Raw genomic sequence first — 115343 nt, forward strand, 5'->3', positions numbered from 1 at the left:
TCAACCTCCATGCCAGCTTCCTTTTCAGAAAGCAAGGACGTTCCACGGCCGTCCTTGCGATAAATCATGGTGATTTCTTGAGTGTTTTTATTAAAAGATGAAATGCTGATCGGTCTTCTTAGCAATGGGTCATGACTGTTTGCTACCTTGAGATGGAGAAACTGTCCAGGCGCTTCGATATCAAGGGTTAATTCCCCTTTTACCGTAAGCTCATAAATATCCCTTGCAATTTCTTTTTGGCTGATCACTTTGCACAATTCTTTCCGTTTCATGCTAACACAGCCACCTTTTCCTCTGAAGTCATTGCTTCTGCTGAAAAGTTCATCGACTCAATTACCTTTAAAATCGCATCTGCAGTATCTAAAGAAGTTAAGCATGGGATTCCATTTTCAACTGCTTCACGGCGAATCCCAAAGCCATCCCTCTCAGGCTGTTTTCCTTTCGTCAGTGTATTGATAATAAACTGGACCTTACCTTGATGAATGACGTCAATTAAGGTTGGGCCTTCTGCCCCGATTTTTCCGACAACCCCAACTGGCAGACCGGCATTTTTTAAGAAAGCAGCTGTTCCATTTGTAGCCATAAGTCGATAGCCATTCGCTACAAATCTTTTCGCTAAGCCTAAGGCCTCTTGTTTATCCTTGTCTGCAATTGTAAATAGCACTGTGCCAAATTTTTGGATGTTGATGCCTGAGGCGACTAAACCTTTATATAGTGCCTTTTCAAGTGTGATATCCTTACCCATTACTTCACCGGTTGACTTCATTTCAGGTCCGAGCGTAATATCGACGCTTCTAAGCTTTGCAAATGAGAAGACTGGAACCTTAACGAACACGCCTGCTTTTTCAGGGTGAAGTCCAGATTGATAGCCTTGGGCTTTTAAGGAAACTCCTAAAATCACCTTAGTGGCGATTTTCGCCATTGGAACACTAGTTATTTTACTTAAAAATGGTACTGTCCGGCTGGAACGAGGGTTAACCTCAAGGACATAAACCTGACCGTCTGAGAGTACATATTGAATGTTGAGCAGACCAATAATATTTAATCCTTTAGCCATTCTCTGGGTGTAATCAACCAGCGTTTGTTTAACCTCTGCAGACAGTGTTTGTGACGGATAGACGGCAATCGAGTCACCAGAGTGAACACCAGCCCGTTCAATATGCTCCATAATTCCTGGAATCAGGACATCTGTCCCATCACAAATTGCATCTACTTCAATTTCTTTTCCAGTTAGATAACGGTCGATCAGAACTGGGTGCTCTGGATTTACTTTCACTGCATTTTCCATATAATGAAGCAATTCTTCCTCACGATAAACAATTTCCATCGCCCGTCCGCCTAGTACATAAGATGGACGAACAAGCACCGGATAGCCAATTTCTTTGCCTATTACGAGCGCTTCTTTGACAGAAAGTGCTGTTTTGCCGAGCGGCATTGGAATGTCCAGCTTTTTGAGGGCCTGCTCAAATTTATCCCGATCCTCAGCCCGATCTAAATCCTCTAGGCCTGTGCCTAAAATCTTCACCCCATTTGCCTGAAGCTTAGATGCGAGATTGATCGCTGTCTGTCCGCCAAATTGGACGACTACTCCAAGTGGCTTTTCAAGATCGATAATATGCAGCACATCTTCAATTGTCAACGGTTCAAAGTAAAGCTTATCTGAAATACTGAAGTCGGTTGAAACCGTTTCAGGATTGCTGTTAATAATAATCGCTTCATAGCCTGCTTCTTTAATTGCTTTTACAGAATGCACGGTTGCATAATCAAATTCGATTCCCTGACCAATCCGGATTGGACCTGAGCCCAATACGATTACACTTTCTCTATCAGTCACAATCGATTCATTCTCTTCTTCGTATGTTCCATAATAATATGGTGTTTCCGATTCAAACTCTGAGGCACACGTATCAACCATTTTATAAACAGGGATAATTCCATTCTCTTTTCGATAATCGTAAATTGCCTGCTCAGTTGAATCCCATAGCACTGCTATTTTTTTATCTGAAAACCCTCTTTGCTTTGCTTCCTTGAGAATATCGTTGTTAAATCGATTCGCTGACAGTGTTGTTTCGAGCTTACTAATGCCTTCCATTTTCTTTAGGAAGAATAAATCAATCTTGCTCCATTGGTGAATGGTATCTATCGTTACTCCGCGTTTTAGCGCTTCTGCAATGTAAAATAAGCGTTCATCGCCAGCCTTACGGATTCGTTTTTCCAATAGTTCATCATCTATTTCAGCAGCCCCGTTTAATTCGAAATGGTAGACACCCGCTTCGAGGGAGCGAATTGCTTTTAAGAGAGATTCTTCAAAGGTACGGCCGATAGCCATAACTTCTCCGGTTGCTTTCATTTGCGTTCCGAGTGAGCGGTTCCCCAATTCAAATTTGTCAAAAGGCCATCGTGGAATTTTCGTAACAATATAGTCAAGGGCCGGTTCAAAGCTTGCGTATGTTTTACCTGTCACTGGGTTCAGCATTTCATCTAAGGTCAACCCAACTGCAATTTTAGCTGCCAGCTTGGCGATTGGATAGCCGGTTGCTTTTGAGGCAAGAGCAGATGAGCGGCTGACCCTAGGATTTACTTCAATGATAAAGTACTTAAAGCTATAAGGGTCAAGAGCGAGTTGAACGTTACAGCCGCCTTCGATTCCAAGGGCGCGAATAATTTTAAGTGAGACATTCCTTAACAACTGGTATTCGCGGTCGCTGAGCGTTTGACTTGGAGCGACAACAATTGAATCGCCGGTATGAACGCCAACTGGATCAATGTTTTCCATGTTACAGACAACAATTGCATTGTCATTGGAATCGCGCATTACTTCATATTCAATTTCTTTATATCCGGCAATACTTTTTTCCAATAAACATTGATTTACAGGACTATGTTTCAAGCCGCTTGTCACAATTTCCGCTAGTTCTTCTTGATTGTGACAAATTCCCCCGCCTGTGCCGCCAAGTGTATAGGCTGGACGGACAATGACTGGAAAGCCTATTTTTTCAACAAAGCTTTTTGCTTCAGCTAGTTCATGTATAATTTCACTATCTGGAACTGGTTCATTTAGTTCATTCATTAAAGTACGGAATAATTCACGATCCTCCGCTTTCTCAATCGCAGAAAGCTTTGTACCAAGAATCTCAACGCCACACTCTTCAAGTACCCCTGACTTAGCTAATTCAACTGTAAGATTAAGGCCTGTCTGTCCACCAAGAGTCCCCAGCAATGCATCTGGACGCTCCTTGCGAATAATCCTGCTAACAAATTCAAGCGTTAATGGTTCAATATAAACCGTATCTGCCATTTCTGTATCGGTCATGATCGTAGCCGGATTGGAGTTTATAAGAATGACTCGATAGCCTTCTTCTCTTAATGCGATACATGCTTGCGTGCCTGCATAGTCAAATTCGGCAGCCTGCCCGATTACAATTGGTCCCGATCCGATAACGAGAATGGATTTTATATCTGTACGTTTTGGCATGCTGCAACAACCTCCTGTTTCTCTGTTTCCATCATTTGAATAAACTGGTCAAACAAATAGTTTGCATCTTCAGGTCCTGGCGATGCTTCTGGATGATACTGAACGGTAAATGCAGGATAATCCTTATGTTTCAAACCTTCGATTGTTCCATCATTTAACGCAATATGGGAAACTTCAAGCCTTGTATTTTGAATTGAGTCCATATCAACCGTAAATCCATGGTTTTGCGAAGTGATCGATATTTTACCTGTCGCTAAATCCTTAACCGGATGGTTTGAACCGCGATGGCCAAATTTCATTTTTTTCGTATCTCCCCCACAGGCAAGTGCAAATAATTGATGGCCAAGACATATTCCAAAAAACGGTATTTTCCCTAAAACCCCTTTGATCACTTCAACTGCTTCAGGTACATCCTTTGGATCTCCAGGGCCATTTGATAACATAATCCCGTCTGGACGAAGAAGCAGGATTTCTTCTGCTGTTGTATTGTATGGTACAACAATTACATCACAGTCACGTTGGTTTAATTCCCTTAGGATCCCATGCTTCATCCCAAAGTCAACAAGCACAACTCTCTTGCCGCGGCCTGGGCTCGGGTATGGATTTTTCGTTGAAACTTGGTAAACGTGATCTGTTGGAAAGGTGGCTTTTCTTAAATCTTCCAGTACTTTTTGGGCATCTGCTTCAATGCTGCAAATGACTCCTGCTAACGTCCCGTGCTGGCGGATAATTCTTGTTAATTTCCGTGTATCAATTCCAGCGATGCCGGAAATTTTTTTCATTCGGAAATATTCATCCAGTGTAAAATCACTCCGCCAGTTTGACGGGAACTCAGCTGCTTCCTTTACGATAAAACCGCGGACAGCAGGGGTGATCGATTCAAAGTCATCCCGGTTAATTCCGTAATTTCCTATAAGCGGATAGGTTAACGTAACAATTTGACCGCAATAAGATGGGTCAGAAAGAATTTCCTGATAACCTGTCATCCCTGTATTAAAAACGACTTCTCCAACTGTATCTGTTTCACTGCCAAAACCTTCCCCGATAAAAATGGTACCGTCTGCTAAAATTAACTGTTTTTTCATACTATAACACATCCTTTTTCCCAAACAACTTTTCCTTCTGCAATTGTCATAACCGGCCAGCCTTTGCATTTCCAGCCGTTAAACGGTGTATTTTTCCCTTTTGATAAAAATTCCTTTGAATCAATGACTTGTTCCTCATTTAAATCTAAAAGTACAAGGTCTGCTGGTGCATCTATTTTGATGTTTCCGAATGGTAAGCCAAATGCGTCGGCCGGCTTTTTAGTTAAATAGGAAATTAATTGCTCAAGCTCCATTTTATTTTCTAACACAAAGTTCGTATACAGAAGTGGAAACGCGGTCTCTAAGCCAACAATTCCGAATGGTGCTAATTGCATACCCTCACTTTTTTCTTCTGCTGTGTGCGGGGCATGATCCGTTGCGATAAAATCAATTGTGCCATCCATTAGTCCTTCAATCAGGGCAGCCCGGTCGTCCGCCGCACGTAGCGGCGGATTCATTTTATAATTCCCATCCAGACCGGGAATATCATCTTCGCTTAATAACAAATGGTGTGGAGTTACTTCGCAGGTGACATTAATTCCCGCCCGCTTTGCATCCCTTACCACCCGGACAGATTCCTTTGTGCTGATATGACAAACATGATAATGGCAGCCCGCTGCTTCTGCCAGCAGGACATCTCTGGCAATTTGCACGGATTCACAGACAGATGGGATTCCATTTAAGTCATGTTCTCTTGAAAAGGTCCCTTCATGAACCGATCCTTTGTTAATGAGTGAATTTTCCTCACAATGGGCTACAATGGCCATCCCTGATTCAGCTGCTTTTTTCATGGCTTCAAGCATCATTCCAGCCGATTGAACACCTACACCATCATCCGATAATGCGAATGCCCCGGCCTCTTTTAATGCAGTAAAATCAGTTAATTCCTGCCCTAACTCCCTTACTGTTATTGAACCATATGGTAACACACGGACGTTGGCAGTTTCCTTAATTCTTGCCTGCAGCCACTCCATTTGTTGTTTTGAATCTGGAACAGGTCTTGTATTAGGCATTGCAGCCACTGTTGTAAAGCCCCCATGTGCAGCTGCCATCGTTCCAGTTGCGATTGTTTCTTTTTTTTCACCACCTGGTTCACGAAGGTGGATATGGAGATCAATAAACCCTGGAGATACGAACAAGTCCTTTCCATCAATTGTTCGTTCTGCTTTTTGGGTAAGCATTGTACCAATTTGCTTGATGACGCCATCTTCGATAAAAATATCCCCTTGCTGCACCTGGCCGCTTTTAGCTATGTAACGCGTATTTTGAATAAGTACATTCATTCTTTATGCCCCCTTGTTGTATGCTTTCCAGCGATCTTTTTAAAGCCGCCATTCTGACAAAAACGCCGTTTTGCATCTGCTTGAAGATTCTTGACCGTTCGCATTCAACGAGACTGTCAGCAATTTCAACATCACGATTAACGGGCGCCGGATGCATGATAATACTTCCTGATTTCATCCGTTTTTCCCTTTCTACTGTTAACCCAAATTGCTGATGGTAATCACTGAGTGACAGGTTTTCCTTTTCGTGATGGCGTTCATGCTGAATTCTTAGGAGCATAACAACATCAGAGCTGACAATAGCCTTATCTACAGATTCGTATTGGCAATTTCCAATTATTTCTTTGTCAAACCATTGCTCTGGACCAGAAAAGACAACCTCGGCTCCAAGCCTTGTTAACACGTTCGCATCCGAACGGGCAACCCGGCTATGACGGATATCTCCGATGATAGCTACCTTTAATCCAGCAAACCTGCCAAATTCCTGATTGATCGTTAAGAGATCAAGCAGTGATTGCGTAGGGTGATGGCCACAACCATCCCCTGCATTAACGATGGGAATGCCAATTTTACCTGTCAATTCCTCAAAATAGCGGTCTTGCTCGTGGCGGATCACCACCGTATTCACTCCGATAGACTCCAAGGCTTTAACTGTATCGTAAAGAGTTTCCCCCTTTTGTACACTAGAGGTTTTCACTTCAAATGGAATCACATTAAGGCCAAGCTTTCTCTCCGCCATTTCAAAGCTGCTTTTCGTTCTTGTACTTGATTCAAAGAAAAGGTTAGCAGCAAACATCTGGCGGTTTGGTCGCCATTCCATTCCATTGGCAAAGGCTTGGGCTTCTGAAAGAATTTCTAACACCTCTTTAACTTCCAATTCCGTTGTTGTTAGTAAATGCTTCATCCTTAATCCCTCCATATGTTTTTTTAAAAGCACCCAAAATCAAAGGATCTGGGTGCTTTAGTTCTTGTGTTTAGGTGTTATTTTTAACATACTCCGCCCACAATTTTCCTATTGATATTGCACCCTTATCTGTCTCTCATGGACCTATTTAAAAGGTTAGATTTATGCTAATTTTTTATCCGTTTCTACTTTCGTGTCTGCTTCAAACATATTGTCAGAAGCGGTTGCTTTTCCAGGCAAGACAAGATTTAAGATAATCCCAACAATTGCTGCTAGAGCCATTCCCTGAATTTGGAACGAGTCTGATACTTTAATGAAAGCACCGCCGATCCCAATGACTAAGATCACCGAAGAAATAGCAAGATTGCGGTTGTTTCCAAAATCAATCTTACTGTCAACAAGCATCCTTAGACCCGACGAAGCGATTATTCCAAATAAGAGGATGGATACTCCTCCCATAACAGGTGTAGGAATGGAATGGATTAATGCAGTTATTTTTCCAATAAATCCGAAGATAATCGCAGCAACTGCTGCCCCGGCGATAACATATACGCTATAGACACGTGTGATTGCTAATACACCGATATTTTCTCCATAGGTAGTTTTGGGCGGGCCTCCGATTAAGGCCGAAATGATTGTGGCTGTTCCATCACCTAATATCGACCGATGTAAGCCCGGATCTTTAATATAGTTACGGCCAATTACCTTGCTTAATACAAGTTGGTGACCGATGTGCTCTGACAGAGTTACAACCGCAACAGGTACAATTAAGAGGATAATATCCCAAGAAAACTTGACGTTATAATTGACGAAAGGAAAGAGAAATTCTGGCATTTCAAACCATTGTGCTTCCATTACAGGTTTAAAATCAACAATTCCGATGAGCACCGAGTATATATAGCCGACTATTATACCAGCTAGAATAGGGATAATACTGAGCATCCCTTTAAAACACACCGAAAAAATAATGGTTGCGATTAGTGTAATAAGTGCTGCTGAGAAGTAAAGCAGACTATATTTTCCGGCAGGATTATTCATTGCCATCCCGACTGCTGTTCCTGATAAGGCCAAACCGATAACAATTATAACTGGCCCAACTACGATTGGGGGAAGCAATTTCATTAACCATTCGTACCCAGCCTTTTTAATAATCAATGAGACAATGAAATAGACGATTCCAACAATAAAGGTTCCGATCATCGCCTTTCCCGGTCCACCCTGTGCTTTTAAAGCAATAATTGGGGCGATGTAGGCAAATGATGATCCAAGATAAGCAGGAACTTTCCATTTTGTCAGCAAAAGAAAAGCTAAAGTTCCCAGTCCGCTTGATATAAGGGCGATGGCTGGACTAAGTCCGACGAGATATGGTACAAGAATGGTTGCGCCAAACATGGCGAATAAGTGCTGAATGCTTAATGTCACCCATTGCCCGGGTTTTGGAATATCTTTAACATCAAGTGTAGGTTTAGTAGTCATTGCTTTCTCCTCCTAAAATGTTCCCAAAAGCTGTTTTTATTAAGCCAGCTTCGACGCACAGGACGTGCTATGTTGCTGCCCGGAAGGCAGCGCTTTTAGCCGGCCAGCACCCAGCGGCTAGTGTACTTCGCTAAGCGGGCCTTCCGCTTTTTTATTTTAGATTAACCTTTTTTCATCAAAAAACCCCTTTGTCCGATGATATACAAAGAGGTAGAATCAGCCAAAATGCTGTAGCTTAAGGCACATCCCCTTTGTCAGCCTCACAGGACTGCCATTAAAAAGGGCTATTTATTATAGTTTGTTTCGACGCACAGGAAGTGCTAGTGCCAACGTTGCCGCCAGGACGGCGATGCTTTTAGTTGGCCAGCGCCCAGCGACTAGTGAACTTCGCTAAACGGACGCTTCCGCTTTTATTTGTCATGTATGCTTACTTGATCTATTTTATCTAGTTCAACTAACTCGACAACAATTTTTTCTGAGCTTGATGTCGGTATGTTTTTTCCAACATAATCCGCTCGGATTGGCAGTTCGCGATGCCCGCGGTCGACTAACACAGCAAGCTGTATCGATGAAGGCCGTCCAAGGTCCATGAGTGCATCCATCCCGGCTCTGACCGTTCTGCCTGTATACAAAACATCGTCAACAAGGACAATGATTTTATCTGTTATGTCTATTGGTATATCGGATCCTTTTACTAAAGGTTCCTGATCTACCGTCTTCTTGGTTAAATCATCCCGATAAAGAGTAATATCCAGCTCCCCCACTGTAACAGGACGGCCTTCAATCTCTTCTATCCTTTCGGCAAGACGTCTGGCTAAATAGATCCCACGCGTGCGGATCCCAACAAGAACGCATTCTTCAATCCCTTTATTTTTCTCAATAATTTGATGAGAAATTCGCGTCAATGCTCTGCGAATCGCCTGCTCGTCAAGTACAAGTGCTTTTTCCGTCATATGTACACCTGCTCCTTTTCAAAAAAAAACCTCTCACCATTCCGTTCGGTGAGAGGTACACATGTTTTAAGTAAATAGAGACATTATTTTCTCTATTCAAAACCGTTTCCTTCTCAGCCTCACGGGACTGATTTAAAGGCATATTTAACTATAGTTAGTTTACTGTACATTGTTCGAGGTGTCAATGGTTATTTTCGCAACTGATCAAGCAAATGCTCAAAGTCGGCTGGGAGTGGTGCCTCAAATTCCATATACTCGCCGCTCCTTGGATGAGTAAACCCGAGCACTCCGGCATGCAATGCTTGTCCATTAATATCAAGCGTTTTTCTCGGTCCGTATTTTGGGTCCCCCGCAAGAGGATAGCCAATGTATTTCATATGAACACGAATTTGGTGGGTTCGGCCTGTTTCTAATTGACATTCAACAAAAGTAAACGCATTAAACCGTTCCAGCACATGGAAATGAGTGACTGCATGTTTTCCTTCATCCACTACAGTCATACTCTGGCGATCTTTTGGATCCCGTCCCAGCGGTGCATCAATTGTTCCAAAATCATGGGGAATAAGACCATGAGCAATCGCCTTGTATTTTCTCGTCACTGTTTTTGCAACAAGCTGATTAACAAGACTTTCATGTGCCATATCGTTTTTGGCAACCATTAACAACCCAGAGGTATCTTTATCGATTCGATGAACTATTCCTGGTCTCAGTACCCCATTAATACCAGATAGGTCCTTGCAATGAGCCATTAAACCGTTGACAAGTGTACCAGTCAAATGCCCCGGTGCAGGGTGAACAACCATCCCACGCGGCTTATTTACAACCAAGACATCTTTATCTTCAAAATAAATATCTAAATTCATTTCTTCCGGAAGAACGTCAAGCACTTCAGGGTCAGGAATGACGATTTCGATTTTATCATTGAATGCACATTTATAATTCGTTTTAACAGGCTTTCCATTAACAAGCACATGCTCGTCTTTAATCCATTGCTGCACTTGTGTCCGTGACCATTCTGAATTAAAAGTGGATACAGCTTTATCTATTCTGTCTCCTTTTTGTTCTTCAAGAATGATGTGTTCCATTTTCTCCATAAGATTTCTCCTTTGTTTCTCTCTCATCTCGCAGCATCACAATCATTAATAGTACTACACCAATGCAAAGAGCTGAATCTGCAATATTAAAAACAGGAAAATTATAACCAAATATAAAAGTATGAATAAAGTCGACGACTTCCTTGCGGACAACGCGGTCGATGAAGTTACCAATTGCACCGCCTAGCATGAATCCGAGAGAAACACCAAGCAGCCATTTACCCCTTGCTGCCTTTTGCATATAAAAAATAATCGCAAAAATAACAATAAGCGTAATTACATAAAAAAGCCACATTTGTCCTTGCAAAATACCCCAAGCCGCTCCACTGTTACGATGCGAGGTAATATAAAGAAAATTATTAATGATCGTTATACTATCGCCAAACTCCATTCTGCTTACAATGAGCCACTTTGTAATTTGATCTAATAAAATAATCAAAATTGCAATAAGGTAATAAAACACTAAGAAAACCTCCACATCTACGCGTTACTTCCTTAGCATTTTAGCATACTCTTGATGATAACGACAATCTTACACTAAAAATGAAGTGGTTTTCGGTAATAGTTTTCCAAATTGCTCAAATCATTTATTGACTTTAAGGTTGGTAATGATTTTAACAGTTCTCCTGGAATTAATTCTCCCGATATTTCACATAATCCAAAATTTCCATTCTTTACTTTTTCAATTGCTGAACGAATATCAGCAAGTTCTTCCTCAAAAATTAATGTTAATTGTTGGTCATGATTTTTCTTTTCCAGTGAATGTAAAACTTCTTTTTCTGATTGACGGAGTTCTTCATACAGCATTTCGTGCATTGCATCCATGTTGTTACCTCCGTATGATTATTTTATTTTATTATCTCCGATCAGTACCAACAGACACCGATAAACATTTGACAGTCACAACAACAATTAGTCAAGAAGGGTTTTTTTACAAAAAAAAGAGGATGACTTTGATAAGAAAGTCATCCTCTTTGGTGCAATGAATTTTCTATGCTAAATGGGAGTAGTTTTCTTTTACTACCTCCGCACAGCGATGGCATAGTGTTGGGTACTCTTTGACTTTACCAACCTCAGGGGTTACGGTCCAGCATCTCTCACAAGTTTCGCCTTCTGCTTTCGTAATCACGATTGCTGCTGTTTCTAGTTTCAAGGCATTCTCCGGTGCATCTTCATAGGTACCGGCAACCTCAAAGTCGGAAACGATAAATAACTGCTTCACGCTTTCTTGAATCGTATCAAGAAGCTTACCAGTTTTTTCGCTTACATATAATGTCACTTTGGCATTTAACGATTTTCCAATCACTTTTTGATTTCTTGCCTCTTCAAGCGCTTTTAATACATCATCACGAAGCCTTAAAAATGCACTCCATTTTTCCTCAAGTTCTGGAGCATTTTTAAATTCCTGATACTCAGGCATATCAGTTAATTGGACACTTTCCTCTTGAACGGAAGGAATAAATTTCCAGACCTCATCTGCTGTATGGGCAAGAATTGGGGCAGTCAATTTGGTCAAAGTCAATAATGATTCAAATAAAACAGTTTGGATTGAGCGGCGTTCATGATTGTCTTTTGCCTCAATATAAAGGACATCTTTTGCAAAATCCAAATAAAAAGCACTTAAATCGAGCGTGCAGAAATTATTTACTTCATGATAAATAACAGCATACTCGTAATTTTCATAAGCATTTCGGACATTTTTAATTAATTTATTTAATTTAACAAGCATGAATTGATCAACTTCACGTAAGTCATCATATCCGACAGCATCCTTCTCTGGAGAAAAGTCCGCTAGGTTTCCAAGCAGGAACCGGTAAGTATTACGGATCTTCCGGTAAACCTCAGCAACCTGTTTAAGAATCGCATCAGAAACGCGCACATCTGCCTGATAATCAACCGAAGCAACCCACAGGCGTAAAATATCAGCACCGAGTTGATTCATTACTTTAGCCGGTACAACAACGTTACCAAGTGATTTACTCATTTTCCTGCCTTCTCCGTCAAGAGCAAAGCCATGACTTAACACGCCTTTATATGGTGCTTTCCCTGTTACGGCAACCCCAGTCGATAAAGAAGAATTAAACCATCCGCGATATTGGTCTGATCCTTCAAGATACAGGTCAGCAGGCCGCTGTAAGTCTTCTCTTTCTTCTAAAACTGCTTGATGGGAAGAACCTGAGTCAAACCAAACATCCATAATATCAGTTTCTTTCGTAAAGATCCCATTTGGACTGCTTGGATGTGTAAATCCTGCTGGCAGTAGATCTTTTGCCTCCCGTTGGAACCAAATGTTGGAGCCATGTTCACGGAACAAATCAGAAACATGATTAATGGTTTCATCGTTTATAATGGCTTCACCATTTTCACCATAAAAGACTGGAATTGGTACGCCCCATGCTCTTTGACGGGAAATACACCAATCTCCTCTGTCGCGAACCATATTAAATAGCCGGGTTTCTCCCCACGCTGGTACCCACTTTGTTTCCTTCACCGCGATAAGCAGTTCATCACGGAAGTCTTTAATCGATGCAAACCACTGTGATGTTGCTCTAAAAATAACAGGCTTTTTCGTTCTCCAGTCATGTGGATAGGAGTGCGTAAAGAAGGAAAGCTTTAAAAGCGCACCTGCACTCTCCAATGCCTCGGTAATTGGTTTATTGGCTTTATCGTAGAATAAACCTTCAAAACCCGGGGCTTCCTCGGTCATACAGCCTTTATCGTCAACTGGGCAGAGGACATCTAATCCGTATTTCTGGCCAACATAAAAGTCATCTTCCCCATGTCCTGGGGCAGTGTGAACACAGCCTGTTCCGGCATCAGTTGTTACATGCTCGCCAAGCATAACAAGCGAATCACGGCCATATAATGGATGTTCAGCAATAATCTTATCAAGGTTTGATCCTTTTACCTTTTGGACAACCTCTGGATTTTCCCAGCCAATTTCATTGGTCACAGATTCCAATAACTCTTCCGCTACTAAGTACTTATGACCATTTACCTTCACAACCACATAAGTAAAGTCTGGGTGGACAGAAATCCCAAGGTTTGCAGGAATTGTCCATGGTGTTGTTGTCCAAATAACAATCTCTGTATCCGTATCAAGCTCACCTTTGCCATCTTTCACCTTAAATGCAACGTAAATAGACGCAGAACGTATATCTTTATATTCAATTTCGGCTTCAGCAAGTGCAGATTCACTTGAAGGCGACCAATAAACCGGCTTTTTGCCTTTGTAAATATAACCTTTCTTGGCCATTTCCCCGAAGACTTTAATTTGTTGTGCCTCATAGGCTGGTTTTAACGTAATATATGGATTTTCCCAATCACCGCGTACACCAAGGCGTTTAAATTGTGTCCGCTGGTTCTCAACTTGCTTAAGAGCATATTCTTCGCAAAGCTTTCGGAACTCAGCAACGGGCATTTCCTTCCGCTTCACACCCTTATTCGTTAAAGCCTGCTCAATTGGAAGACCGTGTGTATCCCATCCTGGTACATATGGAGCATGATATCCAGTCATTGATTTAAAGCGAACGATAAAGTCTTTTAAAATTTTATTTAAGGCATGCCCCATATGAATATCGCCATTCGCATATGGAGGACCATCATGAAGAACAAACATTGGGCGGCCTTTTGTCCGCTCTTGCACTTTTTGATAAATATTCATTTCTTCCCATTTTGCCTGAATATCCGGTTCTCTTTGCGGAAGGTTTCCGCGCATTGGAAAATCAGTTTTCGGCATTAATAACGTATCTTTATACTCCATTTTTTCTTCCTCCTGTATGTCACTACTTACTAGAATAGACGGAAAAGCAAATAAAAAAACCTTCTCATCCCAAAATAGGGACGAGAAGGTTTGTTCCCGCGGTACCACCCTGATAGACGGCAAGCATAAGTTTACCATCCTCTTAAGACCATTCGTAACGTGAACAACTCGCCAAAGCTTACTCTCTTAACTGGTTTCAGCTTGGAACTCCAGGGTGATCTTCCAATTTTCTAACTTTTTTCGGGCTCACACCATTCCCGATTCGCTGCCAAAAAGTTATTAAAAATTGTACTGTCCCTTTCAACGTCAATATCCATTCAATTCTATTATTTAAAAAATTATATGCGAAATAACCAAAATCGTCAAGCTAATGAATCTTCCGTTTCCGTTGCTTTGAGTTCTGTGGAGTCAATTTCATATTCAAGTAAATGGTCCCAATCATCATTATTTAACAGATCAAGCTGTGCCTCGACAAGCATTTTAAAGCGGGTCCTAAATACTTTTGATTGCTTTTTCAATTCCTCTATTTCAAGTGCAATTTTTCTTGCCCTTGAAAGTGACTCATTCACAATCCGGTCCGCATTTTTTTCTGCTTCTTTGATGATCAGCTTTGCTTCTTTTTGTGCATTGCGTTTTACCTCTTCGCCAGCTTCCTGAGCAATCACGATCGATTTATTTAATGTTTCTTCAATATTGGTAAAATGACTTAAACGGTCTTTCATTTCAGTTAACTTTTCTTCTAATTCTTTTTTATCGCGCAGAACTAATTCATAGTCCTTAATGACTTGATCAAGAAATTCATTTACCTCATCTTCATCGTATCCTCTAAAGCCTTTATTAAATTCTTTATTGTGTATATCTAACGGCGTTAATGGCATTATGCCACCTCCATAATCATTTATCAGAAACCATATGTATATATAGACATTCGACAAAGTTCATTAAATTCCTGCAGTAAAAAGATATTATTTTTGTATACCAATTGTTATTCGCCATTTTTCTTTTTTTGTCTTTCCGTCAATTGACAAGATTTTCACCCGGCCATAGCCCCTTGTTGAAATCAAATCACCCGTTTGACATTCAAACGAAGGATTTTCAATCATCTGCCAATTGACTTTCACGAGCCCTTGCCCAATTAACACTTGCGATTTTTGCCGGGATAAATGATGAATACCTGATAGAGCAGTATCCAATCTTAATGAAGAAACCGTTATCGTATCCTCTTCATAGAGCACGTTGGATGGAATAGCTTCGTCAAGTTCCACCTTTGTTAACGAAACTGCTGCCTTCCCAATTGCCTGGATCTGTGCACAAAGATAACTATTTACATCCTCGCAGACAAAAAATTGAATACGTTTTTCTGCAAACAGGATATCACCAAACTTACCCCGCCTTAAACCAACTGACATTAATGTCCCCAACACTTGCCTGTGTTCAATTGAAATGAACTTTGTTGGGTAGTCAATTTCAAATAAGCTAATGTGAAAATCTTCTTGATTAGCTTTTTCATAGTCCCGCATCAGAATCGCTCTTTGTCTTTCTGTGTACACACCGCCACCAAAAAATTCACATTTCACATCAGAATGTTCACCAATTAACACTTTCATAATGTGCTGTTCTCGTGGATCAAGGAAATCCGTCAATTTTGGAGTATAAGTGGTGTCAACAAAGTCTCTCCAACTTAGCACCTGGTCAATAAATTCCTTTTCTTCCGGACGGAAGTGTTGATAGATATTCATGTAACTATTTCTCCTTCATAGAAAAGCGGAAGCGCCCGTTTATCGACGTATGGACTGGAGCGCACCGTATGAGATAAAGGAAACACGAAGAGCGTAAGCGCATTCGTGCTTGACTTATCGTATGGAGGTGAGCGAAGTACACTAGTCGCTGGGCGATGGAGCTAGATCAAAGTCAAAAATTATGCATCCCTATCTTTTGCATAGCAGAAATACAGAGGTGCACGCTCTATATTCAGTTTAAATATACTTCGTGAAAAAACTACACGATCCAGTTAAAGAGCTGGCCAAGTCCACTAACTGCAAATCGAAGTACGAAAATCGCGACGATTGGAGAAATATCAATCATTCCAAGCGGAGGAATAATTTTTCGGAAGGGTTCAAGATATGGCTCACAAATTCTTGAAAAAAATTGCCCAATGGCAGAATTCCTTGCATTAGGGAACCACGACATTAAGATATAAATAATTAACGCATAGTAATAGACATTAATAACATCAACTAACAAATTAAATACTGTATTCATTCTAATTTACCACCTCGTATCTTGAAAATCTTGTTCTTTAATAAGCTCAGAGATGTTGCCTGAAATTTCAACATTGTCAGGTGTACAGAGGAAAATGCTCGAGCCTACTTTTTGGATATCTCCACCGATTGCATAGACCGTACCACTCAAGAAATCGACAATTCGTTTGGCCTGATCATGCTCAATTCGCTGCAGATTGACAATAACTGCCCGACGGCTCTTTAAATGGTCCGCGATCTCCTGTGCTTCAGCATAAACGCGTGGTTCAATTAAAATGACCTTTGATGATTTTTGCACACTTTGCAAGCTGACGACATTTTGCGGTTTCACAGGTTGTTTTTGCTGTTTTACAGCAGGTTCAAGCTCTTCTTCATATTCCTCATTATGATCATCATATTCATCATCTAAAAAGAAAAATGTTTTAAATTTTGATTTTATACTCACCTTTTTATCGCCTCCTAATCATCTTCACCGACAAGGGCTGTCCCAATTCTCACCATCGTTGCACCCTCTTCAATAGCTATCGAAAAATCGTTCGACATTCCCATGGATAGCTCCTTGCAAGGGGCATAATCTAAATTCAGCGCTTGAACTTCGTCCCTAAGCTCCTTTAATTGTCGAAAACAACTCCGGAGGACACCCTGATCATTTGTGTGCGGGGCCATTGTCATTAAACCGGCAATCTGAATATTTTCTAAGCTGTGCAGCTGTTTAATAAAAGGAATCACTTCAATTGGGTCCATTCCATGCTTTGATGCCTCACCGGAAACATTCACCTGAACGAAACATTTCATTTGTTTGCTAGCACGTTTGTTAATTTCTTCGGCAAGGGACAAACGGTCTAAGGAATGGATATAATCTACTATGTTAATTATATTTTTTACCTTTCGGGTCTGTAGTGAGCCTATAAAATGCCATACAGGCTTGTCCTTAAGGACCTCCCACTTTGCAAGCAGTCCTTCATCACGATTTTCGCCAAGATCCGTAAGACCAGCTTCGAGAGCTTCCTCAGCCCTTTCGATACTTACGTACTTCGTGACGGCAATCATTCTTACATCCTCTGGGTTTCGATTTGCTTTCTGACAAGCCTCATTTATTTGTTGTTTAATTATTTCAAGGTTTACAGCAACTTTCATAAACGACAAGAATCCTCCTTCCAGCCAATAAAGCTTACCATTCTTCCTGTTCGACCTTGGTCGCGGCGATGTGAGAAAAATTCATCTTGATCACAGCTGGAGCAATACCCGGACATTGATATATTTTGTTCAGGAACCCCGGCTTTTTGCAACACCAGTCGGTTTACTTCACGTAAATCTAAACAGTATTCTGCATCTTTTACTAAATTATATGGTTTTTCTTCGACATCTACTAGTATATTTTGGACTAAATCGATAACACGTTTATCTACAATATAACATTTTTTACAAATTGAAGGGCCAATTGAGACAAAAATATGTTCAGGAAGAATTCCTTCCATCCCCCAAAGCCCAATCATTTTTGCTGCGATTTGTTTGACAGTCCCTTTCCAGCCTGCGTGGGCAGCTCCAATCATTCCTTGTTCTGGAGCTATAAATAAAAGAGGGACACAATCTGCATAGCATAATGTTAACAATATTCCTTTTTCATCCGTATAAAAACCATCCGTTCCCTGAAAGGAAGTATCGTAACGGTTGGAGCCCCTTCCCCTGTCTGCTCTCGTAACTTTCCTAATCTGATTATCATGGGTCTGTTCTGCTCCTACCCAATTGTTTAACGGGAAATTTAAATCTTCTGCCACTTTGTTTCGGTTTGCGCAAACAGCGGAAAGGTAATCTCCAACATGAAAGCCAAGATTAAGACTAGTAAATTCGTCTTGGCTGTATCCATCCATTTTCGTCGTAATTCCGGCGACTAAATTCGCAAATTGATCCGTCCAATTTTTTATAAAAAAATGGGACTTCTTTTGTAATACAAACGGCTCCATTTATCTACCTCTTCATGTTTTCCTCTAGTCTACCATAATTTACGAAAAAATGGTTATTGTCATATACAACGTTAATCATCCGTTGGTTCTTGACCAATCCCATTGTACTTAACTAAAATGACGTCTTCACCAATCTTAAGAATGTTTCGCCAAGGAAGGACGATATCTTCATCCTTACCAAAAAAGCCGAGCACTCTTCCACTTCTTGAAATAACAATGGCTTCAATTTTTCCGGTTGTCAAATTAATATCAATATCACCAATATTTCCAAGCTTCTTCCCATCTGATACATTTACAACATCTTTTATTTGAAATTCAGATATTTTTACCATTGGTAACCTCCAGAAATATTTACTATTGAAAATATATGATGCCTTCTCTTTAAAAACACCTTTATCAAAAAAATAAAGCTGCCCTTTAGGGCAGCTTTAGCTTTGGATATTCTTATTCATTTGTCTAATGGCTGCTTTTTCAAGTCTTGAAACTTGAGCTTGAGAAATACCGATTTCATCCGCGACTTCCATTTGCGTTTTTCCTTGAAAAAATCGTTTTCGGAGAATTAGCTTTTCTCGGTCATTTAATCTTCGCATACCCTCTTTTAATGCTAACTCCTCGATCCAATGTGTGTCTTTATTTCGTTCATCACTTAATTGATCCATTACATAAATCGGATCGCCCCCATCGTTGTATATGGGTTCAAATAAAGAGACAGGGTCCTGAATGGCATCAAGTGCAAAGACAATTTCTTCATGTGGAACATCTAAGACCTTAGCGATTTCTTCGGCAGTCGGTTCACGTGATGTTTCACTCATTAACCGTTCTCTGACCTGCAATGCCTTATAGGCAATATCACGCAGTGACCGTGATACGCGGATCGGATTATTATCACGCAAGTATCTCCTAATTTCTCCAATAATCATCGGTACAGCATAAGTAGAAAACTTTACATTTTGACCTAAATCAAAATTATCAATCGATTTCATAAGTCCGATACAGCCAACCTGGAACAGGTCATCAACAAACTCGCCGCGATTGTTAAATCGTTGGATGACACTCAAAACGAGTCTCAGGTTTCCGTTGACTAGTTTCTCGCGGGCATTAGTATCGTCGCCCGCTTGCATTTGCTTGAAGAGTAATCTCATTTCTTCGTTCTTTAAAACAGGAAGTTTTGATGTATCGACACCGCAAATTTCAACTTTATTTCGAGTCAATCTTTTTTCCCTCCTCATAGGAGTTGCTGTACAAAAAACAGTATCTCCTTGAGAAGGAAAAATATGCACTTGTCCTTCCCGGATAAAGCCCCGGGAAATTATAAAAAAAGGTATTATTTCCTAGTACATTGCTATTTTTATTTTAAAAAAATATTTTTTCATTAGACCATTTTATTAAACTCCTTACGAAGTCTTTTAATGATTCTTTTTTCTAGTCTCGAAATATATGATTGTGAAATACCAAGCATATCGGCAACATCCTTCTGGGTCTTTTCCTCACCATTCGCTAGACCGAAACGCAGCTCCATTATTTGTTTTTCACGATCTGATAATTGGTGTAATGCTTTTGTTAGAAGCTTTCGGTCAACATTTGCCTCAAGATCCTTCGTAATGATATCCTCATCTGTTCCAAGTACATCAGATAACAAAAGTTCATTTCCATCCCAATCAATATTTAGCGGTTCGTCAAAGGATACCTCTGAGCGAATCTTGTTGTTTCTTCGCAAATACATGAGTATTTCGTTCTCAATACATCTTGAAGCATATGTAGCTAGCTTAATTTTCTTTTCCGGGTTAAAGGTATTGACCGCTTTAATGAGACCAATTGTACCAATACTAATCAAGTCTTCAATATTAATTCCAGTATTTTCAAACTTTCTCGCAATATAAACGACTAATCTTAAATTTCGTTCAATTAAGATTGATCGGGCAGCCTTATCACCACTGGGAAGTTTTTTTAATAAAATTTCTTCTTCATCTTTACTTAAAGGAGGCGGCAATGCTTCACTTCCGCCAATATAAAAAACTTCATCGGTTTTAATACCAAGCTTTATAAGGATTTTGTACCAAAAGTAAGATAAGTGAAGCCGCCATTTTTTCATGAATGTTCCTCCTTCTAAATTAGGTTTTTCGTGAGTATAGTAATATTAGCTTACCTTCTCTGTATCATTGCTGCGACGCGGCCCTGTCAGCATCTTGGGATGGACAATACAATCAAAAGAATTATCGGCAGAAAGCTGCTGCATGGTAAAAGACACAAGTCCTTTTTCACATAGATAGTGGTCATCCTCCTTGGTAATGAGAATCTGGTCAGGCTTAATAGCTGCAATAAGCTGCCTTTCTTGTCCTACAACACTATAAGGGACTACTCTTAGCCTGTTCTGCCATTCAGACGGAATCTCTAAACTGCCCATGATTACTGCTTCTGAATCACCAGCAAGTGTTTTTATCGGCTCTGCGACTGTTTCTAGTTTATTTTTGATTGATACAAACATGACAGGCATTTTTGACAGCGGGTCATATAACTGGTTCCCACTATCAACTAATCCTTTAAAAATGAGGACATCTTCATTGATCGTAACGGTTACATCTACAATTTGCTCAAATTGTATTTTTACCATTTCCAGACTCTCTACATTTGATTTCGAGAAATGCCAGGCCACAGGAAATCCGAGTAACACAAACAACCAACTAATAGGATCACCAAATCCTTTAACAGTCGAAAGTATAACCCTCGTTGTCAATTGGGAATCATATTGAATAAAATAATGAGCCCCAATAAGTGCACCCCCAAGTAGAAAGGTGGCCAAATAAAGTGTCATTAATCCTTTGAAAAAGAAACGCCATCTTTGGTAGCCGAAAACGGTAAGAATCATTAAGACCGAACAAATAAACTTTGCAATCGGATGGTTAGTCATACTGCTAAAAGGTGTAAATGCGAGTATAACGATCATTGACCCAATAAATCCTCCCGCAAACAGCCTCCATATTCGGATTGTTCGTTTTAGAAACAGGGCTGTTAAATAAAGGAGAAGGCTATCAAATAAAAAGTTCAACAACCAAATGACATCCAAATAAATAGTCATATCAAAAGCTTCCTCCACTTTACGAAACTGCCAATTATCTTATCTCCATTGAACTTTATCACCAATTTTCTATTCTGTTTAGGGAAAAGTATATCGTATATATGGCGCTGATACTGTCATTTTCTGTTAACAAAATCACGGAAATTTATTCGGATTTTGTCTTTTAATTTTGGTTCTAATAATCGAAAAGGCACAGCCCCGATTCGGAGCTATGCCTTTATCAAATTCTTATATAATGTTTAATTAACGACGCCGATTTCTGTTTCGAAGGAAGGTTGGGATGTCCAAAGCATCTTCCTGGGATGCAGACGACGATGTGCGCTGTTGTTGTTGTTCTTGCTGTGGTTCTTCTCGTTTTGGCTCTCTTTTAATTGCACCAATATTGGATTTGGCCTGACCAAATGCTGGTCTTGTGATTTTAGGCTGTGACACATCTTCTCTAAAACCAGTAGCAATTACAGTTACAATGATTTCATCCTTAAGGCCTTCATTAATAACGGAACCAAAAATCATGTTTACCTCTTGGTCAGATGCAGACGCAACAATATCCGCGGCCTCCTGAACTTCGTATAGGCTTAAATTCATTCCGCCGGTAATATTCATTAAGATCCCTTGGGCACCGTCAATAGAGGTTTCCAATAAAGGTGAACTAACGGCTTTCTTCGCTGCTTCAACAGCACGATTTTCACCAGAGGCAACACCGATTCCCATCAATGCAGAACCTTTACTTGACATGATTGTTTTGACATCAGCAAAATCCAAGTTAATTAGACCTGGAGTAGCAATTAAGTCAGAAATACCCTGCACCCCTTGACGGAGAACATTATCCGCTTCACGGAATGCTTCAAGCATTGGAGTGCTTTTATCAACAATTTCCAGTAAGCGGTCATTTGGAATGACAATCAACGTATCAACTGCCTCTTTCATTGATCCAATTCCACCAGAGGCTTGATTGGCACGTTTTTTTCCTTCAAATGTGAACGGGCGTGTTACAACCCCAACTGTTAATGCCCCAAGATCACGGGCAATTTGAGCAATTACGGGCGCAGCTCCGGTTCCTGTTCCACCGCCCATTCCAGCTGTAACGAATACCATATCAGCACCATTTAATGCTGCTTCAAGTTGTTCTTTACTCTCTTCTGCTGCTTTTTTCCCAACTTCAGGATTCGCTCCAGCTCCAAGACCTCGGGTCAATTTGGCACCAATCTGCATCTTGACTTCAGCCTTAGATAGGTTTAATGCTTGAGCATCTGTATTGACTGCGATGAACTCAACACCTTGAACGCCATGTTCGATCATTCGGTTCACCGCATTATTTCCACCACCGCCAACCCCGATGACTTTTATGGTAGCAAGAGAATCTAAATTCGTATCAAACTCTAACATGACAAATCCTCCTAATTCATCGATCGTCCTGTACGCTCTTTTTGATAATTATTCGAAAAAGGTACTAAGGAATTTTTTTACTTTCGATGACATTTTTTCTTCCGGATGTTTTTCTGGCTTAGCTTTAGGTTGCTGATGCTGCTTAGGAACCCGTTTTTCTACCGGTTCCGAAACAGTAACAGGTGATGGTTCCAAGGAGTGCCCCCCTGGTAATCTAGCATTCTTGTAGGCATGTTTAATCAATCCTACTGCTGTTGTATATTGTGGTTCTCTAACACCAATATAGTCAGGAGCTGCTATACGGACTCTGGCTTGCAAAATCTCCTCGGCAAGTTCAAGTACCCCTTGCATATTAGCAACGCCACCAGTTAAAACATACCCTCCTGGTAAATCACGAATACCTAATCGTTTCATTTCTTGGGCAACTAATTCAAAAATTTCTTCCATTCTTGCTTCAATAATATCAGAAATCTCTAGTTGGTTAAATTGCTGATGCTGATCACTTCCAATAATTGGAACACTAAATACTTCATCTTCAGATGCATCATCATAAAAAGCATGTCCATGCTTTATTTTTATTTTTTCAGCATCCTCAGTTGAGGTCCGAAGACCAATCGAAATATCCTTTGTTATGTGGTCACCGCCTACTGGGATAACGCTCGTGGCCTTTAACTGTCCATGTTCAAAATAAGCAATTGTGGATGACCCGCCGCCTAAATCAAGAAGAGTAACCCCTAGATTTTTCTCATCCTTCGATAATGCAAAAGAACCTACTGCAAGCGGCTGGAGAGCTATATCCAAAATCTCCAAGCCCGCTCGCTCTACACATCGGAGTGTATTATGTAGTATTGTTTTAGAACTAGTAATAATTGTTCCTTCCATTTCCAAACGGACGCCAATCATTCCGCGCGGGTCATTTATTTCATCAAGTCCATCAACAATATATTGTTTAGCAACAACACCGATAATTTCTCTTTCCGGTGGAATTGAGACAACTTGTGCAGCTTCAATGACTCGGGTGACATCTTCATTTGTAATTTCCCGGTTTTGACTTGAAACAGCTACCACACCATGACAGGGCTGAAGTGTAACGTGGATACCAGGTATTCCTACAATAACCTGGCTAATATCCATTCCAATCATTCGTTCAGCCTGCTCAATCGCTTTTTTAATTGAATGAACGGTTTCATCTATATCAACAATAGACCCTTTTCTTAATCCTTCTGACTTGACATTACCAACGCCAATAATATTTAATGTGTCATTGACCATTTCTCCAATGATTACTTTTACACTGGACGTACCGATGTCAAGACTAACATAAATTTCATTGCTGTTCATTCTTTGGCACCTCCTTTAACATTCCTTAAAAGGAACAACAATTCACGTTCTACGCTTATCCTATAAAAATATTCGTCACAACTAAATGATTCCCTTTAAAAAAATTACTTTTTTTCTAATTTTTCTTTGTTTGTTGACCATTTTGTCAATAATATACGTCTGATCACGGCAATATTTTGAAATAATCTGACTCCAAATGCAAAAACTGCCGCCAAGTACAAGTCTACACCAAGATGAACGCCTAGAAAAGCTAAACTTGCTGCAAGTCCAATATTAAAAAAGAATCCTGAAACAAAAACCTTTTCATCATAAATATTTTGCAACTGTGCCCTAATTCCTCCGAATAATGTATCAAAGGCAGCCAGTACGGCAATCGATAAATAATTGGAATATTCTTCTGGTACTCTAATATCGGTTAGTAGTCCGAGGATGATTCCAACAATCAACCCCACGATTGGAAGCCACATTTAAGAACTGCCTCCTTTTCCAGCTTTCACAGGAGCCATAAAACGGATATGTAATGGATTATCATAGGCGGGAACTGTCACATTTTCATTTGGTGGAGATATTGTCAGCCGCAAATTATCAATAAAAAATTCCTCTGTTGATTTTGACCCTTTCATCCGGTTATATAACTTGTCTGCTATTTGCTTATTATCTGCAATCACTCTAACCTCAAGGGGAAGACCTTTGATTGAGTGCCCATCAATCTTCGTTTCAGAATTAATGTCACGAATGACCGTTGTATTAATGACCCGTTGTCCATCAATCGAAACATATTTTGCTTCATACATATTTAGATCATTTAAAAGTCTCTTTAAAAGATCTGGGGAAATAATCTTTGTCACTGGCTCCCCCAGTTTTATGTTTTCGTAGACAGGTTCTATTTTAAGAATGATTCCCGGCCCTGTTACAGGAGTCAACCCCGCCCCCACTTTAAGTTCCTGTAAAGTTTTTCTTAGCGTTTCCTCTTTACTTTGCTTTTTTTTCGATTCATATGAAGCTATTTTTTCATCGTTTGAACGGATTTCCTTCAACAAATTTGTCTGCAATTCTTTTTCCTTCAACAGTGCCTCACGCAGCTGCCATATATCCCTTGTATCCCTTTCAACTGGTTTTTTCACAGTTTGAAATTGCACGGCTATCATAAACCCGATGATAACTGCTATGGCAACAAAGCTAAATCTTTTCTTTTGTTTGTCCACTTTTCCCCCCTGCCTTACCTTATCCTTTTTCCTATTGTGGACGCGAGCATGCCTTCATTAACCTCCCAGAATGGGATCTAAAACAATAGCGTCTTTCTTTTCAAGCGTAAAGACGATATTATCGTTTACCAATTGGTCTTTAACTCCACCTGTAAGGTTTAATGCAGCAGATAATGTATCCGGGTCACCAATTGCTGTAACAATAAAAGGAGCGGGGAATTCATTTCCATCTACTGTAATTACCGGTCCATTACAAACTATATAAGAACGGCTTGATAATCTTTGTCCATTAATGGCTACAGCCGAAGCTCCTGAAATATAGAGTTCATTCACTACTTTAAAAACATGCATCTCGTGAACAAGATAATTGTTTACATTTGGATCCTTTGAATCATAAGCTCCATCAGCTAAGGTAACTTTCACACCTTTTCCCTGGACCTTTACTTGACCTAAAAACATCCGATACTTTTCTGCATCATCGGCAAGGTTATAGAAAACCTGAGCTTCCTTTGAAAGCTCCTGTTCATTTTCAAGAACCTTTCCCTGCTTTTGATTCAATTCCTTTTGGAGTTTTTGATTGGTCTCTTCTTGGTTAATAAGTTGATTTCTAAGTGCGATTGTCTTTTCCCATTGTTTATCAGATAGTTTATATGCTGTTGATTCATTTTCCTTCTGATTTAAATGATAAGAAAAAGCCAGCATATACCCAAGAACAAGGCAAACAAAGGATAGAACAACATACTTACCTTGTACTCTTATCTTTTTCAACTGGCTCCTCCCCTTTTGCTGGTTCATACGCTTTAAAATACGAGCCTACTTCTAAATCAATAATGCCTTTTTTATTGGGATCTAATTGACTTATTATCGAAGGGTAATGTGCCATTTTTCCAGAAAAGCTTTTAATTGTAGCACTCACTTCAAAACCATCATTCATGTATAAGGTTATATGGTAATGATCCGTTTTCCTGGGTGCGTAATGAATTTCAGAAACGGAATTAAGGACAACATTTGGTAATTTTCCCATCTCCACTAATAATTCGTTGAGAACTGCCCCTTCTTTAAAGCCCATTAAAATCGGTGCATTGATCGGTACTTTACCAGTTTTTCTATTTTCCAAAATTGTCCCGTTTTCCAAAACTGGACAATAAAAAGAATTCTTCTTTAAGTAAGCAAGTTTTTTATGTTCTGTTATCTGGATCACAACCGAATTTAACCATTTCACCTTCACATCAACGTTTTTGATTTCTGGCAGCTGCTCAAGACTTGCTGAAATTGCCTGTTTCTTTACCGTCCAAATATTTGTTTTAGTAGAAAGACCTGTCTTCTGAATAATTTCTTGACTGGAATAAAATTCATTTCCTTTTACAGTTATAATCTTTATTCGGCTTAATGGTGATTGAATATAGGCAACAACAACGATAAGAGCAAAAAATAAGAAAAGAAGAAAAATCAGCCTTCTGTTTGCCTTTTTGCGTCTTTCCTGTTTTAGCTTTGGAATTCGATCCTCAAGGGAAACAACATTTTTATTTTCCATATTTCCCCTCCCATCACTGCTTGTCCATGAATTTTATACCAATTAGGGGTATTTCTTATCAACCGAAAACAACGGCACGAATCATCATGCCGTCATTCAACTTTACCTGCTTTATTATCATTTGATAATGAGTAATTATACCACATTATTGGTAATTAGTGAGATTTATTTCCGGCTATTTTCTGCCGATAACTTCCACTTCGGTTTCCATCTTTATTTGATACAAATCATAAATGGTATCCTTTACATGTTGAATAACCGCCAGCACGTCTTTTGCTGTGGCATTTCCAGAATTAACGATGAAGTTTCCATGCAATTCCGAAATCTTGGCTCCGCCAATTGAGAAGCCCTTTAATCCGGCATCCTCAATCAGCCTGCCCGCATAATTTGGAAGAGGGTTACGAAAGATACTTCCTGCACATGGATAATTCCAAGGCTGCGTTTCTTTCCGATAATCTTTATTTTTTTGCATTGACGCGACAATTTCCGCCCGATCGCCTTCGACCAACTTGAAAATCGCTTCTACCACAATGCCCGGACGCTTCTTTTGCAGGATTGAAGTTCGATAAGAAAAGTCCATTTCCTCGTTCGACAGCCATTCTATCTTTCCATCTTCAAACAAGATATGTGCCTTTGTTAAAATTCTACTGATATCCGACCCATGCGCACCGGCATTCATATAAACGGCTCCGCCAACTGATCCTGGAATTCCGCTAGCAAATTCCAGTCCTGATAAGCCTTTTTTACTGATCATTGTTGCTAGACTTACGAGTGAATAGCCGCTGCCAACTTTAATTTCATTCCCGTTTATTTCAACTCCACCTAATTCTGCGCCTAAACGAATGACCGCACCATCGATCCCTTTATCTGAAACCAGCAGGTTTGAACCTCTTCCAATTGCTCTCCAGCTAAGATTGTGAGCTTGGACAATTTCCATAACCTTTTCTAAGCTTTCGATTGAGGAGGGTTCAATAAGCAAATCTGCTGGTCCGCCGATTTTAATTGTCGTATACAGGGATAAGGGTTCATTTTCCTTAACCTTGCCAATCTTAAATGCTTGTAATTCTTTTATTATTTCCTCCATAGTAACCTCCCTATCTTACTAAACGTGAGTTAATGTTAATTTATGCTTGAAAAATAATTGGGCTACTGTCGTTTTTCGTTTATTAGTTGTTTTATAACCTCAAAAAGTCTTTGTGCGGAATCAGGAACACCCATTTTTTTAGCTTTTGTTTTCATTCCGGCAAGTTTATCTTTGTCCAGTAAAATCATGTCAATATGCTTTACAAGGCTTTTAGAATTCAAATCTTCTTCCAGCAGCAGCTCAGCTGCACCATGGTCACTTAAAGAACGCGCATTCTTTTCCTGATGATTGTTTGTTACATACGGACTTGGAACTAGTATGCTTGGGATCCCAAGTGAAGTTAATTCAGCAAGTGTCGTTGCCCCTGCTCTCGAAACAACTAAATCAATACCTGCCAGAACTTCCGGCATATTATGGATAAATGGTTTAATAATAACATTGGGTGGATTTCCAACGAGCTCAGCTTCTTTTTCTACAGCTTCAAAATGAACATCGCCAGTTACATAGAGAACCTGATACGGTTTTTTGCTAAAGTCCGATAATGATTTTACAACTGCTTCATTGATTGGCCTTGCACCCCGGCTTCCTCCAAAAATTAACACAGTCGGAACCGTCGTACTTAATCCAACCGATAGCCGACCGCGAATTCCATCCTTCCCAAGTACCTCTGTTGCTCGGGGATTACCTGTAAAGACAACTTTACTTTTAGGAAAATAATCCTCTGCTTCTTCAAAGCAGACCGCAATTTTATTTACATAACGGCTCAAAAATTTGTTGGTTAAACCAGGAACACTATTCTGTTCATGAACGATCGTCGGGATTTTTAGCTTAGACGCTGCATAAACAACCGGTCCACAAACATAGCCGCCGGTGCCGATCACAACATCAGCTTTAAATTCCCTCAATATTTTCTTGCTGTCCCTTACCCCTTTAAAAAACCGATAAACGGTTTTTACGTTATCAAATGAAAGCTTTCGCTTAAAGCCTGTTATATGTATAGATTTGAAAGGGATATTTTCTCTTGGGACCAGTGTACTCTCTAAACCACTTTTCGTGCCAATATATAAAAATTCAGCATCGGTTGTTTTTTTTTGAATTTCCCTGATAAGGGCAAGTGCGGGATAGATATGTCCACCAGTTCCGCCGCCGCTAATCACTATTTTCATGCTAACCACTCCATTAAAGAATTACAGACTTAACCAACCCATTCTACTATAAAATATAAGAAAAAAACGGATCTGAAAAAAGATTGTTAGAGAAATGTAATAATGCGTAATCCATTTTAGAATATCCTATTTGATCTTTAAAACAAAAAGAACCCTGTTTGGAACAGGGTAGTGCTTAAAATAGAAAATTTATATCTCTAATATCGGGCATATCTGCTTATGTTAAGAAGAACACCGATTGCCATGAGCATTAAGGTTAGTGAAGATCCGCCATAGCTTAAAAACGGCAAGGTAATTCCCGTTACCGGCATTAATCCGGTGACAACCCCAATGTTTATCATCACCTGGATTGCAACCATAGCAATAATCCCTACTGCCAGAAAGCTGCCATATAAATCAGGGGCCCCGAGAGCAATCCTTATTCCTCTCCATAACAATAACGCAAATAACAGTAAAACGAAGGATCCACCGATAAAACCTAGTTCTTCGGAAAGAATCGCAAAAATAAAGTCAGTTTGCGGCTCAGGAAGATAGAAAAACTTTTGTCTGCTTTCCCCTAATCCGAGTCCAAATAGCCCTCCTGGCCCAATTGCATATAAAGATTGGATGATTTGAAAGCCGCTTCCAAGCGGGTCTGACCAAGGATCCAAGAAAGATGTAATCCTTTTTATCCGATACGGTGCTGAAATAATTAAACCGACAAAACCAGCAACACCCAATAATCCTAATGCAGCAAAATGGCTGATCCGTGCACCTGCTATGAAAATCATCACAATACAGGTCCCCATCATTACCGTACCTGTTCCTAGGTCCGGCTGCAGCATAATCAGCGCAAATGCAGCAAAAGCTAATCCTAATGATGGGAGAAGTCCTTTCGTAAAGGACGTGATAACTTTTTGTCTTTCCGATAAATATTTAGCTAAGAACGCAATCATCGCCAATTTCATAAATTCAGACGGCTGAATTGAAAAAGCACCTACACCGATCCAGCTCCGCGACCCATTCCGGACATTTCCGACACCTGGAATCAGGACCAGAACCAATAAGACAAAACAAACAAGTAAGATGGTTTTTGCATGTGTTCGCCATGTCCAGTAATTGACATTCATGATAAAAAACATGGCAGCAATCCCTACAACAGCAAACAGTATTTGTCTTTTGGCAAAAAAGAAGGAATCATTAAACTTATATTCCGCCCATACTGCACTCGCACTGTAAACCATGATAAGTCCCACTGTCAGGAGTGTAAGTGTTACAATTAATAAAATATAATCAGGAGTCGTTCTCTTTGTCGGCACAGATACCACACCTCGAAGACGCAAGTATTAGGGCCCGAAGACATGTCGAATCCGCTAAAGACAAGCCCTTACTTAAGCTTATGCACAGCCTCAATAAAAATGTCTCCCCTGACTTCAAAAGTTTTATATTGATCCCAGCTTGCACAGGCAGGTGACAACAGTATAACGTCTCCTGCTTCAGATATTTGGTATGCAACTGGAACAGCTTTGTCAACATTATCGACACGGATCATTTGTTTTATTCCTGCATCCTTACCCACTCGCTCTATTTTAGGAGCTGTTTGACCAAAGGTAAGTAACGCCTTCACATTTTTCAAATAGGGTATAAGATCGTCAAACTCATTTCCGCGATCCAATCCGCCAGCAAGAAGAATTACAGGCTGTTTGAATGCAGCTAACGCGTTAACGGTCGCTAATATATTTGTAGCTTTCGAATCGTTATAAAACTTTCTACCGGAAATTTCTGTGACATACTGCAAACGGTGCTTAACCCCTGTAAATGTTCGCAGCACCTCATTAATGGCTTTATTTTCTACCCCTGAGAGCTTGGCAGCTGCCATTGCCGATAAAATATTCTCAAGATTATGTGCCCCTGGAAGGGCAATATCAGCAATTCGCATAACCTTTTCACCATTAAAACAAACCCAGCCATCACTTACATATGCCCCTTCATCCAATTCATTTTTTGCAGAGAAAGGAATAATCTTTGCCTTCGACTGACGGGCAATATTCATTACATCCGGCTGTTCCGCATTCACGATTAAGTAATCAGCAAAAGTTTGGTTTTTCGTGATATTTGCTTTCGCCGCGATGTATTCCTTTCTTGTACCATGATAATCTAAATGGGCCTCATAAAGGTTCGTAATAATGGCAATGTTAGGTTTAAACGTATCAATCCCCATTAACTGGAAAGAAGACAATTCAATCACAATTGTATTTTCCTTTGTTGCCTTTTGGGCCACACCTGAAGCAACCTTACCGATATTCCCAGCAATTAGTGGCTGCTTCTTTCCCGTGTTTAACATTTCATAAACCAAAGTAGTCGTTGTTGTTTTTCCATTAGTACCCGTGATCCCAATAAAAGGAGCTTCGGAAATTTGATAGGCCAGCTCAACCTCGGTAATAACGGGAATTTCCTTTTCAAGTGCCCCTTTGATTATTGGATTGGTATAAGGAATACCCGGGTTTTTGACAATCAATTCAAACCCTTCCTCTAGAAGCTCAATTGGATGGTCCCCGCAAATTACTTTGATTCCATGCTCAAGAAGTCCTTGGGCCTCAGGATTTTCCGATAAAGGCTTTTTATCATTCACAGTCACAAATGCACCTAGCTGATGCAATAGTGCCGCAGCGGTCACACCGCTTTTGGCCAAACCAAGAACAAGAATTTTTTTATGATGATACGTTTTAATCTGTTTCAATTACAACCACACCTCGATATAAATTCCGATAATTGCAAATAATAGTCCAACACTCCAGAAGGTTACAACAACTCTCCATTCCGACCAGCCGGATAGCTCATAATGATGATGTAATGGGCTCATCCGAAAAATTCGCTTCCCAGTTGTTTTAAAAGAGATGACTTGTAGAATAACGGATAAGGTTTCAAGAACAAATACCCCGCCAATGATAATTAATAAAATTTCCAGCTTCGTTAATATGGCAATTGTTGCAATCGCACCACCTAGGGCCAATGAGCCCGTATCCCCCATAAAAACCTTTGCTGGATGGGCGTTAAAGACAAGGAAGCCCAGCACAGCTCCAACTACGGCAACCGAGAAAATGGCGACTTCAAATTGTGATTGGTTCCATGCTAACACTGCATAAGCCCCAAATGCAATTGCAGCGGTGCCTGACACTAAACCATCAAGTCCATCTGTTAAATTAACAGCATTCGAAAATCCAACAAGCCAGAAAATAATAAAGAAAACGAAAAACCAGCCAAGATCAACGGAGTAATCCGTAAATGGCAAACGGATGTCTGTTGAAAAATTATTATGTTTATAGATCATATAAAAAATAGCTGAAATGATAATCTGTCCCAGCAGCTTTTGCCTGGAAGTCAATCCTAAATTTCTCTTTAACACCACTTTTATAAAGTCATCAAGAAAACCTAATAGACCAAATCCTACGGTTACAAATAACAGTAAAAAAGTTTTTACTGTTGGTTCACCAAATTTTCCATTCATGACAAGAGTTGTAATCACAATTGCAAATAAAATCATCACTCCGCCCATTGTTGGAGTCCCAGACTTTTTCTGATGTGACTTTGGACCCTCTTCGCGAATGCTTTGTCCAAATTTCAACCTTCTTAAAAAGGGAATAAAAACTGGAGAAAGTAAGACAGTGATTAGAAAAGCTAGGATTATTGTGAAAAAGATAACTTGCTCCAGCATTTTATCCCTTCCTTTCTAAGCTCAAATTAATGAATACATTGGGCAGGACAGCTCGATCATATGTATCTTTTAATTCATTACTGTTATTTCTTATCGTTAAATATAAGTTTGTGTTTTCCATTTTCCACTTTATTCTCCATCTTTTTTTCTATCTAATAATCTACTATTCAATTCCTACAAAACTGATGTCTACAACTAAACAAAAATTATTTTTTTCCAAAATTGCTTCTTGGGCTACTAAGCGATCATCAAAATCATGTACTTGTTTACCAATTATTTGATAGGTTTCATGGCCTTTTCCGGCAATTAAAATAATATCACCGGCTGCCGCACTAGTAACAGCCTTTGCAATCGCCTCTTTTCTATCAGGTATGACTAAATAATTTTCTCCGTGAACACCTTCCTCCATTTCCTTTAAAATAGCAAGTGGATCTTCACTTCTCGGATTATCTGAGGTGAAGATCGGATCTGTTGCATAACGACAGGCAATTTTCGCCATTAACGGCCGTTTGGTTCGATCCCTATCCCCTCCACAACCTACTACCACGAAGATTTTTCCTTTAGCAAATTGGTGGATTGTTTTTAAAACATTTTCGAGACTATCAGGCGTATGTGCATAATCAACTATAACCGTAAAGTTTTGTCCAGCATTGACCAATTCAACTCTTCCGGCAACACCTTTCACATTTTCAATCGATTGAATAATTTGCTCAAGAGAGATACCAGATACAAGAGCAGCGGCCACGCTAGCCAAAACATTATAAATACTGAATTTACCAATGAGCTGGATTTTCATTGAATAAACTTTACCTAGTACTGCCAATTCAAAGGATGTTCCATTTGATGTCATTTCAATGTTCGTTGCCTTGATATCGGCTTGATGATCAATTCCGTATGTAATAACATGTGCAGCAGTAGATTTCTTATATGTTTCTGAAGCAGGATCATCTACGTTTAGAATTGCAAACTTTGGATGCTCTACATCAAAGGTATTTCCTAGTTGGGAAAACAATAAACTTTTGGCGTGTTTATACTCTTCCATTGTATGGTGATAATCAAGATGATCTTGAGTTAAATTGGTAAACACCGCTATATTATAATCACAGCCTTGTACTCTTCCAAGGTCCAGTGCGTGAGAGGAAACCTCCATCACTGCCGCTTCAACATTCGAGTCGACCATTTGTTTAAATGTCTTTTGCAATGTCAAGCTTTCAGGGGTCGTATTTTTCGTTTCAAGAATTTCATTGCCAATTTTCGTATACATGGTCCCAATTAAGCCCGTTTTCTTTCCGGAATCTGTTAGGATTTTTTCTATTAGATGGCTCGTTGTTGTTTTTCCATTTGTTCCTGTAATTCCAATAAGGTGAAGATGTTTTGTTGGATGTTCATAAAATGCATCAGCCAGAACCGCCATTGCCCGGTTCGTATCATTGACAATTACCACAGGAACGTCAAGCTGGAGAGGCCTTTCCGCAAGAATTGCCACAGCACCATTTTTAACTGCTGATTCTGCAAAGTCATGGCCATCAACGGTATATCCTTTAATACAAACAAACAAGCCCCCTTGCTGCACCTTCCGGTTATCGTTCTCAATTGAAGTAATCTCCGGGTCTCCCCCTGCCAGTGGGCTTAATGGATGCAAATTCTTGAGCAGCTGTTGTAACCTCATTATTCTCAAATCCTCTCGTCATTTTATATGGGCTATTTCCCCATATTGGATGAAGTCCTCCCTTATTTTACATGAAAATATACCACTAACCAAGTAGTAAAAAAATTATAGGGGCGGCGGAAAGGATTCCGACCGCCCCATTTGAAAAGCGCAAGCGCCCGTTTAGTGAAGAACACTAATCGCTGGGCGCTGAGCCAGACAATTATCTACGTTCAAAATTTAATACCATATTTCCATTTAGTAATGCTATTACTCTTTTTTATCAAAGTAAAGTCGAATGGTTGATCCTGTTTTTACTTTTGCTCCAGGCTCAGGAGATTGGCGCACAACAACATCCCCCGTTCCGCTTGAATCAATCTTTAAATTTAGCATTTGATCCATAATATCGATTTTCGTCATACCGACTAAGTCAGGAATCTGGATTAATGGTGTATCTAAAATCGTCATTTTCTTTTCCATCTGGTTAGCTCTTGGTTTGACACCTAAGGCAGGCAAAGCATCCTTCATAATATTTCCAACAATTGGGGCGGAAACCTGGCTCCCGAATTGTATCGTTCCCTTTGGATTATCAACCGCCACATAGACAACGAGCTGTGGGTCATCAGCGGGCGCAAACCCGATAAAGGATAGGATGTAGTTATTTTCCAAATATCTTCCGTTTGCAGCTTTTTGCGCAGTACCCGTCTTACCGCCAATTCGGTATCCATCAACAAACGCCTTGCCGCCTGATCCTTGAGCAACAACACTTTCAAGGGCATAACGAACTTTTTTTGAAGTTTCCTCGGAAATAACCCTTCGTTTTTCCACAGGTGAATTTCTCATCACAACTTCTTTTGTGACCGGATCAATGAGTTCTTTTGCAATATAAGGCTTGTAGAGAATACCTCCATTCACTGCCGCAGCAACGGCAGCAACCTGTTGAATCGGTGTAACCGATACACCTTGACCAAAGGCCGTTGTTGCTAATTCAACCGGACCAACGCGATTCAGGTTAAACAAAATTCCAGTGCCTTCCCCTTGCAGGTCAATCCCTGTTTTTTGGCCAAAACCAAAATCCTTAATATATTTAAATAAAGTATCCTTGCCCAATCTTTGGCCTAATTCAACAAATCCCGGATTACAGGAGTTTTGAACCACTTGCAAAAAGGTTTCATCCCCATGTCCGCCTCTTTTCCAGCATTTAAGCCTGGCGCCGCCAACTTCGACAGAACCGGAGTCATGAAAATGCTCTTTATCTAAATCTACTTTCCCTTCATTTAAGGCAGCGGCAAGAGTGATAATTTTAAAGGTAGAACCCGGCTCATAGGTTGACCAGACAGGAAGATTTCGATTATAAACCTCTTGAGGAACATTTCGGAAATTTGCAGGGTCAAAGCTCGGTCTGCTTGACATCGCCAAGATTTCTCCATTCGTTGGATTCATGGCAATCGCAACAATGCCGTCCGGGTTATACTTTGCCTCGGCAATTTCCATCTCTCTTTCAACAATGGTTTGGATCTTTGTATCTATTGTCAACTTTAAATCAAGACCATTCACAGGCGGTTCATAATCATCTGCCATATTATCCATCCGATGTCCTTTAGCATTTGCATAAAATTTTACGGCACCTCTTTTGCCATTAAGTTCTTTATCATAGTATAGCTCGAGGCCCATTAGTCCTTGATTATCTACTCCCGCAAAGCCCAGGACATGAGATAGATAAGTCCCAAATGGATAATGGCGTTTGGAGTCTTCGCCAATATATACCCCAGCAAGCCCGAGCGCCCTAATTTCTTTCGCTTTCGCATGGGAAATTTTCTTTCCCTCTTTGATTGTTACCAGTGATTCTTTCGCTGTAATATCCCGATAAGCTTTTTCCTTTGACATATTTAAAACGGCCGCTAACTTTTCGGCGGTCAGGGCAGGATCTTTAACTTGTCTTGGGACGACATAGACTGTCGGGGCGCTCACGTTTGTTGCTAATGCGACGCCATTTCGATCAACAATTTCTCCTCGTTTCGGTTCAAAGGGAATGTTTCTGCTCCATGACCCCTTTGCCATGCCTGTTAACATATCCCCAAGGATGAATTGAACGTAGCCTAACCGGACATCAATAATGAAAAAGGCCAAAATACCAACGAACAAAGCAAGCATTAATCGTTTTCGGACAGTCACGTTAGATACACGCATACATGAACGAGCCTCCTTTTCACGTTCATGTATATGCTTGTACTTTTTTTGTTAGAACGATTTTTCATTATCCTCGTTGTTGGTTGAGTCATTTTTTTGCTGCTGTCCAGGAAGCTCAAAGGTAACCTTTAACTTATCACCCTCATGCAACGTTGTTCCCGGTGCAATCGTTTGGTTTACAGCATAGCCGCTTCCGCTTGTGTCAAGCTGTAGATCAGTAATCTTCGCCGCCTTCATGACATCTCTTAATGACCAGCCAGTCATATCGGGAGCAACTGGGTCACCATCTGTCCGAATGATCACTTTCTCCCCTTCTAGAATGGTTGTACCCTCTTGCGGCAATTGTTTTTCCACTGTGGTCCCCTTGCCGACAACCACTGTTTCGAAGCCTTTATTTGTCAGTTCTTGGACAGAGGCCTCGACCGATTGTCCTGTTAAATCGGGCAGCTTATTCGATGTTGACTTTGCTGCTTTTGATGGCTGAATATTTAAATACTGCAAACTATTCTTCATAACAGGATCAAAGATCATCGAGACCGGTATTGAGCCTTTAGTGTAATCATCAATAGTTGGCTGTTGGACGGCGACATAGACCAAAAGCTTCGGGTCATCCTTAGGAGCCATTCCTATAAATGAAAATATATAATTACTTGGACCAGTTAAATACCTGCCTCCCGGACCTGGAATTTGTGCTGTACCTGTTTTACCAGCCACATCATATCCATCGATTTTATAACGACTTCCTGTCCCTTTTGGCGCCGTAACGACCGTTTCAAGAATATCGCGAACCTGTTTGGCCGTCTGGGCTGAAATTGGTGTACCGACAACCTCTGGTTTTGTGTTTTTTATCGTTTTACCAGTATCATGATCGACCACTTTAGCAATCACGTGTGGTTTCATCATTTTTCCATCGTTAGCAATTGCTGTTGCCCCTTGAATTTGTTCTATCGGTGTGATCGCCACTCCTTGACCAAAAGCAGTTGTCGCTTTTTGAATAGGATACTGAAAAGGAATTTTTCCAGCTGCTTCATTTGGAACTTCAATCCCTGTCGGTTTATCTAAACCAAATTTCGTTAAATACATACGGAATTTATCAAATCCTAGTTTTTCATTAGCAATTTTAGCAAAAGCCACATTTGATGATCTTTGAACGCCTTCTAAATACGATATAGCTCCCCAGCCTGACCCATTCCAGTCATGAATTTGAGGGCTTTTCGGTGTTACTTGATAAGAACCGGATTGGTAGGATTCATTCGGATTAAATAAATTTTCTTGAACTGCCGCTGCAAGAGTGAAAATTTTCATTGTTGAACCAGGTTCAAACGGGGATTCAACTGCTGCGTTTTGCCAGCTTTTATTAATTCCTTCTTTTGTTTCTGGATCGAAGGTTGGCCGCTGTTCCATCGCTAATACATTCCCTGTTTTCGGATCAGCAACAATTGCGACCATCATTTTTGGTTTGTATTCCTTATCGACCGTATTCATTGCATCTTCTACGAAGGTTTGGATTTTTTTATCAAGCGTTAAATATACATCATTGCCATTTTTTGCAGGCGTCACTTTAGGTTTGTTATTAGGGAGTATATATCCCCAGATATCACTTTGGTAATCTATTTTTCCATCCATTCCAGTTAAATCCGTATTAAGCTCCTGTTCAATTCCCATTTTTCCAACTACTTTGGAGGATTCATCCTTTTGCTTAACATGATCTGTATAACCAATAAGGTGTGAAGCGAAAATTCCATTTGGATAGAAGCGCTTAGAACTGCGAGAAAATGTAATTCCCGGCAGATGAAGATCTTCGATTTTCTGTTTTGTTACATAATCAATATCTCTTCCTTCTTTGCCAAACTCCACTTGAAACTTGCCTTTTTTGGTTAGAATACTGTTAATTTTTGACTCACTCAGATGAATATATTTTGAAAGCTCCAATGCTGTTTTTTCAGGATCGACCACATGCATTGGCTTTTTGGGATTGGTTGTCATTTTTTTATCCAAAATCGCAATAAGCGTATAGGCAGAACTATCCTCTGCAACGATCTCACCAGTCCGATCAAAAATCGTTCCTCTTTGAGCTTCCAATGTTCCTACTCTGCTATATTTTTGCTGGGCTTTAGCTGCTAGTGGCTCGCCGCCTACTTCCCCTGAAATTTGTATAGAAAAATAACGGATGATTAATATAAAAAAGAGCAGGCTGAATATTAAAAATAATATCGCTGCTCCTACATTCATATTTTTCTGTTTCTTTATCATTTTCCTTGCACTACCTTAATGTTATTTTCATTCAATTCTAGACCCATTTTTGTTGCTTTATCCTTAATGCGGTCGTACTTACTTAATTCGCTGACCTGAACCTTTAAGTCATTATTCACTTTCTGTTGATCTTTTATCGAAGCTTCGACTTCCTGCATATCTTTGTTCACTTTATAAATCTTTGCTTGATTAGAGATCATCTGAACCGCTCCCAGACAAACCATTCCGGCGAAAACTAATCCGATTAGCTTCTCTCCAGGTGTCAACCATGATTTTCTGTCATGGGACTTTTTTTGTTTGTGAATTTCCTGCTGTTGTTGCTGATGTTGTTTCTGCTGCTCCAGCTCTCTGGCAAGATTGCTCATTCTTTCCCCTCCTGAAAATTAAGTATCTATTGTTTTTCAGCAATGCGAAGCTTTGCTGATCTAGCGCGGTTGTTTATCTCTAATTCTTCATCCGTTGGAACAATTGGCTTTCTCGTAATGAGTTTTAGTATAGGCTGATATTCTTCAGGAATGATCGGAAGGCCATGGGGCAATTCAGGAGTTTCACTTGCCTTTTTGAAGGTTGCCTTGCAGATTCTGTCCTCTAAAGAATGGAACGTAATGACACTAATCCTCCCACCAGGGTTTAACAGCTCTATTGCCTGGTTTAGGGATTGTTCAAACACGGATAGCTCATCATTTACGGCGATACGAATGGCTTGAAACACCCGTTTTGCTGGATGACCGCCTTTTCTTCGAGCAGGCGCAGGAATTGCAGATTTGATAATTTCCACTAATTCACCAGTTGTTTCAATTGGCTTGACTGCTCTAGCTGCTTCAATCTTTCGGGCTATCTGTTTTGAAAACTTCTCCTCGCCATAACGAAAAAAGATCCGGACCAAATCTTCATATGACCAATCATTTATAACATTGTAGGCAGAAAGATCCGCATCGGAATCCATTCTCATATCCAATGGTGCATCATGATGGTAACTAAAACCTCTTTCAGGGGTATCTAACTGAGGGGAAGATACACCAAGATCATACAAAATGCCATCAACCTTTTGAATTCCTCTTTTTTCAAGTTCCTCTGTTAAATATAAGAAATTGCTTTTAATAATCGTTAGTTGCTCTAGATAAGCTGCTAACCTTTCTTTTGCGCTGGCTATGGCTGTCTCGTCTTGATCAAAAGCGAGTAACCTTCCATTTTTAGCTAATTTCGAAAGGATGAGTGAACTGTGTCCAGCACCGCCTAATGTACAATCTACGTATGTTCCATCTGGTTTTATATTTAACCCATTGACTGTTTCCTCTAATAGTACTGTCTTATGTTCGAACATTTTTTCCACCTTTCCAATCGAACTGGTTTTCACATTAAATATCAAAACCAATCATATTTTCAGCAATTTCAGTAAAAGACTCTTCCGACTGTACAAAATAGTCTTCCCAAATCTTTTCGCTCCATATTTCGATTCGATTGGAAACTCCTAAAATCACACAATCTTTTTCTAATTTGGCATACTGAAGCAATGGGGCAGGAAGATTGACTCTCCCTTGCTTATCAAGTTCACTCTCTGTTGCACCTGAGAAGAAAAATCGGGTAAAAGCGCGGGCATCCTTCTTTGTCAGAGGTAATCCTTTCAGTTTGTCCTCAAGTATTTTCCACTCTGATAATGGGTAACCAAATAAGCATTGATCCAGACCACGGGTAATAATAAACATTTCTCCAAGGTCTTCGCGAAATTTGGCGGGTACAATCAATCGGCCTTTGTTATCAATGCTATGATGGTACTCACCCATAAACATGCCCACTACCCCCACTTTCTAAATAAAATGTACCACATTCCCCCACTTTCCTCCACCCATTTTTAATAATTCTTTCTCCCTCTTCAAAAAACCTTTTAAAAAAAGAAAAACTTCACCAAATGGTGAAGTTTTCTAAATTTTTATAACCTTGTGGTACCCGTCAAAGACAAAGTTTAGTTCCATTAGGTCGTTTACAAAGCTAAGCCCATACTGATTTAGATATGCAAAGATATTCCAAACCCGTTCTTGAGGTACTCCACCTGGTCTTAATGCCAAATCGACACGTGCATACTTATTAAAAATAATTTGATGCCGGGACTGAACTGATTCCTCCAGTTTCGCTTCCAGAAAGGCTATTTGCTTTAGTAAGTTTTGTTCATTTTTGATAACGAGTGGCAGGAGTCCCCGATCAAGCTTTTCCGTCTTTTCTTCAACTTTTCTGTATTGGGCTTGTACATCGGCCTTTACACCCGTAAATAGCTCTTCCACTTCTTGATCTTTAATGGATTGAAGAAATTGCTCTCGTTCAAGTTCTGTCCCACGGCTAAGGACATCCGATAATTTCAGCTTTAAGTCAGCAATGTCAGTTTCAATCGACCGGTCAAGCAGGGTAATATTTAATCTTGGGACAATTGGCGGCAGCTTAAGATCAAAATGTTCAAAAACTTGCTTTAACTCAGCCCAGTAAGAAATTTCTCCGGGGCCGGCAATAAATGCAAGCGTCGGAAAAAGCCATTCTTGAGTTAAAGGTCTCGTTACCACATTATTGCTTAATTTAGCAGGATCATTGGCCGCAAGCTCCACCAGTTCTGTTTTCGAAAAAGAAATAGAACCATTTCGCCCCACAAAAAGATCCTGCCTGCGATCAAATTCAAGTAAAATACGTTCATTTAGTCTTTGGTCATAATAGAAGAGATTTGCCGCTTGATCATTTGTTTCAATTGCATTTGGAAAACCTTTATCACGAATTTGCTTCTGCTGTTCGAGGAGCAGAGATGTGATTGAATCATGATTCTCAATTTGATTATATAAGATTTCCTTTTCATGTTCTCTAAGCTTATGGTCTCCCGAATCGATAATGAGCAGTCCGTAATCTTTAAAAAGCTCCATTATGATGTTTGCAAAAAAGTCCACAAATGTCGTTGACTTTTCAAGCTGGTTCTCAATAAAGGTTAAAAGACTAGCTGTGTGATTTGTCTCACCGAACGTTCCGATTAAATGACGAGCCCATGTGAGCGCGATATCTTTATTTAAAACGATATCTGAAACCATTTTCTTTTGCAGCACTTTCTGTGGGAATATCCGTTTATCTGCCTTTTGCTGAATCGGGATAAAAACATGATTCACTTCTTGATAATCGTGGTCTTCCCCAGCAATCCAAAACACTGGAACAACAGGCACGTTTAACACTTTTTCTTTTTCCTCTGCCAATTTAATAATTGAAATTACTTTATGTAAGGTATAAAGAGGGCCCGTTAGGATACCTGCCTGCTGACCACCGATCACGACAACGCTATTATCCTGTTTAAGTTTTTCAATGGAATGCTTAATAGAAGGTGATGATGGAAAACGCTCCATAAAATTTTCAATATGCCGGGCAATTTCTTTTCGTTGAAACGATCTATTATTTAATTCCGCTAATCTCTCCAAATCATCGGATAATTGATCAAAACGATAATGAAAAAAAGGCTGTATTTCAGTCGACTGTTTCAAATAATTTGAAGCAAATCGGTTTGTTGCAGGTAAAGAGAGATTAACAATCTCCATTTATTGTACTTCCTTTCTAAACCAGATTATTCTTAACGAGTATAGCATTTACAAGTGAATAAAAAAAAAACTTTGCTTAGGAAGAAGGGGCGATATTATTATTCATAGAGCTTTCGCCTGCTTGTCCATTCATCTCCTTACCTTTTACTAAATTGTAAAAGCTATTGATGAGCGGGGCAGGCTTTGCCTCTTGCTGCGCTTTTTCTAGTAAAAAGCCTAGTATCGCGTCCACTTCTGTTTTCCGGCCCGACACAATATCCTTTAGCATCGAGGAACGATTTTGGGCTGTATTTTGGCAGACCTCGATTACCCTATTAAAATAAATATCAGGCTCCTCCAAATTCAATATGAATGTAATTTCTGTAAATAAATCCTTTAAAACGTTATAATAATAATCATTTTTTAACAACCCTCCATTTTCCACTTGAAGGATTGCTGTTAATGGATTGATAACTGCGTTTATGATTAGTTTATTTAAAAGCATTTCATAATAATTTTCATGAAAACAAACCGGAAAGTCGATAGGAACTAAGGAAATAAAAGAAGATAAACCAGCTAAAGCACCGCAAAAAAGGGCAAGATTGGTAACACCTTCCCCATTTTGTCTTACCCTATAGGCACTTTCTTTATACGCTCCATGCTCAACCGATCCTACGAATAGATTATGACCCTCCAAGCGTGAAAGCAGCTTTAAGTGGCCCATTCCATTTTGCAAAAACAAAATATTTAATGGTATTTTGGTAATTTGGCTAATCTTTTTAATAATTTCTTCTAATTGATATTGTTTAACTGCCACTATTATTAAATCCTCTTGACCGTTCCACGTGTCAATCCCTCGTGCCTCTACGTCTCTTTTTATTTCCTGTCTATTTTTCACTAGTACAATTCCATTTTTATTTATATCCTTTGCTTGATCAACGGTTTTTGTATAGACTGTTACAGGACAAGTTTCACTTAAATAAGCAGCAAAAAGTAAACCTATCGACCCAGCACCAATAATTCCAATCCTCATAAAAAGCCCCTCATCTCCCCCATTTAAACCATATTTTATCAAAATTATTCAATCTCTGACTATCGAACTGCTTGTGTACCTGCTTTTTACAATTAGCCCCTCCTTATTTTTTTAGAATTTTTGAACTTTTTCTTCCTTTTCCCCGTATTCCATTGGTATAATGTCTTCATGGAATATATATTTTCCCAAGAAAAGAAAGCGCTTTCTAATCATTAACAAAGCATTTTAAACTCTTTTGTTATATAATGTATCAGAATAAAGGCTATATTTAAAATAATTTTATTCCATTCGTACTTTGCTTCAAATTAATATATTGCAGGAAACATCCAAGGAGGTATTTCTATGACAATAACGGTAGAAAAACTAAAAGTGAATTTTAAAACCCTTGAAGAATTTAAAAAGTTTAAAGAATATGGAATTCAAGAATTATCGATGAATGAGGATTTAGAGGAAAATATTATTGAGGATAACAGTAATTCTCCCTTTTATGGTATTTATTTTGGAGGTAAATTAATTGCCCGCATGAGTTTATATGAAATTAATGAAAAATTTGACCGCTATTTTTATCCTCCCCAAAATTATTTGGAGTTGTGGAAACTTGAGGTTCTTCCTGAATATCAAGGAAAAGGTTATGGAAGGACATTAGTAGATTTTGCTAAAGGCTTTGGGTTGCCAATTAAAACCAATCCAAGGGTTAAATCAAGAGAATTTTGGGATAAGATGGGCTTTCTTAGCGTCGATTATGATATGGAACGTGATCGCGGTGAAAACCCCCTTGTTTGGTATCCTGAAGGTGTTAAAGCACAGGAACAAGAGAATTCATTATAAGGATATGACAGTATAAACAAAAAAGCGGGCAATTTGCCCGCTTTTTTATTCGACTTTTTCTAGGTTTCCGTTTTTATCCATCTGGAATTTTGCTCTTGGTTCACGGTCACCATCCTGCAGTACAACCATTTTTCTCGCTCTCTCCATGATTTCCATTAGCGATCGGTAATCCTCTTCAATAGCCTGCAAATTTTTTTCAAGTCTTTCATTCTCAGCTGCAAGATAATACGTAGTTTTTTCCAATTCTTTTATTTTCCCATAAGACTTTTCCCTGTCTTCTTGAATACTTGAGGACATTTCTGCTTTTTTGTAAAGGCCATGTAAAAAATGAATAACAGCTTGAAAGGTAATCTCACCGTTTGCAAGTTCTTTTTGTTGGGAAGTTGAATCGACAGGTGATGTAGTTTGCTCACGATTTGGAGGAGAGGGTTGATTTTTTAATTCCTTACGCTGTTTCTTTGCAAGTTCAATACCAGATTTATATTGTTTACGAACATATGAATTCCAGCGAAAACCGCAGGCAGCGGCTGTACGGGAAAGACGTTTGCCAACCTCCTCAAATGCATGGAGCTGGGTGCCGCCTTCCCTTATATAACGGAGAACTACTTCTGCAAGTAACAAATCCTCATCCTGGGACCAGGCATCTTGGCGTGTTGGTGACATCTGTAAATCCCTCCTAGTGTTTTTATTCATACATATGCTTCTACTAGAAAAGATAGACTGATATTACTACTTAGTTTCCACCTTTAATTTTTTTTAAGAAAGTTGGTAACATATAAATGGTGAGCATCGCTTTCCCATAAATATGAACAACTTCGGACTTCTGCTTCCATTCTTTCGCGGAGTTTGACCTGTTCCCATTTTCGAACCAAGATGCTCTTATATGAATGCAGAACACCTGAATCAAGTGTTAACAGTTTCTCGAGGAAATTCTCACAAGCCACTAAAGGAAACTCATCATAAATAGTATCTATAAATCCATCATCTATTAATTGTTCAACTGGTTTCACTTCTGCTTCCATTAAGAGTTTCATCGCCTTTTGCGGCGAGAGTTTCTCCGCTAGGATCGTACCGCCGCCCCAACCGGTTGTGATCGCTTGCTTGCCCTGAACAAAGCCTGCTTTAGTCCCACTTCGTGCAATTCGAAAATCACAAGCAGTTAAAATTTCACACCCGCCGCCAACCGCCGTCCCATTAATCAATCCCAACGATGGTTTTGGCAAAGTCAATAACGAATAAAGAATAGCTGACATCTTTGATAACATCGAATACGCCTCTTCACGTGTATGCAAAGCATGAAAAACAGCCAAATCTCCACCAGAACAAAATGCACGTTCTCCGGATCCTGTGATCACGAAAGCTTTTATTTCCGGTTCATTGGCTAGTTGAATTGCTTCTAACAATCCCTGCATTACATCATAATCAATCGCATTTCTTTTTTCATCTCTTGTAATCGTAAATAATAAATAACCTTTGTCTTTTTTCTCAATCGAATATGATTTCATACTACCCACCCCTATCGACTTTATTTTCAATTCCTTATGTAGAAAAATCTTCATGTCTATGTTAGGTTATCAAAACGACAAAAGCACAAGGGCAGGATTGCCGCTTGTGCTTTATATCAACTGCTTTAAAATTAGTCGTTCACTACTACTACTTCTTTACCTTTGTATGTTCCACACGCTTTACAAACGCGGTGAGCAAGTTTCATTTCACCACAGTTAGGGCATGAAACCATACCAGGTACGTTTAATTTAAAATGAGTACGACGTTTTCTTTTTACAGTTTTAGATGTTCTTCTAGCAGGTACAGCCATTCTTCCCACCTCCTTAAGAGTATTAAGAAAGGAATGAAGATCAAGTATCCTTGTTCTTCACATACTTCTTTTGTTACCGATTATGAATCGGAAGAATTATTTTCGTCAAAAAATTTTGCGAGTCCCGCGAGTCTAGGATCAATCTTGTGTGATTTGTCCTCTTCACGAATGACCTCCCAATCTTTCCCGGATTGTGGAGCAGCATCTTCACTGTTGTCATCCTCACAAAACACTTGCATTGGCACCTCAAGTAAAAGTATTTCTCTAATGACAGGCATTAAATCAATGACATCGCCTTTTACTTGATAGGCTTCCTCTTGAGCTTCAAAACCTGATGTCTGCAAGAGAAAAGTTTCAGTTGTTTCGACATTAATTGGAAGTTTAACATCTACTAATGTACGAGAACAAGGAAGGATCAAATGACCTTCTATTTTTAGATGGAATGTCACTTTTGTTGAACCAATATCAGCCCGTCCCGTTATATGAATTGGCGATACATCACGGATAGTTGGATCATCTTGTTTGATCTCATCGACCCGAATGGTTTCATCAATCGGAAAATCCTTGTTTCGATATTTTTGCAACTGGCTTAATGTCCATTTCAATTGAATCACCTCAAGGCAACAAAGGTAATTATAGCCTCCTATAATATTTTTGTCAATGTATTTTCTTTACACCATCTGCTATGAATATTTTGGCTGCTTGGTGAGTTAATCCTTACTAGCATTCCCATTAATTACAAAACCAATCATTTTAAAAGCCAAATAGGGCAAATGCCTATTTATGAAATAGAAAAGCTCTTTTGCGCCCTATTCATCATAGTGTATAAGGAAAAATAGAAAAAGAAGGTGAATGAAATGTCCTATCCACAACAAATGGGATACCCGGGCTACGGCATGGGAGGACAGTTTGGCGGAGGTATGCCATACTATCACGGTGGATTCTATGGTGGGTATCATGGTTGGCATCATCATTATGGTTATCCATACTACCACCATCCTTATTATCCTGGTTACCCATACCACCACCATCATGGCTGGTACGGACAGCCATATTAATGAAAATCAAAGAAACAAGAGGCTGGTCATTTTTATGGCCAGTCTGTTACATGATTAAAAAAAGAGAAATTTTGTTATAATGTTTATACTTTTAAATCGTGCTATAGGAGGAACAAAATGAAAGCTGTTGGCTTAGTCGTTGAATATAACCCTTTTCATAATGGACATGCCCACCATTTGGCTGCTGCAAAAGAGCAATCTGGAGCCGAAGTAGTTATTGCTGTGATGAGCGGGAATTTCCTGCAAAGAGGCGAGCCTGCTATTGTTTCAAAATGGCAGCGGACAAAAATGGCTCTACATGGAGGGGTTGATATCGTCCTTGAGCTTCCCTACATATTTGCTACACAAAAGGCAGAAACATTTTCAGATGGGGCTGTTTCCATTTTAGATGCAATTGGTTGTAACTCCTTATGTTTTGGCAGTGAGAATGGCGACATTTCTAATTTCTATAAAACAGTAGCGTTTATGGAAAATTCTCAAGAATCCTACCAGGCAAACATTAGAAAATACATAAAAACAGGAGTCAGCTATCCAAAAGCGCAGTCGTTATCCTTTGCGGAAATCAATCAATCCGAGGAGCTCGTCGATTTGTCAAAGCCAAACAACATTCTTGGATATCATTATCTAAAAGCAATCATTTGTCAAAAAAGCCTAATGAGACCATTCACTGTAAAAAGAAAGAACGCTGATTATCATGATGAACATTTCTCTTCTGAACGGATAGCAAGTGCAACAAGTATAAGAAAAGCGTTGTTTTCTTCTGTGCAGCAAGAGGTATCTATAGATCGATTTGTTCCTGCCCAGACAAACTATTTGCTAACAGATTATTTTAAGAAGTACGGTATTTTTCATCAATGGGAGAACTATTATCCATACTTGCAATTTCTTCTTCTTCAAAGCAAACCGAACGAGCTTAGAGAAATTTATGAGGTAGAAGAAGGGATTGAAAACAGGCTCATAAAAGCTGCATTATCATCGAATTGTTTTCAAGAATTCATGGAAACAGTCAAAACAAAACGGTATACATGGACAAGAATTCAAAGAATTTGCCTGCATATTTTGACTAATACGAAGAAAAGCCAAATGATCTTTGAAAAACCTACCTATTTAAGATTGTTAGGGATGACGGAAAATGGAAAACGATATTTAAATAAGATGAAAGCCCATTTGGGACTCCCGCTTGTTTCAAAGCTCTCATCTTACAAACATGAAGATATTTCCCCTGATATTAAAGCCGCTCGAGTTTACTCATGTGTACTGCCTGGTGATATGAGAGTAAAAAGCTTTAATCAGGAATACAAGCAGCCGCCTATCTTTTTAAAGTAAAAAGGACGGCGGGCTGCCATCTTTTACTTATTCGGTAATTTTTCCAAGTATGCTACTGCTTCATCAAATGTATCAACAGGTACTATTTTCATTTTCGAACCAATTTCATGGGCTGCCTTGAGAGCATCCCGGTAGTTGGAATTCTTCATACCATGCTCATTTGGCGCCAAAAAGATTTCCGCACCTGCTTTGTCTGCTGCCACGATCTTTTGCTCAATGCCTCCGATTGGTCCAACTGATCCGTCGACAGAGATGGTTCCAGTTCCAGCGATTTGCCGACCTTTAGTAAGATCATCTTTCGTAAGCTGGTTATAGATTTCAAGAGAAAACATTAATCCAGCAGATGGTCCTCCGATCTCGTCAGTGATTACTTTGACAGGGGGGTGAACAATAACTTCCTTGTCATCTACTAAAGAAATCCCTATCCCCACACGTTTTGGTCCCTGTTTAAATGGCTTCACTTTAATTTTAACATTATTGGTTTGCTGCTTTCTTGAGTAGGTGAAGGTTACTTCTTCTCCTGATTTTTTTGTACGGACATAATCCATAAATTCGCTGGAGGAAGAAAATGTCTGTCCATCAACTTTAAAAATTCGATCTCCTGCCTTTAGCTTTCCAAAGGCGGGCATTTTCGGAATCACGTTTAAAACATAAATACCATTATATTTATAGGTAACAGGCAAACCTGCCTTATGGTAGGCAACATCAGTGGCATTTAGTTTGGCATCTTTCATAAGATACAGCTGCCTGACCGTATATTCTTCCTCTGTTTCCGTTTGGTTTAATATTTGATTGACTGGATATATCTCTTCGTATTTGCTTATTTTAGCCGCCGCGTAGGAGTATATATTAGCCCTTCCCATTCTCACCGTCGTTAACATAAAATTTCCTTTCTCCTTATAGCCGTTTTTAACGGTTATAATAGGTTCAAGCTCCTTCGCCATCCCTGGCTTTGATATATAATATGGCAGCGAATAAAATACTGCAGCAATTAGAACAAGGGTTAGAACAAACCCTGAACTGACATAAAGCTTTTTGCGCATTGTGAAAACTACTCCTTCCAATTATCAATAGCTGTTTTAATATCCTTGATGTACTTTCTTGTTTCTTCTTCTCCAACAGCAATGATATCCTCAATATTGGTGAAGGCACGTGAGCTGAAATTTTCGACAGGTGGGCGGATCATAAAATCAGAAGCAATTTCCCGATTAACGACAATCTCCGTTTGCATAATATCAATACTTTGCATAATCACATCATAAATAGAAGTAATTTCCGCATTACGCTTGACCCGAGATACATCAACCGCAATAACAATATCCGACCCCATTTCCTTGGCAACAGTTACAGGAACACGATCTGCAACGCCGCCATCTACTAAAATCCTGCCATTATATTTTTCAGGAACAAAAATCCCTGGAATCGATATACTTGCCCTTACCGCATTAGCGATTGGTCCTTCTTTAAATACAACCTTCTCGCCTGTCAATAAATCCGTCGCCACCACACCGACCGGTAACGAAAGATCTTCAATATTTTTACCATGTGTAAAAACTTTAATAAATTCCTTCAATCTTTTACCTGTAATAAAGCCCATTTTCGGAACTGTAAAATCGAGATAAAACTTCCGTTTAAATGCTCCCGATAATTTATAGAGGTGTTCCATTTCAATCCCCACTCCATAAAAGCAAGCTACAAGTGCACCCATACTGCTTCCGGCAATAAGATCAATCGGGATCCCTTCTTCTATTAATACTTTAATGGCACCGAGATGGGCAAATCCCCGTGCACCGCCTGAGCCAAGGGCCAACCCTACTTTTGGACGACTCACTTTCTTCTCTCCCCCTCTATCTTTCACCAATCAATTAACTATTTATGTTAAAAGCGACTACGGTTATTGTTTTTCAAGTAAAAAAGCGATTGTGGAAAAGGAAACCTCTCCAATCATATGGTCTATTTTCTTTCTCTATGAGTATATTGTGTTATACGAGGACAAGGAGTATTGATACTGCACTAAAAAAAACATCTTCTTTATATTGATTTTATCTACTTACGCAGGCGTTGGGAAGGAGGTATTTTTATTGCTTCAATCTAAATTAAAAACCATCTTCTTGTCTGTTTCGGTTACAGTGTTGGCGGTTTCACTCATCTTATTTCCACAGGAGTCCTTTGAGGCTTCTATTCGTGGCCTAAATATGTGGTGGAAAATTGTTTTCCCCGCTCTTTTGCCTTTTTTCATTGTTTCAGAGATGTTAATTGGCTTAGGCGTTGTTACGTTCATTGGTGTCCTGTTAGAACCCCTCATGCGACCTTTATTTAAAGTTCCCGGTGTCGGCGGTTTTGTTTTGGCAATGGGGATGGCATCTGGCTTTCCTGCAGGTGCAAAACTGACTGCAAGACTCAGGCAGGAAGGACAAGTAACGCAAATTGAAGCTGAAAGACTTGTTTCCTTTACCAATTCCTCTAATCCGATCTTTATTTTTGGAGCTGTTTCAGTCGGCTTCTTTCAAAACCCTAAGTTAGGTGTTATTTTTGCTGTATCACATTATTTAGGAAACATTTGTGTTGGAATCATTATGAGATTTTACGGCAAAGGGGATAGTGAAAAACAAACCAACCAGAAAAAGAAATTTCACCTTCGAAATGCCTTTTCAATTTTGCATCAGACAAGGTTAAAAGATAATCGGCCAATTGGCAAGCTTTTAGGAGATGCTGTTACATCATCGATTCAAACCCTCTTAATGATCGGCGGTTTTATCATCATGTTTTCAGTTTTGAACAAGATGCTTTACCATTTACATATTACGGAACTACTTGCAAAAGCAGTTGAATTACTGCTAGCTGCCTTGTCCTTTCCAAAATCATTAAGCATTCCATTTGTTTCCGGTCTATTTGAAATCACACTTGGAAGCCAACTAACAAGTAAGGTTCAGGCTGCTACACTCCTCCAACAAGTCATCATCACCAGTTTTATCCTTGGTTTCAATGGCTTTAGCGTTCATGCACAGGTTGCAAGTATTTTAGCCCAAACTGATATCCGCTTTCGTCCTTTTTTCTTTGCTAGATTACTACATGGTCTACTTGCGGGCATAATTGCTTTTTTGCTATGGAAACCATTATCAGAAAAATTTTTTCAATCAGAGATTATTCCAAATATACTTCCAGTCAGCCTTTTTGATGATCGCTTTTGGCTCGAAAGCTTTTATGACACGATGATTCAAATAGGCCCGCTAATCACCATTTTTGCGCTCATTTTTTACACACTTATCTTAACTTTTCGGTTAAAAAAGTAAGAAAGAGCCGGGCATACTGTCCCGGCTTCCTTACTTTTGATGATTAAACTTTTCATGAAGCGCTTTCTCAACAAATGGCGGAACCAGTTCAGAAATTTCCCCGTCATATTGTGCTACTTCTTTTACAATACTAGAGCTTAAAAATGAATACTGATTATTTGTCATGATAAAAAAGGTCTCTAAATCGTCATCTAACACCCTATTCATCGATGTAATCTGCATTTCGTACTCGAAGTCTGAGACCGCCCGCAGGCCGCGAATGATTGCGCTAGCATTAACACTTTTTGCATAATCAACGAGCAAGCCCCTAAATTGATCCACTTTTACACATGGAATATCTTTTGTAACTTCTTTAATTAACTCCATTCTTTCACCTACCGTAAATAGTGGGTGCTTGCTAGAATTATTTAATACCACGACATAGACTTCATCAAAAATTTTTGCTCCTCTTTTTATGATATCTAAATGACCATAAGTAATCGGATCAAAACTTCCTGGACAAACGGCGATCCTACCCAAAAGAGACTCCCCCTACCCTTCTGTTCCTTTTATATAAATTGTGATAGCGATAATCCCGTACTTCTCGTGTTTTATTTGCGTTAATCCCCCGATTGAAGACGGCAGTACTACTTCATGACTATGTTCGCACACAATCATACTCCCATTATGTACTAACATATGTTGGTCCATTTTTTCCATTAAACTGACTAGCTGTCGTTGCTTATATGGTGGATCTAAAAAGATAAAATCAAATGAGATTTCTCTTTTCATTAGGGCTTTTAAAGCACGGTCAGCATCATTTCGATAAACTTCCGTTTTTTCTTCAAGTTGGCAGGTACTGATGTTTTCACGGATCGTTTGAATCGCTTTGTGATCTCGATCAATAAAAATAGCCTTATCCAATCCTCTGCTTACAGCCTCAATGCCCAATCCTCCGCTTCCCGCAAAGAGGTCGAGAGCCATTCCCCCATCAAAATACGGCCCAATCATATTAAAGATTGCTTCTTTCACCTTGTCTGTTGTTGGTCTAGTCGTATTGCCCGGAACTGCTCTAAGGGCTCTTCCTTTACAAGTACCTGAAACTACTCTCACTTTAATCACCACAATATCACAAAATTCCATTTTCTTTCCTATCCTAACATATTCCCATTCTTTACGACAAATATAAACATAATAATCTTTATTAAAACTTTGCTTACTGTAGAAAATACCGGTTGCTAGAAAATTTATTTAAAAAAGGGTATAAGCACTTTTTTTATGGAAATAATGTAAGTAACAACATCAATTCGAGGATGTTGTTGCCAACCGCGGAGAAGACTTACGTTTCCCCATAAGTTCTTCCTCCGGTTTCTCCTCTCCCTTTGCCTTCTTTCCTTTGTCAAGGATATAGAAGGACCCTGCAGAGTTTCTCTGCGGGGTTTTTTTAATTTAAAGTGGAAGCGCCCGCTTAGCGATATAAAATTTTTTTATTAAAAAAATGAGAGCACCTGTGGCTCTCACTTATATTCCCATCTTATAATCGTATTCTTTTGCTTTATCAGGGATAGAATTTTCATATTCTACTTTTAAAAAAGGCTTATAGGATGGTTCTACTTTTTTTACAAAGGAATAAGAATTTAGCTTTTCCATAATCCCTGACAATTCCTCTTGATTGCAATACATGACAACATACTTCAACTTCTTAGAAACATAATGAACATTGCCAAAACGTCTTAGCATTTTGGCTTGCTTCAATGAGTATAGCCAAACAACCAATCCCTGTCTCTGATTCAACATACCTTTCCCCTTCAATACATATCATTTTAAATAAGTCTAGCATATAAAAAAGTGAATATACAAACAATTCCTCTATTCCGCTTAACAAAAAAGAGTCGAACGGCCCTTTTATTCAGCCAATTTATGCAGAACAACTGCAGCTGCCGCCGCTTCCACAGCCCCCACCACAGCTTGAACCTGTATCAAAGAATGGATTTCCGGTTGGAACCTTAATATGCTTCGAAACAGCTCCACCTAGTTGGACACTTACTTCGTCTAATAAACTTTGCAGATTATTTTCGGCAACTCGAAACTCCGCAACACAGGAATCCAAATCCATTTCCCGTTTGCTTTCCCTAATTTGGATCATTACCCTTTTGTGATCGGGATGATATTTACCAAACCGCTGAACTTCTTCATACAATTCCTTTAGACTTACAAAATGGTTAATTTTCCTTTGGGATTCTTCATTGTTCTTAAGTTTATATAGGCAAATTCGATATTGTTCTGCAACATCGGATTTTAAAATCATTTTTGCTAATTTTTCTGCATGCTCTACTAGTACTACTCTTTCAGATGTAGCAAGCATATCGCTCACCTCCATTCAATATTTTACCATGAACAGAGGTTTAAAGCGAAGTTTTCTAGTTATTAGGGATATTTACCATGAATTCCTTACTTAAACCATACGATTTATTATGCAGATTAACTACTTCAAGCTTTAATTTATGATTTCCATACGCCAAATCCTTAATGATAAAAGCAGCTGCAGAAACCTCCTGGCTTTTCTTTCCATCCACCCAAACAATTATTTTTCCTACTTTACGATTTGATTGATTATTTTCTCTGAATGTGACGCCAGTTACAATACACTCGACAAATACGTTATTCCCTTTTGATTCGTATTGGACAAACAGGGAAGGGATAGCCTCATTCTCACGGCTGCTTGCTATTACCGTTTTTGCTGCCGGTATATTCATATTTACAAGGGATAGATTTTTCGGTTTTGTTTCTGGCTTTGGCATGTCCCTTTGACAGCCTGATAGAATGCTTAGAATAGCAAAAGCATGAGTTAACACCGATACTCTCCACTTCAATCCAATCACTCCTTCGTATGCATGTATTTTTTACCTCCTTATTCTTTTTTACTCTTTAAGATAAAAATAAAAAAGGGTACATATTAATTTTTATGTGGCCCTTCTATTTACTGGGATTATTCATGGACTGAAACATATTAAACATCATTGAAGCCATTTGAACCCCATTTGAAAACTTTTCTACCTGATGGGGAATCGTTCGTTTATAATGATGTAAGGAGGCAATTTGAAGTGCTTCTAAGTCATAAGGATTCCTAGATAGCTTTCGATACCAATGGGGTTGTTCTCTAATAAACTGTTTTAATTCTCGCTGTCTCTCAAGATACTCCATTACCTCTTTTCGCATTGTTTTGTCCTTTCCTTAGTCTTTCCTAAATGAGAATGGGTGCTTGGGACCTTCCATTTCTCTCCGAGTAGTTGGCTGGTTGGCATTGTTTTGAAATTGGGCTAATAACCCTTGAATAGCTCCAATTGCCTGGCTCAAATTATTAGCATGATACTGTAATTGGTTCGCATCCATTTTTTTTAACATTCCCGTAATTGTAGCCATCCAATCTGTTTTCCCTTCACTAAATACCACAGCTTTCTTTTTATTACCAGCTAATTCTGAATCGTTCTTTTTGCTGTCCCCGATTGAATCCCATCGTTCATCGTCTTCGCCTAATAAATACCAATCTTCATAGAGTTCCTGCCACGTTGTCCTGCCTTGCCGAACCTCTTGGATGACCTTTGGATTGTTTTTAACAAATTCCTTAAATTTAAGCACGGATGGGTGTAATTTTTTTTGTGTCATCTTTTTCACCTCTACGATTTGAATTCGCCTATAATACGATATGTTTTCTTAATCGTTTGGTGAAACCTTTCCTATAGTTTTGTTATCATCTATTATCACAGCTTTTACTTTATAATTTGGATAAAATCCTGTGTATAATATTTTTGGTACACACCTACTCCTAAATGAGTAAAATTTTTGTTAAGAAGTGACTCACGGTGGCTTTGACTATTCAACCATCCCTCCACTACCGCAGGACCATCTGTATAATTCGCTGCAATGTTTTCACCTGCAGATTGATATCCTACATTTGCAGCTTTCAAACGGTCTGAAAGGCCCCCATATCGAGAAGAGGTATGGGAAAAATCGCTTGTTTCAAACATGTCCTTACTATGTTTAAAGGCAGCTTCTGCTGTTTTTTCATCCCATTTTAATGGTCTTAATCCATTCCTTTTCCGCAAAACATTTGTAATATCAAATATTTCCTTTTCAGTCCCGCTTTCGGCACTTTCCCAGAGAATTTCATCTGGTATTGGAGGTTCAATTAATTCGCCGTGATAAACAAGTTCATATCCCCTTTCCTTTACAAGGGTCTCAGCATTTAAGAAGCGGACACCTGAAAGTTCACCACTATATTTATCAAAATAAAGCTGAACATAGATATCCCCTAATTGAATCAGCGGTCTAAGATTAATGTCCGTATCATTTAATTCAAAACGATACGTATTACTACCAATGGTAATATCAACATTGGTATCAATGTACTGTGTATTAAAAATTTCCTCAACAGGCTGTCCTATTTCAAAAGGAGCAATATTTAAGTCCTCACCACTTGCATATATTGCTACAACATGATTGTCCTCTACCCCTACTTGAACATATCGTTTAAAGTTGAGGTTATAAATATACCATTGATACCCATAAATTGTTTGATCGATTCTTTGCGGTTTGCCCAATTCCTTTTCAAGATTTCCTACATCTTGTCCAATTAGTAAGGATAACCCTTCCTTTGGTTTTTCCGTTGCAGGCCTTCCCAGCTGACCCTTCAGTTTCCGTGGGATCGTATCATTCGATTGCTTCGTAAAATTTTTTTTAATTAATACCTCATTACCATCCTGGTGTGAAACGTTTATATAAAATCCAATGATCAAGAAAATAATTGAAATAATTAAGATTCTAAAAAGTATTCGCAGAGGATTCGGCCTCCTTTTACGACATTTTCAAACATATGTATAGTAAAGTCATTATAACATCAATAATATTTTATTAAAAAGCTATATCTAACATCTCAGAATGTTCATTTTCTTAAAAATAAAAAAAACAGGTACAAAACTAACTTGTACCTGCCTTTAGAAAATATTCACTTAGTGTTCTGGTCAAATTAGTGGCGAAATTCACTCTGGTTTGTTTCCGAAATTTCACTAAGTGCGGCCTTTGCTTGATCATCGGTTAATTCACGTACTGCGAAATCGCCAAGGGAAACGATTCCGATTAGTTTATCCCCATCAACAACAGGGAGGCGCCGGATTTGATGCTGTGCCATCAAACTGACAGCCTCCTTACTGGAAGCATCCGGTGAAACTGTAATAAGATCATTGCTCATAATATCTTCAACTTTTGATGATGCAGGGTGTTTTTCAGCAACACATCTTAACACGATGTCTCGATCTGTGATCATTCCGACAAGCTTCTCCTCGTCTACGATTGGAATTGCACCAACATTTAGTTCTTTCATTTTTACTGCAACTTCAAAAACATTATCTAACAATGAACAACAATCTACATCATCAGTCATAATATCACGAATTTTTTCCATTGAATTATTCACCATACCTTTTAATAGTAAGCATTATTGTATACTTTATGCTTTCAGCCAATCACATTTAGTTCTCAAATTAGCTAAATTGAAAGTTGTTGCTTATATTATTTTTACCATTAGAAACAGAATTATTCGAAAAAGGTTAGAGCTTTACTAGATGAATTCATTGCAAGTTAAACTAATTTCAACTATTATTAAATTGGTATAAATGAAATGACAGCGTATACAATTACTAAAAGCATCGTTTTTAGGAGGGATTATCTTGAAATTTGAAAATACAGGCTATGAACAGATGAAAGCAGATTTAAACCGCTTAGATGAGGTTATGCAAGAAAAAGGCTTAATCCGTGAAGGGCAATGGGACTACGAAAGAGTTACATACGATAAGAAATTTGAGTTAAAAGAAGGCGTCTATTACCTTCGAGTCCGCGGCTATACGGTCGAAGGGGATGTTGGTGCCCACAAAGCTACAATACAATTGATGACCCCACTCCTAGGTAAATATTATTATCCACACGGTGTCGAATACGGTGACGAGGAAGATTACCCTCAAAGTCTTGTCAACCAATGTAAAACAATCTTGGGCACTCTAAAAGCCGAAATTGACAAATTTGCTCTTTAAAAAAAGTGACGCATGGATATATCATGCGTCACTTTTTTTACCTTAAAATCCTAATATAGCCTTCAAAACTGAGGTTGTTTCTCCACCCTTGTAAAAAACATACAGCAATAAATAAACAATCACACCCGTAATTCCTGTACAGAACCAGACTATACTTGTAATCGGGCCCAGTTTACGGTGCGTCGAGAATTTTTTCTTGAAACCCGTAACTAAATTAATAATTCCCAAAACAGCCCCAACCGTGGCTAATGTGATATGAAAAATAAGAAAAATAGTGTAATAAATTTTTATATCACTAGGTCCGCCAAATGATGTATTACCAATAAAAACTGTTCTCGTTGCATAAATTATAAAGAAAATTAGAGCAAAGATAGCTGCAAGAATCATTGTTTTTTTATGAGTTTCTATTTTCCGCTGTTTTATTTGCCACCAACCGATAGCAACTGTTATTGCACTTAAAACGATGAAAGATGTACTAATTGTCGGCAAAACCGGTAAGGAATTCAATATAATCCTCTCTTTTCCTTTTTTCTATAATAAGTTTAAGTTAGCAGTCGTTTATTTTCAACCAAAACTCACAGAAATACTAGAAAAAAATCCCCCAAACTATCTGGGAGATTATTCAATGAGTGTTGATGTTGGATGCAATCGTGAATTTATTTCATTTTCCGATTCCTCCTGATCTTTCCGATACCATTCAAAGAAGACATGTCCTAAAATAATTCCATAGATTATTTCTTGAATAACTTTCATTAACACCCCGCCAAGCTGCTGGTCATGCAGTAATGACATCGAACTAAATAGTTCCGGTCCACTTATATGTAAACTGGCAAAGTTAGAAGAACCCACACACAAACTCATTGCTTCGCCCCATGCTCTCGGATCGGAATAGGTTGCATACATCGGTGAACTTGCAAAAATAATTAATGCACATGCCGGTGTTAGCAAAATACCGTCAGCAAAAACATAACCAACCTTTTTTATTCCGCTTAGTGTTTGAGCCTCAGGCAATTCATTTATTAACGGCCACCACATAAAGATCGCTACTATAAATAACAATAGTGAGTATCCCGCATGCAGCCATCTATTTTGCATAACATGATCAAAAATTAATGGAATATGGTAAAAGGAAAAAACTCCATTAAATAACAATAAGGCAATAAGTGGTTTTGTAAATATTGAAAACAAGGATTGAAAAAGATGAAAATTTAAAAGGTTCCTCCAAACCCATGTAGGAATACTTAAAATTACTAAAGGTGGAATTACTAATACCAATACCGCCATTTGAATCATATGGATGTAAAACATAAGATGAGCCATTAAATCAAGCGGAGAACCCTTTATGGCATATAAAAGGAGCATCGCGATTACAAACAAAATTCCTTGCCTGTTTGTGAGTGGTTCATTATTTTTAAAATGATTCCGATACTTTACCAGCAAAAGAAAATAAGCGCTTGTCACTACCAGCAATGAAGCAAAGAAAAAAGGGCTCCAAAGTGCTTTAAATCCAAAAATTTCTAATGTAAGCACCATAATCACCTCTATCTAAAATAAAAAGCTTATTGCATATAAAGAAAATCGGCAGAGCCGATTTTCTTTTATTACTTTCTAGCCTAGCGACTAGTGTACTTCGCCCACCTCCCTATGATAAGTCAACATCGAATCGCTTACGCTCTTCGTGTTTCCTTTATCTCAGTCGGTGTGCTCCAGTCCATACGTCGCTAAACAGGCGCTTCCGCTTTTCTTTTTACCACCAAATGATCGTTGAAAATGCTAAAACTACGACGAAGCCAACGAGTGCCCCAGAAAAGATAAACAGTGTTGGAGCTTCATGGCCTTTTTTATTCATGTGCATGAAATAGAACAGTTGAAAAATAACTTGGACAACAGCCAAAAGGAGAATAAAAGGAAGGGTAAACGTTGCCGTTACACCTTTTAATCCCACGGCCGCGAATGCGATTAAAGTTAAGAAAATCATTAAGGTAAACGAGATAATATGATATCTCATTTCTTCCGCGCTTTTTTTTCGCCTATATTCAATGTCAACTCTTGGGTTGCCTGAGTTTACTTGTTGATTTGCCATCAGCCTATCCCACCATTCCCATTAAATATACTACCGTGAAGATAAACACCCAAACAACGTCGATAAAGTGCCAATAAAGGCTGAAAACATAGAACTTAGGTGCGTTGTAGAGATCTAATCCTCGTTTGGCATTTCTAAACATCAATGTAAGAACCCATAACAATCCAAATGCAACGTGTCCGCCATGAAACCCAACTAATGTATAGAAAGCTGAACCAAAAGCACTACTTGTAAACGTGTGATGAAAATGATGAACATAATGGTTAAATTCGTAAATTTCCAATCCTAAAAAGCCTGCGCCTAATAGAACGGTAACCCCAAGCCACAGCATCATTTTCTTAAACGCAAAGTTTTTCATATGAAACATCGCATAAACACTAGTTAAGGAGCTCGTTAACAAAAGCATTGTCGACACAAATGTCAGCGGCAATTCAAAGAGGTCCTTAGCTAACGCTGCATGCGTATTTGGTACTTTATCCTTAAGAGCAAGGTATGTGGCAAACAGAGAGGCAAAGAGAACTGTCTCTCCCCCTAAGAATAACCAAAAACCTAAAAATTTATTTTTTGCCTCCAGGGTTGCTTTTTCAGGCGAAGCAGGCCATGTTTCGTAAGTGAATTTTTCTTCACCATGCATTATGCCTCAACCCCCTTTTCATCATCCAATAACTCTTCTTTATGAATGTGGAAACCATGATCATCTTTAACGGAACGCACAAACATCGAAATAAATGTAACCGCTAATCCAATGATTAGAACTGGAAGTGCCCAAACCTTATGATCAGGATGGTACATTGCACCAAATGCAGCAATGAATAGTCCCAATGGAATCATAAATGGGATGAAGGACGGATTTGGCATATGAATATCGCCTAACGGTTCTGCAGGTGTCATTCCTTTTCTGCCTTCCATTTTTTCCAGCCAAAATGCGTCTAACCCACGTACAAGCGGAAGCTGTTTAAAGTTATAAAATGGCGGTGGTGAAGAAATAGACCATTCCAGTGTTCTTCCGTCTCCCCATGGATCGTTTCCAACCTTTTGATTTTTCACAGTAGTGATAATGATATTCAATAAAAGAACTATTACACCTGCTGCCATAAAGAACGCTCCAATGGTACTAACCATGTTAGCTGTTTCAAAGCCTTGACCAGGTAAATAAGTAAAGACACGACGCGGCATTCCCATTAAACCTAAAAAGTGTTGGATAAAGAAAGTTAAATGGAAACCGATTAAGAATAACCAGAATGTTATTTTTCCTAATACTTCGTTTAGCATTGTTCCAAACATCTTTGGCCAGTATAGATGGGCCCCAGCCAGCAATGCTAATACCACACCTCCGACAATTACATAATGGAAGTGAGCTACTACAAAGTACGTATCATGATATTGATAGTCAGCTGCTGCGGATGCCAACATAACCCCTGTGACACCACCAGCAACAAACGAAGGAATAAATGCAACTGCATAATGCATTGGGGTAGTAAATTTGACACTTCCTCCCCACATTGTTAACAGCCAGTTAAAAATTTTGATTCCTGTAGGTACGCCTATTGCCATCGTGGCAACAGCGAAAATTGCGTTTGCGACCGGCCCTAATCCAGTTGTAAACATATGATGTGCCCAAACCATAAATCCTAAGAAACCGATTAAAACAGTCGCGAATACCATCGAAGAATATCCAAATAAACGTTTTCTGGAAAACATCGCAAAAATCTCAGAAAAGATACCGAAAGCTGGAAGGATTAAAATATAAACCTCTGGGTGTCCAAATATCCAAAAAAGGTGTTCCCATATTATTGTATTACCACCCATCGAAACATCGAAGAAATGTGCGCCAAACATGCGGTCAAACATCATTAAAACTAGTCCCACAGTCAAAGGTGGGAATGCGAATAAAATAAGTGCGGATGTGACAAATGTTGTCCATGTAAACAATGGCATCCTCATATAAGTCATCCCAGGTGCACGCATATTAATGATCGTCGCAAGGAAGTTGATTCCACCAATTAATGTCCCAATACCTGAAATCTGTAATCCCAGAATATAAAAGTCAACACCGTGTCCTTTGGACGCAATTGTTAATGAAGCATACGATGTCCATCCGGCATCAGGTGCACCACCCAAAAACCATGAAAGATTTAAGAAAATTCCTCCAAAAAAGAAGAGCCAAAATCCTAATGCATTTATGAATGGAAAAGCTACATCTCGGGCCCCAATCTGCAGAGGCATAACCGCATTCATAAAGGCAAAGACAAGCGGCATGGCTGCCAAAAAGATCATCGTTGTTCCGTGCATTGTCATAACTTCGTTATATAGTCCAGCACTTACAAAATCATTATTTGGGACAGCAAGCTGGATCCGAATTACCATGGCTTCAAGTCCGCCTACTATGAAGAATAATCCTCCTGCAATCAAATACAAAATGGCGATTTTTTTATGGTCAACAGTTGTTAAAAAGTCCCATATTGTACCGCCAAACCCCTTTTTTTGAGCATAGGTACTCACAAATTTTAACCTCCCTTTCCAGCAATCCCCTATTATTGCTGAACTTTTAATCCCATTAAATATTCTGCTAATGCGTCAAGCTGTGCATCAGACATTTGTGGGTATTTACCGGTCATTTTATTACCTGGTTTATAGACTTCCGGATTTTGAATCCATTTTTTTACATCCGCTTTCGTATGTGGTAATACACCGGCAACACGTGAACGTTCGCCAAAGTTAGTTAGATTTGGTGCCAATCGGGCTGATTCTGGTGTTGTATTCGCGGGTGTAACAGCATGACAGCCAATACAGCTTTGATTGAAAATTTGTTGACCTTCCTGTGCCAAGCTTGATGAAGCAGTCTCCGCCTTTTTCACGGTTTTCATTGCAGTAACCCAACTGTTAAACTTATCACGTGAAATCGCTTTAACTTTAAAATCCATTAAAGCATGGGAAGGACCGCAAAGCTCAGCACACTTTCCATAAAATAAATTTCCAGCCTCGTTTGCTTTCTTATTGTCAAATTCAAGCCAGAACTTATTAATATTGTCTGTATTTGTGTCCATCTTTCCGCCTACTGCTGGAATCCAAAAAGAGTGCTTTACATCCATCGATTTCAAACTGAAATAAACCTTTTCATTGGTTGGAACGACCAATTCCTGACTCGTCACAATTTTTTGATTGGGATATTCGAAATCCCACCAATACAAGTGTGAGCGCACGTTTACAACAAGCGCTTTTGAATTTTTCTTATCCATAGCAGACACGTCAGCCAGCTTAAATGTAGCAACAACAGTCGGTACTGCAAGAATAAGAAGTAAAAGAATTGGAATAACTGTCCAAACCATCTCTAGTTTATGACTTCCTTCTACTTGTTTTGGAATTGAGTCATCTTTTCGTCTAAAACGAATGAGCACAATAACGAAAATGATCATTACTACTAAAATGACTCCTACCATGATTAACGTACTTAACGTCATTAAATCAAATTGCATTTTCGCAACTTCACCAGCAGGCTTCAGTGCAGATAAATACGGTTCACCGCCACAGCCGGAGAGAATGAGCGTCAATATCGCTAATAACGAGATTAAACGCCAGTTTGCAAGCCTTTTCATGCTAAACGATACCCCTCTTTCGCAAAGAAAATTTTTCCCCTTTGTTGATCAAGATAGATTATGTAGATATTACAGCTTACTTCTTTAGCTATAATATCCTTGGCAAAACTTAAATCAAGGTAACAATGACCATCGCCACAAACATAATTGTTAAATATTGCAGTGAGTAAACAAACATTAGTTTTGCCCATTTAATATCATCTTTGATCTTATATCCTAAAATCCCTAAGACGAGCCAGCCGATGTTTAACACGGTAGCAAGAATTAGAAATGGGATTCCCAATGAGGTAAGAAAAAACGGAATTGGAATTAGTGCAGCCACCCAAACTAAAATGTGCCTTTTAGTCGCTTTAAAGCCTTTTACAACAGGTAGCATTGGAACACCAGCAGCCCGATATTCCTCAACTCTTCTCATTGCAAGAGCATAAAAATGTGGTGGCTGCCAAACAAACATGACCATAAATAAAGACCATGCAACTGGACCAAGATGCGGATCGACCGCTGCCCATCCGATTAATGGAGGTACAGCTCCCGATATACTTCCAATGATGGTATTGGAAACCAATTTTCTTTTTGACCACAATGTATAAAGGAAAATATAACTAAAAACTCCAATAATTCCAATTACAGAGGCTGTTACAGTGGTAAACATTAAAAATAGTGTGCCTAATCCGATTAAGAGAATACCTAAAGCAAGGACTTTAATAGGCAGGATTTTCCCAGTAACAGTCGGGCGGCCCTTTGTCCTCTCCATAAGAGGATCAATATCACGGTCGATATAATTATTTATACTACAGGATCCAGCGATTATTAATGACGACCCTACTACCGTAAAAAAGACTATATCTAAATTAGTAAGAAAGCTTTGACCTGTAAAATGGAGTGCTAGCCACAACCCTGTAAAAGTTGTAATAAGATTTGAATTTACAATCCCAATTTTAATCAATGCCAAAAAATCTTTCAGTAGTGTTGTTTTTTCTCTATCCGCCTGAAAGCCGACTGTATCATTTTCAAGCGGCGCACCAGGGTAAACCTTTGAATTAGACATTTCGCTCCCCCTCTTAGTTAATTACATTAATATTTTCATCTGCTCAATAAACTATGTAGAAATTGTTCTAGTATGTAAAACAGTCCTACAGTGATTGCAAAAAGTAATAGAATTATTCATTCTATTATAATAAAATCTCCAAAGAAAATTTACTAAAAAAGAACTTTCTCTGTATATTAAATCACACTTTTTAATATTTTTGTGAATTTTTTTTGAATAAACATAAGCGAAAAAGGTGAAATACCATCTGCTTTTGATAACAACGTATGGTCACAAAAAAATGTTCCACGTATCTAAACACTATTTTACTTTATTATGAGTAAATCAACTAACATTTCTTTCCAAACCCTATATTCGAGTAGAGGGTGATTTTATTTTCTAATTTTTCCACTATAATAAAAGTGAAAAACCTATATAGAAATGTTTCCTCCCAATTAAAAGAATTTAAATCAGCCTAATTTCTGTTCAATTTTACATTTATTCGCTATGATATGGATATACTTTTGAAATCATTATACTGACAAGTTTATCTAATGACAAATTTTTGAACTTAAAAGAATAGCGAAATCGCACGTTTAGCGAAGTACACTAGTCGCTGTGCTAGTGTGACGAAGCTGGACAGTTATCAAAGTTCAAAAGATATTAATTCTGACTTACAAAGAAGGTGAGATTTTTTTGCGACGCTCTTTAAAGTGGTTTGCTGTTGCAACCACCATTGGAATGCTAATAGTTTTAATAGGTGGGGCTCTTGTAACGAAAACTGGTTCTGGGATGGGATGTGGAAGAACCTGGCCCCTCTGCCATGGTCAATTTGTTCCTACGGATATAACACCAGCGTTAATGATTGAACTTGCACACAGAGTAATTTCTGGAGCAGAAGGACTTATGGTCATGATTCTATCTATTTGGACTTGGAAGACAATCGGCCATATTAGGGAAACTAAATTTCTATCATTTCTTTCATTTTTCTTTCTTTTACTGCAAGGTTTAATTGGGGCTGCTGCTGTTAAGTGGGGACAATCAGGCTTTGTTCTAGCTCTTCATTTCGGAATTTCACTTGTTTCTTTTGCTGCACTATTTTTGTTGACGTTGCTAATCTTTGAAATTGATAAGAAGTTTGACGCTGATAAGCTTGTTATCGATAAAAGAATGGGGCGTCATATCGTGTTCATTTCCATTTATAGTTATCTAGTTATTTATACAGGTGCCCTTGTTCGACACACAAAAGCAAGCCTCGTTTGTCGTGATTGGCCTTTATGTATAAATAATTCACCTTCTATGCCAAGTAACATATTTGAATGGGTACAAATGGGACATCGATTTGCAGCTGGGCTTATTTTTATTTGGATCGCTTATATAACGTTTCTAGCTGTTAAGCATTATCGACATCAAAAAGTTCTCTATTGGGGCTGGATTATTGCCCTTTGCCTTGTAAGCCTCCAGGTAATCGCTGGAGCATTGATTATTTTCACAAGATTGAATCTTTACATTGCTCTTCTACACGCTTTCTTTATTACTTGCTTATTTGGCGTATTGAGCTATTTTCTACTGCTTTATTCTAGGTCTAGAAAAAGATATTGATTATGAAAGTAAAAAGCTGCCGGACTTCCGGCAGCTTTTTACTTTCTGTTATCACATACTCTTATGCTTCTGAGAGTTCGATTAATAAATCGCCTGTCTGGATTGCATCCCCATTTACTACATAGAGATCCTTGACAACCCCAGTAAATGGAGCTTGGACAGTTGTTTCCATTTTCATTGCCTCAGTAATCATTAAATGATCACCACGAACAACCTTTTCACCTTTTTGGACAAGAACTTTCAATACTGTTCCTGGCATCGAAGCACCAATATGATTTGCATTTTTCGGATCTGCTTTAACCCGCGCCGCAACTGTTGATTTAATGCTTTCATCTTTAATAACCACTTCACGAGGCTGTCCATTTAACTCGAAGTAAACAACCCTTGTCCCATCTGCTTGCGGATGACCGACAGAAACAAGCTTAACCATGAGCGTTTTTCCTGTTTCAATTTCAATTTCAATTTCTTCCCCTAAACGCATTCCATATAAGAATGTAGGAGTGTCAAGAACGGATAGGTTTCCATACAAATCAACCGTTTTTGTATATTCCATATACACCTTTGGATATAACGCATAAGCTATTACTTCAAAGCCTGTAACCGGTCTTCCAAGTTCATTAAAAAGTTCATCTCTAATAGCCTTGAAATCCACTGGTTCGAGTAATTCCCCTGGTCTTACTTCCAATGGCTTTCTATCTTTTAAAATAACCTTTTGAAGCTCTTCTGGAAATCCTCCATATGGCTGGCCTAGGTATCCTTGGAATAATTCAACAACAGAGTCAGGAAAATCAAGCGTATTCCCCCGTCTTAAAACCTCTTCCTCTGTTAATTCATTCTGTACCATAAAGAGAGCCATATCCCCGACAACTTTTGAAGAAGGAGTTACTTTTACAATATCCCCGAACATTTGGTTAACCCGGGCATACATCTTTTTCACTTCATCCCAGCGCTCGCCAAGTCCGACTGCTTTTGCCTGCACCTGAAGATTGCTGTATTGTCCGCCCGGCATTTCATGCTGATAAACTTCAGTATGTGGAGCCTTCATTCCACTCTCGAAATCACGGTAATATTCGCGGACATCTTCCCAATAATGAGAAAGTTGTTCGAGCGCATCAATTTTCACGTCAGGTCTCCGCTCATTTCCTACCAGCGCATAATAGAGCGAGTTTGCACTTGGCTGCGAGGTTAATCCAGCCATAGAACTTACGGCTACATCGACAATGTCAACTCCAGCCTCAATGGCTCTGGCATAAGTAAAAATACCGTTGCCGCTCGTGTCGTGAGTATGGAGATGAACCGGGATGTCAACTGCATCTTTCAGTTCAGAAACAAGCTGATATGCAGCCTCAGGTTTCAGGAGCCCTGCCATATCTTTAATCGCTAAAATATGGGCACCCTGCGCTTCTAATTCTTTCCCCAGCGTTTTATAATAGTTTAAATTATATTTATCTCTGGATGGATCCAAAATATCACCGGTATAACAAATCGCTGCCTCCGCAATTTTTCCTGATTGACGAACGGCATCAATCGCTACTTCCATTCCTTTTACCCAGTTTAAGCTATCAAAAATACGGAAAACGTCAATACCGGAATAAGCGGATTTCTCAATAAAATCTCTAATTACATTATCCGGATAGTTCTTATAGCCGACCGCATTTGCACCTCTAAACAGCATTTGCAATAAAACATTAGGCATTTTCTCGCGAAGGCTTAGCAAACGATCCCATGGATCCTCTTTTAAGAAACGGTAGGCGACATCAAAGGTTGCCCCGCCCCACATCTCAACAGAGAATAAATTAGGAAGTAATTTTGCTGTAGGCTCAGCAATACGTTCAAAATCCTTTGTGCGAACCCGGGTAGCCAGCAAGGACTGATGTGCATCCCTGAAGGTGGTATCTGTTAATAATACTTGCTTCTGATCTTTTATCCACTGAACGAGGCCATCTGCACCCTTTTCGGTCAAAATTTGCTTCGTTCCATCTTGATAGTTGACATCGTATTTTAGCTTTGGAGCTCTTGGTGTTGAAAACACTGGACGCTTTTTCTTCTCAATCCCAGGAAATCCGTTTACTGTTACGTTTCCGATATAATTAAGCATTTTCGTGCCACGGTCTTTTTTGACTGGAAACATGAAAAGTTCAGGTGTTGAATCAATAAACGAAGTATCATACTCACCTGTAATAAACTTTTGATGTTTAACAACATTCTCAAGGAATGGAATATTTGTTTTAATTCCCCTAATTCTAAATTCACGCAAATTACGAAGCATTTTTGCGGCTGCCTGTTCAAAGTTCAAGGCAAATGTGGATAACTTCACAAGTAAGGAATCATAATAGGGTGTGATGACACTTCCTGTAAAAGCATTACCCGCATCGAGCCTAACACCAAATCCTCCTCCAGAACGATAAGCCATGATTTTTCCAGTATCAGGCATAAAATTGTTCAATGGGTCTTCAGTAGTAACACGACATTGGATCGCAAAACCCATTGATTGGATTTTTGACTGTTCTGGTATCCCAACAGTTGCTCCGTGCAAATCATGGCCCTCGGCGATTAACAGTTGAGTCTGAACAATATCAATACCTGTAATCATTTCAGTAATCGTATGCTCAACCTGAACACGCGGATTTACCTCAATAAAGTAGAACTCCTCACCTGAAACAAGAAATTCAACTGTTCCGGCATTTACATAATTAACATTTTTCATTAACTTAACAGCTGCATCACATATTTTTTCCCGTAGCTCAGCGGAAATGGATACGCATGGAGCAACCTCAACTACCTTTTGATGACGACGTTGGACGGAACAATCCCTTTCAAATAAATGGACAATTTGTCCATGTTGGTCACCAATAATTTGTACTTCGATATGCTTTGGATTTTCGATTAGTTTTTCTACATAGACCTCATCATTGCCAAATGCAGCTTTAGCTTCAGAGCTAGCGCGCTCGAATGCCTCCTGCACGTCTTCAGGTCCTTTAACAGCCCTCATACCACGGCCTCCGCCGCCTAGAGAAGCTTTAATCATCACTGGAAAACCAACTTGTTCTCCAAACGTTTTCGCTTCTTGCCAATTCATTATTGGACCGTCACTGCCTGGAATAACTGGGATTCGAGCAATCTCAGCTTGTTTTCTAGCTTTAACTTTATCCCCAAACATATCAAGATGCTCAGATTTAGGACCGATAAATATAATCCCTTCCTCTTCACATCGTCTTGCAAAATCAATATTTTCAGATAAGAACCCATATCCGGGGTGAATGGCGTCAACTGATCTTTCCTTGGCAATCTCGATAATTCCTTCGATATCCAAGTATGCATCAATCGGTTTTTTTCCTTCCCCTACAATATAAGCCTCGTCCGCTTTATAACGATGATAGGACGCAGAATCCTCTCGAGAATAAATGGCTACTGTACGAATATGCAATTCATTACATGCTCGAAAAACACGGATTGCTATTTCTCCCCTGTTTGCAACTAGAACTTTATTAATTTTTCTTGTCAATTTGAAGCACCTCTATCACAAAAATTTTAAAGCGCAGGATAAATTAGCCCGCGCACTAAGAGCGAATCTGAAAAATATTTCCTGATTGTTTAGCTGTTTGTCTCTTCTGTTCTTGAGTATCTTTATACTTTTTTTCAAAATTAACAAACATCGAAACATTAACAAGAATACCAGTGGCAATCGCCAATTGTATCAACGAGGATCCGCCATAGCTTACAAATGGAAGCGGGACACCCGTCAACGGAATAACACCCGATACACCGGCAAGATTAACAAAGGATTGAATCCCAATCATACTTGATATTCCAATCGCCAGTAAACTGCCAAATGGATCTTTACATTGCAAGGCGACATATATTCCCCTTAGGACTATGTACCCTAATAATATGATCACAAAACCGACACCCCATACTCCAAGTTCCTCGGCAATTACAGCCATAATAAAATCAGTATGAGATTCCGGTAAATATCCAAGCTTTTCAATACCACGCCCCAATCCCAGCCCGTTTACTCCACCGGAACCAATCGCAATATATGAATTGGCCAAATGGTAACCAGAGGTTTGCTCAACTGCAAAGGGATCCTTTAAAACCGAAATACGATCCACACGTTTCTCAGAAAAAATTTGTCCCTTTAGAGCAAAACTAAAAGGTAATAACACTATAATACCAATTATAACAAGTTTCGCAAAATTTTTAAAATTCATACCGGAGGATAAAATCATCATTCCGGCAATTATCGCAATAATACCGGCAGTCCCGAAATCTGGTTGTATTGCAATTAAGCCGCAGGCCAGAACTAAATAAGCTAATGGCGGCACTACACCATTATTAAATTCATTAATATAGTCCTGTTTTTTGGCATAAACAGCTGCTAAGTATATAATCACACAAAGCTTTACGAATTCGGAAGGCTGGATACTGATCGGACCAAACTTAAACCAGCTTTGAGCGTTCCCGGCAACATGTCCAAAAATGAACAGAGCGACTAACCCGGACAACGATAAAAATACCATCGTGCCTAGTACTTTGTTACTTTTCATTGCTTTATAGGGGAAAGCTGCAAATAACAGAAACAATAGGGCTGCTCCAAACAGAAATAACTTTTGCTTTTGATAAAAATAATCGCTGCTGACACCATATCTTTGAACTGCGGAAGCCATGCTCGCACTATAGATCATAACCAAGCCGAAAATGGACAAAAGTATGATTGAAATTATTAATGAATAATCATACGATTTCAATATTTTCTTAATCATTATCTCTTCCTCATTTCAAAGTTTGCTCATTGATTTTATTATAAAAGATTATCACTAAGAATTCTTGAGGAAAAGGAACTTTTCTTTCAATTTATTCAAACTAATAGCTTTTGTTTACGTTTAACAAAAAACTCAAACAATTAGATGTTTGAGTTTTTTGTTATTTTTTTATCGATGCATCATGAAGTGCAGAAAGTTCTCTTTCTAATTTATCTAAAATCTCTTTACCGGATTCAATATCAATTAGACCAAGCCGAGCTGCGAAATCAATCTCTCTAGATAATCCAAACATTTGTGTATCCAACACCTCTTCATAAAGAGGACATTGAGGCATCGTGAGATTATCCATTTGCACTTTGATAAGTCTTAAAATTTTTTCAGCGTCAGCCTGTAATAGGGCAAAAGCTTTTTCTTGATGATCCACAATCATACCGGACGCCAACATTGATCCCCCCATTTCAGAGCGATTATTCAACTTATCTGTAAATTTTACCGTTAAATAATGAAAATTGCAAGAACATTCACCGCTATTCTTAAACTACTGAGAAATTAAATTAAATCAATCTCTCGGCTAGACCTAGGTTAAACCAGTTATTTTTACGAATGAGGAAATGTGACATTGAGCAAAAAAAAAGCTATACTTTACTTGTGTTAAGAACGGGGGAATGAGTATGTCAGAAATTATTTTATTAACTGGAAGTGTAAAGTATCCAATTACCCTTGATCCGGGAGTATGGATCTTTGATGATCGTCGGATCGATTTAACTACCTACTTCCATGAGGATCATGAAGAAAAAAATGAATTGGAAGAGTACACAAAAGCTATTTCCAAACATTGGGATAGAGAAATTAGAGAAGGTGCTATTTATCCTCCAACCTTGAAAACTGAAAAAAAGTATGAAAAGGAAAAAGTTTTAACAGGTACTTTTGGAGTTCCTTTTAAGCCCTTCTTGGCTAACGCAGAGCCTGATAGTAATGCTAAACTGCTTGTCATTCAAACTACAGATGGTGAAGTTGAAATGCCACTTACAAACGCATCTGATCTTATCTTCAAGTTTTCAGATAACGGAAAGCCGCTGAAAGAGGATGGACCTATCCACATTCTATATAAGGATGGATCAAATCAAGAGAATCCTATTAAAAATGTTAGAGCATTAAGTGTAAGATAAGACCAAAAGCACAAGCGCACGTTTAGCGGGTATACGAATCGCTGCGTGCTTGCGCTTACGAAGGAGACGGGTGCAGTTTTGCACCCGTTTTTTTCTTATAAAAGGTCAGCTGCCAATCTTGCAAGTCCAGATCTTTCACCTTTTAACAGCTTTACGTGACCTGAAACGTTTTGGTCCTTGAATTTTTCGACAACATAGGTTAGTCCATTGTTATATGCATCTAAATAGGGGTGGTCAATTTGTTCAGGGTCGCCCATTAATACAATCTTACTTCCTTCCCCAACCCGTGTAATAATCGTTTTTACCTCATGTTTCGTTAGATTTTGTGCTTCATCAATAATAATAAACTGCTCCGGCAAACTCCTGCCGCGGATATATGTTAATGCCTCCACTTCGATTGAGCCCATACCGGCTAAAATGGCATCAAGTTCCCCCGGCTTTTTCGTATTAAAAAGAAATTCAAGATTATCGTAGATTGGCTGCATCCATGGCCTAAGCTTCTCTTGTTTTTCTCCCGGTAAATACCCCAGATCTTTGCCGACAGGGACAATTGGCCTTGCGACAAGCAGCTTTTTGTATACCCGGAGATCCTCTGTTTGCAGTAGGCCGGATGCGAGTGCCAATAATGTTTTCCCCGTACCAGCTTTTCCAATTAAAGTAACCAGCGGGATATCCCTGCGTAATAATAGCTCAATCGCCATTGTTTGCTGCACATTACGCGGATTGATACCCCAGACATGCTCTTGATTTATGACTAATCTTTTTACTTTTTTACTTGTTTTATCTACCATTCCAAGTGCAGAGGCTGACCCGCCCAATGCATCCTTCATAACTAAATATTGATGTGGATAGAAAGGATGATTGGCTATTTCTGAAAGAGAAAGTTCCCCTTTTTCATAAAACCGATTTAAAAGGTCTACTGACAGATATACTTCTAAAAAGCCCGTATAAATATGGTCAACCTCTACAACCCGATCACTTAGAAAGTCCTCCGCATACATACCTAGTGCGTCTGCTTTTACACGAACGAGTGCATCCTTACTAACAAGAATTACCTTTTTTCCATTTTCCTTTGTCTGTTCCTCTAAGTATAAATTCTTTGCGACTGCAAGAATTCGATTATCGTTCGTTTTTTCAACGAATATGTCCTGCAGTTCATGAAATGATCGATGATTTAATTCGATTCTTAATGAACCCCCATGTTCCAGGGTGATTTTTTCATGAAGTTTGCCTGACTCCCTTAAATTATCAATTAATCGAGACACATGCCTTGCATTTCTTCCAATTTCATCCATATATCTTTTTTTTGAATCTACTTCTTCAAGAACTACAGCCGGAATTACGACTTCGTTGTCTCCAAAAGAGAAAATGGAATACGGGTCTTGTAATAAGACATTTGTATCTAATACATAAATTTTACCCAATCCGATGCCTCCCGCTTCTCTTAATATAATACTCTTTTGCTAGATAGGACTTTGGTAAAATATATGTTTATTGGAATAAGGATAGACGAAAATCCACACAATAAAGTCAATAAGTTGTACTTCATCATGGAGGTGTATGTAAAATGAAAAAAATATTCATAACTGCAGTGGTTTTTTTCATTTTAAGCGGCTGCAATACAGATAAAAATGTTCAAAAAAACACAAATCAAAAATTGGTAAACGTTAAAAACAGTAATATTCAAGAGGTGGACCGAAAAACAGGGCAAGAAATCTCCAAGAATTTGGTTGAACTTTCAACAAGTGTCCCAAACGTAGATGATGCAACCGCCGTTGTTTTAGGGAGATATGCCATTGTTGGAATTGATGTAAATTCTAAAATTGATCGGTCACAGGTAGGCAGTATCAAGTATTCTGTTGCTGAAGCCCTAAGAAAAGATCCTCACGGGGCAAATGCGGTTGTAGTTGCAGACCCCGATACAAACCAACGATTGAAGAATATATCGTCAGAAATTCAAAAAGGACGGCCGATCCAAGGAATTATGAATGAACTTGCAGAAGTTGCCGGCCGACTTATGCCTGAGATTCCAGGCAATTTAGTAAATCCAACCCCTAAAACTGGAACAGAAGATCAGAAAAAGAAGCTTCCAGCCAATGAAAAAAATAATTTAGATAAAAAACAAGAAGAACAATCAAATCATCAGAAAAGCGAAAGAGCCCGTTAAGCGACGTTCACTTGTCGTTGGGCGCTGCAGTTAGTTATCTATGTCGAAATGTTTATACTTTTTACTACAAAAAAAAGCCTAGTTACCTAGGCTTTTTTGATTGCATCCATTACTTGTTTATCCAACCGAGCAGCGGCATTTTTATCATAAGTTTTATCATAGGTTGGTTCTGTAACAATTTTAGATCCATAAAACATCACGTCACGAACTTCAGTTATTTTAATTTCAACCAAGGCAAGCTTTAATGGAACTTCAGCTAATTTTTCTTCCTTTACTGATGCTGACCCTTGAATCGAATATGTAGATTCATTCGCAATTAAATTAATAACAACTGAATTATTATGTTGAATGTTTTGAATAATTCTTGAACGATTATCAACTGCAAAGTAGATCGTCTTTTCGTCTTTTGCCAATACCCACGAAATCGCACTGACATTTGGACCGCCTTTCTCAAAATCAACTGTAGCGATCGTCACAAACCGCTCTTTTTGTAATTCATCAAAAAGTGGCTTGACTAGTTTTTCTTCTACTTGATTTGCCATCACATTACTCACCCTTCCAATATTCCCCATATTAATATTAAATTGCTAACATCATATTACTACTATAGCCAATATCGAGCAAATAAAACGTATGGCGGCATTTTTAAAAGATAACGTTAATCTGCGTTAGCTTTCCTTTTTTTAGGAAAGGGGAATTCACTTAACTTTGGGATAATAGTCATGATATACTATAAGAAACATGTTTGTTTTTCGGTAAGAAGAAAGATTTGGGGTGTTTTATGAGAGTAAAATGTGTAATTTGCGATAAAATTGAATCGATTAATGATGAATCGTTATTAGCGAAGCGGCTGAGAAACCGTCCCATTCATACATATATGTGCGAATCCTGTAATGAAAGAATCAGCGAGAGGACGAATGCACGAATTAGCACAGGGAACTTTCGACTATACCGTGCACGCCCTAATAATGATGATTGGTAAAAATAAAAGCAGAAGCGCCCTTGGCCTTCTGCTTTTATTTTTCTTCTTCTATTGGGAAATTTTCGTATCTTTCAGGGTTTTCATTTATTTGGTTAAGCATGATGTCAATTAATTCAATTGGATAACGTTGTTTTTTTTGCTCACCTTTAATCGTATATGAAACGAAATACATAGGATCTTCCTTGTTCACTTCGATATCAGCTACACCATGATCTTCACTTAATACTTTTTCAAAGAGATCTTTTGTTTCCTTTGCAGCTGAGTCTTCAGGACGTGCATCGCAAACAACCTTGATCGTGAGCCAATTATAAAGTGCATCCTGTAGTGACCTCACACTTCATCCCCCTTATTTCATATCAGCTTGTTGCTTTTTCGATTGATGGAGGCGGATTTTATAAATAATTAAGATAAGCGCAGCTACGACCAGACCCTCAGCAACTGGCAAAAATATACCAAAAAATGTCATTATTGTACAACCAAGTATCAAAAAGATATAAATAATCATTGATTGAAAAAGGGGTAGCTTCTTTGCAAACCCCAGTTTATATACAATAATCGATAAAACAACAATCGTAAGATACAAAAGCCACATGCCAACCTTTGGCTGCTCATTAACTTTATAGAGAGCAGCGAAGAATGAAAGTCGTTCCGTAATATTCATATCTTCAAGAAGCCTCCTTTAAAAAATTTCTCCATCAGCTCTTTTATCATGTTGGCTGTGACATCATTGTATACATATCTTCACTGACGAGGTTCTAAAGCCGGGAGATAAGCTGTTTAGCTCATCTGCGCCGTTTTTTTCTTTTTAGCCGATTTTTCACGTTCATTTTTATCAAGAATCTTTTTACGCAGACGTACTGACTCAGGAGTTACTTCACAATACTCATCATCATTTAAGTATTCTAAAGACTCTTCTAAAGTCATAACCCGAGGTCTTTTAATTACGTTCGTTTGGTCTTTTGTAGCAGAACGAACGTTTGTTTGTTGTTTCATTTTTGTAATATTAACCGTAATATCACTTTCACGACTGTTTTCTCCAACAATCATGCCCTCGTAAATTTCGGTTCCCGGTTCAATAAAAATTGTTCCTCTGTCTTCAACTTGCATAATCCCATATGTGGTAGCCTTTCCTGTTTCCATTGATACAAGAACGCCTTGGTGTCTACCCCCAACTTGCCCTGCAATCATTGGCTGATAGCTGTCAAATGTATGGTTTAGAATTCCATAACCACGTGTAAGGGTCATAAATTCTGTTGTGTAACCGATAAGTCCACGAGCCGGCACATTAAAGATTAGGCGCACTTGACCAGAGCCATTGTTAATCATATCAAGCATCTCGCCTTTACGGGCTCCAATTGATTCCATAATTGCACCAGTGTTTTCTTCAGGGACATCAATTTGTACTCTTTCAATCGGCTCACAGCGTACTCCATCAACCATCCTTACAATAACTTCTGGTTTAGAAACTTGAAGTTCAAAGCCTTCACGGCGCATATTTTCAATTAAAATTGATAAATGAAGCTCCCCACGGCCTGATACAATCCATGCATCCGGAGAATCTGTATTTTCAACCCTTAGGCTTACATCTGTATGCAATTGTGCGCGTAATCTTTCTTCGATCTTTCTTGATGTTAAATACTTTCCTTCTTTCCCTGCAAATGGACTGTTGTTTACTAAAAATGTCATTTGCAAAGTAGGTTCGTCAATTCTTAGTACTGGCAATGCTTCTTGATGTTCAGTCGGACATACAGTTTCCCCTACATTAATGTCTTCCATTCCAGAAACAGCGATTAAATCGCCGGCATAAGCTTCTTCGATCTCCTCACGTTTTAAGCCAAAGAAACCAAATATTTTTGTTACCCGGAATTGTTTCACAGAACCATCTAATTTCATTAAAGCAACCTGCTGACCAACATGCATCTTACCGCGGAACACACGGCCAATCCCAATTCTGCCGACATAATCATTATAATCTAAAAGGGCCACCTGGAATTGCAGAGGCTCCTCACGATTATCGACTGGTGCAGGGATGTATTCGATAATTGCCTCGTATAATGATTTCATATTTTCATCCTGTTTTTCCGGGTCTGTACTTGCTGTTCCGTTAACAGCAGAAGCATAAATGACTGGAAAATCAAGCTGATCTTCTTCTGCACCAAGTTCAATAAATAAATCAAGCACTTCATCGATAACTTCTAATGGGCGTGCAGTATCCTTATCTATTTTATTTACAACAACAATTGGAGTCAAACGTTGTTCCAATGCTTTCTTTAGCACAAAACGAGTTTGCGGCATACATCCTTCATAGGCATCAACAACCAATAATACACCATCAACCATTTTCATAATCCGCTCAACTTCACCGCCAAAGTCTGCGTGTCCTGGTGTGTCGAGAATATTGATCCTTTTGTCTTGATATTGAATAGCTGTATTTTTTGCTAAAATTGTGATCCCTCGTTCTCTTTCCAAGTCATTTGAATCCATGGCACGTTCTTCAACATGCTCATTTGAGCGGAAAGTTCCAGCTTGCTTTAACAACTGATCAACCAAGGTTGTTTTACCGTGGTCAACGTGAGCTATAATTGCTATATTGCGTATATCGTCTCTTAATTTCAAAAAAATTCACTCCTACTTATTTTCTATAAAAAAATAACCTAATATTAGTCTCCCATTCACAACTAAAATATTATACCACATTTTATTGTAGAAACCTAAAAGCATTTTATTGTACAATGTATATTAACAGCATTCAAGCTGATATTTCAACAAAATATTACAAAAAAAAGAATTATAAGGACAATAAAGGGGATTCGTGATATGAAACAAGTTAAGTGGATTTTTCTTATTTATGCGATACTTTCTGCCGCAAGCATTATAGGTATTGGTATTGCAATCGCAGAAAAAAGTATCATTGGAGCTGTCGGCAGCATTATCGCTGTCATCCTCATTATGGGTCTAGGGTTTAGCCAAAAGAAAAAAATGCGCGAAAGTGGCAATCTTTAGGCTAATACACTCTGTCTATGATAAGAAGAAGCCTGATTGATTCAGGCTTCTTTCTTTTTTAGTATTACCAATTACCATCGTTTAAATATTTTTTTAAAATTGTTTGGTGAAATCCAGGCTTGGCTACGAGCAGGGTGTCTTTTGTCAGAAAGTCTAATTTTTTTCCTTTTAAATTCGTTACAACCCCTCCTGCCTCCTCTACAATGATGGATCCCCCTCCAAAATCCCATGGAGCGAGCCTTAAGGCAATATATGCATCAATTCTCCCCGCTGCCACATAGGCCATTTCCAGCGCAGCAGAACCGTATGATCGTAACCCCCTTGCATCTTTTGCAAGCGGTATGAGCAGGTTATGGTCAATTCGATGATTTTCCATTAACCACGTTGGATTTATGCCAATTATAGCTTTAGAGACATCTACTTCCCGTAGTCCAGTCAGTCTTTTTTCATTTAAATATGCACCACTGCCTCTTATGGCATGGTACATCTCGTCGCGGACAACATCATAAATAACACCAATTTTTCCTACTCCATCTTCGTATATACCTACAGATATCGCAAAATCGTGCTGCTGATGGACAAAATTCATCGTTCCATCAATAGGATCAAGCATCCAGACGATTCCTTCCATACTTTTCAGGTCATCGCCAAATCCTTCTTCTCCTAAGATTTTATGGTCTGGAAACGTTTCTCTAATTTTTTCAATGAAGAATTGTTCAACCTCCCGATCAATATTTGTTACCAGATCATTGGGGTTTGATTTCGTTTGAATGTCCAACTTCATTTCAAAAGAAGCGCGGATCCTAATTCCAGCCTCCTTGACCCATTGCTTAGCAAAAGCATCTATTTTTTCCCAATTCATTATGTAACCCCCATTTCGACCCTTCACCTTTGGTCTTATGTATTTTTATCGAAGAGACATCATTACTATTATAAGCTTATCCAATAAGGTTAAGACCATCAACTTTTAGCTCGCCTTGTTGTTTATCTATTTTTCTAAAAAGAATCAATACAAAAACAAACGAACTCCTATCTACTTCATCAATAGGAGTTCGCGCTAGTTTAAAAATATATCTACATCCATTATTCCATGTTTCCCCTTAGTTGAATTACTTACTATTAAAGAGCTTTTAACCGCAGTAGCTCTTGGCGGATTCTTTCTAGCTTTTGCTTACAATACTTCATCTTTTCTCCATTTTTTTCTGACATAGCCTCAAAAAGTGTCGCCAGCTCATAATCCATTTCCAATCTTAATACTGCAGACCGTTCTTTATCACTTGATTTTTTGCGAGATGTATTCATCAATTGTTTCATATTTTAAAACCCTCCCCTATCATTAACTGATTTTTCTGATTATTTTTATTATTATAATATGAAAATTAATGAATGTTTGCAACAAATATGTGCTAACACCTATGAATTCGTCAAAAGCAGGAAAATTTCAGTCAAACCACTATTATGTTAAAATAATTGGAAAAAGAACCTGGGAGGATAAAATGAATTTTTCTGGCTTTTCAAACGATGATTTTGATACATTTAAAATAGAAGGTCTTAACGCAAGAATGATAGCAATTCAAGAACGCATTCGTCCAAAGTTCCAAGAAATAGGGCAATTGTTAACGGACGAACTTTCTACATTAGCCGGAAATGAAATGTTTTTACATATTGCAAAACACGCCCGTCGAACCATCAATGCCCCCCAAGATACATGGCTAGCGATTGCAGCGAACAAACGTGGATACAAACAACACCCGCATTTCCAAGTTGGATTGTTTGACGATCATGTTTTTATTTGGCTTGCGTTCATTTACGAATTGCCAAACAAGACAGAAATTGCAAAGAAATTCCTGAATAACCTGAAAACCTTTAAAGAGATTCCCGACGATTTTGTCATTTCACTTGACCATATGAAAAAGGAGTCTATGTCAATAAAAGAAATCAACATGAAGCACTCGCTTGAACGATTCCGTGACGTGAAAAAGGCGGAATTTCTTGTTGGACGTCATGTTCAATCGAATGACCCCTTATTGACTGATGGAGAAGCATTTGTTTCACTTGTCGAAGATACATTCAAGACATTGTTCCCAATATACAAATTATCGTTGTAAAAAAAGCGCCTTTGCAAAAATTTAATACTATGCGACAAGGCTACTGACACCATCAGTAGCCTTGTTTTAATTTCTTCTGCTTTTTCTAATTATTTCATTAAAATCTTGTCGGAAACATCTGCCTCTTTTGCCTTTTTAATTGTACGATATGAAGAATATCCGCTTATTTCTTCAAACTCACCGCAAAGCTTTTTTTCTTCGGCAATACTAGGGACAACCTTTTTAAAACGGCGGTATGCCGCCATTAAATCTTCGCGTCTAATACCTTTCTCGTAGGCCTTTTCAATCGCCTCGAAAAAATGAATGACATCGATTGTCTCATCTGTTGTCCAATGGTAGTCAATGGGATACTGATACTCCATTTTGTCACCTGCTTTAATTTTGTATACTTCTAACTGTAACCCATTTAGGAAATAGAATAAAGATTATTCATTTCCCCATCTTTTCCGGATTTGTTCTGCATCTGAAATGATCCGGTTAAAAAGCTCCTCTACTGTTGGCACATCTCTTATTAATCCCATCACCTGACCGGCCCACGCAAATCCTTCATCTATTTTTCCCTCATGGATATACCTAGTATTTGCTTGACCGCTCACTAAGTGTTTTAGCTGCTCATATCCGCCGCCTATTTTTTCAATTTCCATGATTTTTTTTGTCCAACTATTGGCTATTGCTCTTGCTGGGGCTCCAATCGATCGTTTAATAACTATTGTATCCATTTCTTTTCCTTCAACAAGGGCTTTTTTATAAGCAGCATCAGCATGTACACATTCCTTGGTTGCGATGAATCTCGTCCCCATTTCAATCCCTTCAGCTCCTAGGGTCAGTGATGCCATTAGCCCACGTCCGTCGCCAATACCCCCGGAAGCAATAACAGGAATAGATACTGAATCTACTACTTGAGGGATCAAAACCATTGTTCCGATATCATCTCTTCCAAGGTGACCACCGCCCTCCTGCCCGACAACGATAACAGCATCAGCACCAAGTTCTTCCGCTTTTTCAGCCTGTCGTCTTGCTGCAACAAGAACCAGTTTTTTACTATTTGTTCCTTTTAATTGGTCCAAAATTGGGGCAGGATTCCCCCCTGTCATCGTTACTACAGGGACTTCCTCATCAATTGCAACCTGTAACATGTCACTAAACGGTCTACCATGCTGTCCGATCGCATAATTAACCCCAAATGGCTTGGAGGTTAACTTTTTTACTTTGCGAATCTCAGACCTCAGACTTTCAGGATCAGCAAGTGACATGGCTGTAATTTGACCTAGCCCGCCAGCGTTTGACACAGCGGCTGCTAACTCTGAATAAGCAAGATAGGCAAGTCCGCCTTGAATAATCGGATATTTAATATTTAATAGCTCTGTTACTCGAGTGTTCCAATTCACTTTTAAGCCTCCTAATAATTGATTTACTAGTTATTTCGTTCATAAAGGGTAATTTTCCTTTTAATATGCAAAACTAAGATAAACTGAGAAAGAATAAACAAAACGTGATTTTTTCTATGCAACGAAGGGTTATAATGCTATAATTCATATGTTTTGAAAATTAGCGTTACAATTAAAGAGTATTTTTTGAAATAGAGGTGTAGAGAAAAAATGTCACAATATGAAACACCGTTATTTAGCGGTTTATTAGAACATGCAAAGAAAAACCCAGTTCAATTCCATATTCCTGGGCATAAAAAAGGAACTGGAATTGACCCTGAATTTAGAAGTTTTATTGGAGATAATGCCTTATCCATTGATTTAATAAACATCAGCCCTCTTGATGATCTTCACCAGCCAAAAGGGATTATTAAACAAGCTCAAGACCTTGCCGCTGAAGCATTTGGCGCTGACCATACCTTTTTTTCTGTCCAAGGAACGAGCGGGGCAATTATGACGATGGTTATGGCAGTATGTGGTCCAGACGATAAAATTATTGTTCCTAGGAATGTTCATAAATCAGTTATGTCAGCAATTGTATTCTCGGGAGCTATTCCTGTGTTTATTCATCCGGAAATTGATGAAAATCTCGGAATTTCACACGGCATTACAAATGATTCCGTTGAAAAGGCTCTACAACAACACCCTGATGCAAAGGGTGTACTTGTTATCAATCCAACTTATTTCGGTATATCTGCTGATTTAAAGAAGATTGTTGAAATTGCACATTCTCACAATGTCCCAGTATTAGTCGATGAAGCACATGGAGCCCATATTCATTTTCATGATGAACTCCCACTTTCAGCTATGCAGGCAGGAGCTGATATGGCGGCAACTAGCGTTCATAAGCTGGGCGGTTCAATGACCCAAAGCTCCATTCTTAATGTAAAGGATGGTCTTGTTTCCGCGAAACGTGTGCAATCAATCTTAAGCATGTTAACGACTACTTCGACATCCTATTTATTGCTAGCTTCCCTAGATGTAGCACGTAAACGCTTGGCAACAGAAGGTAGGGAACTCATTAATAAAACAATAAAACTCTCACAGTCGATTCGGAAGCAAATAAATGAAATTGAACACTTGTATTGTGTTGGAGAAGAAATATTAGGTTCAAAAGCCACCTTTGGCTATGATCCAACGAAGCTAATTATTTCTGTAAAGGATTTAGGAATCAGTGGATTTGAAGTAGAAAAATGGCTAAGGGAAAAATATAATATTGAGGTTGAATTGTCAGACCTTTATAACATCCTTTGTATCATATCACCTGGAGATACAGAAACAGAAGCCAATATTTTAATCCAGGCGTTAAAGGAGCTTGCGGATGAATGTGAGCACCGCACTGAAAAGATTGTACCTTTGCAAGTTCTCTTACCAGATATCCCACTCCTTGCTCTTACGCCAAGAGATGCCTTTTATGCAGAAACAGAAACGATACCATTTGAGGAATCAGAGGGTAGAATTATTGCTGAATTTATTATGGTTTATCCACCGGGAATTCCTATTTTTATACCAGGTGAAATTATTACAAAGGAAAACCTTCACTATATTCGCGAAAACTTAGAGGTAGGTCTTCCTGTCCAAGGACCAGAAGACGACGAAATTAAAACCATTCGGGTTATTAAAGAATATAAAGCCATCGAATAAGAAAAGCTAAAAGCACCCGTTTAGCGGAGTACACTACGCTGGGCACTAGCCGACTAAAAAGCACTGCCGTCCTCGGCAACGCCGGCACTAGCACGTCCTCGAAAAAGCTAATGCTTTTCCTTCGTGGGATGCAAAGCTATCGAAGCTAGACTATAAAAAAACAGGGTTCCTTTCCAGGAGCCCTGTTTATGTTATAAAATAAAAAGTTATTTAGTTTAGATTCGCTTTATTTCCCTTGTTCCTTGTGATTATCATCACTACAGCAATGGCATTTACCATAAAGAACAGTTACTTTTTCATCTTCAAAATGAGTAATAGTAGACTCACAATCTTGGCATACAAGTGTACCCATCATTTCAATCCCCTTCTCATTATCTTAATTTCATGAAAGCGTTTCAACTTCCTTACACTTATAATAATATAACACATTTAACATTTCAAGCCTAAATTGTATATCACATTAAAGTTTTTTTGTAATCTCAGTAATACTTAATTAGTAATAATGTGCAAAAAATAAAAGCGGAAGCGCCCATTTTGCGAAGTACAGTAGCCGCTGGGCGCTGGAGCTAGACGATGATTAGATTCATTCAAAGTTATCAATAGGGTAATAATTTATAATTCCTTAATTAGAAAAAACAGGCTTTGCCATTAGCCTGCTTATCTGTTTTTTATTCACTTAAATTATTCATATTGTGTTGTAAATGGAAGAGTAGGAAGGGCTTCACTGAAAAAATCAGCTAGATCAGCAGCCTGCTGCTTAGTTTGGATATGGAATACAGTTTGCAAGTGGTCTAAATCTTCGAGATCTCTTGGATCGAGGAGTGTGGATCGGCCGGTTTGCATGCAAACAACTAGAGGCTTTCCAAAAAACATATTTGTGTAGACGATCCCAAAATCATAGCGGCTTTGTTCCGTGGTAAAACCAACAAATCTTACTTGAACGTTTTCCTGCTCATCGTAGAGCTTTCCAAATAATTCCATATTATTCCTCCAATGTTTTTTGAATATTAAGAATTTAATTGTAACCCATTTTTTTTAATAAAACAAGACAATTCTTCGTAAGTGTTGTCATTGCATTTTAATCAGTGCTAAAATAAAGTAGCATATACATACGGATACCTGAGGAGGAATATTGGATGGCGATAAATGCCTATATAAAGCTAGTGCCTTCATCCTTAAAGCAAACAATTACAATCGACGAAGTAAAGGAACTATTCTTATATTATCAGCAAATAACCGGAAAAACCGGAGAAGAATTAGAGTGGGATTATGAGAATTATGCCTTTCCATATGAAATAAAAGAAACAGAAGAGGGAAAAGGCAAATGGTTTTATCTTTCTAGCAATCATGAACGATATAATGCAATTTTGGTTGGCGTTGATAAAGAAGTTTCTCGTGATGAAAACGGTGAGGAGAAAGAACAAACATACATACAACTAACATTACCTGATCAATCAACCTTCGGGGATAAAGGAAAAGCAAATGAATTTTGCAAATTCCTTGGAAAAAAATTGCAAGGTGAGCTTCATCTATTTAACGGAAGAATAATGTACTTTTATCCTAGAAAGTAAGAAAAGCGAAAGCGCCCGAATTAAGGAACGTCGACTAGAAACCGCCACATCCTGTGGCGAACGTCGACGTCAGCACATCCTGTGCAAGTCCGTATGGACTGGAGCACACCGACTGAGATAAAGGAAACACGAGGAGCGTTAGCGCATACGTGCTTGACTAATCGTAGGGAGGTGGGCGAAGTACACTAGTCGCTGGGTGCTGGAGCTAGACAGTTATCTAAGTTCAAAATTCTATACTTTCTTATTCTTTAGTAATGCTCCCTATTGGGAGCTTTTTTGTGGGCAGTCGTGTAATTTGGCTGAGTACCTTTTTGTTAAGAAAAATGTGCAAGGGTAAAATGAATGGACGCATATATGGTTAGACTTAACGAAGTGAGGAAAAATGCTTTTGGCCCTGATTTTGTAAGCGTACGGCCAAGTATAAAAGCTAAATAGTAAAATATAAAAAACATAATTACTTTGTAGACAAGCTGATCATGGTTCGAAAGCCATGCAACAACCGTATAACCACTCCAAATAATAAATTGAATGATAATTACAACATAGACTTTCATTACCTCCACCACCATATTTTTTCCTTCTTATACTTATTTTATGTATATGATTAGATTAAAAAGTTATTTTTCATTTCAAAAGTTTAAAAAAAAACGACTTTCCCCAGTTAGGAAAGTCGTTTTGATATCTTACTTAAGAACATGAATTGGAGTTCCAAGAGCTACTTCTGCAGCTTCCATTGTCATTTCTCCAAGTGTCGGGTGAGCATGGATTGTCATTGCAATGTCTTCAGCAGTCATTCCTGCTTCAACAGCCAAGCCTAACTCCGAAATTATATCTGATGCATTTGCACCGGCAATTTGTGCACCGATAACAAGTCCATCTTCTTTACGGGTAACAAGCTTTACAAACCCATCTGTACTATCGAGTGATAGGGCACGTCCATTACCTGCATAAGGAAATTTCGCTGCTACAACTGCAATGCCTTCATCTTTTGCTTGTTTTTCAGTATAACCAACTGTTGCCAACTCTGGGTCTGAGAAAACAACTGCTGGGATCCCAACATAGTCAATTTCAGATGGATGTCCAGCAATGGCCTCAGCTGCGACTTTTGCTTCGTAGGATGCCTTATGTGCTAATTGCGGACCTGGGACAACATCACCAATTGCATAAATATTGCTGACATTCGTACGGCATTGTTTATCAATTTCAATTATTCCACGGTCTGACATTTTCACTCCAGCTTGTTCAAGACCCATTTCATCAGTATTAGGACGGCGTCCGACCATTACGAATACATAATCAGCGTCAATTTTCTTTTCTTCGCCTTTTACCTCAAAGGTTACAGTAACGCCATTTTCAGTTTCTTCTACACCTTTTGCCATTGCTTTGGTATAGAATTCCACACCCTTTTTCTTCATACTTTTCTTAACAAGGGCTGACATTTGTTTTTCAAAGCCTACGCCTAGTATTTCATCTGCACCCTCTAAAATCGTTACTTGGGTACCAAAATTTGCATAAGAACCGCCGAGTTCAATTCCGATAACCCCACCGCCAATGACAACGATTTTTTCAGGGATTTCAGCTAAATCGAGAGCACCAGTCGAATTTAGAACGCGTTTTGAATATTTAAACGTTGGCAATTCGATTGGACGGGATCCCGTCGCAATAATCGCATTTTTAAAATTGTAGGTTTGAGCATTTTTTTCGCCCATCACCCGTAGTGAATTACTGTCTACAAAGAATGCTTCACCACGAACGATATCTACTTTATTTCCTTTTAAAAGTCCTTCAACGCCGCCAGTTAACTTTTTAACAATACCAGCTTTCCATTGTTGAACCTTTGAAAAATCAACTTTTACATTCTCTGCTGTAATTCCATATGCATCCGAATGTATTGCTGTTTCATAGCGGTGACCCGCAGCAATTATTGCTTTTGAAGGAATACAGCCGACGTTTAAACAAACGCCGCCAATATACTCTTTTTCAACAATCGTTACTTTTTGTCCTAGTTGGGCAGCGCGAATTGCCGCTACATACCCACCAGGTCCTGCACCAATAACTATAGTATCTGTTTCAATTGGGAAATCTCCGACTACCATTTACTTACGCCTCCATTAACAATAGTTCAGGATCGTTTAACAATCTCTTGATGTGATTCATTGCATTCTGTGCTGTAGCTCCGTCGATCATGCGGTGATCAAAACTTAATGAAAGGGCAAGAACAGGTGCTGCTACAATTTCACCATCTCTAACAATTGGTTTTTCAGCGATTCGTCCTACACCAAGAATGGCTACTTCAGGATGGTTAATTACAGGTGTAAACCATTGTCCACCAGCTGAACCAATGTTTGATATAGTACAAGATGCACCTTTCATTTCATTTGGTGCCAACTTGCCATCACGTGCTTTCGTAGCAAGTTCATTAATTTCATTAGAAATATTGAAAACTGACTTGCGGTCTGCATCTTTCACAACAGGAACTAATAAGCCTCTTTCCGTATCAGCAGCAATTCCAATATTATAGTAATGCTTTTGGACAATTTCACTAGTTGCATCATCCAATGATGTATTTAAAACAGGGAACTCTCTTAATGCACTTGTTAATGCTTTTACAACATAAGGCAAGAAAGTAAGCTTAATACCTTTTGCAGCCGCAACTTCTTTGAATTTTTTACGGTGTTTAACAAGCTTCGTTACATCAACTTCATCCATTAAAGTAACATGTGGAGCGGTATGTTTAGAGTTAACCATAGCTTTGGCAATTGCCTTACGAATTCCGCTCATTTTTTCGCGTGTTTCTGGATATTCACCTTGAGGAATCGGAGTTGCAGCTGGAGCTGCTTGTTCTCCTATTACTGGTGCTTGAGCGGCTGCTTGTGGTGCCGCTGCCCCGCCTTGGAATGCATCAATATCTGTTTTTAACACACGGCCATTCTCGCCAGTACCGGCTACCAAACGAATGTCCACACCTTTGTCCCGAGCATATTTCCGAACAGATGGCATGGCAATTACACGTCGATTCGGGTCAACCTCAGCCTGCGGCTGTGCAGTCGCTGCCGGTGCAGCTTGTGGTACTGGTGCTGCTGCTACTGCTGGTTGTGCTGGTGCTGCCGCTTGAGGGGCATCTTCTTCTTCGTCGCCTTTAAATTTTAGATCTTCATATCCTGGTGCATCAAACGAAACGAGAACTTGTCCAACAGTTGCAACTGTACCTTCCTCCACCATAACTTCTAGAACAGTACCTTCAACTGGAGATGGAATTTCTACAACTGCTTTATCATTTTGCACTTCGCATAATACATCATCTTCTTGGACCTTATCGCCTGGTTTAATAAACCATTTTACAATTTCACCTTCGTGAATACCTTCACCAATGTCAGGCAGCTTAAATTGAAATGACACTAGGGTTCACCCTCCTAATATTTCATAGTTCAACCTTTTTTATTAATGCGTAAAGGGAAACAGAGTATACGGTCGCCCTCTCATAATTAGAATGATAATACTTTTTTCGCTGTTGCCAATACATCTTTGTAATTTGGAAGCCATGCAGCTTCCGCTTGAGGAAACGGAAATACAGTGTCAGGAGCGGCCACACGTAAAACAGGTGCTTCAAGACTCAGAATAGCACGGTCATTAATTTCTGCAACAACATGCGCTGCAATGCCTGCCTGTTTTTGTGCTTCTTGAACAACGATTGCCCGACCTGTTTTTTCGACTGAGGCAATAATCGTTTCGATATCAATTGGGCTTACTGTACGCAAATCGATTACTTCAGCAGAGTAGCCTTCTTTCTCTAATTCTTCAGCAGCTTTTAATGACTCATGGACCATTGCGCCATAAGTAATTATTGAAATATCTTTTCCTTCCCGTTTCACATCAGCTTTGCCTAATGGGATTGTGTATCCCTCCTCAGGAACATCTTGACGGAAAGAACGATATAACTTCATGTGTTCTAAGAAAATAACCGGATCATTGTCACGAATAGCTGAAATAAGCAAACCCTTTGCATCATATGGAGTAGATGGAATAACAACCTTTAATCCAGGCTGTTGAGCCATTAATCCTTCTAAACTATCAGCATGCATATCTGGAGTGTGTACACCACCGCCAAAAGGAGCACGAATGGTAACAGGTGCATGATGTTTGCCTCCGGTCCGGTAGCGTAGTCGAGCCAACTGACCGGAAATGGAGTCCATTACTTCAAAGACAAAACCGAAGAATTGGATTTCTGCAACAGGACGAAAACCTTGTAAGGCTAGACCTGAGGCTAATCCGCCGATACCTGATTCAGCAAGTGGCGTATCAAAAACACGCTCTTCCCCGAATTCCTTTTGTAAACCTTCCGTTGCACGGAATACACCGCCGTTTAACCCAACGTCTTCCCCAAAGACTAAAACATTCGGATCATTTTGCAATTCTGAACGCATCGCATCAGTAATTGCTTGAATCATTGTCATTTGAGCCATGATTTACTTCGACTCCTTTGCTTTATATATTTCATATTGTTCTTTTAAGTTTTGAGGCATTTCTTCATACATAATGGACATTAAATCAGTAACTTTTTGCTTTGGAGCAGCATCAGCTTTTTTGATTGCTTCTTTAATATCCTCTTTTGCTTGGTCGATTACTTGATTTTCTTTTTCTTCATTCCATAGTCCTTTGTTTTCTAAGAACTTGCGGAAACGTACAAGTGGATCTTTCTTTTCCCACTCATTATCAAGATCTGCCGTACGATAACGAGTTGGGTCATCTCCAGCCATCGTATGTGGACCATAACGATAGGTTAACGTTTCGATGAGTGTTGGTCCTTCACCATTAATTGCACGCTCACGAGCATCCTTTACTGCAGCATAAACAGCAAGAGGATCCATTCCATCAACTTGGATTCCAGGGATTCCGGCTGCAACTGCTTTTTGAGCAAGTGTAACTGCAGCGGTTTGTTTCTCACGAGGAGTTGAAATAGCAAACTGGTTATTTTGCACGATAAAAATGGCTGGAGCTTTAAATGCGCCCGCAAAGTTCATTCCTTCATAGAAATCGCCTTGAGACGTACCACCGTCACCTGTATAGGTAATCGCTACTGATTTAGCTCCTCGCTTTTTCATTCCAAGTGCAACCCCTGCAGTTTGAACATATTGTGCACCAATAATGATTTGAGGGATAGCCACATTGACCCCATCAGGAATTTGTCCACCTTCAAAATGTCCTCTTGACCACAAGAATGCTTGGTATAAAGGAAGGCCATGCCAGATAATTTGTGGAACATCACGATATCCTGGTAAGATGAAATCCTCTTTTTCAAGCGCAAATTGTGAGGCTAATTGCGATGCCTCTTGTCCAGCAGTTGGAGCATAGAACCCTAATCTTCCTTGACGATTAAGAGAGATTGAACGTTGATCAAGGATACGTGTGTATACCATGCGGCGCATTAATTCCTGTAATTGTTCATCAGTGATGTCAGGCATTGCTGCTTCATTAACTACCTGTCCTTCTTCATTTAAAATTTGAAGGGTTTGAAATTGATCTGCAACTAGGTCGAGCGTTTTCTTTGCATCGAGCGGGGCGTTCTGTGTTTTAGAAGCCATAATAGTCACCTCTTCCTTTCTCTAAAAGACATTCAAATAAAATATAGTTAGTTCACTCATATAGATTGCCCAAAAACTGAATAAAAACGAAAAATGCTAAAGTTTTTTCACTTTTAAAATGACATCTGTGCAACATCTTGAAAAGATAAGATGAGCTAGTTAATGATAAGAATTATAAAAAAGGACTTCTTATCGGTAGTCTCTCTTTCTGTATTAGTCCTTTTTAAAAAATAACTGATACAATTCCTTTATCCATTTTTGAGTTTACACCAACTATTCTTACGCGTCAACCTATAAATACTTTATTTTCAACATTTTAACCTTAATTACATGAAGAGACAAAATTCGACCTGTATTACTATTTTTCATTCATCTGTATTACAAACACAAGTGATGTTCACAAAGTGTTATAGAAAAGTTCAAAAAATATTCACAAATATTCTTGACAACGAAAAGTGATTTCGCTTGTCTTATGACATATGGAGCTAAACAAGTTTCAATGAGTGGTCCATTGGACAAAAGGAACCGGCACCATTAATGCCGGTTCTTCTTGATTTTATATTTTTACAAGTCCTGCCTTTTTATAAAATAGAAGCTTTATATCATTATACTTCTCAGTTAATTTATTAAATTGGTCATTTGCTGCATAAATCTTTTTATAGGTTGTATTTACCATTTCCACCTGTGCTCCCCATTTATCAATTGAAACATTTTTATCCTTTAACATTACGTATAATTGTTGATCATAAGTTCTACCATTGAGATATTCTTTGTTTAAAACATCGTGTGCTCTGTAACGGCTGATCATTAAATCATAGAGCTCGTTAACTTGTTTTTTTAATTTCTTATCGTCAATCTCCATTTTCATGGCTGCTATTTTTTTAAAAATTTTTTCCGATTTCTGCAAACTCTTGGTCTCTTTTTCCATGTATTTCTTTCTTTCGCTTACCATTGTCAGAGTATCGTTTGAAAGAGTAACTCGTTCGTCATACTGCTGCACACCAAGTCCGTTAATTTTGTCATAGGTTGCTTTTTCTTTTTTTTCTACTTTAACAAGTGGATCCTAGACCTCCTCAAAGCCAGTTTCTATTGTTGCAACCTTTTCAAGGACCGTATAAATTTTATCAGCAGGCGTTTCTTGGTGAACACAAGCTGATAAAACACAGGTAACTACGAGAATGAAACATGTTGGAAAAATTTTTATTCTTCTATTCAATCTATCCCCCCGATCAAGATTATTATTTCTAACTATATCTAGACGTTATTTACTACACAATATGATAATTTCAAAAGAAGTCATCCCTTTTTGAACAGTCATTTCATCTTTGTTCAGTTTTGCTAGTTCATTGATGATAAATTTCAGGTCAATTTGTTAACTTTTCATGAATTATTTGATAGACTATTGTCAGAACGAAAACTGCAATTAATGGTTGCAAGTACAGGAGTGAAATTTGCCATGTTGACGATGGAGGATATTATTCGTGACGGCCATCCTACCCTTAGAAAGGTGGCAGCAGAGGTTCAACTGCCAGCTTCGGATGAAGATAAACAGATACTTAAAGATATGATGGAATATGTCATAAACAGCCAAAATGAGGAAATAGCAGCAACATACGGGCTGCGTGGTGGTGTAGGACTTGCTGCACCGCAAATTAATGTTTCAAAACGAATGATCGCTGTACATGTTCTTGATGACAAAGGAAAATTATATAGCTATGCCCTTTTCAATCCAAAAATCGTAAGCCATTCGGTTGAAAATGCATACTTACTTTCTGGTGAGGGTTGTCTTTCAGTTGATGAAGCAAGACCGGGTTATGTCCCCCGCCATGCTCGTGTAACAGTTAAAGGGTTTGATCTAGATGGAAACGAGGTAAAGCTTCGCCTTAAAGGAATGCCGGCAATCGTTTTCCAGCATGAAATTGACCATTTAAATGGCATTATGTTTTATGACCGTATCGATAAGCAAGACCCTTATAAACCAATTAACGATGCTATTGCAATTGAGCGATAAAAAGAAAAGCGGAAGCGCATGTACAAAAAAGCCGGCTATAATTGGCCGACTTTTTTTAGTACCAAATTTTATTCTTTTCGCTTTGAGAACTGTCTAGTTCAGCCCCCCTGCTACTAGTCGATAAGGATTGCTCTTTCTGCTCTTTATAGGAAAAGCAATGATTGATAGATGTTTCAATTCTTATATAATGTAATTTATAAAATTTAAGATTAAACTTTCGTTTATTTTTTGTCAATTTCTTTAAATCACGGTAATTCCATGTTTATCCATGATGATTTCCGCGAATTCATCATATAATAATAACAAAAAGAAGCTGTTTTTTCTTAAAAAACTTCACTAATTATTTTTGGCTTCTTTACATTGGACAAGGATCGTATAAAATAAGAAGTGAGGAGATGATCCACTATGTTGAAGAAGCTGAGGAAAAAGCTCTTAAAACAGTGGAAAGATTTACTGCGAAAAAAAACAATTGCCTAAACTTTTGAGCCCTTCAAAGTTGCGAAGGGCTCCTTCCTTATTGTAAATTGATTTAATAGTGATCTATTTTACACTTTTTCACATGCATCCAATTCCAACAGGAAATGAATTATTATGAAAAAGAGGTAAATTTTTATATAATAGAAAAAGTTATTGCGGAGTTAGGAGCGATTAATATGTTATTCAAAGTATATTATCAGGAGAGTATCAATGAAGTACCGGTCAGGGAAAATACACAGACTCTTTATGTAAATGGCGAGTCCGTGCGAGATATCCGAAAAAAATTAGCAGACCGAGCATACAACATCGAATATATCAAACCTGTAACAGGAGCTTACTTAGAATATGAAAAACAAAACGAACACTTTAAAGTATTGGAGATTTGATAATTTATGAAATTTGTAAAGAACGATCAAACTGCTGTTTTTGCCCTTGGTGGATTAGGTGAAATTGGCAAAAACACCTATGCAGTGCAGTTCCAGGATGAAATTATTTTAATCGATGCTGGTATGAAGTTCCCTGAAGATGAGCTTTTAGGTATCGATTATGTCATTCCGGATTATACTTATTTAACTAAAAATGTCGAAAAAATCAAAGGATTATTTGTTACACATGGTCACGAAGACCATATTGGCGGTATTCCATATCTTCTAAGAGAGATAAATATCCCCATTTACGGCGGAAAGCTTGCACTTGGGTTAATTAAAAACAAGCTTGAAGAACACGGTCTCCTCAGAAATGCAAAATTGATTGAAATTAAGGAAGACGATGTCATCAAATTCCGCAAAACATCCGTTACCTTTTTCCGGACAACCCACAGCATTCCTGATTCATATGGAATTGTTGTTAAAACGCCTCCAGGTCAGATTGTCCACACAGGAGATTTCAAGTTTGATTTTACCCCTGTTGGCGAACCTGCAAACTTGACAAAAATTGCAGAGATTGGGAAGGAAGGCGTTTTATGCTTACTTTCTGATAGTACAAATAGTGAAGTACCTGATTTTACGATGTCAGAGCGTCGTGTTGGCGAAAGCATAGATGATATTTTCCGTAAAGTTGAGGGACGGGTTATCTTTGCAACTTTTGCCTCCAATATTCACAGGCTTCAGCAAGTAGTAGAGGCTGCTGTCGCAAACGGAAGAAAAGTTGCCGTCTTTGGTAGAAGTATGGAGGCTGCTATCAATATTGGTCTTGATTTGGGCTATGTTAGTGCCCCAAAGGATACTTTTATTGATGCTCAGCAAATTAATCGGCTTCCAGCTAACAAAATAACGATTCTCTGTACAGGTAGTCAAGGAGAACCAATGGCAGCTTTATCGAGAATCGCTAACGGCACCCACAGACAAATACAAATTATACCAGGGGACACAGTGGTATTTTCTTCATCACCTATTCCAGGGAATACAATCAGTGTCAATCGAACAATTAATATGTTATTCCGTGCCGGAGCCGAGGTCATCCATGGTAAATTAAGTAACATTCATACCTCAGGGCATGGCGGACAAGAAGAACAAAAATTGATGCTTCGCTTGATAAAGCCTAAGTTTTTTATGCCGATTCATGGTGAATATCGGATGCAAAGAATGCATGCTAAACTTGCTGTTGATTGCGGCATAGCAGAAGAAAATTGCTTCCTCATGGATAATGGTGAAGTTTTGGCTCTCTCTAGTGATTCAGCACAGGTCGCAGGTAAAATTCCTTCTGGATCCGTCTATATCGATGGAAGCGGTGTCGGTGACATTGGAAATATTGTCCTGCGTGACCGCAGAATTCTTTCCGAAGAAGGGTTAGTTGTTGTTGTTGTTAGCATCAATATGAAGGAATTTAAAATTGCTGCGGGTCCAGATATTATTTCAAGGGGCTTTGTTTACATGAGAGAATCTGGTGACCTAATCAATGATGCACAGAGCTTACTTTCAAAGCATTTACAAAAAGTAATGGAACGGAAAACAAGTCAGTGGTCCGAAATTAAAAACGAGATTACTGATACGCTTGCTCCATTCCTTTATGAAAAAACAAAACGCAGACCGATGATTTTGCCAATAATTATGGAAGTGTAACAACCTGAGTTAGGGAAAGAAAGACGGAAGAGTGCTATTTGAGCACTTCTTCCGTCTTTTTCAGCTTAATTCAACGACTTTTCGTTTGAATTTTTCAAGGTTGCTTACATCACCAATCGCAATTAAAATATCTCCTTTTCGGATCATTTCCTTTGCCTGTGGAGATACAACTATATCACTATTCCTTCTGATTGCTACCACCGTAATTCCATATTTCTTGCGAATATCCAACTCAAAAAGGTTATGACCGCTGATTTTTTCATTTGCAACAAATTCGATAATACTATATTGATCAGATAGCTCCAAATAATCTAAAACATTATTTGTCGTCATTTTATTGGCGATGCGAATTCCCATATCCCTTTCAGGATGAACAACATCATCAGCACCAATTTTTCTTAGTACCTTTTCATGATAATCGTTTTGTGCTTTTACGGTTAAATGACTAACGCCCAATTCTTTTAAGATAAGCGTTGCCAAAATACTTGATTGAATGTCTTCCCCAATTGCCACAACAACATGGTCAAAATTGCGAATTCCGATGCTCCTCAAAACTGTCTCATCAGTTGCATCACCAATAATAGCATGTGAGGCAATCATCGAATATTCATTTACTCTGTCTTCACTTTTATCAATTGCCAGAACTTCTTTCCCCTGCTCACATAGGGTACGGCAAATACTGCCGCCAAACCTGCCTAATCCTATTACGGCAAAATCCTTCTTAACAGGATCTTTTCTCATCAGTATCCCCCCATTACATCAAGTTCCGTCCATTTCTATTCTATACCATAGACTCGGGTGATGGAGACATTATTAATTAACCGAAAGTAGAATCCACGCTTTTAGCTTACCCTCTTCCTCCTATTTTCTCGAACACTGGCGCGATTAGAATTATTATCAACGCTCTCTCTATTTTTTTCACAAAAAAAAGACCATTCGTCCTTAAACGAACAGTCTTTTGGGAACTTATTCTGCTTTTTCCACTTCATCTAATACTCTGTTTACCCGTTTTTCAAGCATTTTCATGCCACTTCCGCCTGCTTGAAAGTGACGCAGCTTTCCTTCACGATCAAATACATAATAAGCAGGAACATATTGATTTTCGAATTTATCCGCTAGCTTATGTTCACTATCAACAAAAATTGGTTGAGTAATTCCATGCTCTGCTGCCACCTGTTTGATTTCTTCAATATTCAAGTCATTTTCAGATCTAGGCATATGGACAGCCACAACATTTAACCTATCTTTATATTGGTCGCGAAATTGGTTAACTTGCGGCATAGCTTCTTTACATAAGTGACAGCTAATCGACCAAAAATGAATTAATGTTGGCTTTTCACCTATTAATTCATCCTTTGTTTCCTCACCGTTTAACCATTCTACAGCTCCGGTGAGTTCCGGCATTGGTTCACGAAGTTTCATATATCAATGACCTCCTAATAGAAAAGCGAAAGTGCCCGTCTGGCGGCGGATGGACTGGACTGCTCCAACTCAAGATAAAGGAAACACAAAGCGAACTAGCGATTCGATGTTGACTTTTCGTAGGGAGGAACGGGAAGTTCACTAGGCGCTGGGCACTGTAGCTAGACAATTCTCAAAATTTATATTATTTTACAAAAAAGACCTAACACTTAGAAAGGTTAGGTCTTCGTGTTTTAATTTAAGAATCAAACTTTTAGTGTAGCTTGTCCTGGCTTCCAGTTAGCTGGGCAAAGACCACCAGTTTGTAATGCTTGAAGCACACGTAGAACTTCATCCACATCACGGCCAATATTGTTATGGTGGACAACTTGATACATTAATTCGCCTTCTGGGTTAATGATGAATAGGCCGCGAAGAGCAACGCCATCTTCTTCAATCAAAATACCATAATCACGGACAACTTTTTGAGTATGATCTGCAGCTAGTGGGTAATTAATTTGGCCAATTCCATTTTCCTTACGGTCAGTATTAATCCACGCAAGGTGAGTATGAATTGTATCTGTTGAAGCTCCGATTAAGACTGCATCAAGATCTTCAAATTCATCATAACGGTCAGACATTGCTGTAATTTCGGTTGGACAAACAAATGTAAAATCCATTGGATAGAAGAATAATACTGTCCATTTGCCATTTTTCATATTCTCTTCAAGACTTACTTTACCAAATTCTTTGTTTGGTAATACAGCCTCCATTTCAAAACGTGGAGCTTGTTTACCTACCATGCGTTCTGCCATCTTTAATTCCCTCCAATATTTTTATTAGAAATGAGATTCTTTTTTATAGCAATTCTCATTTGCTATCCTATCAACATTATTAATTTTAGATCAACGTTACTTAATAGTCAATATTAAATTATAATTAATATAAATAAAAATTTATTTTAATTGTGACTTACTATTTCCCTTAATAAGATTGCCCTATTGGGGCTAAAATTAAACAAACCATTCTTCCAATATAAATTATTTTTTCTATATCTTATCATGGCCCCTAATGGTGTAATTATGCCAAATTTACTGATTTCCCTTGTAGGATATATACTTCGTGATTGTCTCAATCGCAAATTCAATTGCAGATTCATTTGGTGTTAACTTTGCGTGATGGAGTCCAAAAGGCGAGTTAACACCCAGCCAAAACATAAATCCTGGAATTTCCTTTAGCATATAACCAAAGTCTTCTCCTGTCATTGCCTCTTTACACTCAATCACGTTCGTACTTGTCTCATTTCTTAAATATTTCATAAATTCTCTTGTCAGTTCAGGATGATTATATACCTGATAGTAATTCGAACCAAAATCAATTGATGCTTCGCATTCAAAACTGGTTTTAATACCTGATACAATATTCCCAATGCGCCTTTTTACTTTCTCCATTGACTCCGGTGATAATGTACGAATCGTACCTTCTAGCCTAGCTTTTTCGGCAATGATATTTTGAACCGTTCCGCCAGTTATTTTTCCTATTGTAATAACGGCACTATCGAGGGGGTCAACGTTACGTGAAACGATTGTTTGTAATTGGGTTACTAAAGAGCATGCAGCAATTACCATATCATTAGTTTGATGTGGATAGGCCGCATGGCCCCCTTTTCCCTTTAGGTCAATAAACAGTTCAGATGTATTGGCAAATAGCAGTCCCTCTCTTATTGCGATCGCACCCACTGGATACTCTGGGGCGATATGCAAGGCTATAATAAGATCCGGTCGCCACTCCTGCATGGTTTCAGACTCCAGCATTGGCTGTGCCCCACCTGGTCCCTCTTCTGCAGGCTGGAAAATAAACAAGAGATCATCGTCAATTGGATTTTCTACAAAAAATGTAAGAACACCAAGGGCAATACTCATGTGCAAATCATGGCCACAGGCATGCATTTTCTCGGGATGTGTTGATGAAAAAGCTAACTCAGTTTCTTCATCAATCGGTAAACCATCGATATCCGTTCGATAGCCGATTGTCTTTTTTGGATTTCTTCCGTGTATTTTGACAAATAGCCCTGTTTTCCACTTTTTAATGGTAAACCTATCCTGCATCAAAGTCCCTAGGTAATTTACTAGATAGGCTTGCGTTTTAAATTCCTGAAAACCGAGCTCCGGAATTTGATGAAGTTCACGGCGGATTTTTACAAACGGGTTCATAAAATATCTCCTTTAAGAAAAGCGTGGAAGGCTCCACGCTTTTGGATGTTAATATAAAAATGATTGTTTAGCTCCAGCGCCCAGCGACTAGTGTAATTCGCCCATCTCCCTACGATAAGTCAAGCACGAATGCGTTTTCGCTCTTCGTGTTTCCTTTGCCGCGTATTAACGGGCAGTAGATTCTAGAACTGCCCGTAAAAACCCGGTCTGCTCAACTAGCAATCAGCGAGAAAAACATTCGCTGATTGAAGTTTCACCTTATCTCAGTCGGTGTGCTCCAGTCCATACGTCGCTAAACGGGCGCACATTTCGATTTTAGAGTTGTCTAAGCTCTTGCTTAATTTCTGTTTTTGACTTTGTCTTCTCATCAATATCCTTCAATTTTCTTGCTGGTGTGCCACCAACAACTGTATACGGTGGAACATCATCAATAACAACCGCACCGGCAGCAACAATGGCCCCCTTACCAATTGTTACCCCTTCAAGAACAACACAATTTGCACCAATTAGTACATCATCTTCGACAATAACTGGTTTTGCGGATGGCGGCTCGATTACACCAGCCAAAACAGTACCTGCTCCAATATGGCAATTTTTCCCTACTGTAGCTCTTCCACCAAGTACAGCTCCCATATCAATCATTGTTCCCTCACCAATCACAGAGCCAATGTTGATTAAAGCCCCCATCATAATGACTGCATTATCTCCGATTTCAACTTGATCACGGATAATCGCACCCGGTTCAATTCTTGCTTTTATATTTTTTGTATCTAATAACGGAATGGCCGAATTACGGCGATCATTTTCAACTACATAGTCTTCAATCTGGGCTTGGTTGGATTCTAAAACAGGATTTATCTCGGACCAGTCCCCGAACACAACACCGGTTGTGCCATTAATAAACACCTTTGCTTCTTTTCCAAAATCAATGTCATCTAAAGCACCTTTCAAATAAACCTTAACTGGTGTTGCTTTTTTACTATTTGCAATAAAAGAAATGATCTCATTTGCATCCATTTTCCTTATCCTCCTAATTATGTATTGCTAGGAATTACTTTAGCAGACAAAAGCACTGAAAACAAGAAAAATACCCTAGTGATTTTCTGTTATATGCTCATTTACTAAATTAACAAATGCTTGAACCTGCTTTAATTGAAAAGCGGAGTCATAGCCTAAAAGCCATGTTTCGCGTCTCAATTGCTCCCCACTTTCATTGTAAAGAGGGATTTTACAGATGTCCTTTTCTGCCCTGTTTAAGGTAATGGAAGGCAGGATTGAGTATCCAATTCCATTAAAGGTCATTTGTTTACATGTTTCTATTTGGTCAACAACAACTGTTCTTTTTGGTGCTGTCTTAAAATGGCGCATCCACCAATCCTGTATTTCCTGATAATAATTAGAGTCACTTTTAAATTGAATAAATGGCCGGTCTGTCTCCAGTACTTGCTCCGGCTTACTAATTTCTTTGTCAACCATATATAACAGGTCACTAAACAAGTGAATTTTTATTCCTTTCCACTCAGGTGTACCTCTGATAATTCCTATATGAACCTGATCATCGTAAAGACATTTCAAAATTTCACTGCTCCAACCGGTAATAAGCGAAATTTTTACCTGTGGAAACTTTTCGATGAATTTTTTTAATACCTTTGGCAGCCAGTTTTGACCCACGATGGAAGCTACCGCAATTTTTAGCGTTCCTGATACCTCAGCCTGAAGCGAATCAATTGTTTCTCTAACCTTTTCCTGCTTGACGAGAACCTCATCAACAAATTTAACTACATGCTCCCCAGCTGGTGTCAAGGATAGTCCCTTTTGCGAACGGATAAAAAGGCGGGTTCCCCACTCTTTTTCTATCGTTTGCAGTCGTTGTGAAAGAGCTGGTTGAGAAACAAAAAGCCGCTCAGCGGCCTTCCGCATATTCATTTCCTGGGCTAAAACGGATAATAATTGAAATTCAGAAATTGAGGACAAAGTCATCCCTCTTTGCAAGTTTTCTTATATTATAGGTAGAAGAGAAGTACGTGTCATTCTTTCCCTTTTGCATGAATAATTAAAGGCATTGAAACACTTCTTAGTATATCTTGCAAAAATAATTCAGCTCCCAAAAAGGGAGCCTAATCCACACGAGTATCTTTGTTTAATTTTTTTATATGTTTGTTTAATTGATTTAAAACTGTACTTCTTGGCAAAATCCCTTCAAATAGTCCATCCTCAGACTCGATACATAGAAATGGATGATTGACAAGTAATTCCAGACACGTTTTCATAGAATCATTTGGCTTGAGGCGTGGAACGGATTTATTCATTACCTCTTCCACATGTTTTTCTTCTAGTGTTTCAAATTCAATTCGCTCAAGTCCTAATATAGAGTCCATAATGATTGGCATACTGATGAACCCATGAAGTATATAATGAGGGTCTAAAACAGGAATAGCTGTATAACCGCTTTTTGTTAAGACTAGTAACGCATGTTCTAGATTATTTCCAATTTGTACATGGGCAACCCGCTCGGATGGAATCATTAAATCCCGAATACTATTTTCTAAAAATTCCCCACTATGAAGGCTAATCATGGTCGAAAAACTCCCTAATGAATATTTATTCTCCTCTATATTCTAACACAGCCATTTGAGAAATGTCCTTTCTGAAAGCGTTATCCTTTACTTGTTTCAATATTCTTTACCGTAAACTGGCACTGTGGACATTGAAAAATTACATTTTGGTTGGATTGAGCGGTAAGAACATTAGACATTTCAGACTCATAATGACATTTGGGACATCTTACGATCGGCATCATCATATCATCATCACCTCATCTATAGTTTACGTTTGTAATTGAAGACCTAACCGCTAGACAATGAAAAAAAGGAACCGGTTAAGGTTCCTTACTGAATTAAATCAAAAATTTCAATTGTGATCATATCAACGTTATCAAATTGATAGCGTTTTGGCTTTTCTTTTTCGTTATACACTTCTAATTCAAACGTTTCGGTTTTTGGATGAAACGTTACCTGACATTTTTTTTCACCATTTACCTCGAAAAAACGTTGTGTCGGTTCACCCCCACTTGCTTGTTCTTGAAGGTTTTTTAACCGCGTTAATATTCCTTGAAGCTGTGACATATTGCTCCCTCTCCTTTCAAACAGAAACGAAACTTTACTGTTATGTTTCTCCTTTGACATGTTTCTATCCTTATTTGATTACTTTCATTAATTTTCCAAGAAAGAATTTCTCACATGCCAATATTAACAGAATAAGGCACTACTATCTATTTGTCCAAGTAAAATTCAATATTTCTGAGATATTTATCAAAAAATACAAAGAAAGGATTGAAATAAAGAAATATAGACCCCAAATTTGAGGTCTATCGAAAATTGATTGCAATAAATAAAATGATAAAAAGCACCAATGCAAAAAATAAACCGTAGGAAAAAAAGATTGGGTTCTTTAAAAAGGCGTGTTCTTGAATTGGCTTTGCCAATTGGGTATCAATATCCCCATCAATTACCTTTTGCTGCCTAGCAAGATACCATGTAGCGATAAGTGAAACCGCTAGGATGCCTATAATAAGAATGGAGAGAACATTGATGAACATATTCATGGCGATTTCTCCTTGAGTAATGTTTTTCTTAAGTTACCACTCCAAGAGATTTTTATTCTTCCTCCCACTTTCTAAAGTAAATCTGCATGTTCAAATAAATAATGGTAGGAAAGGTCAATAAATAAAAACTCGTTTGTATTAATCGGAAAAGAGAAAGTACGAATGTTCTCCCCAGTCTCAATGTCACTATAAAGATCCGATAATAGTCCCTTTCGTTCGTTGCGCATTTTTATAATATTTTCCAAAAAATAAGGACGCCAGCTCCAATTTTTATGGATATATTCTTTCTGAATACTCCAACCATCTTTACCTTTAAAAATATTAGGAGATCTTTGGAATCCATCCTCATCACACACATACATACGAAAAGCGGTTTGATCCATTTCTTTTACGAGCAATTGAAATAAATCTTCATAGTGTGACTTTTTGCTTTTTAAAACAATTTCTTGAACTTTTGCTTGAAAAAGCTCGGCTGTTGTATAAATCGATTCAAGTTTTCGTTTCTCAGACAAAATAAAATCATGAAACTTTATTTTTAGGCGGTCCTTTAATAGATCTTCCTGGATAAATTCTGCAGCCGGCCTCTTTAGATAAAAACCTTGGTAGTACCTCCCGCCATTTCTCCATGCAAAATGTAATTGATGCTCCATTTCAATATTTTCAAACAATAATGTTGCACCGATTTTTCTGGCAAGCATGGATAATGAAAATAAGACATCATTATATGCCGTCCCAATCGAAATTGATTTTAATACCTCTAAATTAATTTTTATAATGTCCGGTGCAAGCTCGCCAATCCGATCAAAATAATTACTATTACGATCGATTTTTGCAATCGCAATTTTTATACCATATGTTCGATAATATTGCAGTAAATGATCTAATTGATCTAGATCACCCTTGTAGCTTTTTTCAGATATTTCAAGGACAATTCGTCCCATAAATAATCCCTTTTTTTCAAAAGCAAGGAGTTCATTTAAGAATGGTTCACCATGACCATACATTAATAAATCTGCTGTACGATTAAAAAATAGGCTGACATTTTCTTTCAAGTCCAGTGCTTTTTCAAGTGCCTTGACCAACAATAATTGATCAACCTCAAATTTATATTCATCAGGTATTTGGTCATCTTGAAAAAAAGGACCTAAGCTAATGGGTTGATTCTCTGAAATATATCTTCCTAAAACCTCATACCCAATAACACGATGTTCATCAGCACTAAAAATCGGTTGAAAAAAAGGAATGACATTTTCAAGATCCGTTAGGATATCCAATGCATCCATTTATGTACCTCCATAAACGATATCCATTATTATACCACATCAAAAAATAGAATACCGTTCCTGAAAGACTGTAAATATTTAAGGAATGAATCTGAGTTGGAATGAATAATTAACTATCAGGATAAGCCATCTAAATGTTATAATTTGGTTTATGTCCTAATGAGAACTAGTACTCAATTAGAAAAAGATAACAGGGAGATTGGTTGGTAAAAAATGGTGAAAAGATTAACAAGGAGAACTCTTTTAAAAACTTCATTCGGTGCCCTGCTTACGATTTTAGGATTAGGCTCAGGAGGGTATGTTTATGCCCGTAATATTGAACCTGCACTCCTTGACATTCAATCGATTCAGATTAAACATTCATTAATACCTAGAAGCCTTGATGGTGTAAAGATTATCCAATTCAGTGATACACATCTGGGTTTTCAATATAATCTTAACCAATTAAAAAGAGTAATTAATGTAATTAATTCGTTTCAACCTGATGTGGTTTTTTTTACGGGTGATCTAATGGATAATCCTAAAGAGTACAAGGAAATAGAGGAACTCGCACCGATTCTCAGGCAAATAAGGGCACCCTTAGGTAAATATTGTATTTACGGAAATCACGATCACGGAGGATATGGATCTACTATTTATAAACATATAATGCAAGGCGCAAACTTCATCCTGCTTCAAAATCAATCAAGACCCATTATAGGATCAGATGGAAGCCAGATTTATTTAGTAGGAATTGATGATGCCATGTTGGGCAGACCCGATTTTAATTTGGCTCAACAAAGCGTCCCTGATAATGCTTTTAAAATTTTATTATCCCATGCACCGGATTTGGCAGACAGAGCATCACAATATAATATCCATTGGCAGCTCAGCGGCCACAGCCATGGAGGCCAGGTTAAGATCCCATTTATTGGAGCTCTTGTTATTCCGCCGTTTGCACAAAAATATCCAGAGGGGCATTATTTAATTGGAGAGAACAACAAATTGAACCTATACGTAAACAGAGGTCTTGGTACCACCCGTCTCCCTTTCCGATTTATGGCAAAACCAGAATTAACAATTTTCACTTTAAGAAAAGCAGAAGCACCGTTTAGCTAAGTAGCATCCTCTTCTGGGCGCCGGCGCCGACTAAAAGCGCTGCCGTCTTGGCTGCAACGTCGGCACTAGCACGTCCTGTGCGTCGAAGCTTAGGCAGTTGTCACAGGACAAAGATATAATTTTGGTTAAATAAGAAAAGCGAGTCCCTACAATGGATTATTAGAATAACTTTTTGTTCTATCATTATTTTTATTTTTACGAAAAAGGATGTATAATAAGAAAAATAGAAGGCGCCCGTAGAATAAATTCTCTGAATCGATTAGAAAGGAGCACTAATTTTGAAAAGTGACCAGAAAGTTCCCCCGGTACAAGTAAATTTAACGATAGAAAACCTCTCTCAAGCAATCTTTACTGTCAATCGGCATGCCAAGACAGCTATAAATCCCAGTTTCTTATATAAACTTAAGCATGAATCATTAAAGAAGTTAATCGCAGAGGGGAAGGCTCAAAAAGTGGGTCTGCACTTTTCAAGAAATCCCAAAAATAGCAGACAGCAATCTGATGTTTTAGTTGCATGCGGCCAATACACGTTTCATATTCCTCCGACGAAAAAGGACTTTTCAGATCTCCCCCATTTAGGAAAATTAGATAGCAATGTCCGTAACCCAAAGGCCTGTCTATCACTAAAATTTGCTAAAGATATCCTGCAAACCTACACAGGAGTTAAAGAACTCCAACAACCCTCAACAAAACCAAAACACAATCATCGTGTCTTTGAAAAACCTGTTTTCAAAAAATTAGGGGAAAGATATTAAATTGAAAGCTCTCATTCATGTTTGCAACCTACTATTTCTTTTTTTTAAAAGCCGGACATATTACGGCTTTTATTTTTTTTGATCTTTTTGTGAACTTCGTCACGTAATTATGGACGAAATGAATAATTTAGATTAAACTACAATCGTTAGAAGAAAGCTCAGATAAATCAGTCACCCAATAAATTTTTATAAGAGGTGCTTATTATGAAAGGTACGGCCATTCTATTCCAAGAACAATCTGTGAGAATTATTGAAAATATTGATCATAGTATTTTTGATGAAATGAAACAGCAATGTGGCTGCACTCATTGCAATTGTAAACTTGAAAACAAGATTATTGATTTTGGCTCTGTTTCACCAGTTTTCTGGCATGAAGACGAGATTGATGGGATTATGGTTATTGATCCCTTTGAATTAAACATATACTCTATATCCCCCTTTAAAACGATCCGGCACTGCCAGGTCGTTTTTATTTGCTTTAACCATCGAATCTGAAAGTCCTCTTTTTAAAAGGACAACTAAAAATGGTACAATATAAATAATAATCATTTTATAATCATGAGATATTCAACCTAAATAAGTCGATCGGAAGGAAGAACACGAGTGGAACATTTAATCAATCAAAAAGTAAAAGAATTGGAAATATCGGGAATCAGAAAGTTTTTTAATATGGTGGCAAATACAGAAGGTATGATTTCTTTAACGATTGGACAGCCTGATTTTCCAACTCCTGAACATGTTAAAAATGCCGGGATAAAAGCCATCAAGGATAATTATACGAGCTACACACATAACGCTGGATACCTTGAATTACGAATGGCTGCATGTCAATTTGTGGAGAAGAAATATGGCATAACCTACAACCCTGAAACCGAAGTGATCGTAACAGCAGGCGCAAGTGAAGCAATTGATATTACCTTCCGAACCATTTTAACAGAAGGCACGGAGGTGATTTTACCTGGTCCTGTTTATCCAGGCTATGAGCCACTTATTCGCACCTGCGGGGCTATTCCTGTTTATGCTGATGTAAGAGATAATCAATTTCGCTTAACAGCCGAAAAGATTAAGCCCTATATTACTAAAAAAACAAGGTGCATTGTTTTGCCATACCCTTCAAATCCTACTGGCGTAAGCTTAACAAAGTCAGAATTAGAAGAAATTGCCAGTCTGGTAAGGGAATACGAAATATTTATTCTCGCTGATGAAATCTACAGTGAACTAGTCTATGACCAATCGCATCAATCGATTGCTTCTTTTTTGAAAGAAAAAACAATTGTCATTAATGGACTATCAAAAAGCCATTCGATGACGGGCTGGCGGATCGGCTTGTTGTTTGCTCCTGAATATCTTACAAAGCACATTTTGAAAGTGCATCAGTACAATGTCTCGTGTGCGAACTCGATTGCACAAAAGGCTGCTTTTGAAGCATTGACTGTTGGAATAGATGACGCACTTTTAATGAAAAGGGAATACGCCCAAAGACGTGAATTTGTACATAACCGTTTACATGGGATGGGACTAAACGTTGTTAAACCGGATGGAGCCTTTTACTTTTTTGTGGAAATTCCTAAGTTGATCCCATTCAATAGCTTTGACTTCTGCCTTGAGCTTGTACGTGAGGCTAATGTTGCAGTCGTCCCAGGCAGTGCATTTTCAGAATATGGAGAGGGCTATTTTAGGCTGTCCTATGCAGCCTCGATGGAAACACTGAAGGAAGGGCTGAATCGAATCGAGAGGTATTTATCAAAGTGGAGTTAATAAGGGAACAAAAGCGCAAGCGCCTGTTTAGCGACGTATGGACTGGAGTACTCCGACTGAGATAAAGGAAACACGAAGAGCGGAAGCGCATTCGTGCTTGACTTCGTAAGGAGGTGGGCGAAGTACAATAGTCGCTAGGCACTGGCCGACTACGAGCTCCGCCGTCCTGGCGGCAACGTCGGCACTAGCACTTCCTGTGCGTCGAAGCTGGACGAAGATTAAACTTCATTCAAAGTTATCAACAGGGTAATCTTTTATAATTTCCTTAACAGTAAGGTAAGAACCCACTGCCGGTTTGGCAGTGGGTTTAGCATTTACAAGCCGCCTTTATATTTCCCGTCATTTTTAGAGGCTTTTTCCTTTTTTGCTTTGTCTTTATGGATCTTGTTTGCTGCCGCAGATCCCATTTCGTGGGCAAATTCTGAATTTATAACGGCAGAGTCAAATCCTTTTTTATTTTTTTGCTGCGGATCATTTTTTTTCGTTCTTTTTGCCATAAACATTCCTCCCAAAATTCTATCTTCACCAATAGTTTCTGGTAATTTGGAGGAACTATTCATGGTCATTTTTTGCAATAAAGCTTAAGTACGTTTTAAAAAAATTAATGTTCCCAATATTTATAAATAGCTTGTGTACCGCTATTTTCTTCGCCTTTTGCTGCTAATTGGTCATATAGTGATTTTGAAAGTGCTAGCCCAGGCGTTTCCATTCCCAATTGTTCTGCTTCATCAAGAGCAATTTTCATATCCTTAATAAAATGTTTGATATAAAACCCTGGCTTAAAATCCCCTTTTAGCATTCTCGGAACAAGGTTACTTAACGACCAGCTGCCTGCTGCACCACTGGAAATACTTTTCAATACCGCCTCAGGATTCAAGCCAGCCTTTTCGGCATAGATGATTGCCTCTGTAACTCCAATCATTGTCGATGCTATCACGATTTGGTTTGACATTTTTGTATGCTGCCCTGAACCAGCTTTCCCTTGATAAACGATATTCGTTCCAAGTTTTTCGAGCAAAGGGAGAACAGCGCTAAATGCATCCTTTTCACCACCAACCATGATCGAAAGCTTTGCATCTCGCGCTCCAATATCTCCACCGGAAATAGGTGCGTCAATCGCATGAATTTTATGTTTTTTGGCTTCTTCAAAAATTTTTACCGCAAGGGATGGCGAGGATGTTGTCATATCAATTAGGTAGCTGCCCGGTTTTCCATTTGCTATTATCCCATTCTCTCCCAAATAAATTTCTTCAACATCAGAAGGATAGCCAACAATGGTAAAAATAACATTTGCTTGTTCAGCTACTTCTCTTGGTGTATTTACCCACTCTGCACCTTGATTAAGTAAATCAGCCGCCTTTTCCTTTGTTCTGGAATAAACAACTAACGGATAACCCGCCTTTACTAAATTCCCTGCCATACTTTTTCCCATAACACCTATTCCAATAAACCCAACAACTGTATTTTCTGGAGTTAACAAATCCATCTTCCTCTCAATATTAGTTTACACAATCTTATTTAAATAGATTTCACCATAACCAATTCCATTGGTATCTTTGTTTTTCTGCGCTTACTTGGTCTATATTTATTATACTGAAAGACTGAATTCTAATATAGTTTAAGATACTTTTATAGAAAAAAGCCAACTGCACTACAGCCGGCTTTTTCCAGAATAAGAAAGTATAAAGTTTTGAACGTAGAAAACTGTCTAACTCCAGTCCATACTTTGCTATACGGGCGCTTACACAAAGCCTAATTGCTCGAGAGCCAAAAAAATGGGGTTAACTCTTTTGATAAGTTCATATATGGAAGCTTGTTGTCTCCGCCAATATCCAAGATGTGAATAACTACAGGCTTTCCGTTCATTCCTTTTAGGACTGCCTCGTATGCTTCAAATTGCTCAACTTCTGTTGGCAACCCCCCTTGAGGCTGCAAAACCCTTTAAAAACATTACTATTCTGCAAGACCTTCCTTTGTTAAGGTTTCTTCAAGACTTCTTAATGCGTCATCAGCGTCGCTGCCTTCTGCGCTAATTTTTATTTCGCCTCCGTGACCAATACCTAGTGACATAACACCCATTATCGATTTTAAATTTGCTTTTTTTCCTTTATATTCTAAACTTAGATCAGAATCAAATTTACTAGCTGTTTGGACTAGTAATGTTGCAGGTCTAGCATGGATACCTGTTTCGGAAATTACTTTAAATTGTTTTTCTGCCATAAAAAATCATACTCCTTCTTCAGATAAATAATTTGAATAAGCAGAACGTAGATATTGCCTTATAAAATGACAAAACGTCAATTTTAATCGCCATACAAAATAGTTATTGACTAAATGTAGGAGAATAACATGGAATAACTTTATATATTTTTCTCATAAAAAAAATAAACATGTATAAGGCAAACAACTATTTTCAACAGTTCTTTTCATGGTGGTACAATACGAAGAATACCATGATTCGACATATTCCAACAACCAAAATACATTATTGCAGAATAAAAAGTAACTTAGCAAAAATATTCCATATTTTTGCTAAAATGAAAACATTCTCCTATTGGTTGGTATAACAATTACTGCAGGGAAAGCCCATACAGAATAAAATATTATTAGCTTCTTGCTATTTCTTGGTATTGATAAATTACATCTCCCCCTCTTTGTCCAATTCCTCTAAAATGTTTAAAATCTTCCCTTTTCACAAGTTCTTCCCGAAAATCTAAAAAATCCTCTTTAGGAACAAAATATTCTGATAAAGTACCATCCTTTAATTTTTCGAGAATTTCTTGGATCATTTCTTTTTGCACATAAACCCACTCCTTTGATAACGAAGATATTTGTCCGATTTTGTCAGAATTTCCACGGAAATAATTCCATAAAAACTTAAAAACCCGTTTACTTAAGAATACCTTACTTTATTGAGATAGAAAGGCTTTTACCTTCCATTTTCAACAATTTGTTAATTTAAAAATAAACCCTTTACGAATTCAATAAATTAGTGCAAACTGTTATTTATATAGATTTTTATATTGGTATTAGTTGGAAGGTAAAGGAGAGGGGCTATTTGAAAAAGGCGGAAGTGGGAAATGTAATAGAGTTCCGTGGGGGATTGCAAGGAATTGTTGAAAAAGTGAATGAAAATTCTGTAATTGTAGACCTAACTTATATGGATAATTACCGAGACCTAGAATTAGACCAACGTACTGTTATTAATCATAAAAACTATAGGATTGTAAAAGAAAGCGTTATCTAATTTGTTAAAAGAATTTAATGAGCGGCCATATGGCTGCTTTTTATTTTGATTAACTATAAAATGCTGCAGTTCTATCATTTTGCCCCACCACGTTCTGAATGATGAGGCATTAATCCAATAATTACTTAGCTTTTTTTGGGACCAGTTTCCTTTGACAGCTCTTTTAACGATTTAATTTTACCGTGTGGGTTTTGATCCTGCTTTCGGACTGTCCACTCCCGTTCCTGTTGACTTTGCGATTTACTCATATTCCAAACCTCCTTTCATCCAATAGCATTTTCAATTTTTATCGGTCTTATTATTGGAAACAAATGAGCGAAGTGATAAATTTCATTTCCCAACCTGCCGTTTTTTTGTTAAAATTATTTTGTTTTACTTTGAAAGGAGCGGAAAAAATGAGGTTACAAGCTGCCGATCTTCGCCTATTGCTTGGATTACTCCTCGCACATCTATTGCTCTTCTTTAGCTTTCAAGATAAGAGCGTATTCTGGTATATTTATACTGCTTCTTTATTGCTGTTAATCACCTATGCCATCCTTCAGGAGGACGTTGATGATCAGGCAGGCTTTTTTTCATACATTTCACTTGGAGTTCTTTCAGGGTTGCTTTTGTATGGTATTTTTTGGATTGGTTATCATGGCGTAGGGTTTCTAAAGATCGGACTGCAACGGGACACTCATCAGCTTTATCGCTGGTTTGGTCCTTCATTATTCTGGGAGTATCTTGCCCTGATTTTAGTGGCTGGTCCTGGAGAAGAACTTTTTTGGCGGGGATTCATTCAAAAACGATTACTGAATTACTTTAAACCAATTGTTGGCATTGTTATTGGAGCCATTCTTTATGCCTCAGTACATATTTATTCGGGCCAATTTATATTAGTTTTTGCAGCCTTTATTTCGGGGCTCGCATGGGGTGCTCTTTATTTTTGGAAGAAAAGCATGCCTATCGTTATTGTGTCCCACCTGGTCTTCGACATCATGATTTTTATCATCATTCCATTTAAGTAAAAAAAGCATTTGTTCATTTGAACAAATGCTTTTTTTACACATACTACTAACTTTTATCCTTGGTAAGCGGCTTTACCCAGAGCAGGACGATGAACAATATGCTAATATTACCGAACAATGGATATAAATAGGAAAGAAGTTTTCCATAATCAAATAGACTAATCAAATAGGAAATGACAAATATGAAGGTGATTGAGACCGCTGTCGGCACATCAATCATTTGCTTCAATTGCCTTTCAATACCAAATACATTGCCAATTACGGATGTAAAGATTTCTCCATAAATAACCATGACATAGAGCCAATAAAAGCCCGGAGCCAAATTCTTCATAATAAAAGCCATTGGAATTTCATATTTCTCAAACTCTGGAAGCATGATCAAAGTAAAATGACTTGAAATTAGGATAACTGTTAAGGCAGCTCCCCCAAGTATCCCCCCCCACTTGATCGTCCAATCATCATTAATCTCTGTAGCAACTGGAACCAAAACTGCTTGGGCAAGTGCAAGGTTAAAGGCTGTGTAGGAGAAAGGTGCCAATATGGTTGTCCAGCTATGTTTCCCCTCCGGAATAACGAATAACTGTTCAAAAAAATGAGGATTTGTTACAGAAAACCCCATTAACATAAGACTAAAGCTAATCATTAACGGTACGACAAATGTATTGACAGCAAAAAGCCCCTTCATTCCGATAAGCATAACAATTATTGAAAGAAATATGGTCAAAAAAACACCCATATTTTTAGATAACCCTAGTTGTTCTTTAAAGACTGCTCCGGCACCAGCCAGCATGACCGCACTTACCCCTAGTAACATAATGAGCATCAAAACGTTAATTCCCTTACCCGCCCATTTTCCAAACAGATATTCATTAAACTCTTGATATGATTTCGCCTTTATACGAGCTGCAATTCTCATTAATTTTGAACCCAAAAATACAAGGAGGTAGCCGCTCATCAATATACTAAAAAAACCCAATAATCCAAATCTTGAAAAGAACTCAACGATCTCTCTTCCAGTAGCAAATCCAGCTCCAACCACTGTTCCAACATAGACCGCCGCGATTTGAAAAGCCGCAGCCCAATTCTTTTCCACCATAACTCCCTCCTCCCTAACAATATATGAGACAAGGGACAAACAATGACGAGCTTTTTAAAAGAAAAGCAGATGTAATAACATGCATTATCATTTGGTAAAAAATTTCAGCACAAAAAACTTGAAAGTCAAAATAGGTCAGAGTATACTATAGCCATAAGGTCAAAGATAGTCAAAGTCAAAGTAAAGGCTAAAGAAATTAAATTAATGTTATCTAATAGAGGAGGTTTTCTTTATGCTTTGTCAAATGTGTAAACAAAACCATGCAAATTTACACCTAAGAATGAACATAAATGGTAATCAACAAGAAATAGTCCTTTGTCGTGAATGCTATGAAAAACAGAAAAAAACAATTGGTACCGGTTTTGGACCTATGTTGGGTTCATTTTCCAATTTTCCTTTTGAGGACCTGCTTGGAGCAAACTCAGGAGCAATGAACCAGGGTGGAATTAACCAAGCAAACATGCAGAATACTAAGAAAGGATCTTCAGGATTCATCGACCGTTTCGGGCGAAATTTAACCCAACTTGCAAAGGCTGGCTTAATTGATCCCGTCATTGGCCGTGATGAAGAAATAAAAAGGGTTATTGAAATTTTAAATCGTAGAAATAAAAACAATCCAGTCTTAATCGGTGAACCTGGTGTTGGTAAAACAGCCATCGCTGAGGGTCTTGCCACCAAGATTGTTAATGGTCAAGTTCCAGGCAAATTAAGAAATAAAGAAGTGTATTTGCTTGATGTTGCATCACTTGTAGCCAACACGGGAATACGCGGTCAATTTGAAGAAAGAATGAAACAATTAATTGCCGAATTACAGGAACGTAAAAATATCATTCTATTTATTGATGAAATTCACTTACTTGTTGGTGCGGGTTCAGCAGAAGGATCAATGGATGCTGGAAACATTTTAAAACCAGCATTGGCTAGAGGTGAAATGCAGCTAATCGGTGCTACAACATTAAAAGAATACCGTCAAATTGAAAAAGATGCAGCACTTGAACGTCGGTTCCAGCCCGTTCATGTTCTGGAACCTACCACCGAAGCTACACTTGAAATTCTTAAAGGGCTTCAATCCAAGTATGAAGAGTTTCATGAGGTAAAGTTTACAGAAGAAGCAATTAAAGCTTGTGTACAATTATCGCACCGTTATATTCAAGACCGATTCTTACCGGATAAAGCAATTGATTTACTTGATGAAGCCGGCTCAAAGCTCAATCTTTCATCTGAGTACAAAAATACAGACCAAATTGAAGCACGTTTAAAAGAAATTCATAATGAAAAAGAAGCAGCTCTAAAGCAGGAAGACTATGAAAAAGCTGCATCACTACGCGATGAGGAAGCAAAACTTGAAAAAGCGCTAAATACAGCCTCAGCAACAGATCGACCAGTTGTAGAAGTTTCGCATATTCAAGAAATCATTGAAGAAAAAACGGGGATTCCTGTTGGAAAACTTCAAACTGAGGAACAACAGAAAATGAAGCACCTTGAAGAAAACATGAATCAAAGGGTAATTGGTCAAGTGGAGGCTGTTAAAAGGGTTGCTAAAGCAATTAGGAGAAGCCGGGCAGGTTTAAAATCGAAGCATCGTCCAATTGGTTCATTTCTATTTGTCGGACCAACTGGGGTAGGGAAAACGGAATTATCGAAAACACTTGCTGATGAGTTATTTGGTTCCAAGGATGCAATGATTCGCTTAGATATGAGTGAATATATGGAAAAACACAGTATTTCCAAATTAATAGGTTCACCTCCTGGATATGTAGGTCATGAGGAAGCAGGACAACTGACAGAAAAGGTTCGTCGAAATCCTTATAGTATTATCCTATTGGATGAAATTGAAAAGGCTCATCCTGATGTTCAGCATATGTTCCTGCAAATTATGGAAGACGGCCGCTTAACAGATAGCCAAGGAAGAACGGTTAGCTTTAAAGACACAGTCGTCATCATGACAAGCAATGCAGGTATCGTTCAGAAGGCCATTCATGTCGGATTTGGCAAGAGTGAAACAACTTCAGAAGCAAGTGTTCTGGATTCCTTGGGCAGCTTCTTTAAGCCTGAATTTCTCAACCGTTTTGACAGCATTATTGAATTTAAGTCGCTTGAGAAAGAGCATATCCTAAAAATTGTTGACTTGATGATTGCTGAACTACAAGACGCTTTAAGAGAGCAGAACATCAATTTAACTGTCACACAGGAAGCTAAGGATCAATTAGCAAAGCTGGGGTACAATCCAATATTTGGTGCACGCCCGCTCCGCAGAGTGATTCAAGAACAATTAGAAGATAAAATTGCTGATTTTGTCCTTGATGAACCTGACGTTACAAAATTAGCAGCCATAATTGAGAATGGTGAGTTGAAAGTAATCGCAGAAAGTGTAGCAGTATAATCCGAATAAAAAAGCGAAGCCTGCTCGGCTTCGCTTTTTTCTTATAATTTTTTATCGTCAACAGAATTTAGCCATTTTTCGATTTCACCGACAACTGATTCTACACACCCATCCTCAAATGGCGAAAGTAAACGGGCTGTCTCCACTAGCTTTAAAAAAGACATGCTGCCACCCAGCTTACATAGATTCACATAATCTGTCCAGGCTTTTTGGTGATTATCTCTAGACCGTTTCCAAAATTGGAAAGCACAAATTTGCGCGAGCGTATAATCAATATAATAAAAAGGATCGTTATAAATATGGCCTTGCTTTTGCCAAAATCCACCATTTTCCAAATATCCATTCCCGCCATAATCCCGATGCGGCAAATATTTTTTCTCAATTTCCCGCCATTTAAGATTGCGTTCTTTAGGAGCAGCATCTGGATTTTCATAGA

123 protein-coding genes, 1 pseudogene and 1 other annotated feature (2 of these 125 cut by a window edge) are annotated in these 115343 nt (G+C 38.6%); of the genes and pseudogenes, 23 read left to right on the plus strand and 101 right to left on the minus strand.

The window, feature by feature from the left end; all coding sequences use genetic code 11:
* The 40 genes from JN080_RS10785 to JN080_RS10980 form a co-directional block, all read right to left on the minus strand.
* Positions 1-272: the start of a dihydroorotate dehydrogenase electron transfer subunit gene (locus JN080_RS10785; protein WP_256235997.1), read on the minus strand. Its footprint begins 508 nt before the window's first position; only the first 272 of its 780 coding nucleotides appear in the window; its start codon is at positions 270-272; the stop codon falls past the left edge of the window.
* Positions 269-3475, minus strand: coding sequence for a carbamoyl-phosphate synthase large subunit (carB, locus tag JN080_RS10790; RefSeq protein WP_256235998.1), 3207 nt, complete (start codon positions 3473-3475; stop codon positions 269-271). Before carB ends, JN080_RS10785 begins: the two co-directional genes overlap by 4 nt.
* On the minus strand, positions 3454-4560 hold the full coding sequence (locus JN080_RS10795) for a carbamoyl phosphate synthase small subunit (protein ID WP_256235999.1): 1107 nt from the start codon (positions 4558-4560) through the stop codon (positions 3454-3456). Before JN080_RS10795 ends, carB begins: the two co-directional genes overlap by 22 nt.
* Positions 4557-5843: a dihydroorotase gene (locus JN080_RS10800; protein ID WP_256236000.1), complete on the minus strand. Its 1287-nt coding sequence runs from the start codon at positions 5841-5843 to the stop codon at positions 4557-4559. Before JN080_RS10800 ends, JN080_RS10795 begins: the two co-directional genes overlap by 4 nt.
* Positions 5806-6747 carry an aspartate carbamoyltransferase catalytic subunit gene (locus JN080_RS10805; protein WP_256236001.1) on the minus strand — a complete coding sequence of 314 codons (942 nt, stop codon included), beginning with the start codon at positions 6745-6747 and terminating at the stop codon, positions 5806-5808. The genes JN080_RS10800 and JN080_RS10805 overlap by 38 nt, the downstream gene beginning before the upstream one ends.
* Before the next feature lie 162 nt (positions 6748-6909).
* Positions 6910-8223, minus strand: coding sequence for a solute carrier family 23 protein (locus JN080_RS10810; RefSeq protein ID WP_256236002.1), 1314 nt, complete (start codon positions 8221-8223; stop codon positions 6910-6912).
* Between the two features lie 410 nt (positions 8224-8633).
* Positions 8634-9176, minus strand: a complete 543-nt coding sequence (gene pyrR / locus JN080_RS10815; protein WP_256236003.1) for a bifunctional pyr operon transcriptional regulator/uracil phosphoribosyltransferase PyrR — start codon at positions 9174-9176, stop codon at positions 8634-8636.
* A 188-nt stretch (positions 9177-9364) separates the two neighbouring features.
* A complete protein-coding gene (locus JN080_RS10820) occupies positions 9365-10270 on the minus strand; it encodes an RluA family pseudouridine synthase (RefSeq protein ID WP_256236004.1) in 906 nt (301 codons plus the stop codon).
* Positions 10242-10733 carry a signal peptidase II gene (lspA, locus tag JN080_RS10825; RefSeq protein ID WP_256236005.1) on the minus strand — a complete coding sequence of 164 codons (492 nt, stop codon included), beginning with the start codon at positions 10731-10733 and terminating at the stop codon, positions 10242-10244. Before lspA ends, JN080_RS10820 begins: the two co-directional genes overlap by 29 nt.
* A 74-nt stretch (positions 10734-10807) precedes the next feature.
* Positions 10808-11095: a hypothetical protein gene (locus JN080_RS10830; protein ID WP_256236006.1), complete on the minus strand. Its 288-nt coding sequence runs from the start codon at positions 11093-11095 to the stop codon at positions 10808-10810.
* A gap of 166 nt (positions 11096-11261) precedes the next feature.
* Positions 11262-14033: an isoleucine--tRNA ligase gene (gene ileS, locus JN080_RS10835; protein WP_256236007.1), complete on the minus strand. Its 2772-nt coding sequence runs from the start codon at positions 14031-14033 to the stop codon at positions 11262-11264.
* A gap of 73 nt (positions 14034-14106) precedes the next feature.
* Positions 14107-14346, minus strand: a binding site (T-box leader).
* Positions 14347-14395: 49 nt separating this feature from the next.
* A complete protein-coding gene (locus JN080_RS10840; protein ID WP_256236008.1) occupies positions 14396-14911 on the minus strand; it encodes a DivIVA domain-containing protein in 516 nt (171 codons plus the stop codon).
* 87 nt (positions 14912-14998) lie between these two features.
* On the minus strand, positions 14999-15772 hold the full coding sequence (locus JN080_RS10845) for a YlmH family RNA-binding protein (protein ID WP_256236009.1): 774 nt from the start codon (positions 15770-15772) through the stop codon (positions 14999-15001).
* A 259-nt stretch (positions 15773-16031) separates the two neighbouring features.
* The gene (locus JN080_RS10850) at positions 16032-16295 is read right to left on the minus strand and encodes a YggT family protein (RefSeq protein WP_256236011.1); all 264 of its coding nucleotides are present in this window, start codon (positions 16293-16295) and stop codon (positions 16032-16034) included.
* Between the two features lie 6 nt (positions 16296-16301).
* Positions 16302-16739: a cell division protein SepF gene (locus JN080_RS10855; RefSeq protein WP_256236012.1), complete on the minus strand. Its 438-nt coding sequence runs from the start codon at positions 16737-16739 to the stop codon at positions 16302-16304.
* 14 nt (positions 16740-16753) lie between these two features.
* A complete protein-coding gene (locus JN080_RS10860) occupies positions 16754-17431 on the minus strand; it encodes a YggS family pyridoxal phosphate-dependent enzyme (protein WP_256236013.1) in 678 nt (225 codons plus the stop codon).
* Entirely contained in the window at positions 17428-18258 is an 831-nt protein-coding gene (gene pgeF, locus JN080_RS10865) for a peptidoglycan editing factor PgeF (RefSeq protein WP_256236014.1), read from the minus strand. The genes JN080_RS10860 and pgeF overlap by 4 nt, the downstream gene beginning before the upstream one ends.
* A gap of 71 nt (positions 18259-18329) precedes the next feature.
* On the minus strand, positions 18330-18590 hold the full coding sequence (locus JN080_RS10870) for a YlmC/YmxH family sporulation protein (protein WP_256236015.1): 261 nt from the start codon (positions 18588-18590) through the stop codon (positions 18330-18332).
* A gap of 96 nt (positions 18591-18686) precedes the next feature.
* Entirely contained in the window at positions 18687-19469 is a 783-nt protein-coding gene (sigG, locus tag JN080_RS10875; RefSeq protein ID WP_256236016.1) for an RNA polymerase sporulation sigma factor SigG, read from the minus strand.
* Positions 19470-19630: 161 nt separating this feature from the next.
* A complete protein-coding gene (sigE, locus tag JN080_RS10880) occupies positions 19631-20350 on the minus strand; it encodes an RNA polymerase sporulation sigma factor SigE (RefSeq protein ID WP_256236017.1) in 720 nt (239 codons plus the stop codon).
* 45 nt (positions 20351-20395) lie between these two features.
* Complete coding sequence (spoIIGA, locus tag JN080_RS10885; protein ID WP_256236018.1) at positions 20396-21334, minus strand: sigma-E processing peptidase SpoIIGA; 939 nt, start codon at positions 21332-21334, stop codon at positions 20396-20398.
* Between the two features lie 243 nt (positions 21335-21577).
* Entirely contained in the window at positions 21578-22720 is a 1143-nt protein-coding gene (gene ftsZ, locus JN080_RS10890) for a cell division protein FtsZ (protein WP_256236019.1), read from the minus strand.
* Between the two features lie 48 nt (positions 22721-22768).
* A complete protein-coding gene (gene ftsA / locus JN080_RS10895; RefSeq protein ID WP_256236020.1) occupies positions 22769-24061 on the minus strand; it encodes a cell division protein FtsA in 1293 nt (430 codons plus the stop codon).
* A 104-nt stretch (positions 24062-24165) separates the two neighbouring features.
* Complete coding sequence (locus tag JN080_RS10900; protein WP_256236021.1) at positions 24166-24528, minus strand: small basic family protein; 363 nt, start codon at positions 24526-24528, stop codon at positions 24166-24168.
* Positions 24529-25266 (minus strand): DUF881 domain-containing protein, encoded by a 738-nt coding sequence (locus JN080_RS10905; protein ID WP_256236022.1) that lies wholly within the window; start codon positions 25264-25266, stop codon positions 24529-24531.
* Positions 25267-25323: 57 nt separating this feature from the next.
* Positions 25324-26061, minus strand: coding sequence for a DUF881 domain-containing protein (locus tag JN080_RS10910; protein WP_256236023.1), 738 nt, complete (start codon positions 26059-26061; stop codon positions 25324-25326).
* On the minus strand, positions 26009-26800 hold the full coding sequence (locus JN080_RS10915) for a cell division protein FtsQ/DivIB (protein ID WP_256236024.1): 792 nt from the start codon (positions 26798-26800) through the stop codon (positions 26009-26011). The genes JN080_RS10910 and JN080_RS10915 overlap by 53 nt, the downstream gene beginning before the upstream one ends.
* A 175-nt stretch (positions 26801-26975) precedes the next feature.
* Positions 26976-27884 carry a UDP-N-acetylmuramate dehydrogenase gene (murB, locus tag JN080_RS10920; RefSeq protein WP_256236025.1) on the minus strand — a complete coding sequence of 303 codons (909 nt, stop codon included), beginning with the start codon at positions 27882-27884 and terminating at the stop codon, positions 26976-26978.
* A gap of 62 nt (positions 27885-27946) precedes the next feature.
* A complete protein-coding gene (gene murG / locus JN080_RS10925) occupies positions 27947-29050 on the minus strand; it encodes an undecaprenyldiphospho-muramoylpentapeptide beta-N-acetylglucosaminyltransferase (RefSeq protein WP_256236026.1) in 1104 nt (367 codons plus the stop codon).
* A gap of 197 nt (positions 29051-29247) precedes the next feature.
* A complete protein-coding gene (gene spoVE / locus JN080_RS10930) occupies positions 29248-30348 on the minus strand; it encodes a stage V sporulation protein E (protein ID WP_256236027.1) in 1101 nt (366 codons plus the stop codon).
* Between the two features lie 68 nt (positions 30349-30416).
* Positions 30417-31769, minus strand: coding sequence for a UDP-N-acetylmuramoyl-L-alanine--D-glutamate ligase (gene murD, locus JN080_RS10935; protein WP_256236028.1), 1353 nt, complete (start codon positions 31767-31769; stop codon positions 30417-30419).
* Positions 31770-32744, minus strand: a complete 975-nt coding sequence (mraY, locus tag JN080_RS10940; RefSeq protein WP_256236029.1) for a phospho-N-acetylmuramoyl-pentapeptide-transferase — start codon at positions 32742-32744, stop codon at positions 31770-31772.
* Positions 32745-32907: 163 nt separating this feature from the next.
* Positions 32908-34413, minus strand: coding sequence for a UDP-N-acetylmuramoyl-L-alanyl-D-glutamate--2,6-diaminopimelate ligase (locus JN080_RS10945; RefSeq protein ID WP_256236030.1), 1506 nt, complete (start codon positions 34411-34413; stop codon positions 32908-32910).
* Between the two features lie 249 nt (positions 34414-34662).
* Positions 34663-36582 (minus strand): stage V sporulation protein D, encoded by a 1920-nt coding sequence (locus JN080_RS10950; protein ID WP_256236031.1) that lies wholly within the window; start codon positions 36580-36582, stop codon positions 34663-34665.
* Positions 36583-36633: 51 nt separating this feature from the next.
* Entirely contained in the window at positions 36634-38835 is a 2202-nt protein-coding gene (locus JN080_RS10955; RefSeq protein WP_256236032.1) for a penicillin-binding protein, read from the minus strand.
* On the minus strand, positions 38832-39200 hold the full coding sequence (gene ftsL / locus JN080_RS10960) for a cell division protein FtsL (RefSeq protein ID WP_256236033.1): 369 nt from the start codon (positions 39198-39200) through the stop codon (positions 38832-38834). The genes JN080_RS10955 and ftsL overlap by 4 nt, the downstream gene beginning before the upstream one ends.
* Before the next feature lie 26 nt (positions 39201-39226).
* Complete coding sequence (gene rsmH, locus JN080_RS10965) at positions 39227-40159, minus strand: 16S rRNA (cytosine(1402)-N(4))-methyltransferase RsmH (RefSeq protein WP_256236034.1); 933 nt, start codon at positions 40157-40159, stop codon at positions 39227-39229.
* A 34-nt stretch (positions 40160-40193) separates the two neighbouring features.
* A complete protein-coding gene (mraZ, locus tag JN080_RS10970) occupies positions 40194-40625 on the minus strand; it encodes a division/cell wall cluster transcriptional repressor MraZ (RefSeq protein ID WP_256236035.1) in 432 nt (143 codons plus the stop codon).
* 132 nt (positions 40626-40757) lie between these two features.
* The gene (gene bshC, locus JN080_RS10975; protein WP_256236036.1) at positions 40758-42392 is read right to left on the minus strand and encodes a bacillithiol biosynthesis cysteine-adding enzyme BshC; all 1635 of its coding nucleotides are present in this window, start codon (positions 42390-42392) and stop codon (positions 40758-40760) included.
* A 76-nt stretch (positions 42393-42468) separates the two neighbouring features.
* Positions 42469-43404: a 2-dehydropantoate 2-reductase gene (locus tag JN080_RS10980; protein WP_256236037.1), complete on the minus strand. Its 936-nt coding sequence runs from the start codon at positions 43402-43404 to the stop codon at positions 42469-42471.
* 342 nt (positions 43405-43746) lie between these two features.
* Between JN080_RS10980 and JN080_RS10985 the strand changes: the two genes are divergently transcribed.
* Complete coding sequence (locus tag JN080_RS10985; RefSeq protein ID WP_256236038.1) at positions 43747-44232, plus strand: N-acetyltransferase; 486 nt, start codon at positions 43747-43749, stop codon at positions 44230-44232.
* Between the two features lie 45 nt (positions 44233-44277).
* On the opposite strand, the gene JN080_RS10990 is transcribed toward JN080_RS10985, so the two are convergent.
* The 4 genes from JN080_RS10990 to JN080_RS11005 form a co-directional block, all read right to left on the minus strand.
* The gene (locus JN080_RS10990) at positions 44278-44895 is read right to left on the minus strand and encodes an RsfA family transcriptional regulator (protein ID WP_256236039.1); all 618 of its coding nucleotides are present in this window, start codon (positions 44893-44895) and stop codon (positions 44278-44280) included.
* Between the two features lie 83 nt (positions 44896-44978).
* On the minus strand, positions 44979-45737 hold the full coding sequence (locus JN080_RS10995; protein ID WP_256236040.1) for an enoyl-CoA hydratase/isomerase family protein: 759 nt from the start codon (positions 45735-45737) through the stop codon (positions 44979-44981).
* 131 nt (positions 45738-45868) lie between these two features.
* Positions 45869-46048, minus strand: coding sequence for a 50S ribosomal protein L32 (rpmF, locus tag JN080_RS11000; RefSeq protein ID WP_256236041.1), 180 nt, complete (start codon positions 46046-46048; stop codon positions 45869-45871).
* Between the two features lie 80 nt (positions 46049-46128).
* A complete protein-coding gene (locus JN080_RS11005; RefSeq protein ID WP_256236042.1) occupies positions 46129-46653 on the minus strand; it encodes a YceD family protein in 525 nt (174 codons plus the stop codon).
* A gap of 252 nt (positions 46654-46905) precedes the next feature.
* Between JN080_RS11005 and JN080_RS11010 the strand changes: the two genes are divergently transcribed.
* A complete protein-coding gene (locus JN080_RS11010) occupies positions 46906-47106 on the plus strand; it encodes a hypothetical protein (RefSeq protein ID WP_256236043.1) in 201 nt (66 codons plus the stop codon).
* A 117-nt stretch (positions 47107-47223) separates the two neighbouring features.
* Positions 47224-48432 (plus strand): nucleotidyltransferase, encoded by a 1209-nt coding sequence (locus JN080_RS11015; protein ID WP_256236044.1) that lies wholly within the window; start codon positions 47224-47226, stop codon positions 48430-48432.
* Positions 48433-48455: 23 nt separating this feature from the next.
* Here JN080_RS11015 and JN080_RS11020 read toward each other — a convergent pair whose 3' ends face one another.
* A complete protein-coding gene (locus JN080_RS11020) occupies positions 48456-49475 on the minus strand; it encodes a SepM family pheromone-processing serine protease (RefSeq protein WP_256236046.1) in 1020 nt (339 codons plus the stop codon).
* Between the two features lie 8 nt (positions 49476-49483).
* Positions 49484-50263, minus strand: coding sequence for a patatin-like phospholipase family protein (locus JN080_RS11025; protein ID WP_256236047.1), 780 nt, complete (start codon positions 50261-50263; stop codon positions 49484-49486).
* A gap of 250 nt (positions 50264-50513) precedes the next feature.
* On the opposite strand from JN080_RS11025, the gene ylbJ reads away from it, so the two are divergent.
* A complete protein-coding gene (gene ylbJ, locus JN080_RS11030; protein WP_256236048.1) occupies positions 50514-51725 on the plus strand; it encodes a sporulation integral membrane protein YlbJ in 1212 nt (403 codons plus the stop codon).
* Between the two features lie 30 nt (positions 51726-51755).
* Here the strand turns inward: ylbJ and coaD are convergent, their stop codons facing one another.
* From coaD to JN080_RS11075, 9 genes are all read right to left on the minus strand, one after another.
* Positions 51756-52244 (minus strand): pantetheine-phosphate adenylyltransferase, encoded by a 489-nt coding sequence (gene coaD / locus JN080_RS11035; RefSeq protein WP_256236049.1) that lies wholly within the window; start codon positions 52242-52244, stop codon positions 51756-51758.
* A 12-nt stretch (positions 52245-52256) separates the two neighbouring features.
* Positions 52257-52817, minus strand: a complete 561-nt coding sequence (rsmD, locus tag JN080_RS11040; protein ID WP_256236153.1) for a 16S rRNA (guanine(966)-N(2))-methyltransferase RsmD — start codon at positions 52815-52817, stop codon at positions 52257-52259.
* Positions 52818-53225: 408 nt separating this feature from the next.
* Entirely contained in the window at positions 53226-53501 is a 276-nt protein-coding gene (locus JN080_RS11045) for a YlbG family protein (RefSeq protein WP_256236050.1), read from the minus strand.
* 121 nt (positions 53502-53622) lie between these two features.
* Complete coding sequence (locus JN080_RS11050; protein WP_256236051.1) at positions 53623-54069, minus strand: YlbF/YmcA family competence regulator; 447 nt, start codon at positions 54067-54069, stop codon at positions 53623-53625.
* 55 nt (positions 54070-54124) lie between these two features.
* Positions 54125-54577, minus strand: coding sequence for a hypothetical protein (locus JN080_RS11055; protein ID WP_256236052.1), 453 nt, complete (start codon positions 54575-54577; stop codon positions 54125-54127).
* Between the two features lie 103 nt (positions 54578-54680).
* Positions 54681-54923 carry a YlbE-like family protein gene (locus JN080_RS11060; protein WP_256236053.1) on the minus strand — a complete coding sequence of 81 codons (243 nt, stop codon included), beginning with the start codon at positions 54921-54923 and terminating at the stop codon, positions 54681-54683.
* A gap of 15 nt (positions 54924-54938) precedes the next feature.
* The gene (locus JN080_RS11065; RefSeq protein ID WP_256236054.1) at positions 54939-55370 is read right to left on the minus strand and encodes a YlbD family protein; all 432 of its coding nucleotides are present in this window, start codon (positions 55368-55370) and stop codon (positions 54939-54941) included.
* A gap of 104 nt (positions 55371-55474) precedes the next feature.
* Positions 55475-56500 carry a CAP domain-containing protein gene (locus JN080_RS11070; RefSeq protein WP_256236055.1) on the minus strand — a complete coding sequence of 342 codons (1026 nt, stop codon included), beginning with the start codon at positions 56498-56500 and terminating at the stop codon, positions 55475-55477.
* Between the two features lie 230 nt (positions 56501-56730).
* A complete protein-coding gene (locus JN080_RS11075; RefSeq protein ID WP_256236056.1) occupies positions 56731-57165 on the minus strand; it encodes a CBS domain-containing protein in 435 nt (144 codons plus the stop codon).
* 265 nt (positions 57166-57430) lie between these two features.
* Between JN080_RS11075 and JN080_RS11080 the strand changes: the two genes are divergently transcribed.
* Positions 57431-57790 carry a YugN family protein gene (locus JN080_RS11080; RefSeq protein WP_256236057.1) on the plus strand — a complete coding sequence of 120 codons (360 nt, stop codon included), beginning with the start codon at positions 57431-57433 and terminating at the stop codon, positions 57788-57790.
* A 42-nt stretch (positions 57791-57832) separates the two neighbouring features.
* On the opposite strand, the gene JN080_RS11085 is transcribed toward JN080_RS11080, so the two are convergent.
* From JN080_RS11085 to cyoE, 7 genes are all read right to left on the minus strand, one after another.
* Positions 57833-58297 carry a DUF420 domain-containing protein gene (locus JN080_RS11085; protein WP_256236058.1) on the minus strand — a complete coding sequence of 155 codons (465 nt, stop codon included), beginning with the start codon at positions 58295-58297 and terminating at the stop codon, positions 57833-57835.
* Positions 58298-58408: 111 nt separating this feature from the next.
* Positions 58409-59323 carry a cytochrome c oxidase assembly factor CtaG gene (gene ctaG / locus JN080_RS11090; protein WP_305473914.1) on the minus strand — a complete coding sequence of 305 codons (915 nt, stop codon included), beginning with the start codon at positions 59321-59323 and terminating at the stop codon, positions 58409-58411.
* Between the two features lie 214 nt (positions 59324-59537).
* On the minus strand, positions 59538-59873 hold the full coding sequence (gene ctaF / locus JN080_RS11095) for a cytochrome c oxidase subunit IVB (protein WP_256236059.1): 336 nt from the start codon (positions 59871-59873) through the stop codon (positions 59538-59540).
* Between the two features lie 4 nt (positions 59874-59877).
* Positions 59878-60507 (minus strand): cytochrome (ubi)quinol oxidase subunit III, encoded by a 630-nt coding sequence (locus JN080_RS11100; protein ID WP_256236060.1) that lies wholly within the window; start codon positions 60505-60507, stop codon positions 59878-59880.
* Positions 60507-62375, minus strand: coding sequence for a cytochrome c oxidase subunit I (gene ctaD / locus JN080_RS11105; protein ID WP_256236061.1), 1869 nt, complete (start codon positions 62373-62375; stop codon positions 60507-60509). The genes JN080_RS11100 and ctaD overlap by 1 nt, the downstream gene beginning before the upstream one ends.
* A gap of 32 nt (positions 62376-62407) precedes the next feature.
* Complete coding sequence (coxB, locus tag JN080_RS11110; RefSeq protein WP_256236062.1) at positions 62408-63469, minus strand: cytochrome c oxidase subunit II; 1062 nt, start codon at positions 63467-63469, stop codon at positions 62408-62410.
* 109 nt (positions 63470-63578) lie between these two features.
* A complete protein-coding gene (gene cyoE / locus JN080_RS11115) occupies positions 63579-64517 on the minus strand; it encodes a heme o synthase (protein WP_256236063.1) in 939 nt (312 codons plus the stop codon).
* 675 nt (positions 64518-65192) lie between these two features.
* Between cyoE and JN080_RS11120 the strand changes: the two genes are divergently transcribed.
* Positions 65193-66098, plus strand: coding sequence for a COX15/CtaA family protein (locus tag JN080_RS11120; protein WP_256236064.1), 906 nt, complete (start codon positions 65193-65195; stop codon positions 66096-66098).
* Positions 66099-66159: 61 nt separating this feature from the next.
* On the opposite strand, the gene pyc is transcribed toward JN080_RS11120, so the two are convergent.
* The 3 genes from pyc to JN080_RS11135 all read right to left on the minus strand — a co-directional run bounded on the left by pyc (position 66160) and on the right by JN080_RS11135 (position 71303).
* Positions 66160-69603: a pyruvate carboxylase gene (pyc, locus tag JN080_RS11125; protein ID WP_256236065.1), complete on the minus strand. Its 3444-nt coding sequence runs from the start codon at positions 69601-69603 to the stop codon at positions 66160-66162.
* Positions 69604-69658: 55 nt separating this feature from the next.
* On the minus strand, positions 69659-70861 hold the full coding sequence (locus JN080_RS11130; RefSeq protein WP_256236066.1) for an FtsW/RodA/SpoVE family cell cycle protein: 1203 nt from the start codon (positions 70859-70861) through the stop codon (positions 69659-69661).
* A gap of 160 nt (positions 70862-71021) precedes the next feature.
* Positions 71022-71303: an Fpa/YlaN family protein gene (locus tag JN080_RS11135; protein ID WP_256236155.1), complete on the minus strand. Its 282-nt coding sequence runs from the start codon at positions 71301-71303 to the stop codon at positions 71022-71024.
* A 229-nt stretch (positions 71304-71532) separates the two neighbouring features.
* On the opposite strand from JN080_RS11135, the gene JN080_RS11140 reads away from it, so the two are divergent.
* Complete coding sequence (locus tag JN080_RS11140) at positions 71533-72030, plus strand: peptidyl-prolyl cis-trans isomerase (RefSeq protein WP_256236067.1); 498 nt, start codon at positions 71533-71535, stop codon at positions 72028-72030.
* A 95-nt stretch (positions 72031-72125) separates the two neighbouring features.
* Here the strand turns inward: JN080_RS11140 and JN080_RS11145 are convergent, their stop codons facing one another.
* Positions 72126-73454 (minus strand): PhoH family protein, encoded by a 1329-nt coding sequence (locus JN080_RS11145; protein ID WP_256236068.1) that lies wholly within the window; start codon positions 73452-73454, stop codon positions 72126-72128.
* A 143-nt stretch (positions 73455-73597) separates the two neighbouring features.
* Here JN080_RS11145 and JN080_RS11150 point away from each other — a divergent pair, with 143 nt between their 5' ends.
* On the plus strand, positions 73598-74197 hold the full coding sequence (locus JN080_RS11150) for a YhcN/YlaJ family sporulation lipoprotein (RefSeq protein ID WP_256236069.1): 600 nt from the start codon (positions 73598-73600) through the stop codon (positions 74195-74197).
* Positions 74198-74283: 86 nt separating this feature from the next.
* Here JN080_RS11150 and JN080_RS11155 read toward each other — a convergent pair whose 3' ends face one another.
* Positions 74284-74739, minus strand: a complete 456-nt coding sequence (locus tag JN080_RS11155; protein ID WP_256236070.1) for a pyridoxamine 5'-phosphate oxidase family protein — start codon at positions 74737-74739, stop codon at positions 74284-74286.
* A gap of 239 nt (positions 74740-74978) precedes the next feature.
* Here JN080_RS11155 and JN080_RS11160 point away from each other — a divergent pair, with 239 nt between their 5' ends.
* Complete coding sequence (locus JN080_RS11160) at positions 74979-75179, plus strand: YlaI family protein (protein ID WP_256236071.1); 201 nt, start codon at positions 74979-74981, stop codon at positions 75177-75179.
* A 34-nt stretch (positions 75180-75213) separates the two neighbouring features.
* On the opposite strand, the gene JN080_RS11165 is transcribed toward JN080_RS11160, so the two are convergent.
* The 3 genes from JN080_RS11165 to typA all read right to left on the minus strand — a co-directional run bounded on the left by JN080_RS11165 (position 75214) and on the right by typA (position 77795).
* Positions 75214-75513 carry a hypothetical protein gene (locus JN080_RS11165; RefSeq protein ID WP_256236072.1) on the minus strand — a complete coding sequence of 100 codons (300 nt, stop codon included), beginning with the start codon at positions 75511-75513 and terminating at the stop codon, positions 75214-75216.
* A gap of 12 nt (positions 75514-75525) precedes the next feature.
* On the minus strand, positions 75526-75840 hold the full coding sequence (locus JN080_RS11170) for a YlaH-like family protein (RefSeq protein ID WP_256236073.1): 315 nt from the start codon (positions 75838-75840) through the stop codon (positions 75526-75528).
* A 116-nt stretch (positions 75841-75956) separates the two neighbouring features.
* Positions 75957-77795, minus strand: coding sequence for a translational GTPase TypA (gene typA, locus JN080_RS11175; protein ID WP_256236074.1), 1839 nt, complete (start codon positions 77793-77795; stop codon positions 75957-75959).
* A gap of 201 nt (positions 77796-77996) precedes the next feature.
* On the opposite strand from typA, the gene JN080_RS11180 reads away from it, so the two are divergent.
* A complete protein-coding gene (locus JN080_RS11180; protein ID WP_256236075.1) occupies positions 77997-78182 on the plus strand; it encodes a YlaF family protein in 186 nt (61 codons plus the stop codon).
* A gap of 64 nt (positions 78183-78246) precedes the next feature.
* On the opposite strand, the gene JN080_RS11185 is transcribed toward JN080_RS11180, so the two are convergent.
* Positions 78247-79044: an inositol monophosphatase family protein gene (locus JN080_RS11185; RefSeq protein ID WP_305473915.1), complete on the minus strand. Its 798-nt coding sequence runs from the start codon at positions 79042-79044 to the stop codon at positions 78247-78249.
* Between the two features lie 257 nt (positions 79045-79301).
* On the minus strand, positions 79302-79496 hold the full coding sequence (locus JN080_RS11190) for a hypothetical protein (RefSeq protein WP_256236076.1): 195 nt from the start codon (positions 79494-79496) through the stop codon (positions 79302-79304).
* Positions 79497-79678: 182 nt separating this feature from the next.
* Here JN080_RS11190 and JN080_RS11195 point away from each other — a divergent pair, with 182 nt between their 5' ends.
* Positions 79679-80290 (plus strand): YktB family protein, encoded by a 612-nt coding sequence (locus JN080_RS11195; RefSeq protein ID WP_256236077.1) that lies wholly within the window; start codon positions 79679-79681, stop codon positions 80288-80290.
* A gap of 89 nt (positions 80291-80379) precedes the next feature.
* On the opposite strand, the gene JN080_RS11200 is transcribed toward JN080_RS11195, so the two are convergent.
* Both JN080_RS11200 and JN080_RS11205 read right to left on the minus strand, forming a co-directional pair.
* Entirely contained in the window at positions 80380-80652 is a 273-nt protein-coding gene (locus tag JN080_RS11200; RefSeq protein ID WP_256236078.1) for a UPF0223 family protein, read from the minus strand.
* A gap of 63 nt (positions 80653-80715) precedes the next feature.
* Positions 80716-81678, minus strand: a complete 963-nt coding sequence (locus JN080_RS11205; protein ID WP_256236079.1) for an NAD(P)H-dependent flavin oxidoreductase — start codon at positions 81676-81678, stop codon at positions 80716-80718.
* 210 nt (positions 81679-81888) lie between these two features.
* On the opposite strand from JN080_RS11205, the gene JN080_RS11210 reads away from it, so the two are divergent.
* On the plus strand, positions 81889-83361 hold the full coding sequence (locus JN080_RS11210) for an aminotransferase class I/II-fold pyridoxal phosphate-dependent enzyme (protein ID WP_256236080.1): 1473 nt from the start codon (positions 81889-81891) through the stop codon (positions 83359-83361).
* Positions 83362-83587: 226 nt separating this feature from the next.
* On the opposite strand, the gene JN080_RS11215 is transcribed toward JN080_RS11210, so the two are convergent.
* Positions 83588-83713, minus strand: a complete 126-nt coding sequence (locus JN080_RS11215; RefSeq protein WP_256236081.1) for a GapA-binding peptide SR1P — start codon at positions 83711-83713, stop codon at positions 83588-83590.
* 329 nt (positions 83714-84042) lie between these two features.
* Entirely contained in the window at positions 84043-84342 is a 300-nt protein-coding gene (locus tag JN080_RS11220) for a DUF3055 domain-containing protein (RefSeq protein WP_256236082.1), read from the minus strand.
* 155 nt (positions 84343-84497) lie between these two features.
* Here JN080_RS11220 and JN080_RS11225 point away from each other — a divergent pair, with 155 nt between their 5' ends.
* Complete coding sequence (locus tag JN080_RS11225; protein ID WP_256236083.1) at positions 84498-84932, plus strand: DUF1885 family protein; 435 nt, start codon at positions 84498-84500, stop codon at positions 84930-84932.
* A 314-nt stretch (positions 84933-85246) separates the two neighbouring features.
* On the opposite strand, the gene JN080_RS11230 is transcribed toward JN080_RS11225, so the two are convergent.
* The 7 genes and pseudogenes from JN080_RS11230 to JN080_RS11260 form a co-directional block, all read right to left on the minus strand.
* Positions 85247-85486, minus strand: coding sequence for a hypothetical protein (locus JN080_RS11230; protein WP_256236084.1), 240 nt, complete (start codon positions 85484-85486; stop codon positions 85247-85249).
* Positions 85487-85615: 129 nt separating this feature from the next.
* Positions 85616-87028, minus strand: a complete 1413-nt coding sequence (lpdA, locus tag JN080_RS11235; RefSeq protein WP_256236085.1) for a dihydrolipoyl dehydrogenase — start codon at positions 87026-87028, stop codon at positions 85616-85618.
* Positions 87029-87032: 4 nt separating this feature from the next.
* Positions 87033-88331 (minus strand): dihydrolipoamide acetyltransferase family protein, encoded by a 1299-nt coding sequence (locus tag JN080_RS11240; RefSeq protein ID WP_256236086.1) that lies wholly within the window; start codon positions 88329-88331, stop codon positions 87033-87035.
* An 86-nt stretch (positions 88332-88417) separates the two neighbouring features.
* Positions 88418-89395, minus strand: a complete 978-nt coding sequence (locus JN080_RS11245) for an alpha-ketoacid dehydrogenase subunit beta (protein WP_256236087.1) — start codon at positions 89393-89395, stop codon at positions 88418-88420.
* Positions 89396-89398: 3 nt separating this feature from the next.
* Positions 89399-90514, minus strand: a complete 1116-nt coding sequence (gene pdhA / locus JN080_RS11250; RefSeq protein WP_256236088.1) for a pyruvate dehydrogenase (acetyl-transferring) E1 component subunit alpha — start codon at positions 90512-90514, stop codon at positions 89399-89401.
* A gap of 556 nt (positions 90515-91070) precedes the next feature.
* Positions 91071-91562 (minus strand): annotated as a pseudogene (locus JN080_RS11255) (YkyA family protein); the annotation flags it as partial.
* 15 nt (positions 91563-91577) lie between these two features.
* Positions 91578-91730: a YkyA family protein gene (locus tag JN080_RS11260; protein ID WP_256236089.1), complete on the minus strand. Its 153-nt coding sequence runs from the start codon at positions 91728-91730 to the stop codon at positions 91578-91580.
* Between the two features lie 240 nt (positions 91731-91970).
* On the opposite strand from JN080_RS11260, the gene def reads away from it, so the two are divergent.
* The 3 genes from def (at position 91971) to rnjA (ending at position 95062) form a co-directional block, all read left to right on the plus strand.
* Positions 91971-92525 carry a peptide deformylase gene (gene def / locus JN080_RS11265; RefSeq protein ID WP_256236157.1) on the plus strand — a complete coding sequence of 185 codons (555 nt, stop codon included), beginning with the start codon at positions 91971-91973 and terminating at the stop codon, positions 92523-92525.
* Positions 92526-93178: 653 nt separating this feature from the next.
* Positions 93179-93388: a DNA-dependent RNA polymerase subunit epsilon gene (locus JN080_RS11270; protein WP_256236090.1), complete on the plus strand. Its 210-nt coding sequence runs from the start codon at positions 93179-93181 to the stop codon at positions 93386-93388.
* Between the two features lie 6 nt (positions 93389-93394).
* A complete protein-coding gene (gene rnjA / locus JN080_RS11275) occupies positions 93395-95062 on the plus strand; it encodes a ribonuclease J1 (protein WP_256236091.1) in 1668 nt (555 codons plus the stop codon).
* A 60-nt stretch (positions 95063-95122) separates the two neighbouring features.
* Here rnjA and JN080_RS11280 read toward each other — a convergent pair whose 3' ends face one another.
* From JN080_RS11280 to JN080_RS11325, 10 genes are all read right to left on the minus strand, one after another.
* Positions 95123-95803, minus strand: coding sequence for a potassium channel family protein (locus tag JN080_RS11280; protein WP_256236092.1), 681 nt, complete (start codon positions 95801-95803; stop codon positions 95123-95125).
* A 225-nt stretch (positions 95804-96028) separates the two neighbouring features.
* Entirely contained in the window at positions 96029-96484 is a 456-nt protein-coding gene (locus JN080_RS11285) for a TlpA family protein disulfide reductase (RefSeq protein WP_256236093.1), read from the minus strand.
* 245 nt (positions 96485-96729) lie between these two features.
* The gene (locus JN080_RS11290; protein WP_256236094.1) at positions 96730-97278 is read right to left on the minus strand and encodes a peroxiredoxin; all 549 of its coding nucleotides are present in this window, start codon (positions 97276-97278) and stop codon (positions 96730-96732) included.
* Between the two features lie 276 nt (positions 97279-97554).
* Positions 97555-98676, minus strand: a complete 1122-nt coding sequence (locus JN080_RS11295; RefSeq protein ID WP_256236095.1) for an N-acetyldiaminopimelate deacetylase — start codon at positions 98674-98676, stop codon at positions 97555-97557.
* A gap of 315 nt (positions 98677-98991) precedes the next feature.
* Positions 98992-99702, minus strand: a complete 711-nt coding sequence (gene dapD / locus JN080_RS11300; protein WP_256236158.1) for a 2,3,4,5-tetrahydropyridine-2,6-dicarboxylate N-acetyltransferase — start codon at positions 99700-99702, stop codon at positions 98992-98994.
* A 66-nt stretch (positions 99703-99768) separates the two neighbouring features.
* Positions 99769-100656 carry a transcriptional regulator CcpC gene (locus JN080_RS11305; protein ID WP_256236096.1) on the minus strand — a complete coding sequence of 296 codons (888 nt, stop codon included), beginning with the start codon at positions 100654-100656 and terminating at the stop codon, positions 99769-99771.
* Positions 100657-100793: 137 nt separating this feature from the next.
* A complete protein-coding gene (gene cbpB, locus JN080_RS11310; RefSeq protein ID WP_256236097.1) occupies positions 100794-101252 on the minus strand; it encodes a cyclic-di-AMP-binding protein CbpB in 459 nt (152 codons plus the stop codon).
* Between the two features lie 312 nt (positions 101253-101564).
* Positions 101565-101801: a YkuJ family protein gene (locus tag JN080_RS11315; RefSeq protein WP_256236098.1), complete on the minus strand. Its 237-nt coding sequence runs from the start codon at positions 101799-101801 to the stop codon at positions 101565-101567.
* 242 nt (positions 101802-102043) lie between these two features.
* Entirely contained in the window at positions 102044-102280 is a 237-nt protein-coding gene (locus JN080_RS11320) for a hypothetical protein (protein ID WP_256236099.1), read from the minus strand.
* A 71-nt stretch (positions 102281-102351) separates the two neighbouring features.
* The gene (locus JN080_RS11325; protein WP_256236100.1) at positions 102352-103563 is read right to left on the minus strand and encodes an EAL domain-containing protein; all 1212 of its coding nucleotides are present in this window, start codon (positions 103561-103563) and stop codon (positions 102352-102354) included.
* 213 nt (positions 103564-103776) lie between these two features.
* Here JN080_RS11325 and JN080_RS11330 point away from each other — a divergent pair, with 213 nt between their 5' ends.
* The 4 genes from JN080_RS11330 to JN080_RS11345 all read left to right on the plus strand — a co-directional run bounded on the left by JN080_RS11330 (position 103777) and on the right by JN080_RS11345 (position 107174).
* Positions 103777-104661 carry a metallophosphoesterase gene (locus JN080_RS11330; RefSeq protein ID WP_256236101.1) on the plus strand — a complete coding sequence of 295 codons (885 nt, stop codon included), beginning with the start codon at positions 103777-103779 and terminating at the stop codon, positions 104659-104661.
* A gap of 278 nt (positions 104662-104939) precedes the next feature.
* Positions 104940-105416, plus strand: coding sequence for a YkyB family protein (locus JN080_RS11335; RefSeq protein WP_305473918.1), 477 nt, complete (start codon positions 104940-104942; stop codon positions 105414-105416).
* A 204-nt stretch (positions 105417-105620) separates the two neighbouring features.
* Positions 105621-105911 carry a hypothetical protein gene (locus JN080_RS11340; RefSeq protein ID WP_256236102.1) on the plus strand — a complete coding sequence of 97 codons (291 nt, stop codon included), beginning with the start codon at positions 105621-105623 and terminating at the stop codon, positions 105909-105911.
* 108 nt (positions 105912-106019) lie between these two features.
* Entirely contained in the window at positions 106020-107174 is a 1155-nt protein-coding gene (locus JN080_RS11345; protein WP_256236103.1) for an aminotransferase A, read from the plus strand.
* A gap of 314 nt (positions 107175-107488) precedes the next feature.
* Here the strand turns inward: JN080_RS11345 and JN080_RS11350 are convergent, their stop codons facing one another.
* The 5 genes from JN080_RS11350 to JN080_RS11370 form a co-directional block, all read right to left on the minus strand.
* Entirely contained in the window at positions 107489-107671 is a 183-nt protein-coding gene (locus tag JN080_RS11350; protein ID WP_256236104.1) for a hypothetical protein, read from the minus strand.
* A 104-nt stretch (positions 107672-107775) separates the two neighbouring features.
* Positions 107776-108660, minus strand: a complete 885-nt coding sequence (locus JN080_RS11355) for an NAD(P)-dependent oxidoreductase (RefSeq protein WP_256236105.1) — start codon at positions 108658-108660, stop codon at positions 107776-107778.
* A gap of 266 nt (positions 108661-108926) precedes the next feature.
* Positions 108927-109091 (minus strand): putative PEP-binding protein, encoded by a 165-nt coding sequence (locus JN080_RS11360; protein ID WP_309144669.1) that lies wholly within the window; start codon positions 109089-109091, stop codon positions 108927-108929.
* 36 nt (positions 109092-109127) lie between these two features.
* Positions 109128-109394, minus strand: coding sequence for a phosphocarrier protein HPr (locus JN080_RS11365; RefSeq protein ID WP_256236106.1), 267 nt, complete (start codon positions 109392-109394; stop codon positions 109128-109130).
* Positions 109395-109780: 386 nt separating this feature from the next.
* Positions 109781-109963 carry a hypothetical protein gene (locus JN080_RS11370; protein ID WP_305473927.1) on the minus strand — a complete coding sequence of 61 codons (183 nt, stop codon included), beginning with the start codon at positions 109961-109963 and terminating at the stop codon, positions 109781-109783.
* Positions 109964-110232: 269 nt separating this feature from the next.
* Here JN080_RS11370 and JN080_RS11375 point away from each other — a divergent pair, with 269 nt between their 5' ends.
* Complete coding sequence (locus JN080_RS11375) at positions 110233-110421, plus strand: YkvS family protein (RefSeq protein ID WP_256236108.1); 189 nt, start codon at positions 110233-110235, stop codon at positions 110419-110421.
* 125 nt (positions 110422-110546) lie between these two features.
* Here JN080_RS11375 and JN080_RS11380 read toward each other — a convergent pair whose 3' ends face one another.
* Complete coding sequence (locus JN080_RS11380; protein ID WP_256236109.1) at positions 110547-110669, minus strand: DUF6254 family protein; 123 nt, start codon at positions 110667-110669, stop codon at positions 110547-110549.
* A 147-nt stretch (positions 110670-110816) separates the two neighbouring features.
* Here JN080_RS11380 and JN080_RS11385 point away from each other — a divergent pair, with 147 nt between their 5' ends.
* The gene (locus JN080_RS11385; protein WP_256236110.1) at positions 110817-111428 is read left to right on the plus strand and encodes a CPBP family intramembrane glutamic endopeptidase; all 612 of its coding nucleotides are present in this window, start codon (positions 110817-110819) and stop codon (positions 111426-111428) included.
* A gap of 46 nt (positions 111429-111474) precedes the next feature.
* On the opposite strand, the gene JN080_RS11390 is transcribed toward JN080_RS11385, so the two are convergent.
* Complete coding sequence (locus tag JN080_RS11390; protein WP_256236111.1) at positions 111475-112521, minus strand: YkvI family membrane protein; 1047 nt, start codon at positions 112519-112521, stop codon at positions 111475-111477.
* 235 nt (positions 112522-112756) lie between these two features.
* Between JN080_RS11390 and JN080_RS11395 the strand changes: the two genes are divergently transcribed.
* A complete protein-coding gene (locus tag JN080_RS11395; protein ID WP_256236112.1) occupies positions 112757-114907 on the plus strand; it encodes an ATP-dependent Clp protease ATP-binding subunit in 2151 nt (716 codons plus the stop codon).
* Between the two features lie 41 nt (positions 114908-114948).
* Here the strand turns inward: JN080_RS11395 and JN080_RS11400 are convergent, their stop codons facing one another.
* Positions 114949-115343 carry the end of a M3 family oligoendopeptidase gene (locus JN080_RS11400; RefSeq protein ID WP_256236113.1) on the minus strand. Its footprint extends 1300 nt past the window's final position, so the window shows 395 of its 1695 coding nt (coding positions 1301-1695); its start codon lies off the right edge, out of view; its stop codon occupies positions 114949-114951.

This window comes from Bacillus sp. EB600 (genome assembly GCF_024494385.1).
In the GTDB taxonomy this organism is placed as follows: domain Bacteria; phylum Bacillota; class Bacilli; order Bacillales; family Cytobacillaceae; genus JAEVLT01.

What these genes read in the sequence shown, in the direction of transcription:
- JN080_RS11285 (WP_256236093.1), bottom strand. Translation starts at nt 96,484, where the DNA reads ATGAAACTTCGTGAACCAATGCCGGAACTCACCGGAGCTGTAGAATGG.
- bshC (WP_256236036.1), bottom strand. Translation starts at nt 42,392, where the DNA reads ATGGAGATTGTTAATCTCTCTTTACCTGCAACAAACCGATTTGCTTCA.
- JN080_RS10915 (WP_256236024.1), bottom strand. Translation starts at nt 26,800, where the DNA reads ATGGAAAATAAAAATGTTGTTTCCCTTGAGGATCGAATTCCAAAGCTA.
- ctaG (WP_305473914.1), bottom strand. Translation starts at nt 59,323, where the DNA reads ATGGTGCTTACATTAGAAATTTTTGGATTTAAAGCACTTTGGAGCCCT.
- JN080_RS11075 (WP_256236056.1), bottom strand. Translation starts at nt 57,165, where the DNA reads ATGGAAAAAATTCGTGATATTATGACTGATGATGTAGATTGTTGTTCA.
- def (WP_256236157.1), top strand. Translation starts at nt 91,971, where the DNA reads ATGTTGACGATGGAGGATATTATTCGTGACGGCCATCCTACCCTTAGA.
- lpdA (WP_256236085.1), bottom strand. Translation starts at nt 87,028, where the DNA reads ATGGTAGTCGGAGATTTCCCAATTGAAACAGATACTATAGTTATTGGT.
- JN080_RS11380 (WP_256236109.1), bottom strand. Translation starts at nt 110,669, where the DNA reads ATGAGTAAATCGCAAAGTCAACAGGAACGGGAGTGGACAGTCCGAAAG.
- ileS (WP_256236007.1), bottom strand. Translation starts at nt 14,033, where the DNA reads ATGGAGTATAAAGATACGTTATTAATGCCGAAAACTGATTTTCCAATG.
- JN080_RS11330 (WP_256236101.1), top strand. Translation starts at nt 103,777, where the DNA reads ATGGTGAAAAGATTAACAAGGAGAACTCTTTTAAAAACTTCATTCGGT.
- JN080_RS11215 (WP_256236081.1), bottom strand. Translation starts at nt 83,713, where the DNA reads ATGGGTACACTTGTATGCCAAGATTGTGAGTCTACTATTACTCATTTT.
- carB (WP_256235998.1), bottom strand. Translation starts at nt 3,475, where the DNA reads ATGCCAAAACGTACAGATATAAAATCCATTCTCGTTATCGGATCGGGA.
- JN080_RS11315 (WP_256236098.1), bottom strand. Translation starts at nt 101,801, where the DNA reads ATGTCACAGCTTCAAGGAATATTAACGCGGTTAAAAAACCTTCAAGAA.
- JN080_RS11045 (WP_256236050.1), bottom strand. Translation starts at nt 53,501, where the DNA reads ATGTTGAATCAGAGACAGGGATTGGTTGTTTGGCTATACTCATTGAAG.
- rsmH (WP_256236034.1), bottom strand. Translation starts at nt 40,159, where the DNA reads ATGTTCGAACATAAGACAGTACTATTAGAGGAAACAGTCAATGGGTTA.
- JN080_RS10820 (WP_256236004.1), bottom strand. Translation starts at nt 10,270, where the DNA reads ATGGAGAAAATGGAACACATCATTCTTGAAGAACAAAAAGGAGACAGA.
- JN080_RS11185 (WP_305473915.1), bottom strand. Translation starts at nt 79,044, where the DNA reads ATGAATTGGGAAAAAATAGATGCTTTTGCTAAGCAATGGGTCAAGGAG.
- coxB (WP_256236062.1), bottom strand. Translation starts at nt 63,469, where the DNA reads ATGAAAAGGCTTGCAAACTGGCGTTTAATCTCGTTATTAGCGATATTG.
- JN080_RS11245 (WP_256236087.1), bottom strand. Translation starts at nt 89,395, where the DNA reads ATGGCTCAAATGACAATGATTCAAGCAATTACTGATGCGATGCGTTCA.
- JN080_RS11290 (WP_256236094.1), bottom strand. Translation starts at nt 97,278, where the DNA reads ATGGCAGAACGCATGGTAGGTAAACAAGCTCCACGTTTTGAAATGGAG.
- JN080_RS10985 (WP_256236038.1), top strand. Translation starts at nt 43,747, where the DNA reads ATGACAATAACGGTAGAAAAACTAAAAGTGAATTTTAAAACCCTTGAA.
- JN080_RS10795 (WP_256235999.1), bottom strand. Translation starts at nt 4,560, where the DNA reads ATGAAAAAACAGTTAATTTTAGCAGACGGTACCATTTTTATCGGGGAA.
- JN080_RS11230 (WP_256236084.1), bottom strand. Translation starts at nt 85,486, where the DNA reads ATGAAAGTCTATGTTGTAATTATCATTCAATTTATTATTTGGAGTGGT.
- JN080_RS10840 (WP_256236008.1), bottom strand. Translation starts at nt 14,911, where the DNA reads ATGCCATTAACGCCGTTAGATATACACAATAAAGAATTTAATAAAGGC.
- JN080_RS10830 (WP_256236006.1), bottom strand. Translation starts at nt 11,095, where the DNA reads ATGGATGCAATGCACGAAATGCTGTATGAAGAACTCCGTCAATCAGAA.
- JN080_RS11210 (WP_256236080.1), top strand. Translation starts at nt 81,889, where the DNA reads ATGTCACAATATGAAACACCGTTATTTAGCGGTTTATTAGAACATGCA.
- JN080_RS11395 (WP_256236112.1), top strand. Translation starts at nt 112,757, where the DNA reads ATGCTTTGTCAAATGTGTAAACAAAACCATGCAAATTTACACCTAAGA.
- JN080_RS11160 (WP_256236071.1), top strand. Translation starts at nt 74,979, where the DNA reads ATGAGAGTAAAATGTGTAATTTGCGATAAAATTGAATCGATTAATGAT.
- JN080_RS10910 (WP_256236023.1), bottom strand. Translation starts at nt 26,061, where the DNA reads ATGAACCAGCAAAAGGGGAGGAGCCAGTTGAAAAAGATAAGAGTACAA.
- cbpB (WP_256236097.1), bottom strand. Translation starts at nt 101,252, where the DNA reads ATGATTAGCCTTCATAGTGGGGAATTTTTAGAAAATAGTATTCGGGAT.
- JN080_RS10980 (WP_256236037.1), bottom strand. Translation starts at nt 43,404, where the DNA reads ATGAGGATTGGAATTATTGGTGCTGGGTCGATAGGTTTACTTTTTGCT.
- JN080_RS11365 (WP_256236106.1), bottom strand. Translation starts at nt 109,394, where the DNA reads ATGGCAGAAAAACAATTTAAAGTAATTTCCGAAACAGGTATCCATGCT.
- pgeF (WP_256236014.1), bottom strand. Translation starts at nt 18,258, where the DNA reads ATGGAGCCGTTTGTATTACAAAAGAAGTCCCATTTTTTTATAAAAAAT.
- rnjA (WP_256236091.1), top strand. Translation starts at nt 93,395, where the DNA reads ATGAAATTTGTAAAGAACGATCAAACTGCTGTTTTTGCCCTTGGTGGA.
- ftsA (WP_256236020.1), bottom strand. Translation starts at nt 24,061, where the DNA reads ATGAACAGCAATGAAATTTATGTTAGTCTTGACATCGGTACGTCCAGT.
- JN080_RS11200 (WP_256236078.1), bottom strand. Translation starts at nt 80,652, where the DNA reads ATGGAGTATCAGTATCCCATTGACTACCATTGGACAACAGATGAGACA.
- JN080_RS11370 (WP_305473927.1), bottom strand. Translation starts at nt 109,963, where the DNA reads ATGATCCAAGAAATTCTCGAAAAATTAAAGGATGGTACTTTATCAGAA.
- JN080_RS11170 (WP_256236073.1), bottom strand. Translation starts at nt 75,840, where the DNA reads ATGAATATTACGGAACGACTTTCATTCTTCGCTGCTCTCTATAAAGTT.
- JN080_RS11130 (WP_256236066.1), bottom strand. Translation starts at nt 70,861, where the DNA reads ATGATTAAGAAAATATTGAAATCGTATGATTATTCATTAATAATTTCA.
- JN080_RS10810 (WP_256236002.1), bottom strand. Translation starts at nt 8,223, where the DNA reads ATGACTACTAAACCTACACTTGATGTTAAAGATATTCCAAAACCCGGG.
- JN080_RS11340 (WP_256236102.1), top strand. Translation starts at nt 105,621, where the DNA reads ATGAAAGGTACGGCCATTCTATTCCAAGAACAATCTGTGAGAATTATT.
- JN080_RS11100 (WP_256236060.1), bottom strand. Translation starts at nt 60,507, where the DNA reads ATGCATGGTGAAGAAAAATTCACTTACGAAACATGGCCTGCTTCGCCT.
- JN080_RS11140 (WP_256236067.1), top strand. Translation starts at nt 71,533, where the DNA reads ATGTCAGAAATTATTTTATTAACTGGAAGTGTAAAGTATCCAATTACC.
- ctaF (WP_256236059.1), bottom strand. Translation starts at nt 59,873, where the DNA reads ATGGCAAATCAACAAGTAAACTCAGGCAACCCAAGAGTTGACATTGAA.
- JN080_RS11010 (WP_256236043.1), top strand. Translation starts at nt 46,906, where the DNA reads ATGTCCTATCCACAACAAATGGGATACCCGGGCTACGGCATGGGAGGA.
- JN080_RS11065 (WP_256236054.1), bottom strand. Translation starts at nt 55,370, where the DNA reads ATGACACAAAAAAAATTACACCCATCCGTGCTTAAATTTAAGGAATTT.
- JN080_RS11305 (WP_256236096.1), bottom strand. Translation starts at nt 100,656, where the DNA reads ATGACTTTGTCCTCAATTTCTGAATTTCAATTATTATCCGTTTTAGCC.
- JN080_RS11280 (WP_256236092.1), bottom strand. Translation starts at nt 95,803, where the DNA reads ATGAGAAAAGATCCTGTTAAGAAGGATTTTGCCGTAATAGGATTAGGC.
- JN080_RS11220 (WP_256236082.1), bottom strand. Translation starts at nt 84,342, where the DNA reads ATGGAATTATTTGGAAAGCTCTACGATGAGCAGGAAAACGTTCAAGTA.
- murG (WP_256236026.1), bottom strand. Translation starts at nt 29,050, where the DNA reads ATGAAAATAGTGATTAGCGGCGGCGGAACTGGTGGACATATCTATCCC.
- pdhA (WP_256236088.1), bottom strand. Translation starts at nt 90,514, where the DNA reads ATGGCTTCTAAAACACAGAACGCCCCGCTCGATGCAAAGAAAACGCTC.
- JN080_RS11225 (WP_256236083.1), top strand. Translation starts at nt 84,498, where the DNA reads ATGGCGATAAATGCCTATATAAAGCTAGTGCCTTCATCCTTAAAGCAA.
- sigE (WP_256236017.1), bottom strand. Translation starts at nt 20,350, where the DNA reads ATGAAAAAATGGCGGCTTCACTTATCTTACTTTTGGTACAAAATCCTT.
- JN080_RS11350 (WP_256236104.1), bottom strand. Translation starts at nt 107,671, where the DNA reads ATGGCAAAAAGAACGAAAAAAAATGATCCGCAGCAAAAAAATAAAAAA.
- JN080_RS11295 (WP_256236095.1), bottom strand. Translation starts at nt 98,676, where the DNA reads ATGAACCCGTTTGTAAAAATCCGCCGTGAACTTCATCAAATTCCGGAG.
- spoIIGA (WP_256236018.1), bottom strand. Translation starts at nt 21,334, where the DNA reads ATGACTATTTATTTGGATGTCATTTGGTTGTTGAACTTTTTATTTGAT.
- JN080_RS11195 (WP_256236077.1), top strand. Translation starts at nt 79,679, where the DNA reads ATGAATTTTTCTGGCTTTTCAAACGATGATTTTGATACATTTAAAATA.
- JN080_RS11155 (WP_256236070.1), bottom strand. Translation starts at nt 74,739, where the DNA reads ATGGCAAATCAAGTAGAAGAAAAACTAGTCAAGCCACTTTTTGATGAA.
- JN080_RS11355 (WP_256236105.1), bottom strand. Translation starts at nt 108,660, where the DNA reads ATGGATTTGTTAACTCCAGAAAATACAGTTGTTGGGTTTATTGGAATA.
- JN080_RS10990 (WP_256236039.1), bottom strand. Translation starts at nt 44,895, where the DNA reads ATGTCACCAACACGCCAAGATGCCTGGTCCCAGGATGAGGATTTGTTA.
- JN080_RS10845 (WP_256236009.1), bottom strand. Translation starts at nt 15,772, where the DNA reads ATGAATATCTATCAACACTTCCGTCCGGAAGAAAAGGAATTTATTGAC.
- JN080_RS10950 (WP_256236031.1), bottom strand. Translation starts at nt 36,582, where the DNA reads ATGCGTGTATCTAACGTGACTGTCCGAAAACGATTAATGCTTGCTTTG.
- rpmF (WP_256236041.1), bottom strand. Translation starts at nt 46,048, where the DNA reads ATGGCTGTACCTGCTAGAAGAACATCTAAAACTGTAAAAAGAAAACGT.
- JN080_RS11385 (WP_256236110.1), top strand. Translation starts at nt 110,817, where the DNA reads ATGAGGTTACAAGCTGCCGATCTTCGCCTATTGCTTGGATTACTCCTC.
- JN080_RS11060 (WP_256236053.1), bottom strand. Translation starts at nt 54,923, where the DNA reads ATGCGAAAAGAGGTAATGGAGTATCTTGAGAGACAGCGAGAATTAAAA.
- mraY (WP_256236029.1), bottom strand. Translation starts at nt 32,744, where the DNA reads ATGCTGGAGCAAGTTATCTTTTTCACAATAATCCTAGCTTTTCTAATC.
- JN080_RS11020 (WP_256236046.1), bottom strand. Translation starts at nt 49,475, where the DNA reads ATGCGCAAAAAGCTTTATGTCAGTTCAGGGTTTGTTCTAACCCTTGTT.
- cyoE (WP_256236063.1), bottom strand. Translation starts at nt 64,517, where the DNA reads ATGTCTAATTCAAAGGTTTACCCTGGTGCGCCGCTTGAAAATGATACA.
- JN080_RS11180 (WP_256236075.1), top strand. Translation starts at nt 77,997, where the DNA reads ATGAAACAAGTTAAGTGGATTTTTCTTATTTATGCGATACTTTCTGCC.
- JN080_RS11325 (WP_256236100.1), bottom strand. Translation starts at nt 103,563, where the DNA reads ATGGATGCATTGGATATCCTAACGGATCTTGAAAATGTCATTCCTTTT.
- JN080_RS10805 (WP_256236001.1), bottom strand. Translation starts at nt 6,747, where the DNA reads ATGAAGCATTTACTAACAACAACGGAATTGGAAGTTAAAGAGGTGTTA.
- JN080_RS11015 (WP_256236044.1), top strand. Translation starts at nt 47,224, where the DNA reads ATGAAAGCTGTTGGCTTAGTCGTTGAATATAACCCTTTTCATAATGGA.
- JN080_RS10800 (WP_256236000.1), bottom strand. Translation starts at nt 5,843, where the DNA reads ATGAATGTACTTATTCAAAATACGCGTTACATAGCTAAAAGCGGCCAG.
- JN080_RS11270 (WP_256236090.1), top strand. Translation starts at nt 93,179, where the DNA reads ATGTTATTCAAAGTATATTATCAGGAGAGTATCAATGAAGTACCGGTC.
- JN080_RS11050 (WP_256236051.1), bottom strand. Translation starts at nt 54,069, where the DNA reads ATGCTTGCTACATCTGAAAGAGTAGTACTAGTAGAGCATGCAGAAAAA.
- ftsL (WP_256236033.1), bottom strand. Translation starts at nt 39,200, where the DNA reads ATGAGCAATCTTGCCAGAGAGCTGGAGCAGCAGAAACAACATCAGCAA.
- JN080_RS10945 (WP_256236030.1), bottom strand. Translation starts at nt 34,413, where the DNA reads ATGAGGTTACAACAGCTGCTCAAGAATTTGCATCCATTAAGCCCACTG.
- JN080_RS10850 (WP_256236011.1), bottom strand. Translation starts at nt 16,295, where the DNA reads ATGAATACAGTATTTAATTTGTTAGTTGATGTTATTAATGTCTATTAC.
- ftsZ (WP_256236019.1), bottom strand. Translation starts at nt 22,720, where the DNA reads ATGTTAGAGTTTGATACGAATTTAGATTCTCTTGCTACCATAAAAGTC.
- JN080_RS11150 (WP_256236069.1), top strand. Translation starts at nt 73,598, where the DNA reads ATGAAAAAAATATTCATAACTGCAGTGGTTTTTTTCATTTTAAGCGGC.
- JN080_RS10870 (WP_256236015.1), bottom strand. Translation starts at nt 18,590, where the DNA reads ATGGTAAAAATATCTGAATTTCAAATAAAAGATGTTGTAAATGTATCA.
- pyrR (WP_256236003.1), bottom strand. Translation starts at nt 9,176, where the DNA reads ATGACGGAAAAAGCACTTGTACTTGACGAGCAGGCGATTCGCAGAGCA.
- JN080_RS11320 (WP_256236099.1), bottom strand. Translation starts at nt 102,280, where the DNA reads ATGAATATGTTCATCAATGTTCTCTCCATTCTTATTATAGGCATCCTA.
- murB (WP_256236025.1), bottom strand. Translation starts at nt 27,884, where the DNA reads ATGGAGGAAATAATAAAAGAATTACAAGCATTTAAGATTGGCAAGGTT.
- mraZ (WP_256236035.1), bottom strand. Translation starts at nt 40,625, where the DNA reads ATGTTTATGGGTGAGTACCATCATAGCATTGATAACAAAGGCCGATTG.
- JN080_RS10860 (WP_256236013.1), bottom strand. Translation starts at nt 17,431, where the DNA reads ATGAAAGTTGCTGTAAACCTTGAAATAATTAAACAACAAATAAATGAG.
- JN080_RS11190 (WP_256236076.1), bottom strand. Translation starts at nt 79,496, where the DNA reads ATGAAACAATTGATGAATACATCTCGCAAAAAATCAAGTGATAAAGAA.
- JN080_RS10900 (WP_256236021.1), bottom strand. Translation starts at nt 24,528, where the DNA reads ATGTGGCTTCCAATCGTGGGGTTGATTGTTGGAATCATCCTCGGACTA.
- JN080_RS10995 (WP_256236040.1), bottom strand. Translation starts at nt 45,737, where the DNA reads ATGAAATCATATTCGATTGAGAAAAAAGACAAAGGTTATTTATTATTT.
- JN080_RS10955 (WP_256236032.1), bottom strand. Translation starts at nt 38,835, where the DNA reads ATGATAAAGAAACAGAAAAATATGAATGTAGGAGCAGCGATATTATTT.